Origin of the sequence: Gordonia sp. KTR9, assembly GCF_000143885.2 — a bacterium.
GTDB lineage: Bacteria > Actinomycetota > Actinomycetes > Mycobacteriales > Mycobacteriaceae > Gordonia.
This window is the reverse complement of sequence record NC_018581.1, coordinates 3,794,050-3,905,116: the sequence shown is the minus strand read 5'-3', so window position 1 is coordinate 3,905,116 and position 111,067 is coordinate 3,794,050. Positions and strand designations below refer to the sequence as shown.

General features: G+C 67.9%; 112 protein-coding genes and 4 pseudogenes (2 of these 116 running past the window's edge). 64 read left to right on the top strand and 52 right to left on the bottom strand.

Features of this window, described 5'->3' with window-relative positions; all coding sequences use genetic code 11:
* Both KTR9_RS18355 and KTR9_RS18350 read right to left on the bottom strand, forming a co-directional pair.
* Positions 1-309 carry the 5' portion of a transglycosylase family protein gene (locus tag KTR9_RS18355; protein WP_014927620.1) on the bottom strand. It extends 24 nt beyond the left edge of the window, so 309 of the gene's 333 nt are visible here — the first part of the coding sequence; the start codon lies at positions 307-309; its stop codon lies off the left edge, out of view.
* 278 nt (positions 310-587) lie between these two features.
* Entirely contained in the window at positions 588-1,895 is a 1,308-nt protein-coding gene (locus tag KTR9_RS18350; protein ID WP_014927619.1) for a cytochrome P450, read from the bottom strand.
* A gap of 90 nt (positions 1,896-1,985) precedes the next feature.
* On the opposite strand from KTR9_RS18350, the gene KTR9_RS18345 reads away from it, so the two are divergent.
* Positions 1,986-2,675, top strand: a complete 690-nt coding sequence (locus KTR9_RS18345; protein ID WP_014927618.1) for a TetR/AcrR family transcriptional regulator — start codon at positions 1,986-1,988, stop codon at positions 2,673-2,675.
* A gap of 56 nt (positions 2,676-2,731) precedes the next feature.
* Here the strand turns inward: KTR9_RS18345 and KTR9_RS28015 are convergent.
* The 4 genes and pseudogenes from KTR9_RS28015 to KTR9_RS18340 all read right to left on the bottom strand — a co-directional run.
* Positions 2,732-2,854, bottom strand: a pseudogene (locus tag KTR9_RS28015) (hypothetical protein); the annotation flags it as partial.
* Positions 2,855-2,987: 133 nt separating this feature from the next.
* A pseudogene (locus KTR9_RS28295) lies at positions 2,988-3,261 on the bottom strand (WhiB family transcriptional regulator); the annotation flags it as partial.
* 501 nt (positions 3,262-3,762) lie between these two features.
* Complete coding sequence (locus KTR9_RS28155; RefSeq protein WP_274518051.1) at positions 3,763-3,885, bottom strand: hypothetical protein; 123 nt, start codon at positions 3,883-3,885, stop codon at positions 3,763-3,765.
* The gene (locus KTR9_RS18340; protein ID WP_014927616.1) at positions 3,882-4,481 is read right to left on the bottom strand and encodes a TetR/AcrR family transcriptional regulator; all 600 of its coding nucleotides are present in this window, start codon (positions 4,479-4,481) and stop codon (positions 3,882-3,884) included. The genes KTR9_RS28155 and KTR9_RS18340 overlap by 4 nt, the downstream gene beginning before the upstream one ends.
* 60 nt (positions 4,482-4,541) lie before the next feature.
* Between KTR9_RS18340 and KTR9_RS18335 the strand changes: the two genes are divergently transcribed.
* Entirely contained in the window at positions 4,542-5,963 is a 1,422-nt protein-coding gene (locus KTR9_RS18335) for an NtaA/DmoA family FMN-dependent monooxygenase (RefSeq protein ID WP_238553935.1), read from the top strand.
* 134 nt (positions 5,964-6,097) lie between these two features.
* Here the strand turns inward: KTR9_RS18335 and KTR9_RS27015 are convergent.
* Positions 6,098-6,339 (bottom strand): annotated as a pseudogene (locus KTR9_RS27015) (LLM class flavin-dependent oxidoreductase); the annotation flags it as partial.
* Positions 6,340-6,613: 274 nt separating this feature from the next.
* On the opposite strand from KTR9_RS27015, the gene KTR9_RS18330 reads away from it, so the two are divergent.
* Positions 6,614-7,402 (top strand): enoyl-CoA hydratase, encoded by a 789-nt coding sequence (locus KTR9_RS18330; RefSeq protein WP_014927613.1) that lies wholly within the window; start codon positions 6,614-6,616, stop codon positions 7,400-7,402.
* A gap of 27 nt (positions 7,403-7,429) precedes the next feature.
* Here the strand turns inward: KTR9_RS18330 and KTR9_RS18325 are convergent, their stop codons facing one another.
* The 4 genes from KTR9_RS18325 to KTR9_RS18310 all read right to left on the bottom strand — a co-directional run bounded on the left by KTR9_RS18325 (position 7,430) and on the right by KTR9_RS18310 (position 13,739).
* The gene (locus KTR9_RS18325) at positions 7,430-8,581 is read right to left on the bottom strand and encodes an acyl-CoA dehydrogenase family protein (protein ID WP_014927612.1); all 1,152 of its coding nucleotides are present in this window, start codon (positions 8,579-8,581) and stop codon (positions 7,430-7,432) included.
* Positions 8,582-8,601: 20 nt separating this feature from the next.
* Positions 8,602-9,834, bottom strand: coding sequence for an acyl-CoA dehydrogenase family protein (locus tag KTR9_RS18320; RefSeq protein ID WP_014927611.1), 1,233 nt, complete (start codon positions 9,832-9,834; stop codon positions 8,602-8,604).
* Positions 9,835-9,960: 126 nt separating this feature from the next.
* The gene (locus tag KTR9_RS18315; protein ID WP_044508085.1) at positions 9,961-11,082 is read right to left on the bottom strand and encodes an AI-2E family transporter; all 1,122 of its coding nucleotides are present in this window, start codon (positions 11,080-11,082) and stop codon (positions 9,961-9,963) included.
* A 251-nt stretch (positions 11,083-11,333) separates the two neighbouring features.
* Positions 11,334-13,739 carry an acetyl-CoA acetyltransferase gene (locus tag KTR9_RS18310; protein ID WP_014927609.1) on the bottom strand — a complete coding sequence of 802 codons (2,406 nt, stop codon included), beginning with the start codon at positions 13,737-13,739 and terminating at the stop codon, positions 11,334-11,336.
* A 173-nt stretch (positions 13,740-13,912) separates the two neighbouring features.
* On the opposite strand from KTR9_RS18310, the gene KTR9_RS18305 reads away from it, so the two are divergent.
* From KTR9_RS18305 to KTR9_RS18295, 3 genes are all read left to right on the top strand, one after another.
* A complete protein-coding gene (locus tag KTR9_RS18305; RefSeq protein ID WP_014927608.1) occupies positions 13,913-15,151 on the top strand; it encodes an acyl-CoA dehydrogenase family protein in 1,239 nt (412 codons plus the stop codon).
* Positions 15,152-15,170: 19 nt separating this feature from the next.
* Positions 15,171-16,478 (top strand): wax ester/triacylglycerol synthase domain-containing protein, encoded by a 1,308-nt coding sequence (locus tag KTR9_RS18300; protein WP_014927607.1) that lies wholly within the window; start codon positions 15,171-15,173, stop codon positions 16,476-16,478.
* A 421-nt stretch (positions 16,479-16,899) separates the two neighbouring features.
* Positions 16,900-18,570: an HNH endonuclease signature motif containing protein gene (locus tag KTR9_RS18295; protein ID WP_014927606.1), complete on the top strand. Its 1,671-nt coding sequence runs from the start codon at positions 16,900-16,902 to the stop codon at positions 18,568-18,570.
* 26 nt (positions 18,571-18,596) lie between these two features.
* Here KTR9_RS18295 and KTR9_RS18290 read toward each other — a convergent pair whose 3' ends face one another.
* The 3 genes from KTR9_RS18290 to KTR9_RS18280 form a co-directional block, all read right to left on the bottom strand.
* Complete coding sequence (locus tag KTR9_RS18290) at positions 18,597-19,565, bottom strand: hypothetical protein (protein WP_014927605.1); 969 nt, start codon at positions 19,563-19,565, stop codon at positions 18,597-18,599.
* 72 nt (positions 19,566-19,637) lie between these two features.
* Positions 19,638-20,315: an HhH-GPD-type base excision DNA repair protein gene (locus KTR9_RS18285; RefSeq protein WP_014927604.1), complete on the bottom strand. Its 678-nt coding sequence runs from the start codon at positions 20,313-20,315 to the stop codon at positions 19,638-19,640.
* An 18-nt stretch (positions 20,316-20,333) separates the two neighbouring features.
* Positions 20,334-20,888, bottom strand: coding sequence for a hypothetical protein (locus tag KTR9_RS18280; protein ID WP_014927603.1), 555 nt, complete (start codon positions 20,886-20,888; stop codon positions 20,334-20,336).
* Positions 20,889-21,023: 135 nt separating this feature from the next.
* On the opposite strand from KTR9_RS18280, the gene KTR9_RS18275 reads away from it, so the two are divergent.
* The 7 genes from KTR9_RS18275 to KTR9_RS18245 all read left to right on the top strand — a co-directional run bounded on the left by KTR9_RS18275 (position 21,024) and on the right by KTR9_RS18245 (position 25,458).
* Entirely contained in the window at positions 21,024-21,266 is a 243-nt protein-coding gene (locus KTR9_RS18275) for a hypothetical protein (protein WP_014927602.1), read from the top strand.
* Positions 21,251-21,547 carry a hypothetical protein gene (locus KTR9_RS28150; protein WP_014927601.1) on the top strand — a complete coding sequence of 99 codons (297 nt, stop codon included), beginning with the start codon at positions 21,251-21,253 and terminating at the stop codon, positions 21,545-21,547. Before KTR9_RS18275 ends, KTR9_RS28150 begins: the two co-directional genes overlap by 16 nt.
* Positions 21,548-22,477: 930 nt before the next feature.
* The gene (locus tag KTR9_RS18260; protein WP_238553930.1) at positions 22,478-22,771 is read left to right on the top strand and encodes a hypothetical protein; all 294 of its coding nucleotides are present in this window, start codon (positions 22,478-22,480) and stop codon (positions 22,769-22,771) included.
* 113 nt (positions 22,772-22,884) lie between these two features.
* Complete coding sequence (locus tag KTR9_RS18255) at positions 22,885-23,157, top strand: hypothetical protein (RefSeq protein WP_044507034.1); 273 nt, start codon at positions 22,885-22,887, stop codon at positions 23,155-23,157.
* A complete protein-coding gene (locus KTR9_RS28290; protein ID WP_083888985.1) occupies positions 23,126-23,872 on the top strand; it encodes a helix-turn-helix domain-containing protein in 747 nt (248 codons plus the stop codon). The genes KTR9_RS18255 and KTR9_RS28290 overlap by 32 nt, the downstream gene beginning before the upstream one ends.
* A gap of 291 nt (positions 23,873-24,163) precedes the next feature.
* Positions 24,164-24,466 (top strand): hypothetical protein, encoded by a 303-nt coding sequence (locus KTR9_RS28000; protein WP_238553928.1) that lies wholly within the window; start codon positions 24,164-24,166, stop codon positions 24,464-24,466.
* 164 nt (positions 24,467-24,630) lie between these two features.
* Complete coding sequence (locus KTR9_RS18245) at positions 24,631-25,458, top strand: phage major capsid protein (protein WP_014927595.1); 828 nt, start codon at positions 24,631-24,633, stop codon at positions 25,456-25,458.
* Between the two features lie 66 nt (positions 25,459-25,524).
* Here KTR9_RS18245 and KTR9_RS18240 read toward each other — a convergent pair whose 3' ends face one another.
* Positions 25,525-26,088, bottom strand: a complete 564-nt coding sequence (locus KTR9_RS18240) for a hypothetical protein (protein WP_014927594.1) — start codon at positions 26,086-26,088, stop codon at positions 25,525-25,527.
* Positions 26,089-26,590: 502 nt separating this feature from the next.
* Between KTR9_RS18240 and KTR9_RS18230 the strand changes: the two genes are divergently transcribed.
* From KTR9_RS18230 to KTR9_RS18220, 4 genes are read left to right on the top strand one after another with little or no spacing between them, the layout of a single operon-like run.
* Complete coding sequence (locus tag KTR9_RS18230; RefSeq protein ID WP_014927593.1) at positions 26,591-27,175, top strand: HNH endonuclease; 585 nt, start codon at positions 26,591-26,593, stop codon at positions 27,173-27,175.
* Complete coding sequence (locus tag KTR9_RS18225; RefSeq protein WP_014927592.1) at positions 27,172-27,471, top strand: hypothetical protein; 300 nt, start codon at positions 27,172-27,174, stop codon at positions 27,469-27,471. The genes KTR9_RS18230 and KTR9_RS18225 overlap by 4 nt, the downstream gene beginning before the upstream one ends.
* Positions 27,464-27,643 carry a hypothetical protein gene (locus KTR9_RS27385; protein WP_148281210.1) on the top strand — a complete coding sequence of 60 codons (180 nt, stop codon included), beginning with the start codon at positions 27,464-27,466 and terminating at the stop codon, positions 27,641-27,643. The genes KTR9_RS18225 and KTR9_RS27385 overlap by 8 nt, the downstream gene beginning before the upstream one ends.
* Positions 27,643-28,050, top strand: a complete 408-nt coding sequence (locus KTR9_RS18220) for a Gp19/Gp15/Gp42 family protein (protein ID WP_014927591.1) — start codon at positions 27,643-27,645, stop codon at positions 28,048-28,050. The genes KTR9_RS27385 and KTR9_RS18220 overlap by 1 nt, the downstream gene beginning before the upstream one ends.
* A 758-nt stretch (positions 28,051-28,808) precedes the next feature.
* On the opposite strand, the gene KTR9_RS18215 is transcribed toward KTR9_RS18220, so the two are convergent.
* Positions 28,809-30,404 carry a recombinase family protein gene (locus tag KTR9_RS18215; RefSeq protein ID WP_014927590.1) on the bottom strand — a complete coding sequence of 532 codons (1,596 nt, stop codon included), beginning with the start codon at positions 30,402-30,404 and terminating at the stop codon, positions 28,809-28,811.
* Between the two features lie 20 nt (positions 30,405-30,424).
* Positions 30,425-30,520 (bottom strand): annotated as a pseudogene (locus tag KTR9_RS27380) (HhH-GPD-type base excision DNA repair protein); the annotation flags it as partial.
* 48 nt (positions 30,521-30,568) lie between these two features.
* On the opposite strand from KTR9_RS27380, the gene KTR9_RS18210 reads away from it, so the two are divergent.
* Positions 30,569-31,108, top strand: coding sequence for a hypothetical protein (locus KTR9_RS18210; RefSeq protein ID WP_014927589.1), 540 nt, complete (start codon positions 30,569-30,571; stop codon positions 31,106-31,108).
* Between the two features lies 1 nt (position 31,109).
* On the opposite strand, the gene KTR9_RS18205 is transcribed toward KTR9_RS18210, so the two are convergent.
* The 5 genes from KTR9_RS18205 to KTR9_RS18185 all read right to left on the bottom strand — a co-directional run bounded on the left by KTR9_RS18205 (position 31,110) and on the right by KTR9_RS18185 (position 35,856).
* Positions 31,110-31,772 carry a lysoplasmalogenase gene (locus KTR9_RS18205; RefSeq protein WP_014927588.1) on the bottom strand — a complete coding sequence of 221 codons (663 nt, stop codon included), beginning with the start codon at positions 31,770-31,772 and terminating at the stop codon, positions 31,110-31,112.
* Positions 31,769-33,067 carry an alpha/beta hydrolase family protein gene (locus KTR9_RS18200; RefSeq protein ID WP_014927587.1) on the bottom strand — a complete coding sequence of 433 codons (1,299 nt, stop codon included), beginning with the start codon at positions 33,065-33,067 and terminating at the stop codon, positions 31,769-31,771. The genes KTR9_RS18205 and KTR9_RS18200 overlap by 4 nt, the downstream gene beginning before the upstream one ends.
* A 51-nt stretch (positions 33,068-33,118) precedes the next feature.
* The gene (locus KTR9_RS18195; RefSeq protein ID WP_010841426.1) at positions 33,119-34,021 is read right to left on the bottom strand and encodes a hypothetical protein; all 903 of its coding nucleotides are present in this window, start codon (positions 34,019-34,021) and stop codon (positions 33,119-33,121) included.
* 213 nt (positions 34,022-34,234) lie between these two features.
* On the bottom strand, positions 34,235-34,894 hold the full coding sequence (locus tag KTR9_RS18190) for a GAP family protein (protein WP_014927586.1): 660 nt from the start codon (positions 34,892-34,894) through the stop codon (positions 34,235-34,237).
* 131 nt (positions 34,895-35,025) lie between these two features.
* Entirely contained in the window at positions 35,026-35,856 is an 831-nt protein-coding gene (locus KTR9_RS18185; protein ID WP_014927585.1) for an Rv1157c family protein, read from the bottom strand.
* A 300-nt stretch (positions 35,857-36,156) separates the two neighbouring features.
* Here KTR9_RS18185 and KTR9_RS18180 point away from each other — a divergent pair, with 300 nt between their 5' ends.
* From KTR9_RS18180 to KTR9_RS18165, 4 genes are read left to right on the top strand one after another with little or no spacing between them, the layout of a single operon-like run.
* Positions 36,157-37,227, top strand: a complete 1,071-nt coding sequence (locus KTR9_RS18180) for a thiamine ABC transporter substrate-binding protein (protein WP_010841423.1) — start codon at positions 36,157-36,159, stop codon at positions 37,225-37,227.
* A 7-nt stretch (positions 37,228-37,234) separates the two neighbouring features.
* Positions 37,235-38,890, top strand: a complete 1,656-nt coding sequence (locus KTR9_RS18175) for an ABC transporter permease (RefSeq protein ID WP_014927584.1) — start codon at positions 37,235-37,237, stop codon at positions 38,888-38,890.
* On the top strand, positions 38,887-39,924 hold the full coding sequence (locus tag KTR9_RS18170) for an ABC transporter ATP-binding protein (RefSeq protein ID WP_014927583.1): 1,038 nt from the start codon (positions 38,887-38,889) through the stop codon (positions 39,922-39,924). Before KTR9_RS18175 ends, KTR9_RS18170 begins: the two co-directional genes overlap by 4 nt.
* Positions 39,925-39,946: 22 nt before the next feature.
* Entirely contained in the window at positions 39,947-40,840 is an 894-nt protein-coding gene (locus KTR9_RS18165; protein WP_014927582.1) for an EamA family transporter, read from the top strand.
* Positions 40,841-40,848: 8 nt separating this feature from the next.
* Here the strand turns inward: KTR9_RS18165 and KTR9_RS27745 are convergent, their stop codons facing one another.
* Positions 40,849-41,025 (bottom strand): hypothetical protein, encoded by a 177-nt coding sequence (locus tag KTR9_RS27745; RefSeq protein ID WP_010841419.1) that lies wholly within the window; start codon positions 41,023-41,025, stop codon positions 40,849-40,851.
* Between the two features lie 210 nt (positions 41,026-41,235).
* Here KTR9_RS27745 and typA point away from each other — a divergent pair, with 210 nt between their 5' ends.
* From typA to cofG, 7 genes are all read left to right on the top strand, one after another.
* Positions 41,236-43,149: a translational GTPase TypA gene (gene typA / locus KTR9_RS18160; RefSeq protein ID WP_010841418.1), complete on the top strand. Its 1,914-nt coding sequence runs from the start codon at positions 41,236-41,238 to the stop codon at positions 43,147-43,149.
* Positions 43,150-43,212: 63 nt separating this feature from the next.
* Positions 43,213-45,168: an ABC transporter family substrate-binding protein gene (locus tag KTR9_RS18155; protein ID WP_044507031.1), complete on the top strand. Its 1,956-nt coding sequence runs from the start codon at positions 43,213-43,215 to the stop codon at positions 45,166-45,168.
* Positions 45,165-46,064 carry an N-acetyl-1-D-myo-inositol-2-amino-2-deoxy-alpha-D-glucopyranoside deacetylase gene (mshB, locus tag KTR9_RS18150; protein ID WP_014927580.1) on the top strand — a complete coding sequence of 300 codons (900 nt, stop codon included), beginning with the start codon at positions 45,165-45,167 and terminating at the stop codon, positions 46,062-46,064. The genes KTR9_RS18155 and mshB overlap by 4 nt, the downstream gene beginning before the upstream one ends.
* Positions 46,065-46,076: 12 nt before the next feature.
* Positions 46,077-46,484 (top strand): hypothetical protein, encoded by a 408-nt coding sequence (locus KTR9_RS18145; RefSeq protein WP_010841415.1) that lies wholly within the window; start codon positions 46,077-46,079, stop codon positions 46,482-46,484.
* A gap of 60 nt (positions 46,485-46,544) precedes the next feature.
* Positions 46,545-47,684: an FO synthase gene (locus tag KTR9_RS18140; protein WP_014927579.1), complete on the top strand. Its 1,140-nt coding sequence runs from the start codon at positions 46,545-46,547 to the stop codon at positions 47,682-47,684.
* Positions 47,685-47,740: 56 nt separating this feature from the next.
* The gene (locus KTR9_RS18135; protein WP_044507029.1) at positions 47,741-49,246 is read left to right on the top strand and encodes a flavin-containing monooxygenase; all 1,506 of its coding nucleotides are present in this window, start codon (positions 47,741-47,743) and stop codon (positions 49,244-49,246) included.
* Positions 49,243-50,490 (top strand): 7,8-didemethyl-8-hydroxy-5-deazariboflavin synthase CofG, encoded by a 1,248-nt coding sequence (gene cofG / locus KTR9_RS18130; RefSeq protein ID WP_014927577.1) that lies wholly within the window; start codon positions 49,243-49,245, stop codon positions 50,488-50,490. The genes KTR9_RS18135 and cofG overlap by 4 nt, the downstream gene beginning before the upstream one ends.
* Positions 50,491-50,570: 80 nt before the next feature.
* On the opposite strand, the gene KTR9_RS18125 is transcribed toward cofG, so the two are convergent.
* Positions 50,571-50,954 (bottom strand): rhodanese-like domain-containing protein, encoded by a 384-nt coding sequence (locus KTR9_RS18125; protein WP_014927576.1) that lies wholly within the window; start codon positions 50,952-50,954, stop codon positions 50,571-50,573.
* On the bottom strand, positions 50,951-51,607 hold the full coding sequence (locus tag KTR9_RS18120) for a cysteine dioxygenase (RefSeq protein WP_010841410.1): 657 nt from the start codon (positions 51,605-51,607) through the stop codon (positions 50,951-50,953). The genes KTR9_RS18125 and KTR9_RS18120 overlap by 4 nt, the downstream gene beginning before the upstream one ends.
* Positions 51,608-52,045: 438 nt before the next feature.
* Here KTR9_RS18120 and fdxA point away from each other — a divergent pair, with 438 nt between their 5' ends.
* A complete protein-coding gene (fdxA, locus tag KTR9_RS18115; RefSeq protein ID WP_004019217.1) occupies positions 52,046-52,375 on the top strand; it encodes a ferredoxin in 330 nt (109 codons plus the stop codon).
* Between the two features lie 10 nt (positions 52,376-52,385).
* Positions 52,386-53,528, top strand: a complete 1,143-nt coding sequence (gene dapC, locus KTR9_RS18110) for a succinyldiaminopimelate transaminase (protein WP_014927575.1) — start codon at positions 52,386-52,388, stop codon at positions 53,526-53,528.
* Between the two features lie 12 nt (positions 53,529-53,540).
* On the opposite strand, the gene KTR9_RS18105 is transcribed toward dapC, so the two are convergent.
* Both KTR9_RS18105 and dapD read right to left on the bottom strand, forming a co-directional pair.
* Positions 53,541-53,786: a DUF3072 domain-containing protein gene (locus KTR9_RS18105; protein ID WP_014927574.1), complete on the bottom strand. Its 246-nt coding sequence runs from the start codon at positions 53,784-53,786 to the stop codon at positions 53,541-53,543.
* A 60-nt stretch (positions 53,787-53,846) separates the two neighbouring features.
* Complete coding sequence (gene dapD, locus KTR9_RS18100) at positions 53,847-54,812, bottom strand: 2,3,4,5-tetrahydropyridine-2,6-dicarboxylate N-succinyltransferase (RefSeq protein WP_014927573.1); 966 nt, start codon at positions 54,810-54,812, stop codon at positions 53,847-53,849.
* A gap of 190 nt (positions 54,813-55,002) precedes the next feature.
* On the opposite strand from dapD, the gene KTR9_RS18095 reads away from it, so the two are divergent.
* From KTR9_RS18095 to KTR9_RS18055, 10 genes are all read left to right on the top strand, one after another.
* Positions 55,003-55,518: a DM13 domain-containing protein gene (locus tag KTR9_RS18095; RefSeq protein WP_044507026.1), complete on the top strand. Its 516-nt coding sequence runs from the start codon at positions 55,003-55,005 to the stop codon at positions 55,516-55,518.
* A gap of 4 nt (positions 55,519-55,522) precedes the next feature.
* The gene (dapE, locus tag KTR9_RS18090) at positions 55,523-56,623 is read left to right on the top strand and encodes a succinyl-diaminopimelate desuccinylase (protein WP_014927571.1); all 1,101 of its coding nucleotides are present in this window, start codon (positions 55,523-55,525) and stop codon (positions 56,621-56,623) included.
* A 46-nt stretch (positions 56,624-56,669) separates the two neighbouring features.
* The gene (locus KTR9_RS18085; protein ID WP_014927570.1) at positions 56,670-57,461 is read left to right on the top strand and encodes a TIGR00730 family Rossman fold protein; all 792 of its coding nucleotides are present in this window, start codon (positions 56,670-56,672) and stop codon (positions 57,459-57,461) included.
* A gap of 43 nt (positions 57,462-57,504) precedes the next feature.
* Positions 57,505-58,041 carry a TIGR00730 family Rossman fold protein gene (locus KTR9_RS18080; RefSeq protein WP_010841402.1) on the top strand — a complete coding sequence of 179 codons (537 nt, stop codon included), beginning with the start codon at positions 57,505-57,507 and terminating at the stop codon, positions 58,039-58,041.
* A 76-nt stretch (positions 58,042-58,117) separates the two neighbouring features.
* Positions 58,118-59,920, top strand: coding sequence for a long-chain-acyl-CoA synthetase (locus KTR9_RS18075; RefSeq protein ID WP_044507023.1), 1,803 nt, complete (start codon positions 58,118-58,120; stop codon positions 59,918-59,920).
* A gap of 14 nt (positions 59,921-59,934) precedes the next feature.
* Positions 59,935-60,816, top strand: a complete 882-nt coding sequence (gene folP / locus KTR9_RS18070) for a dihydropteroate synthase (RefSeq protein WP_035717038.1) — start codon at positions 59,935-59,937, stop codon at positions 60,814-60,816.
* Positions 60,813-61,844: a glucosyl-3-phosphoglycerate synthase gene (locus tag KTR9_RS18065; protein ID WP_010841399.1), complete on the top strand. Its 1,032-nt coding sequence runs from the start codon at positions 60,813-60,815 to the stop codon at positions 61,842-61,844. The genes folP and KTR9_RS18065 overlap by 4 nt, the downstream gene beginning before the upstream one ends.
* 112 nt (positions 61,845-61,956) lie before the next feature.
* Complete coding sequence (locus KTR9_RS18060) at positions 61,957-62,340, top strand: DivIVA domain-containing protein (protein WP_044508070.1); 384 nt, start codon at positions 61,957-61,959, stop codon at positions 62,338-62,340.
* A 103-nt stretch (positions 62,341-62,443) separates the two neighbouring features.
* The gene (locus KTR9_RS26715; protein WP_004019232.1) at positions 62,444-62,611 is read left to right on the top strand and encodes a DUF3117 domain-containing protein; all 168 of its coding nucleotides are present in this window, start codon (positions 62,444-62,446) and stop codon (positions 62,609-62,611) included.
* Between the two features lie 2 nt (positions 62,612-62,613).
* Complete coding sequence (locus KTR9_RS18055) at positions 62,614-63,585, top strand: putative RNA methyltransferase (protein ID WP_014927565.1); 972 nt, start codon at positions 62,614-62,616, stop codon at positions 63,583-63,585.
* On the opposite strand, the gene glgA is transcribed toward KTR9_RS18055, so the two are convergent.
* The gene (gene glgA / locus KTR9_RS18050; RefSeq protein WP_202949966.1) at positions 63,564-64,730 is read right to left on the bottom strand and encodes a glycogen synthase; all 1,167 of its coding nucleotides are present in this window, start codon (positions 64,728-64,730) and stop codon (positions 63,564-63,566) included. The two genes, KTR9_RS18055 and glgA, sit on opposite strands and share 22 nt — an antisense overlap.
* A gap of 130 nt (positions 64,731-64,860) precedes the next feature.
* Here glgA and glgC point away from each other — a divergent pair, with 130 nt between their 5' ends.
* Entirely contained in the window at positions 64,861-66,075 is a 1,215-nt protein-coding gene (glgC, locus tag KTR9_RS18045; protein ID WP_010841395.1) for a glucose-1-phosphate adenylyltransferase, read from the top strand.
* Here glgC and KTR9_RS18040 read toward each other — a convergent pair.
* From KTR9_RS18040 to cofD, 3 genes are read right to left on the bottom strand one after another with little or no spacing between them, the layout of a single operon-like run.
* A complete protein-coding gene (locus tag KTR9_RS18040; RefSeq protein ID WP_014927562.1) occupies positions 66,072-66,668 on the bottom strand; it encodes an NUDIX hydrolase in 597 nt (198 codons plus the stop codon). The genes glgC and KTR9_RS18040 overlap by 4 nt on opposite strands.
* Positions 66,665-68,014, bottom strand: a complete 1,350-nt coding sequence (locus KTR9_RS18035) for a coenzyme F420-0:L-glutamate ligase (RefSeq protein WP_014927561.1) — start codon at positions 68,012-68,014, stop codon at positions 66,665-66,667. The genes KTR9_RS18040 and KTR9_RS18035 overlap by 4 nt, the downstream gene beginning before the upstream one ends.
* Positions 68,011-69,048 (bottom strand): 2-phospho-L-lactate transferase, encoded by a 1,038-nt coding sequence (cofD, locus tag KTR9_RS18030; protein ID WP_014927560.1) that lies wholly within the window; start codon positions 69,046-69,048, stop codon positions 68,011-68,013. The genes KTR9_RS18035 and cofD overlap by 4 nt, the downstream gene beginning before the upstream one ends.
* 693 nt (positions 69,049-69,741) lie before the next feature.
* Here cofD and KTR9_RS27740 point away from each other — a divergent pair.
* Entirely contained in the window at positions 69,742-69,999 is a 258-nt protein-coding gene (locus tag KTR9_RS27740; protein ID WP_172622106.1) for a WhiB family transcriptional regulator, read from the top strand.
* A gap of 87 nt (positions 70,000-70,086) precedes the next feature.
* On the opposite strand, the gene KTR9_RS18020 is transcribed toward KTR9_RS27740, so the two are convergent.
* Positions 70,087-70,608, bottom strand: coding sequence for a metallopeptidase family protein (locus KTR9_RS18020; RefSeq protein WP_035717019.1), 522 nt, complete (start codon positions 70,606-70,608; stop codon positions 70,087-70,089).
* 122 nt (positions 70,609-70,730) lie between these two features.
* Between KTR9_RS18020 and KTR9_RS18015 the strand changes: the two genes are divergently transcribed.
* From KTR9_RS18015 to manA, 3 genes are all read left to right on the top strand, one after another.
* Positions 70,731-71,240 (top strand): DUF3499 domain-containing protein, encoded by a 510-nt coding sequence (locus tag KTR9_RS18015; protein ID WP_014927557.1) that lies wholly within the window; start codon positions 70,731-70,733, stop codon positions 71,238-71,240.
* Between the two features lie 143 nt (positions 71,241-71,383).
* The gene (locus tag KTR9_RS18010; protein ID WP_014927556.1) at positions 71,384-72,541 is read left to right on the top strand and encodes a hypothetical protein; all 1,158 of its coding nucleotides are present in this window, start codon (positions 71,384-71,386) and stop codon (positions 72,539-72,541) included.
* On the top strand, positions 72,538-73,824 hold the full coding sequence (gene manA / locus KTR9_RS18005; protein WP_014927555.1) for a mannose-6-phosphate isomerase, class I: 1,287 nt from the start codon (positions 72,538-72,540) through the stop codon (positions 73,822-73,824). The genes KTR9_RS18010 and manA overlap by 4 nt, the downstream gene beginning before the upstream one ends.
* Before the next feature lie 34 nt (positions 73,825-73,858).
* On the opposite strand, the gene eccE is transcribed toward manA, so the two are convergent.
* A complete protein-coding gene (gene eccE / locus KTR9_RS18000) occupies positions 73,859-75,574 on the bottom strand; it encodes a type VII secretion protein EccE (RefSeq protein ID WP_238554151.1) in 1,716 nt (571 codons plus the stop codon).
* A gap of 224 nt (positions 75,575-75,798) precedes the next feature.
* On the opposite strand from eccE, the gene eccB reads away from it, so the two are divergent.
* Positions 75,799-77,295, top strand: a complete 1,497-nt coding sequence (gene eccB, locus KTR9_RS17995; protein ID WP_014927553.1) for a type VII secretion protein EccB — start codon at positions 75,799-75,801, stop codon at positions 77,293-77,295.
* Between the two features lie 24 nt (positions 77,296-77,319).
* Here eccB and hpxO read toward each other — a convergent pair whose 3' ends face one another.
* Complete coding sequence (hpxO, locus tag KTR9_RS17990; protein ID WP_044507017.1) at positions 77,320-78,477, bottom strand: FAD-dependent urate hydroxylase HpxO; 1,158 nt, start codon at positions 78,475-78,477, stop codon at positions 77,320-77,322.
* A gap of 109 nt (positions 78,478-78,586) precedes the next feature.
* A complete protein-coding gene (locus tag KTR9_RS17985) occupies positions 78,587-79,213 on the bottom strand; it encodes a TetR/AcrR family transcriptional regulator (protein WP_014927551.1) in 627 nt (208 codons plus the stop codon).
* A 118-nt stretch (positions 79,214-79,331) separates the two neighbouring features.
* Between KTR9_RS17985 and KTR9_RS17980 the strand changes: the two genes are divergently transcribed.
* From KTR9_RS17980 to nrdF, 5 genes are all read left to right on the top strand, one after another.
* Positions 79,332-79,889, top strand: coding sequence for an NAD(P)H-dependent oxidoreductase (locus tag KTR9_RS17980; protein WP_010841382.1), 558 nt, complete (start codon positions 79,332-79,334; stop codon positions 79,887-79,889).
* A 395-nt stretch (positions 79,890-80,284) separates the two neighbouring features.
* Complete coding sequence (locus tag KTR9_RS17975; protein ID WP_004019249.1) at positions 80,285-80,518, top strand: redoxin NrdH; 234 nt, start codon at positions 80,285-80,287, stop codon at positions 80,516-80,518.
* Between the two features lie 196 nt (positions 80,519-80,714).
* Complete coding sequence (gene nrdI / locus KTR9_RS17970; RefSeq protein ID WP_238553925.1) at positions 80,715-81,182, top strand: class Ib ribonucleoside-diphosphate reductase assembly flavoprotein NrdI; 468 nt, start codon at positions 80,715-80,717, stop codon at positions 81,180-81,182.
* Positions 81,183-81,267: 85 nt separating this feature from the next.
* The gene (nrdE, locus tag KTR9_RS17965) at positions 81,268-83,460 is read left to right on the top strand and encodes a class 1b ribonucleoside-diphosphate reductase subunit alpha (RefSeq protein WP_014927549.1); all 2,193 of its coding nucleotides are present in this window, start codon (positions 81,268-81,270) and stop codon (positions 83,458-83,460) included.
* Positions 83,461-83,527: 67 nt separating this feature from the next.
* Positions 83,528-84,532: a class 1b ribonucleoside-diphosphate reductase subunit beta gene (nrdF, locus tag KTR9_RS17960; RefSeq protein WP_010841379.1), complete on the top strand. Its 1,005-nt coding sequence runs from the start codon at positions 83,528-83,530 to the stop codon at positions 84,530-84,532.
* A 49-nt stretch (positions 84,533-84,581) separates the two neighbouring features.
* Here the strand turns inward: nrdF and KTR9_RS17955 are convergent, their stop codons facing one another.
* Together KTR9_RS17955 and KTR9_RS17950 are read right to left on the bottom strand one after the other, a co-directional pair.
* Positions 84,582-85,391: an SWIM zinc finger family protein gene (locus KTR9_RS17955; RefSeq protein ID WP_014927548.1), complete on the bottom strand. Its 810-nt coding sequence runs from the start codon at positions 85,389-85,391 to the stop codon at positions 84,582-84,584.
* Complete coding sequence (locus KTR9_RS17950) at positions 85,388-88,390, bottom strand: DEAD/DEAH box helicase (protein ID WP_014927547.1); 3,003 nt, start codon at positions 88,388-88,390, stop codon at positions 85,388-85,390. The genes KTR9_RS17955 and KTR9_RS17950 overlap by 4 nt, the downstream gene beginning before the upstream one ends.
* Positions 88,391-88,571: 181 nt before the next feature.
* Between KTR9_RS17950 and KTR9_RS27735 the strand changes: the two genes are divergently transcribed.
* On the top strand, positions 88,572-88,742 hold the full coding sequence (locus KTR9_RS27735; RefSeq protein WP_193363200.1) for a hypothetical protein: 171 nt from the start codon (positions 88,572-88,574) through the stop codon (positions 88,740-88,742).
* A gap of 9 nt (positions 88,743-88,751) precedes the next feature.
* On the opposite strand, the gene KTR9_RS17940 is transcribed toward KTR9_RS27735, so the two are convergent.
* Positions 88,752-89,240 (bottom strand): beta-class carbonic anhydrase, encoded by a 489-nt coding sequence (locus tag KTR9_RS17940; protein ID WP_014927545.1) that lies wholly within the window; start codon positions 89,238-89,240, stop codon positions 88,752-88,754.
* A gap of 137 nt (positions 89,241-89,377) precedes the next feature.
* Entirely contained in the window at positions 89,378-90,421 is a 1,044-nt protein-coding gene (locus KTR9_RS17935; RefSeq protein ID WP_014927544.1) for an ABC transporter substrate-binding protein, read from the bottom strand.
* Positions 90,422-90,712: 291 nt separating this feature from the next.
* Between KTR9_RS17935 and ctaD the strand changes: the two genes are divergently transcribed.
* The 4 genes from ctaD to KTR9_RS17915 are packed head-to-tail and all read left to right on the top strand — an operon-like array spanning position 90,713 to position 94,965.
* A complete protein-coding gene (ctaD, locus tag KTR9_RS17930; RefSeq protein WP_014927543.1) occupies positions 90,713-92,497 on the top strand; it encodes an aa3-type cytochrome oxidase subunit I in 1,785 nt (594 codons plus the stop codon).
* A 3-nt stretch (positions 92,498-92,500) separates the two neighbouring features.
* On the top strand, positions 92,501-93,742 hold the full coding sequence (gene serB, locus KTR9_RS17925; RefSeq protein WP_014927542.1) for a phosphoserine phosphatase SerB: 1,242 nt from the start codon (positions 92,501-92,503) through the stop codon (positions 93,740-93,742).
* Between the two features lie 15 nt (positions 93,743-93,757).
* A complete protein-coding gene (locus KTR9_RS17920; protein WP_044508063.1) occupies positions 93,758-94,519 on the top strand; it encodes an aminoacyl-tRNA hydrolase in 762 nt (253 codons plus the stop codon).
* Complete coding sequence (locus tag KTR9_RS17915; RefSeq protein ID WP_014927540.1) at positions 94,516-94,965, top strand: cupin domain-containing protein; 450 nt, start codon at positions 94,516-94,518, stop codon at positions 94,963-94,965. The genes KTR9_RS17920 and KTR9_RS17915 overlap by 4 nt, the downstream gene beginning before the upstream one ends.
* Before the next feature lie 4 nt (positions 94,966-94,969).
* On the opposite strand, the gene KTR9_RS17910 is transcribed toward KTR9_RS17915, so the two are convergent.
* Entirely contained in the window at positions 94,970-95,974 is a 1,005-nt protein-coding gene (locus KTR9_RS17910; RefSeq protein WP_035717013.1) for an LLM class flavin-dependent oxidoreductase, read from the bottom strand.
* Positions 95,975-96,096: 122 nt separating this feature from the next.
* Between KTR9_RS17910 and KTR9_RS17905 the strand changes: the two genes are divergently transcribed.
* Both KTR9_RS17905 and KTR9_RS17900 read left to right on the top strand, forming a co-directional pair.
* Positions 96,097-96,933: an ABC transporter ATP-binding protein gene (locus KTR9_RS17905; RefSeq protein WP_014927538.1), complete on the top strand. Its 837-nt coding sequence runs from the start codon at positions 96,097-96,099 to the stop codon at positions 96,931-96,933.
* On the top strand, positions 96,933-97,757 hold the full coding sequence (locus tag KTR9_RS17900) for an NUDIX hydrolase (RefSeq protein ID WP_014927537.1): 825 nt from the start codon (positions 96,933-96,935) through the stop codon (positions 97,755-97,757). Before KTR9_RS17905 ends, KTR9_RS17900 begins: the two co-directional genes overlap by 1 nt.
* Positions 97,758-97,768: 11 nt before the next feature.
* Here KTR9_RS17900 and KTR9_RS17895 read toward each other — a convergent pair whose 3' ends face one another.
* Positions 97,769-98,368, bottom strand: coding sequence for a maleylpyruvate isomerase family mycothiol-dependent enzyme (locus KTR9_RS17895; protein ID WP_014927536.1), 600 nt, complete (start codon positions 98,366-98,368; stop codon positions 97,769-97,771).
* Between the two features lie 108 nt (positions 98,369-98,476).
* Here KTR9_RS17895 and KTR9_RS17890 point away from each other — a divergent pair, with 108 nt between their 5' ends.
* Positions 98,477-98,881 carry a MarR family transcriptional regulator gene (locus tag KTR9_RS17890; protein WP_044508061.1) on the top strand — a complete coding sequence of 135 codons (405 nt, stop codon included), beginning with the start codon at positions 98,477-98,479 and terminating at the stop codon, positions 98,879-98,881.
* On the opposite strand, the gene ligD is transcribed toward KTR9_RS17890, so the two are convergent.
* Positions 98,862-99,842 (bottom strand): non-homologous end-joining DNA ligase, encoded by a 981-nt coding sequence (gene ligD / locus KTR9_RS17885; protein WP_044507014.1) that lies wholly within the window; start codon positions 99,840-99,842, stop codon positions 98,862-98,864. The two genes, KTR9_RS17890 and ligD, sit on opposite strands and share 20 nt — an antisense overlap.
* Positions 99,843-99,943: 101 nt before the next feature.
* Here ligD and KTR9_RS17880 point away from each other — a divergent pair, with 101 nt between their 5' ends.
* Entirely contained in the window at positions 99,944-100,732 is a 789-nt protein-coding gene (locus tag KTR9_RS17880) for an enoyl-CoA hydratase/isomerase family protein (protein WP_014927533.1), read from the top strand.
* A 63-nt stretch (positions 100,733-100,795) separates the two neighbouring features.
* Positions 100,796-101,767, top strand: a complete 972-nt coding sequence (locus KTR9_RS17875) for a class I SAM-dependent methyltransferase (protein ID WP_014927532.1) — start codon at positions 100,796-100,798, stop codon at positions 101,765-101,767.
* Positions 101,768-101,776: 9 nt separating this feature from the next.
* Here the strand turns inward: KTR9_RS17875 and KTR9_RS27375 are convergent, their stop codons facing one another.
* The 7 genes from KTR9_RS27375 to KTR9_RS17845 all read right to left on the bottom strand — a co-directional run bounded on the left by KTR9_RS27375 (position 101,777) and on the right by KTR9_RS17845 (position 105,953).
* Positions 101,777-102,040 (bottom strand): tyrosine-type recombinase/integrase, encoded by a 264-nt coding sequence (locus KTR9_RS27375; protein ID WP_014927531.1) that lies wholly within the window; start codon positions 102,038-102,040, stop codon positions 101,777-101,779.
* Positions 102,041-102,127: 87 nt separating this feature from the next.
* Positions 102,128-102,940 carry a CHAT domain-containing protein gene (locus KTR9_RS17865; protein ID WP_014927530.1) on the bottom strand — a complete coding sequence of 271 codons (813 nt, stop codon included), beginning with the start codon at positions 102,938-102,940 and terminating at the stop codon, positions 102,128-102,130.
* A 408-nt stretch (positions 102,941-103,348) separates the two neighbouring features.
* On the bottom strand, positions 103,349-103,546 hold the full coding sequence (locus KTR9_RS17860; protein WP_014927529.1) for a helix-turn-helix transcriptional regulator: 198 nt from the start codon (positions 103,544-103,546) through the stop codon (positions 103,349-103,351).
* Positions 103,539-103,676 (bottom strand): hypothetical protein, encoded by a 138-nt coding sequence (locus KTR9_RS27615; RefSeq protein ID WP_238553924.1) that lies wholly within the window; start codon positions 103,674-103,676, stop codon positions 103,539-103,541. The genes KTR9_RS17860 and KTR9_RS27615 overlap by 8 nt, the downstream gene beginning before the upstream one ends.
* 364 nt (positions 103,677-104,040) lie before the next feature.
* Complete coding sequence (locus KTR9_RS17855) at positions 104,041-104,547, bottom strand: hypothetical protein (RefSeq protein ID WP_238554162.1); 507 nt, start codon at positions 104,545-104,547, stop codon at positions 104,041-104,043.
* 315 nt (positions 104,548-104,862) lie between these two features.
* Positions 104,863-105,138 carry a hypothetical protein gene (locus KTR9_RS17850; RefSeq protein WP_044507010.1) on the bottom strand — a complete coding sequence of 92 codons (276 nt, stop codon included), beginning with the start codon at positions 105,136-105,138 and terminating at the stop codon, positions 104,863-104,865.
* Positions 105,139-105,308: 170 nt separating this feature from the next.
* Positions 105,309-105,953, bottom strand: coding sequence for an AAA family ATPase (locus KTR9_RS17845; protein WP_238553921.1), 645 nt, complete (start codon positions 105,951-105,953; stop codon positions 105,309-105,311).
* Between the two features lie 5 nt (positions 105,954-105,958).
* On the opposite strand from KTR9_RS17845, the gene KTR9_RS17840 reads away from it, so the two are divergent.
* Positions 105,959-107,158 carry a THUMP-like domain-containing protein gene (locus KTR9_RS17840; RefSeq protein ID WP_044507007.1) on the top strand — a complete coding sequence of 400 codons (1,200 nt, stop codon included), beginning with the start codon at positions 105,959-105,961 and terminating at the stop codon, positions 107,156-107,158.
* Positions 107,159-107,183: 25 nt separating this feature from the next.
* On the opposite strand, the gene KTR9_RS17835 is transcribed toward KTR9_RS17840, so the two are convergent.
* Entirely contained in the window at positions 107,184-108,521 is a 1,338-nt protein-coding gene (locus KTR9_RS17835; protein WP_014927524.1) for an outer membrane protein assembly factor BamB family protein, read from the bottom strand.
* A gap of 129 nt (positions 108,522-108,650) precedes the next feature.
* On the opposite strand from KTR9_RS17835, the gene KTR9_RS17830 reads away from it, so the two are divergent.
* On the top strand, positions 108,651-109,397 hold the full coding sequence (locus tag KTR9_RS17830) for an acyltransferase (protein WP_010841357.1): 747 nt from the start codon (positions 108,651-108,653) through the stop codon (positions 109,395-109,397).
* 80 nt (positions 109,398-109,477) lie between these two features.
* Here the strand turns inward: KTR9_RS17830 and KTR9_RS17825 are convergent, their stop codons facing one another.
* Together KTR9_RS17825 and KTR9_RS17820 are read right to left on the bottom strand one after the other, a co-directional pair.
* Positions 109,478-110,818: a glycosyltransferase family 4 protein gene (locus KTR9_RS17825; protein ID WP_014927523.1), complete on the bottom strand. Its 1,341-nt coding sequence runs from the start codon at positions 110,816-110,818 to the stop codon at positions 109,478-109,480.
* Positions 110,815-111,067 carry the final stretch of a 1,4-alpha-glucan branching protein domain-containing protein gene (locus tag KTR9_RS17820; protein ID WP_014927522.1) on the bottom strand. The gene runs 1,382 nt beyond the window's last position, so the window shows 253 of its 1,635 coding nt (coding positions 1,383-1,635); its start codon lies beyond the right edge, outside the window; its stop codon occupies positions 110,815-110,817. The genes KTR9_RS17825 and KTR9_RS17820 overlap by 4 nt, the downstream gene beginning before the upstream one ends.

Sequence of the window (111,067 nt, the reverse complement as noted above, 5' to 3'; positions counted from 1 at the left end):
CCAGGCTCCGGGGCCCTGCGTGGCGAGCACGTTCTCCGCGACGCGGATCTGCTCCTCGCGGGAGGCGTCTGCCGGGTTGCCGGTTCCGCCGTTGGCCTGCCAGGTGCTCATCGAGAACTGGAGACCGCCGTAGTAGCCGTTGCCGGTGTTGGTGGCCCAGTTGCCGCCGCTCTCGCACTGAGCGACCGCGTCCCAGTTGCCTGCCGCGTGCGCAGTGGACGTCAGCATCCCGAAGGGCGCGGCAGTCAGTGCGCCGACGATCGCGGCGCGGGCGACGAGCTTGGTCATGTGGGTCTTGGTCATACGCATGGTCTTCGTTCCTCCTCACCGCCCTGGGGTTGGCAGGGCAGTTGATCTCGGACCGTGGGCGACCATACGGGTTCGGTAACGGCTGGGTCACGTCGAACCCCTGACCAGCGCGATTCGGATAACGCCCGGATAACGCTGTTAGCTTTACAGTGAATTCCCAGCGCATACCGCAATTCGGCGGGGGTGTTCGGACATACGTGTTCGGCCGCGTTCGATGACAAAGGTCACAGCAGAAATGTGGGACCCGTCACCGTTGGGGGTGCCTGCGGCCGAGTGGGTCAGCGGGGCAGGACCGCGATCCGACCGCCGCGGGACGGGGCGTAGGCCACCCCGCGCGAGAACCAGCGCTCCGCGCGGGCGGTGGTCGGCAGCAGTTCGAACTGCTCGAGCAACGTCCGCAGGGTGACGTCCATCTCCATGGTCGCGAACGCCGCCCCGATGCACCGTCGGGTCCCGCCGCCGAACGGGAGCCACGCCGACGAGGGCTTGGTGCCCAGAAAGCGGGTCGGGTCGAAGACCTCGGGCCGGGCGAATTCGCTGCTGTCGTCGTGGAGCAGGGCGATGGACACGAGCACGTTGTATCCCTTGGGTATCCGCCAGTCGCCGAGGTCGAGATGGTCGGCGACCACGTGCCGGCCGGCGAAGTCGATGACGGGTCGGCTGCGCTGGACCTCCAGGATCGTCGCGTGGCGGTAGTCGTGTCCGCCGGCGTCCACCTCGGCCACGAGCTCGCGCACCACCTCGGGGTGCCGCCGCAGCCGCTCGAGCGCCCACGCGAGGGTTGTTGCCGTGGTCTCGTGCCCGGCCGCGAGCAAGGTGGCCAGCTCCTCGGCGATCTCGTCGTCGGTCATCGGACTGCCGTCGTCGTAGGTGCTGCGAAGCATGATCGCCAGGATGTCGGTGCGCTCGTCCAGGTGAGAATCGTTGCGTGCCTTGGTGATCAGTCCGCTGACATATTCTCGGTATTCGGCATTGCGACGCGCGTACCGGTGATTGGGGTCGATCGGCCGGAGGGGGAGGGGCAGCGGGGGTACCGTCGCGGCCCGCGAACCGACGGTCACCATCGGCGGGATCATGTCGCGGAGTCGGTCGAGATCCGTGCCCTCCGCGCCGAAGACGGCGCGGAGGATGACGTTCAGGGTGATGCGCATCATCGGTTCGATGCAGGCGAACTCGACCCCGGGGCGCCACGTCGCGGTCTCGGCGCGGACCTCGTCGACGACGATCTGTTCGTACGACCGAATCGGCTTGCCGTGCAACGGCGGGGTGAGCAGCTTGCGTCGCGCGCGGTGCCGGGCGCCCTCCAGCGCGAACATCGATCCGGTGCCGAGGATGCGTCCGAGGTTGGGCTGGACGTTCTCGACCTGATCGCCCGCGGTGAACAGCTCGCGCGCCATCGCGGCATCAGAGATGACAACGGACGGACCGAAGACGGGCAGGTTCACGGTGAACGCCGAACCGTGCCGGTCGTGGAGATGGCGGAAGAAGTGTCGGCGCGACACGACCGCGCCGAGCCCTTGGATGGCGGACGGGATCGACGTGGTGGGCGGGAGAACCGCCCCATCGCTTCGGGTCGGGGTGTTCACGAGCCTAAGGGTCCTCTCGCTGCAGCTGCTGCTGGTACGTTCACGTACCAGCAAACGGTACGCGTACGTACCGGGTCAGACCAGGGGCCTATGCTCGACGGTGTGAATTCTGGATCGGGCCCGCTCCCGCCGCCCTGGCTGATCTCGTCGGCTGGGGCGTCGACCCGGGATCGGCTGCTCGCGGCGATGCTCGAGTGCATCGTCGAGGCGGGTTATAGGGAGACCACCGTCGCCGACATCGTGCGGGTCGCGCGGACCTCGAGGCGGTCGTTCTATCAGGAGTTCGCGGACAAGCAGTCGTGTTTTTTCGCGCTGCTGACGGTGACCAACGAGTTCATGATCGCCGAGATCGCGCGTCGCGTCGATTCCGAAGCGCCCATCGAAGATCAAGTGCGGCAGGCGGTGTCGTCATACGTCGCAGCGAGTGAACGCTATCCGGGTCTCACGTTGAGCTGGATTCGGGAGTTGCCCGCGCTCGGCAGTGCGGCCCAGCCGGTCAAAGACGAGGCGCTGGAAGCGTGGATCGAGCTCTTCGTCGGTCTCACCTCGACCCCGACGATGGCCGCGGCGGGCGTGATCCCGATGGACCGTCAGCGCGCTATCTTCCTGTGGGGTGGCTTCCGGGAACTGACCGCCGGTGCCGTCGAATCCGGCGCTCAGCTGGCGTCGATCATCGAACCGGCGACCGCGGCATCCCTCGCCCTGCTCACACCGCCGCCATGGGCCCCGCGGGTCAGTGGTTCCGGGACCCGAAGGCACCGCGCACGCGCTCTTCCGTGATCGCGCCGCATGTGTTCGAGCATCAGCGATCTCGCCGCCTCCGAGTCGCAGGCGACGACGGCCGTGAGTATCGCCTCGTGCTCGTCGCACCTGTCGTCGTAGGACGGACGGCCCCACCGGCATCGCTCGGACGCGGTACAGGCCCGGATGCGCGAGACCGGGTCGAACGAGAGCCTCATGGTTCAGCCCCATCCCAAATGGAGTGCACTGGCCAAAGGGGTCGAGATCCCACTGCTCGGTGCGAAGGCCTGTTACGAACCTGTGCCCGCGCGCGCATGTTCGGGGCGAGCTTGCGCCGTAGTAGATGTCCATACGTTCGTCCTCCGTCAGTCCGCCCCACACCCCGTAGGGTTCCTGCACGCGAAGCGGCATAGTCGCGACATAGCTTGATCACGGGGCGGCATACTGCCACTGCATTGCGCTCGCGGCGCTCGCGCACTTGTCGTCCCCCTTTCGCCCGGCCACGCTGTGCAAAGAAGTCGTTGACGGCGAGTCCGCGGCACCGCGCCTGCAGCTGCCGATTCCAATCCTCCACAAGTGGATTCGGCAGTTGAAGATTCGCGCCGCTGTGAAATCGACGATAGATTACTTCTCGATTCGGCTTGGTTTCGGTCGATGCCGGTCGGCGTGACGTCGCAAGTGGTTCAGTAGAAGGAACTGTTTCAATGGACATGGTGACCTTGCAACGGCTGCGCGGGAGGGGGACCGGGCGACGGAGTTGCTCTGCCGGGTCGGCGCTAACCGGAGGGGAGGCGTGGGATGGGCAGTCTTTGGTGTTGCGTCGACTCGGACGCCGAGTCGCTCTGATGTTGCAGCCGGTCTTCTCCAGCGCGACGATGTCGCCGATGCTCGCCTGCCGAAGGTCGAGTGGGCGCCACCAGGGCGGCTGCCATGGAGCAAACAACTGTGCTGTGAAGCATCCGAACGAGTGTTGATGGCGGTCAGGTCGCTGTCGAAGCCTGGATCATCTGCACGGCCACCTCGCCGCACACGGCTCGAGCTCGCCACCGCGCGCCGTAACGATCGACGGATTTCGCGCCGGGTAGTGGGTCGCCAAGCGCCGTAGTGAGTACCGGCGTATTGTCTTTCATTCGAACGGATTACGCAGCTCGAAACCGAGTTTCCCGATTGGCGGTGGAATCTCCGACGTCGAGCCGAACACCAACGTGAAAGCGCTGAACTGCGTGTCGCAGCCCAGCTCGGTGCTCATCGGTCGGCGGCTCCGGCGGTCGCTTCCCAACCGGTGCGCAGCAAATGGTGCAAAGCTGACGGTGAGGACTCGTCGGCCATGGCGGCGCTGCTCACCCAGCTCATCGCGAGTACGCCCAGGAACAGTTCTCGGCCCCGTACCTGCGTGCGCGCGCTGCCGTCGTGCTGGGCTGCGCGCAGGAACTCGTCGGTGACGCTGATGAAGTCCTCACAGGTGACGGTCAGTGGGGATTTCTTCTCGCAGAGGGCCTCACGGAGCGGTTCGGGCAGGCCATCGAAGGCGGTGGCCCACTCGCTTAGGGCTTCCAGCCACAGAGTGAGGGCCGCCGCGGCGTCCGGTTCCTGACGGATCGCCTCCCGGCGGCAGCCCAGTTCCTCGTCGCGCGCCTGCAGCAGGGCCGCCAGCAGCGATTCCCGGGTGGGAAAGTGCCGGTACAGGGTGCCCGCGCCGATGCCGGCGCGCTTGGCGACCGCGTCGAGCGAACCGTTGACGCCGTGCTCGGTGAAGTACTCCTCTGCGATCTGCAGGATGTGAGAGCGGTTGCGTAGCTTGTCCGAGCGAGGCCTCCGTCCGCTCGATGCTGTGGTCTCACTCACGACACGAACCTCCTCGTTGACAAAGCGGAGTGTCTCTCCATAAATTGCATTGAGTGACAAATGGAGACTACCTCCTATTCGGCTGAGGCGGCATCGCTTGTCTCTGTCACCAACGATCGCCTCTCGGTGACGAACGACGTAAGGACATTGACTGTCATGAGTAAGAACTCGTTCCTGCTCGGAGCGGTGCTGGGCGAGATGCACGGCAGCCACCCGGGGGCGTGGCGGATGCCGGCGGCGGATCCGAATGCGTACACCGACGTCACAACGTTCGTGCGCGTTGCGCAAACGGCCGAACGCGGCGGACTGGATTACCTCTTCATTCCTGACCGGGTCTTCATCTGGGGGGACCTCGAATCGCGACCGCCCATCGTGACGATGGAGCCCACACTTACGCTGGCGGCGATCGCTCCCGCCACACGAAGAATCGGCCTGGTCACCACTATGTCGACCTCGTTCGTCGAGCCGTACACGCTCGCCCGGCAACTCAGGGCGCTAGACGGGATGAGTCATGGCCGTGCCGGCTGGCAGGCCATCCCCAGCTATGAACCGGAGGCCTTCGCCAACTACGGTCGCCCCGTTCCGTCGCGCGAGGAAAAGTACGAACGCTTCAACGAGGCCATCCAGATCACGCAGGCGCTGTGGGGCAGCTGGGGCAGAGCCGCGGGCGCCCCCGACAAGACCACCGGACGGTTCGCCGACACCTCCCACATCCGCCCCATCAATCTGAAGGGTCGCCACGTCGCTTCACGGGGACCGCTGCAGATCCCGCCATCCGAGCAGGGACAGCCGGTGATTTTCATGCCTTTCGCCAGCGGCCTCGGCGTACAGGCCGCCAGCATTTATGCCAACGGCATCATCGGCCAGCCGTCCTCCGTGGGCGAGGCCAAGGCTCAACGCGACATGATGCGGTCGATGACTGTCGAGGCCGGCCGGGACGCGGACGAGGTGAAATTCCTCTCCTTCTTCGCCCTCACCGTCGGCCCCACTCTGCAGGAGGCTGTCGAGCGGCGCATGGTGCTCGAAGAAGCCGCCGGCATCGAGGAACGCTTAGTTCAGTTGTCGGCCATTCTCGGACTGCGCCTGGATGCTGCCGATCGTGACAAGCCATTTACCAGCGCACAGATCTCGGCCCTGCGCCCCTATCCCGGAGCTCCCCAGGCGGTCCGCGCCCTCGAACTAGCCCGCCAAGGGCGGACGCCGCACGAAATTCTCGGGCACGGCGTGCTCGACCAGCTGCCATCCGTGGTCGGGACCGCCGAACAGATCGCTGACACGCTGCAGGAATGGGTTCAGGCAGGCGCCGCCGACGGCTTCACCGTCCTCATCGACGACCTGCACGATGGCATGGATGACTTCGTTGACCAGGTTGTACCTGTCCTGCGTCGCCGCGGCCTACGCCCCGACGACTACCAGGGCGCGACGCTGCGCGATCACCTTGGCCTGCCCGAACAGATCGGTCTGGACGCGCGCCTGACCTGAGTTTATGCGTGTCGCACCTCAGGTCGAAGCTCCGGGCGCGAGCGGGCACGTCTCGAGCAGTTGATAGTGCGCAGTTTTTCCCAGGTGATTCAGCAAATCCGTCGTCGGGTGTAATAGTGAAGATCCTGATGTTAGGCCGGTGCCAGGCGAGACAGTTTCATCATGACCGAGGTGCCGATCTGCACCCGCTTGGTGCGCTCACCGACCGCCGCCACCCACGCGAGGGAGAAGGGCGCGTGCCCGCCGTTATGCCGCCAGGGCTGGAAGTGATCGCTCACCGCAACCGAATCCATGCCGTGCTCTCGGCCGCGACCGCGATCTCCACCAGCTCGCGCGGATCGAAGTGCTCCGCCGACGCCCTGAAACCCAAACGCAACTCAGCGCAGCGCTCTACCTGGTCCTTTCTGGGGGGGTCTGGAAACGGGTGGCGCGATGGCCCAGTCCGCACTGTGCTCGAGATCACAAACGCTCGCGTCCTCGCGTCGCAGAGATCATGCGAGTGCGCCCTGCCTCGCGGCGTCGGCGGAGGGTGATCGGCCAGAAGAGTGTGGTAACGGCCAAGACAGGACGCAACCATCAAAGTGGCTTCGCGTTCTCTGGTGTTGCCATATCGTCGGCGCACATGACGAACGGAAGAGAGGCCGCCGGACATGACCGATCAGACCGCACGCGATGCGGTGTCGACGGACGTCGCCGAACCCCTCGGGGTGATCACCCTGGGCGACGCGCGACGTCGTAACCCGTTGTCCACCAGCACGATGCGAGCCATCACCGCTGCGCTGCGTGCTTTCGACGACGACCCGCGCGTGCGTGTGATCGTGATCCGGGCGCTCGGGCTCGCGTTCTCCGCCGGGCACGACCTCGGTGAACTCGTCGACCGAACTCTCGACGACGAGCGGGCCGTGTTCGCGACGTGCACGGAACTGATGCGGACGGTCCACGACGTACGGCAGCCCGTCATCGCCGAAGTCGCGGGCATGGCCTTCGCCGCGGGGTGTCAACTCGTCGCCACCTGTGACCTGGCCGTCGCGGGACGCAGCGCACAGTTCAGCACACCGGGCGTGCGCATCGGGTTGTTCTGCTCGACTCCCATGGTCGCGCTGTCCCGGGCGATCGGACGCAAGCGCGCCATGCACATGCTGCTCACCGGCGAGGCCGTCGACGCCGAGACCGCCGCGGAGTGGGGACTTCTCAGCGGCGCCGTCGACGATGCCGAACTGGAGGACACAGTGCGCGACCTGGCACTGCACATCGCCGGCTCGAGTGCGCGGACGGTGTCCATCGGCAAGCAGGCGTTCTACCGGCAGATCGAGCTCGACGAGTCCACCGCCTACGACGAGATGGGCGAGACGATGGCGACCAACGCGATGACCTGCGATGCGCAGGAGGGCATGTCGGCATTCCTGCAGAAGCGGAAGCCGGTCTGGACCGACAGCTGAGCCCCCTGGGATCGCCGGCAGTGCCGGTCAGGCGTCGATCTGCGCGCCGGCCCTCGCGAAGCGTGCGAGATGGGCATCGGCGGTGCCGAATTCGTACTCGATCGCGGTCAGCCGCTTGAAGTAGTGGCCGATCGCCAGTTCCTCGGTCATGCCCATGCCGCCGTGTAGCTGCACCGCGTTCTGGCCGATGAACCGGGCGGCACGGCTGACCGTCGCCTTGGCGGCCGAGACCGCCGCTGCGCGCTCCGCGGGCGAGCCCTCGAGTGACAGGATCGCGAAGTACTGTGCGGCGACCGACTGTTCGAGCTCCAGGTGCATGTCGACCATGCGGTGCTGCAACACCTGGAAGCTGCCGATCGGGACCCCGAACTGCTCGCGCTGCTTGGAGTATTCGACGGTGTCGGTGAACACTTTGCGCATGAGTCCGACGGCCTCGGAGACGACTGCGGCGGTCGCGGTGTCCCAGGCCTTCTCGAGGATCTCGATCGCGTTGTCGTCGGCGATGAGTGCCTCGGCGGGCAGACGCACGTCGTCGAACGTGATGTCGGCGGCCTGGCGGTCGTCGATGGTACGCAGGGTGTGCAGTTCGAGACCGTCCGGACCGCCGCCCGCGAGGTCGATCAGGAACAGCGAGACTCCCGCGGGATCGTGTGGCTCGCCCGCGGTGCGGGCGCTGACGATCAGGTAGTCGGCGAGCGGCGCCGTGGTGACGACGGCCTTGGTGCCGTTGAGCACCCACTCGTCACCGTCGCGATCGGCGCTGGTCTCGATGCGGGAGAGGACCCCGCCCGAGCCGTCTTCGAGCGCGGCGAGGGCACTGAGCGCCTCGCCCTCGGCGATCCGGCCGGCGGCTTCGAGGGCGGCCGGGTTGCCGGTCGCGTGCAGCAGCCCGGCGCCGAGCACCACCGAGTCGACGAACGGCTCGACCACCAGAGCGTGGCCGAGCGCCTCGGTGACGACCATCAATTCCTCGGGGCCGCCGCCGAATCCGCCGATGTCCTCGGGCAGGCAGGCGCCGACGACGCCGAGGTCCTCGACGAAGGCCTTCCAGATCTTCGGCTGCCAACCCTCGCCGACCTTCGCCGCGTCGCGACTGACCTGCAGGTCGTACCGTGCGTCGAGGAACTTGTTGAGACCGTCGGACAGCAGCTGCTGTTCGGGTGTGAGTGTGAAGTCCATCAGTTATCTCCTGTGACCCGTCAGAGACCCAGAGCGGCTTTGGCGAGGATGTTTCGTTGAATTTCGTTGCTGCCGGCGTAGATCGAGCCCGCGCGGTCGTTGAAGTAGTGCAGCGGGGCGACGGCCTGCCACGGTTCGCCGCTGACATAGCCGTCGGTGGGCGGTGTGTACTGGAAGATGGGTCCGCCCGGCTTGGTGGCGTGCGGCTGGAAGACGCGTCCGTGGGGGCCGGCGGCTTCCAGGCTCAGCGTCGTGATCTCCTGGCTCAGCTCGGTCCCGAGGATCTTCAGCATCGACGCGATCGAACCGGGGTCCTTGCCCGAACTCATCGCGGCCAGCGCCCGGTACTCGAGGACCTCCAGGATCTTCGCGCGGACCTGGAGGTCGGTGAGTTTGGCCGCGAACGCCGGATCCTCGGACAGGGGACCGCCGTTCGGGGCCGTCACCGATGCCGCGTCACGAAAGAGCTGCTCGGCCATGACCTGTAGCGCCGGAGCCGCCGCGCCGCCCCCGCGCTCGAAGACGAGCAGGTACTTGGCCACGGTCCAGCCGTCGTCGATCTTGCCGAGGACGTTCTTCTTGGGCACGCGCACACCGTCGAAGAAGACCTGCGCCTGCACCTGCTCGCCGGACGCGAACACCAGGTTCTGCACCTCGATACCCGGCGAGTTCATGTCGATGAGCACGAAGGTGATGCCCTGCTGCTTGCGTTCCTGGCGCGACGTACGCACGAGGCAGAAGATCCAGTTCGCCTCCGATGCGTGCGTGGTCCAGATCTTTGAACCGGTGACGACGAGGTCGTCGCCATCGTCCACCGCGGCCATCGACAGCGACGCGAGGTCCGACCCCGACTCGGGTTCGGAGTAGCCCTGGCAGAAGAACACGCTGCCGTCGAGGATGCCCGGCAGGAAGAAGTTCTTCTGCTCGTCGGTGCCGAAGGCCATGATCGCGTGGGACACCATGCGGATGCCCATCGGCGACAGCGAGGGTGCGCCGGCGAGGATCGACTCCCGGCTGAAGATGTAGTGCTGGGACTGCGACCAGTCGCAACCCCCGTACTCCACCGGCCAAGCGGGAGCGGCCCAGCCACGCTCGTGCAGGATCGCCTGCCACTCCATCGCGGCCTCGTGGTCGGAGTAGACGCTGGTGCGCAGCGTGCCCGCCGCGCGCAGGTCGGGGGTCAGTTTCTCGTCGAGGAACGCGCGGACCTCGTCGCGAAACGCAGCGTCGTCCGGAGACCAGTTCATGTCCATGAGCGGTGCGCAACCTATCTGTAAACGGTTGTGGTCAGATGGGGGTCGAAAGGGAATCTACCCAATGATCGGCGCGGCGCGTAGCCCGCCTCACCTTTCCGGTTCCAGTGTGACGCCCGCGGCCGGTCAGAGGGTGGGATCCTGCCCCTTCGTGTCCGGAGTCTTCGCGACCCCTACGGGTTCGTCGGCGGGTTCGTCGTCGGGTTCGTCGTCGGGTGTCTCGACGCCGGGCTTCCCGCCCGACGACAGCAGCACGTCCGCCCAGCGGGTCGCGGGGTCGATGTCGATCAGCAGGGCCTTGGCGAGCAGCGTGAGCGGTACCGCGAGGATCGCCCCCAACGGCCCGATCGCCCATGCCCAGAAGAGCAGGGACATGAAGGTCAGTGTGGTCGACAGTCCCACGGCGTCGCCGACGAACTTCGGCTGGATCACCGATTGGATGACGACGTTGATGGCGCTGTAGACGACGATGACGATCAGCATCTTGGTCGGTCCGCCGTCGAGGAGGCCCAGCAACGCGGGCGGGACGAGACCGATGATGAACCCGACATTCGGGATGTAGTTGGTGATGAACGAGAGCAGTCCCCACAGGATCGGCAGGGGGATGGACAGCAACGCCAGCGCCACGCTGTCGAGTACGGCGACGATCAGGCCGAAGACCGTCGACACCCAGAGGTAGCTGCGCGTCCCCTGCGAGAAGGAGCGGAACGCCGATGCGATGTCGGGACGCATCCGGTCCAGGACGTTCATCCGGTCGTCGAAGCCGACCGAGTCCGCGGCCATGAACAGCAGCAGCGCGAGGACGAGTACGAGTGTCGACGCGACACTGAACGTGCTGGCCAGCACGTCGGTCACCGCGCTGACGACCTTGCTGGTGTCGACGTGGGAGATCATGTCCTGCACCTTGTCGTGGCTCACGCCGTGACTGGTGAGGAAGTTCTGGAAGCTGGTGACGAGATCATCGAACTTGTCGTCGTACTGCGGGAGGATCGATGCCAGGCGTGCGACGGAGAACACCAGCGCCGCAAAGAGTCCGATCAAGATGCCGTAGACGAGCAGCACGGTCGTCAGGAACGCCGCCCAGCGCGGCAAGCCTTTCGTGCGCAACCAGGTCGGGACCGGCTGGACGGCGACGGTGAGCATCAGTGCGAGGAAGACCGGCGCGGCCAGGGAAGCGACCGACTTGATGCCGGCGACCGCGACGACGAGGCCGGCGATGGTGAGGAGCACGATGGTGCCCCGGGGCAATGTCCAGTCAGGTGGGTCCACACGGTACGAGGTCTGTGGAGCAGTACGTGTGGATGTCGTGGTTCCGCTTGCCTTACTACGACCGGACATGGTGTGCCGCCTTTCTGGACACGACTGATGTGTCGTAACAGCGGCCACCCGGTACGCGGAGCGCCTTCGGAGTGGCCGCCGACCAAGTGTTCAGCATCCGGCGACCATCCGCGCGTTTTCGGTGTGCTTTCGTCCTCGTGTGAGTGGTTCGGACTGAGTCCTCAGTGGCCCTTCCAGTTCGGGGTCCGCTTCATCACGAACGCCATGATCCCCTCGAGGGTGTCGCCGCTGATCACCAGCGAGTCGAGCACCGAGGTGCTGGCGTGGACGGCGTCGACGGTGTCGGTGATGGCGTCGGACTGCTCCATGGTGGCGATCGACGCCCGCACGGATGTCGGTGAGGCGGCGAGGATCTCCTCGGCCACCCCGCGAGCGGTCTCGAGAACTTTTCCGGCGGGGGCGATCCGGCTCACCAGGCCGGCGGCCGCGGCCTCGGCGGCCGAGATCCGGCGGCCGGTCAGGATCATGTCGCGCGCGAGTGCCGGTGGCACCATCCGCGGCAGGCGGACCAGCCCGCCGGCGGCCGCCGCGAGTCCGACCTTCACCTCGGGCAGGCCGAACGAGGCGTCCTCGTCGGCCACGACGATGTGGCAGGCCATCGCGATCTCGCAGCCCCCGCCGAGCGCGAAGCCGTTGACCGCGGCGATCACGGGTTTGGGTAGGCTGCGCCGTGACGTCAGGCCGGCGAACCCGTTCTTGGGCACCGACAGTGCGGCCGGGCCAGCGGTCGCCGCCAGGTCGTTGCCCGCGGAGAATGCCTTGTCTCCCTTGCCCGTCAGGATGGCCACCCACAGGTCGGGATCGGCGAAATACGCCTCGAAGATCGAGTCGAGTTCGGCGTTGGCCGCGGGATTCAAGGCGTTGCGTGCGTCCGGGCGGTTGATGGTCACCTCGAGCAGCCGGCCGTCCCGACGGATCTCCACGTGCTCGTAGGAATCGCGGAAAGCCGGTGCGACAACCGGATGCCGGGAGTCCATGGCCGAAGCGGTCAGGGCCACCCGATTGCCCTTGTCGAACGACTGCACCACGATCGGCGTGCCGACCGGATCGTCGGAGGTGAGGAGGAGCTCGAAGAACTCGTCGTCGTCGGAATCGAGGTTGGCGACGAACCGCGCGCCGAGCCCCTCCGGGGAGGTCGAGTCGACGAGCCGGCCGATGACCACGCCGGTGCGGCGGCCGCTCTTCTGCGGGATGACCGTGTAGGTCTCGATCACCGCGGGGCCGTCGGCGTCGGCGATGGTGGGAACGGTTGCCACCGCGTCGAGCTCGGCCTGGACTGGGCCGCTGGTGTCCGGACGCCAGGGTGCCGGCGTCGTCGAATACACCCCGGCGGCATGCTTGCTCAGCACCCCGCCGTTGGCGACCACCAGGCCGAATTCGCCCGGTGATCGCCGGACCCGGGTGACGACTTCGGCGATCGCGTGCAGGGAGTAGTCGTTGCCCGGGCCGCCGAAGAACGGCAACCCGCCGGTCACGGTCAGCCCGCGCGGGTCGTCGGGCGCCATCCCGATTCCGTCGAGGACGTTGAACACCGCGATCGGGAAGCAGCTGTAGATGTCGACGACGGAGATGTCGTCGAGTTCGAGTCCCGCGACCCGCAGCGCGTGGTGTACCGCCGCGGGAGCCGCGGGGGCGGAGCCGAGTTCGGGACGGGCCAGTACCGGCCGCTCGACGGTGGACGAATGCCCATGCAGGAATACCCATTTCGCGGGATCGATACCGGCGGCCTGCGCTGCCCGCACCGACATCACGACGACCGCCGCGGCCTGGTTCACCTGGTCGCGCGCCACGATGTACCGGGTGAAGGGATCGGACACGACTCGGTTCTCGGGGGTGACGGTGACCAGTTCGGCCGCGGTGCGCGCTGTCGGTGCCGCCGAATGCGGGTTGGCGGCGGCGACCTCGGTGAAGGGTGCGAACAACTCACCCATCGTTGCGATGTAGGCGTCGCGGCCCAGGCCCGAGGCGTGCCGGCGGGCGTTCTCGAGCAAGGCGTACTGCGGCAGCACCGACGCGAGGCCGTGCCGCATCTCGGCGACGGTGATGATGCCCTTCAAGCCGAAACCACGGTCGTCGAGCTGGCCGCCGACCTCCTCGGCGAAGCTCGGACGCTTGTCCTCCGGCTGGGACATCAGATGACGGACGGTCGACATCACCTCGGCGCCGAACACGACTGCGCCCTCGGAGTCTCCGGCGGCGATCGTTCCGGCGAGCTCGGTGAGAATCGTCTGCGGGGTCTGACCACCGGTCACCGCCTGCACCGCGCGTCGCGGGTCCACATCGACCCGGTTGCCCACCGCACGCGGCATGTTGTCCGGCCGGCCCATTGGTGACGACGACAGCGGGCTCGAGATCTCGAACGACCGGATCGCGGCGATCGTGTCGATCGACGCGGCGACATCGCCACCGGAGTCGGCGAATGCGGCGGTCACAGCCCGGGCGGCGAGGTCGGCCTCGCCGAGAGCTTCGTAGCCGGGATCGGTCAGGCGTTCCGACGCCTGTCCCACGCCGACGACGACAGGGGTGTTCGGATCGATATCAACGAGCGTTGTTGGCATACCAAACATTGACACACCACGTGACCGGGGTCTCATCGGAGGTGTCCACGAATGTCCCGCGCCAGTGTGCGGCGGTCCCGCCGGGAACGTCAGTGTTGCGGTCAGCGCGGTTACAACCGTGGTCGGCCGATGCGGTTCGGACCAGACTGTCGCCGACCGGATTGCGATCGAAAGGACCACCGATGACGTCCACTGTGCCCACCACGAGGCCTTCTGGCAGCGCCTCCGACGGAACGAGCGACGAGCGGCTCGACGAGGTGTTCGCGCCGATCTTCGCCCGGATCGCCGAGGGCGCCGTGCAGCGCGAGGACGACCGCAGGCTTGCGCACGATGAGGTCTCGTGGCTGCGGGAGGCGAAGTTCGGTGCGCTGCGCGTGCCGGTGGAACTCGGCGGATACGGCGCGTCGATCCGTCAGCTGTTCCGGTTGCTCATCGACCTGGCCGCCGCGGAGTCCAATCTGCCGCAGGCCCTGCGGGTGCACTGGTCGTTCGTCGAGGACCAGCTCGCCGCCCTGCCGGACGAGGGTGCGCAGCGGTGGTTGCGCAAGGTCGGTGAGGGCACGCTGGTCGGCAACGCGATCACCGAACCCGGCGTTGGTGCCATCGACCGCTATCAGACTCGGCTCACTTCGGACCCCGCGAGCCCGGACGGCAGGTTCCGGCTCGACGGCACCAAGTACTACAGCACCGGCAGCCTGTACTCCGACCACATCCTCGTCGCCGCCGACCAGGACGGCGAGCGGGTCTCGGTGCTCGTCGACGCCGACGCCGACGGCGTTACCCAGCACGACGACTGGGACGGTTTCGGTCAGCGCCTGACCGCCAGCGGTACCACCGAGTTCGCCGGTGTCGAGGTTCCGGCCGAGCGTGTTCTCGGTCCGGGTTACGGCGGGGAAGGGCGCACATACGCGACGTCGTATCTGCAGCTGGTGCAGCTCTCGGTGCTCGCGGGTATCGCGGCGCGTGCGACCGACGACGTCGTGGAGTGGGTGCGCAACCGCACGCGCACCTTCACCCACTCGACGGCCGACCTGCCGCGCAACGATCCGCTGGTGCAGCAGGTGATCGGTCGTCTCTCGGCCGCGGCCTACACCGCGCGCACGCTGGTCCTCGACATCGCCGACGAGCTCGATGAGCTTGCTCTCGCCGGGTGGGAGGACGCCGAACTGCTCGACCGCGTCGAGTTCGACGTCGCCCGGGCTCAGGCCGCGGTCATCCCCACCGTGCTCGATGCGACCACGCAGCTGTTCGAGGTCGGCGGCGCGTCGATCACCTCCGAGCGTCTGCGCCTCGACCGCCACTGGCGCAATGCCCGAGTGATCTCGGTGCACAACCCGCTGATCTTCAAGCTGCAGGCGGTCGGCGACCACGTGCTCAACGGCACCGACCTGCCCTACGCCTGGAGCGCCGGGCAGAAGTAGCGCCGCTACGCTGGCGGTCATGCACAGGATGGCCGCCGCGGACGCGGCGTCGTACTGGATGTCGCGCCGTATCCCGAACGACCAGTTCCTGGTGTATTGCTTTGCCGCACCGAGCAGTTCGGTCGAGGACTGTGCGGCGCGACTCCGGCTCCGCGCCGCGCTCGTCGACGACCTGTGCCTCCGGATCCGCGATGTGCCGGGCACGGTCGACCGGCCGTACTGGGAATCCGTCAGTCCCGCCGACGACCAGGTCCGTGTCGATTCGACGCGCCGGACCTGGTCGTCGTGCCTGGCCGAGATCGCCGGGCTCATCGCCCGGCCACTCGACCCCACGCGGGCGGCGTGGCGGGCGCATCTGTTCGGTCCTGTCGTCGACGCCCCGGGCGCCGCAGGCGACGTCTACGTCGTCGTCGTGCAGATGTGTCACGCACTGGGCGACGGGCGCCGCGCGTCTCAGATCGTGCGCGAGTGGTTCACTGCGCCCGCCACACCGCGACGGCCGGCGTCTACGCGTTCGTCCGGTCGCGAACTGCTGGTCGACGCGGGGACCTTTCTCGGCGGCGTCCTCCGGTTCCCCGGCGAGTTCGTCACCACGGCTCGGCGAGGGTTCCGTGTGGCGCGCCTGGCCCCGGCGTCTGCGCCTGGACCGTCGGGATACCCGCCGACACGGCTGAACACCCCACCAAGACCGCGACGGACCCTTCGGGTACTGGTGTTCGACCGCGCCCATCTCACCCGCCGTGGGCAACCGGTCACGGTCGCGGTACTCGCCGCGATCTCGGCAGCGCTACCGGAGTACCTGGGCGAGACCGGGCGGCGGTTAGGCGTCGAGCTGACGATCGGGCGAACGGGAGAACCGCAGGCCCGCAACCACTTCCGCAATGCTGCGGTCGACCTGCACGTCGACGTCGACGATCTGGTCGAGCGCGCGCGACTCATCGGCGCCGATGTCGCCGCCGCCCGCGCGGCCGAGGCGGACCCGGTGCGGCTCGCACAGCATCGCGCGTCGGAGTCGACCCCCGCAATCCTGGCCCGATGGGGGATCGGGGCTGTCGACCTCGAGACCCCGCCGGAGACGGTCACCGGCGTCACGGTGGTGTCGTCGGTGGACCGTGGCGCCGCCGACATCGATCTCGACGGCGGCGAGATCCTGTTCACGACCGGATTTCCCGCGCTGTCACCCGCCCAGGGACTGACCCACGGCGTGCACGGCATCGGTGATCGCATCGCCCTCTCGGTGACCACGAGTCCCGAGGTGATGGGGGATGTGGACCGGTATGTGGAGTTGCTGGGCCGAGCGCTGGGTGTCAGCCGGTCTGCCTCCTGAGGAGCGCCCGGACCTTGCGGAAGCGCCACCCCTCTGCTCCCTGATCCGAAGAGCCGCAGAACCCACACCCACGCCTGCTCCCTGAGCAGCCTGATCCGAGCAGAACCCAAACCCCATCTGCTCCCTGAGGAGCGCCCGGAGCTTGCGGAGGGCGCGTCACGAAGGGTCTGGCGACCGAGGTTGCGAGACCCTTCGTGACGCTCGCAAGCTCGCTCCTCAGGGACCGGAGTGACGCTCGCAAGCGAAAGGCTCACGGACACAACAAAACCGTGCAGCGTCTCGCAGTGCTTCCCGATGGCGGGCCGCAGATATCGAGGGCCGATCGTCGTGCGCGCACGTACTTGTCGGTGGTCGGGTTTACCTTGGAAGTATCAGTTTCGACCGGTCGATTCGATCGGGTTGCAGCGTCTTGGGGGGCATTGTGGGGGCGTGGACGGATCTACCGGGCGAGTTTCTCGCCGGGGTCGATGCTGCCCGCCCGGCCGAAGCCGACACGGTCTCACACATGCAACGCCTGGGTGCTGTGCGGGCTGGGGAGTCGTATCTGGCGTGGTGCCGCTACCAGACGATCCTGGTGCTGTGTGACCGATTGTTGACCCCGACCGGTTCCAGTTATGTCTCTGATGGATTCGGCGACATCGTCGCCCGGGTGGCCCGCGAAGCGGGTATCACCCGCTACCGTGCGGCGGCGCTGGTCGACGACGCGCTGTGTCTTCGTGATCGGCTACCCCGGGTGTTGGAGACGTTGCGCGACGGGATCATCGCCGCGCACCAGATCCGCGAGATCATCAGTCGCACCCACCTGGTGTCCGACGATCACCATCTCGATCCCGACGACCCCGACAGTCGCCGGATCATCGAGGTTCTCGATGAATCGATCGCCGACTTGCTGCGCGGTCGGGGCGGGTCGTGGTCGACGTCGGGTCTGCGCGACATGATCGACCGATTGGTCTTCGGCCACGATGCCGACGCGGTCCGCGAACGGCGTCGCGAAGCGCTCGACAACCGTGGCGTGTGGACCGAGAACCATGGCGACGGCACCGCCGAGATTACCGCGGTCATGGCCGCCGAGAACGTTCGGGCCTGCCAGGCGTCGGTGCGCGCGCTTGCCGCATCGGTGTGTGATCGGGATGGGCGCACCCTGGGTCAACGTAAGTCCGATGCCATGTGCGCGTTGCTCACCCGGTCGGTGTTCGCGTGCGCATGTGGCGAACCCGACTGCACCGCAACACCTCCTGACCTGACCGCCGCGGAGTCGGGCACCGAGATCGTGATCCACGTCGTGACCGACGCCGACACGCTGGCCGGTGGGTCCGGGCCCGGGTGGGTCGACGGGCACGGGGTGATCTGCGATGAGCATGTGCGCGACCTCGCCGCCCGGCCCGACGCCACCCTGGCCCCGGTCACCCCGATACGCACACCACCCACCCGCGTCACCGCCGCAGACGATGTGAGCACGCGGACCGCGAACGCCGCCGCACCACGGCCGGACGCCGCCAGTGTGATCGTGTTCCCGGGTGCGTTGCCGGGTGATCCGTATCGGCCGACCAGTGCGTGTGCGCAGTTCGTGCGTGTGCGCGACGGCTACTGCACCGAACCCGGCTGCACGCGGTCGGCGTTCACCGCCGATGTCGATCACGTCGCCGAGTACGACCACGCCCGCCCCGCACGTGGCGGTGCGACCTCGAGTGAGAACCTCAACGCGAAATGCCGTGCCGGGCATCTCCACAAAACCCACGGTGACTGGACCGACGTGCAGTACCGCGACGAGCAGGGCCGGCTGGTCACCGAATTCGTGACGCCGGAAGGTTTCGTGATCCCCGGCGAGGCCGAAACCCTCGAAGACCTCTTCCCCAACCTGCGTCGCATCCGATTCGAACAAGCCGCGAAAGCCCCACCGACACCGCGGGTCATCGTGCCCGACCGGCACGGCCGACCACCGCGCACGATCACCGAACGCACCGCCGCGAAACACGCGAAGCGGCGAGAAGAACGCGCCCGCAACCAGGCACAGCGCGAAGCGAATCGACATGCCCGGACCGCGGCGGCCAACCGTCAGCCGAAGACCGATGACAACCCGCCGCCGTTCTGAGTGGCTGCGCGTGCAGTGTCCGGAGGCTAGGCCCGCGGGTATCCGTTCGAGTCGGCGGGAGCGGCGTCCCCGTTGCCGTTGCCGCCAGAACCCTTGGGGGGACGGGTGAGTCGTTTGGGGAGTCGTTCGGCGAGGCCGCCGAGGGGAGTGACCGTCTGGTTGAGCAGGTCGACGGTCTCGGCCAGCTCGTGCACGGTGTCCTGCATCGCGAGCAGGTTCGGCGCCAGTTGGCCGATGACCTCGGTCAGCTCGGTGATCCGGTCCAGCGGCCCGCCGGGGGCGATGGCCCGTTCGACCGCGCCGTCCTCACCGACGAGTTGATCGAGCAGCCCGCCGTCGGCGGCGAGACGATCGAGGATGCCGCCGGCCGCGGTGACCTTCTCCAGCACACCGTCGGGTGCCGTCAGCTTGTCGACGATCCCGCCCTCGGAGGTCAGGCGTTCGAGGATGCCCTCGTTCTCGGTGAACTGGTCGACGACGCCGCCGGGGCGGGTCAACCGGTCCAGGGGGCCGTCCTTGGCGGTGAGCCGGATCAGGATGCCGCGTTCGTCGGCCATCTGATCGAGGAGCCCGCCTTTGGCGGTGAGCTTCTCGAGCGGGCCGTCGGGCGCGGTCAAACGGTCGATGACGCCGCCCGGGTTCAGCAACCGCTCCAGCGGCCCGCCGTTGGCGAGGATGCGCCCGAACGGCCGGTCGGGTCCGAGTAGTTCGGACAACTGGTTCAGCAGGGCGAGCGGCGTGCGGGCACTGCCCAACTCGTCGGCGTCGACACCGACGGCCAGCGCGAGTTCGTGCTGGACGCTGCTGGCGGTGACCCGGGCGATCGTGACGGCGGACTCGGCGGCGCTCAACACCACGCCGGTCACGGCGAATCCGATTCGGAAGGGCATCTCGACGAGAGCACGGCCGGGATCGAGCGCAGCCTGACGACGCTCGACTTCGCGTCGACCGGGGACGGGACGGTCGGGGAGAGACCGATCCGGAAGGGACTCCATGGTGTCCGACCCTAGGCCAACCGGTGTGCGTTCGGGGTGAGGGTTGCGCGATTCCGGCGGACGGTGTCGCTGCTAGGAGTCGGTGCCCGAGGCCTGCGCGGCCTTCGCGGCTTTTGCCGCCTTCTTGAAGTCGCGGACCTTCTGCAGCGACTCCGGGCCGGTGACGTCGGCGACCGAGCGGAATCCCTTCTTGCTGTAATCCCCGGCGACCTTGGTCCAGCCGGACGGTTTGACGTCGAGTTGCTTGGCGACCAGGGCGACGAAGATCTTGGCCTTCTGGTCGCCGAACCCGGGCAGTGCGCGCAGCCGCTTCATCAGGTCCGCACCGTCGGAGGCCTCGGTCCAGATGCGCGCGGCATCCCCGCCGTACTCCTCGGCGACGACCTTCGCGAGTGCCTGGACCCGACCGGCCATCGAGCGTCCGTAGCGGTGGATGGCCGGGGGTGTGGCGCACAGGTCGGCGAACGCCTCGGGGTCGGCGTCGGCGATCTCGACCGGGTCCATCGTGCCGAACCGATCGCGGATCTTGGCCGGCCCGGCGAACGCCCGCTCCATCGGGAACTGCTGAGATGTGCCAACACCTTGTAAACCGCCGGCCTCCATGCGTTGAAGGATCTTCAGCGGCCCCAAGAACGCCACCTCTAGGCGGATCTGCTGATCAAGAAGCATGCCAGTGAGCAGTGCGAACGGGTCTCTGGAGATGAGTGCATCCGCTTCCGGGTCCTGGGCAATACAGAGCTTGGCGTCCATGCGGATGAGCTTACGGTTCTACTCCTCTTCAAGCTTCCGAATGTCCTCGCGAAGCTTGGCGCGAGATTCGGGCCTCAGGGAGATTGAGACGTGAGCTAGTTCCCCTAGCAATTTGCGAGCTGGCTCTGTCAGCTCGCCGCCTTCGCGACCGTCGAACGCCTCGCTGAGGTACCCCTCTTTCCGTGCACGCATGATGTGCCCCTTCACGGTCGGCACCGGCTTTCCGAGGTAGCTGGCGAGCTTCGCCGAGACACCACGCCCCTCGGGTACCAACGCCTCATAAGCGGCAGCGAGTCGGACCAGGTACTCGTCCGACACTCGGCCTTTGCCCTCCGTGTACGCCGCGACCAGTTCGTGCACGGCCTCAGCAGCGTTGTGCGACGTCGCGTCGTCAGACGGTTTATCCGTATGAGTTGACCGTCTGAAGTAGTCGAGCAGTCGGCCCGTCGCCTCTTTGACCTCGTCGTAGCCAAGGGCCGCTCCTTCGACGGCGCGGATGGTCAGCTGTACAACTTGGCCATTTACCTCACCCTTTTCGATGACGTAGGGCGTGTTCAGTGTCTCGATCTGCATACTTCGACGGTACACCAGTACCGTACGATTTGACACCGTATGAACCGTATGAGAACCTGAAAGGGTCAGAGATGGCGGAGACCCAGACGGGTCGACCCAGGCAGCGGGCAAGCTGCCACACACGGAAGAGAACGAATGACCAACTACGACAGAGAAGTTCAGGTCCTGGGGGATGCTGAGCTACACGCCAGCATCGGCAAGGTAGGCCTAGGTATCGACTTCACCACCGGAGAAGTCACGCTCGGTGTGCCAGACGAAGTCGGACACAGCACCTCGTACCATTTCGCGCCCGAGGACTGGGACCGGATCGTCAAGATGATCAACCGGGCAGAAGCTGAGCGCGGCAAGGTCGTATCCGCAAAATGGGATGGTCGGTGATCGGGCGCGGGGAGGCGGATAACGCCGCCTCTCTGCCGCCCTTCGGGGTAGTCCGTCCGTGCTGCCTGGTCGCCAGCGGCGACAGCAACCGAGTGGAAGTGGCGAGAAGTCCGCTTGTCCGACGAGAACACCGGATGGACCAGCCAGTGCGAAAGCACATTGAGGATCACGGCCTGGTCTTGGCGACGCGCGAGACCTTCGATAACCCCGGGTTTATGTACGGCGCGACCGAGGTGTCCGTCTATGTGCGACCGCACGCCCGTAACGCGGGGGCGGCGTGAGCGCCGCTGCAGACGACTTCTTGCCACAGCTAGGGAGCGTCGCCCTCACCGATGCGGACGTTCACCCGTCGGCCGGAATACGCACCGATGATCCGCTGATCGCGCTCGGGACTGACCGAGATACCGAGTTCAACGACCTCTGGTTCGGGTCAGAAGACGACCCCGGGATCAAAGGTCGCGGGGTGCGACCGGGTAACCCGGATCTCGTGGGGGACCTGCTCAACTCGGGACACGGCTACCAAATCCGCGATGTCGACAGTCGCCCTAAGACGACCTGGGCGACTCGCTGCGAGATCTGCGGGGAGAGCCTGCCTATGCCTGACGCGGGCGAGTGGGTTTGTGAGCTGGGGGCCGAGCCTGATTCCGAAGACTGGGCCGTGTGCCAGTGCTCGTGGTGCCTGATCCGGGGACAATGGCTCAGGGGTGAGTACCGCCCAAAGGCTGGTCGGCCTCCCAAGCGGTGCGGCACCGCAGACTGCAAGCGCCGCGCCGCGACCGTTCGCAAGCGTAAGGAACGCGCGCTGAAGCGTCAGAGGGTGCAGGTCCAACGGGCTTAGTACCTGCCCGATGGGGTGTCACAGAAATACCCCTACTAGTGCGGGGGCTAGATCCTCCCGCGCGGCTTTGCGTGCCGCTCCCTGATCCCGTTCGGGAGAGCGCCGCAATCGGAGACCTTCCGTTCTCGGGTCTCCTCAGCGGTCGGTTCGGGTTTGTGATCCTTTCCTCTCGCCGACCGCTCGACTTCCCGGGGAACTACCACGACGGTCTGGTCGTGTCCTCGGGTTGGAACGCGTACGCCTGCAGCCAACGCGGTTCCTATCTCCTGGGGAACACCCCCGGTCTGTCCATGTTCAGGCAGACCGGGGGTTCCCTGATCTTTCGGTCAGAACGTTCAGATGCGTTCTGGCCGCGTTCTTTTGACCTATTTGCATGAGCACTCACGAGAAAGGGGGCACGATGCCCGCCAACAAGTGCCCTCAGGGGCACGAGATCCGATCATCGACCGACCGAGACGGCGGCGGTTTCTGCCGCCGATGCCGAGCCGACAACGAGAAGCGACGCCGCGTCGGCAAGTCAGCCGCGCTGACTGTTGTCCGCGTATTCGAGCGCGCTGGCGTCCAGTTTCAGAACAACGGCGTTCCCGTCGAACCTGCCGAGGTAGCCCGCGTGCTCGCAGAGCTGTACGCGGCCGGGGTGTTCGAGGACACCAAACAGACCTGCTGAGCCTTCGCTCAGAGTCCAGCGGTTAGACGCCGTTGGCAGGAGATTGGGCTGCACATCGCGGCAGCTCTATCAACAACAAAGCGGCCAGGTGCCGCGACAACCCAGGAGGAACAATGGATTTCGATCAGTTGCCCATCGAGTGGCAAGAGAAGATCCGCGCACTTCGCGCCGACTCGGCGCGCTACAGGATTGAACGCAACAAACTACGTCAGGAACTTGACGCGCTGCGAGAGCGCGTCGGGTTTGATCACCAGTTTCTGCTGATGATGCAGGACACTGGAATCACCGCAGAACAGTACAAGGATTTCCGCGCTGAGCGTGACGCTGTCCGAGCGTGGTCCAGCGGCCTCGCTGATGACGGCTGGGGTGCGCGTGAACGCGTTTGAGTGGTCCCGGTTGTACTTTCGCAACCCCGATACCAGCCTGAGGCAGACGCGGTCCACGATGGCCGCGCTACAGACCTACGCCGACTTCAAAGACCTGACTTGCTATCCGTCCCAGAGCACGCTGGCCGAGATCACGGGCTCCTCAGTCGAGACCGTACGGCGTCACATCAAGAAGAACGTTGATGCCGGCTGGCTTGTCGTAGTTGAGCGTGGCAACTCATACAAACGTTCGTCGCTGTATCGGCTGTCTGTTCCAGCTCGATACCAACTCCCCTCAGAAACGAGGGGAGTTACGGAACCCCCCTCGCAGATGAGGTCTACTCCCCTCACGGACGAGGGGAGTACTCCCCTCGCAGATGACCGCCTAACTACTCATGCACCTACTCAGAGAACAACCCATAAGGGTTGTTCTATAGAGGACCCCTTCGGGGGTCCACCGGTTTCGATCCCCCCAATCGCAACAAACCAGATCTCGACTCCCCTCGAAAATGAGGGGGGTTGGCCTGTCATCCGCGAGGAGGGCCGCAACGGAGGCACGCCTACCGGCTCCATTCCTGCACCGGTCCGTATCGGTACCGATCCGATGACCAACGGCCCCGCCTGGGGGCAGGAACCGGTCAAGAAGCGAACCACCAGAACGAACCCGGCAACCGCGACGCCAAACCCGGCTTACACGCTTCCCGATCCGTTCGCGAACGAGGCGGCGCGGATCTGACGCGTCTCGTTCGTTCGACAACCGCACTAACCGAGAGCCCTGGCCACATCGGCCGGGGCTCTCGCCATTCCACGGCAACCGCCGTGGACGAGAGGAGATCACACCATGACCGACCAGACCACGACCCTTGCCACGGGATCCCAGATCGACGCAGACGGAGTTTTACCCGACTCAGGTACACCGGGTACCCCCGACCCGGCTCAGGGCCTCAGGGAGGCCCGGGACCGATACCGATCCGAGCGCGACTCTTCGCGTGAGGAGCTGGCAACCGCGACCGCTCGAATCGAGCGGATGCAACGCGCTGAGATCGAGCGAGTCGCAGCCGAGCACCTGGCCCAAGCCGGGGATCTGTTCACGCTTTCGGGCAAAGACTTGGCCGAGTTCCTGACCGAGTCCGGAGACGTCGACACCGCGAAGGTGTCTGCCGACGTCGCCGCGCTCCTGGCCGAGCGTCCCGGACTCCGTAAGAACGCACCCGCGTTCGATCCGTCGCAGGGCACCGGCCAGCCGCCGAAGCCTGAGGCACCGACCCCGACGTGGGGGTCGATGTTCCAGACCGGCAACACAACGCCGGTTGCCCAACACACCCGATGAGTTTCGGTCGCCGCGTAAGCGTCTGAGACGACCGCAGCGACCACGTTAAGCGGCTGAGCCGCAACCAAGACCCCGATCCGTGATCGGGCGACATCCGCAAACCACAAGCCCGGAGCGGCCACCGCTCGCGGGCTTCTTTCATGTCCATAGGAGGACAACACACCATGGCAGTTCTCAACAACACCCTCGAAAACGCCTTCACCCCTGAGGATTACGGCAAGCTCATCGACACCGTGGTCGATGAGACCTCGGTCGCCTTCCAGGCCGCGACCGTCGTCAACACCAGCAAGCACCAGATCCGGTTCCCGGTCCTGGTCGCTGATCCGGAGACCGGTTGGTACGCCGAGAACACTGAGATCGACCTGACCGACCCCGAGACTAACGAGGTCGTCGTGGTCCCGTCGAAGGTGGCTGGTCTCACCCAGCTCTCGAACGAGGCTGTCGACGACACCGATCCGGCTGTCGCTCAGATGACCGGTCAGGCTCTCGCCCGCGACATCGCCAAGAAGGTCGACTTTGCGTTCTTCGGAAGCACCGTCACCAACGGCCCGTCGGGTCTGCTCTCGCTCGCGGGTGTCGAGGTCGTCGACACCGGAGCAGGCTGGACCACGCTGGACTACGTCCACGACGCGAAGGCTCAGGCGATGGCCAACGGTGCCGCCCTGACCCACATCGTGCTTGCCCCCGACGTGGCGCTGGCGCTGTCGAAGGCCAAGACCGGCACCGGCTCGAACCAGAGCCTCTTGGAGACCGTTGACGACGGTATCCGTCTCGCGGGTCTGGTCGCTCTCGTCTCGCCTGCGGTCTCCGCTGGTAACGCGTGGGCGCTCGACTCGACTCAGGTGATGACCGTCCGTCGTCTCGGCACCACGGTCGTGCAGTCCAAGGATGCCGCGTTCAGCAAGGACGCGACCCAGATCCGCGCGGTGTCTCGTATCGGCTTCGGGTTCGCCAACCCGGCCGGCATCGTGCGCCTGCACGGCGCTGCCTGATCCGAGATCTGCTGTGTAGCAATTGAAAAAACCCGGGGAGCTGTCACCGACGGCTCCCCGGGGGCGCTAGTGAGGCTTCAAGTACGTCGACAACTCGGTTCGAATGCTGGCAATCGTCTGATCAAGTTTGGTCGCCCGTCCTTCGTCTGTCAGGCCCACCACGTATGGATCACTTGCCAACGAGATGCACTTCTGCATGAGGGCGTGGATGACCGGCATCGCGCCGTTCAGGACTAGCGCGCTCGGCGAAGCTGCGCCAGACCGGTACAACGGGACCACAGCCTCGGAGATCGTCGTCTGATTCTTCGTGAATGCCTGCATCCCGAGAATGACGTCCCGCACGGTGGTCTCGGTCTCACAGTGAGTGGCCTTGATGATCTCAAACTCCTGCAGTGGCTCGATTAGAGCCACGATGATCCGGTCGTCAGCCAGGTTGAACCCGAGGTGTTGTGCGATTAGCAAGTACTCGGCGCACGCGAGATTCGTCGTGACGCGGGTGAGTAGGCCAGGCGACACATCCAACAAGGCTTCAACATCCCTTGTGTCTATGTTGCCGGTCAGCGCCAGGCCACGGGCCAGTTCGATGACCTGATCGGTTACGGCGTAATAGTCGCTGGCTGCAGATGTCATGCCCGCAGTATTGCCGAACGGTGCGACACAAGCCGGAAGGGCGACACAAGCTGCTCAGTACGTGTCCGGTGTAGACCCGGCTCTGGCTGACCGGGCCTACCCCAGTAGCTGGTCCAGGGTGTATCCCGCCTTGGCTGCTCTGCCTTCCCAGTACGCGCGTGTGTTGTCGAGAACGTCGACCGGCACACCGTGTGGCCTACGGACTACCTCAGCGCCTTGGGTGAGCCACCGATCACCACTGAGCGTGAGGATCTCGCCTGGATAAGGCACTACGTCGCCTGTGGGCGGTTCCAGTGGTTCGAGTGGTGGCATCACCTGTGCATCGTCCCACCGTGAGCTGACACCCGACTAGGTACCCCAGGGGGGTTACCCCTCTACCCCCCGTTCTTGACCGGGTGGTTATCCGGCCGCAAAACCGCCTGCAACTTAGACCCTCAAATGCCGATAAACCCGCTGGTCATCGCACGTTAGGCCCAGAAAATAGAACCACTTAGGAGTAGTTATGGCGGGCATCACCCGCGTCGAACGCGAGCGCCGTGACGCGCTCTACGAACAAGGATTGAAGCAGTGCAACACCTGCGCCGACCCGCTGCCGTTGGATCAATTCGCCCCGCGAGCTGACGGATACCGAGGTCTCAACGGCACGTGTCGCGGCTGTAAGAACGACCAGGTCGCGGACTACCAGCGCCGCAACCCCGAGAAGGTCGCGGCGCGCGTTCGCCGATGGAACGCAACTAACCGCGCTCGCTCACACGAGATCGCCAAGCGGTATCGGGACTCGCACTCGCTTGCCGAACGAGTACGCAAAGGTCATGTCCGTGCTGTCGCCCGGGACGGGGATGCTGATCGCATTCACCCGGAGAAGCTGTTGGCCCACTGGGACATCGAAGGGATAGACCCCGCCCGGTGCTACTACACCGGGTTGCCACTAGGAGACAACTGGCACCTGGACCACATGACGCCGCTCTCACGCGGAGGGCTGCACCGCGTCGACAACCTGGTTCCCTGCTGCGCCAGCGTGAACATGTCCAAGGGCAAGCGGACAGCCGATGAGTACCTTGCTGATCTTGCTGAGGGGGCGTCGTGACGCTGCGACAGCCGAAGGGACTCGGCTACCAGGGTAAGAAGCTGTGGAAGTCGATTACGGACGAGTTCGACCTAGACGCTGAACCCCACAAAATCCGGATTCTGTTCGACGCCTGCAAGATGGCCGACGCAATCGACCGGCTCGACAAAGAGGCCGATAAGGCCCCTCTCGTCGCAAAGGGCAGCTACGGACAGCCGGTGCTGCACCCGGCGTTCTCAGGCGCTCAGACCGCCCGCGCCGCGTTGGCGGCGCTCCTGGCGCGACTCAACTTCGAGGAGGCAACACCCGATGAGTAAGGCAATGCCCCGGACCAGACGCCGCAGCAGTCGGGCGGCTCCCGCAGCTCCCGACTACTCCGCGCTGGCCCAACAGTTCCGGTCCGTGATCGGACCCCTACCCGACGACTTCGACACCCGGTTACCGGTGTCGGAGATGTACCGACACACCCTGACAGGAGGACACCTCTAGTGGCCTATGCAACCGCCGAAGACGTCACCACGCTCTGGGCGAAAGACCCTGAGCCGGAGACCATCACCCTGATCAACCGTCGACTCGCTCAGGTCGAGCGGATGATCGTGCGTCGGATTCCCGACTTGGCCGGCCGAATCGCAGACGGCCGTATCGACCTGGCCGACGTCGTCGACATCGAAGCCGATGCGGTGCTGCGACTGGTCCGCAACCCAGAGGGGTACTTCTCGGAGACCGATGGCAACTACGCGTACATGCTGCGCGCTGACCTGTCCTCGAGCGGCAAGCTCGAGATCACTGACGACGAGTGGGAAACCCTGGGCGTGAACTCGCACTCACGGGTAGCCGTGCTCGTCCCGAAGCTGACCCCACCCCGTGCCCGGGTGCCGTTCTCGGCGGGCGGCTGAGGCTTACTAAAGACAGGTGGAGAGGGGCACTCTCGTACCCCTCTCCAGACCTGCGGCTACTTCTTCTTGACGGTCTCAATCACCGTCGTGTTCGGGTGCTTCTTCGCGTATTCGACGGTCACGAAGTGACCAGTCTTGGCGCTGCGCCCGATCTTCATGGAGGTCTTACCTCCGCGCTTAGCCATTCGAGGGCTTCACGGTGATAGTGCGGGTAACGCGGGTCACGCGAGTGACCCGCCGAACCGGCACGCGGATAGTGACAGTGCGACGCGTACGCGTCTGACGAGAAGCCATGGGGCCTCTTCCTAACTCCGGGCACTGTGACCCACCCCACCGTCTCGCCTCATTTTGCGGCGATTTGGTTTGAGCCGGTGTAACGTCGCGAAGGCACCTCAGAAATGCAACCACGATGTCACCCCGTCTGGCGGTTCTGCCCCCAGGGCGGGGGCATCGTGCTTTCCGGACACTGCAGACACTACACCTGGGGTCCGACAGTTTGGGTGACACAAGAACTTGTGAATCACACACGTGTGATCACGCTGAGCGGTCATATGTGTCGTAATGCGTAAGAATGAGTCGTATTGCGTAGGTTTCAGTTCCCAAATGGAGGGTTCCCCCCGGGCCTCGGAGTGATGAAGATCACACGTTGAACCCGGCGGACGAGCGACTTTGATTGACGATCGAGATGTGGACGCGAGACGATTTCGCCCTATCGTCGCTATGGGCTTCGATAGGTAGTCCGAGTCTCCGCCGCTAGATCAGTCTTCGATCCTGTCAATGCCGCTCCGCTCAGGTTTGCGACGGAGTACATACCGCAAGCCAGCGTCAATGTGGAGCTGTCGCCTTCCGGGTTCGTCGGCAGCTAGCCACGCTTCGCGCTTCGTCTGGCCGGTCTCCTCGCTGACCCAACCCGCTGCACGAACCGGGACCGACGCGAGCTGATCGCGTTTGGCTACTTGGGCTTTCATCCGGGCGAGCCACTGGGTCTCATCCTCCGGCGTCGTCAAAAGGCCGGCGTCTGACTCCATCCGCAACCGTTCGATAGTTGCGTTGACCTGGTCTAACTCCGCTGAGTGGTCCTCGCCCTGGACGAACACACGCCTAGTGGCTGGCTCGTGTCCAAGGTGATAGGTGTACTCATGCGCTAGCTGAAAGTCCACGTCATCAGCCTTGGCCATCACTCCGTTGCAGTTGAGCGGTGTGCGTCCGCACCGGTAGAACCGGCCCTCGTAGACCGAGCCATCGGCTCGCGTCTTCCGGGTGCGCTGCTGGGCCAACGAGGCCCCGCATGGTCCGTCTCCACACGCTTTGCACCCTTGGCACCCGCAGTAGCCAATCCCCAGCATGGGGTTGGTCGATCCACTCGGAGTCCTGCGGTTGTTCCTTCGGAGCTGCGCGGCGTCCTGGACCTGTTTCCATGTATCCGCGTCGAAAGTCGGGGGAGCGAGCCGGATCGGCTCGCCCTCAGCGTCGAGTACAACCATCGCCTGCTTGCCGCGCCCGGTCATCTTGAATCCCTGAGTACGCGGCGAGGTCAGTCCGTCGATCACCGTGTTCACGGTCCAAGGTCGCGACTTCGCGGGCTTGCCTTTCGCAATCCTGGTCCGGTCCATGTTCGTCAGCGCCGCAGAGTCCCGGCACTCGCAACTGGGGATATGGTCGGGATCGCACCGGGGATCCGCGTACGGCGCGTTGAGCCATGCCGCAATCCGGATGAACGACCAGCCGTCAAGGAGTCGGCTGGCCATCGACCTAAGTAGAGCCTTGCCGGTCTCGTCGGTGTCGAGGCCCCGACCCTTGCCGCTCGGGTGGTCGATGACCTTAAACCCCAGCGGGGGCACCCCAGATGCCCACCTATCCATCTGGCGCAACGCGCGGTGTGAGTCTTGGGCTCGGGTCTTGAATCGGTTGAGTTCGAGCTGAGCGAAGAACGAACCGAGATAGACGAACAACTCGGCCATCATCGAGTCGATGCCCTTATCGACACCGGGCCGGTAGTCGAGAGTGAGGCCGTCGTCGGCGAAGGCGACGACCTTGTGTCGCTCCTCGGCCCACCGGGCGAAGTCGACACAATGGCGAGTGGACCTAAATGCGCGGTCCATCTTTGACCAGACGATGACGTCCCACTTAGTCGCTTCCTCCTCGGACAGCCAAGGTCCGAGGTCTGGACGGTCCTCGGGACGCTTCTCAGCGGACACCCCAAGGTCCTCGAACGCTCCAATGATCTCGTAGCCTTTGGCCTCGGCCCACTTGGTCGCGGTCTCCAATTGCGCCAGGTGGGACACCTTTTGTGGACCTTGGACTACGGACACGCGAGCGCCGACAAGGGCGCGGAGTTTGTGGGGGCTGGTCATGGGTGCAATCGTACGTCCATTTGCTGGTCGAGCAGCATTCCCGTGAGGAGGGCGAACGAATCGCTGGAGAGGAGTTCGTCGGCCGCGGGTTCCTGGGCGATCTGGATCTTCGGCATGGATCGATTCTGGCAGACGTCACCCGTGCACGGCTCTAGACTGCCTCCATGATCAGCGGGGAGAACACGGTCGGCGTCGGGAACAGCAGGGCCCGGCGCATCGGTTGGGGGACGGTCGCGATTGTGGTCGGAACCGTGATGGGGCTGGCGGTGACGCTGTTCGGCACCGGTGTCGCCGCGGCGGCACCGGCCGACCACGGGGCGAACTACGTCACCACGCTGCGGTGCGACAGCGTCAACCCGTGGCCCGCGGGCACGGTCAAGGTCCGGGTCGACGTGTTCAATGAGATCCAGCACCCGGCCGACGGCCTCCCCGGCCCGGTCATCGCGCTCATCGGCACCGACCGCGCGCAGCGCGTCGCACTCGAATACACCTACGAGGTGTCGGTGTCGTGGCGGAATCTCCGCACCGGACGGACTGGTGTCACGACGGTCCCCGGCCGGGGGTACACGGTCAAGTGGCAGGTCGACATCCACCCGGGAAGCGGCCCCGTGGCCTTCACGATCCGGCAGAAGATCGGTGCGCTCGCGTTCTTCCCGATGACCAACCCGAAGTACTCGACGTGTTCGGGTCGCGCGGTCGCGTGACCTACCGGTCGGCGAGTCCGCCGACCAAGAGGTACTGCGCGGTGAAATAACTCGCGAGCACCCAGGCCTCGCCGGCCACCCGGAGTCGCGGATCGCCGACCAAGTGCCGTCGGTTGATGATCGCGAGATCGGAGAGCAGGAACAACCATCCGCCGGCACGCATCCGCGGTTGCGGTGCGGGTACATCCGACGCCAGCGCCGACATCGTCGCGAGCGTGTTGCCGTACGTACCCAGCACCGGCAGGAGTGCCGGACGGTGGCGGGCCAGCACCGTCGCCGATTCGGCGAGGATGCTCACCCGCGGTGCGACGGTACGGACCGACGGTCGTGCGCCGGCGCGCCACATCGCGGCCGTGTAGCTCAGTTGCGCACCCGCGAAAGAGGCTGCGCCCCTGCGGAGGAATCGATCCTTCGCCACCGGGTCGTCGTGTTCGAACTCCTCCCGCAGCATCAGTCGGTCGCCGACGGCCGAGAACCCGAGTACGGCCGCCAGTGCGACGGTGTCGGCCACCGGGCGACGTCGAGCACCTGCGGCCACCCGTGCCGCGAGCAGCACGATCGGCAGCGGCTTGGTGATCTCGGCGCTGCGCCGGCCACCGGCGGACCCGGTGATCGTCGCTGTCGCGGCGGCGGCCGCATAGGCGATCCGGAATGCTCGATTCACCGCAGGATTCGGGCGACGAACCCACGGATGTCGGTGTCGGAGAGACGCTTCGAGTGCGCGCCGTCGAGTGTCAGGTACGTGCGTGCCGACACCTTGGTGTCACCGGCCCGGGCGTCGTTGAGGTACTTGAGGGTGAGCGGCACGACGACGGAGGTGTCCTGCAGTGTCTGGGTCATCAGGACGGGACGCTCGAAGTCACGGGTGGGCAATTCGGTCGCCTTGGTGAGCAACGCGGTGAGTTCGGTGTTCCCCGACAGGGGTTTGGTGAACAGCGAGCCGATCGCCAGACCGTCGACCTCGCGGACGAATTCGGTCGCGCACGAGGCGGCGGCCCTGGTCATCCACTTCTTCCCGGCGTCGGTCAGGTAGGCGTCCAGGTCGATGTCGGACTGCGCGTTGCGGATCGCGCTCAGCGTGTACAGCGCGTCGGCGGCCAGCCCGGACGGCATCGCGGCCGACGACGGGCCGAGATTGGCCACCAGCGAACCGAATTGGGCCGGGATCGAACTGGCCGCGGCACCCTTGAAGTCGAGTTTGCCGCCCTGGATCGTCGGGGCCAACCGGGCGAGCGTGATGGCGGCCGCCGCTCCCTGTCCCTCGCCGACGACCGCCCACGAGCGCGACAGGCTGTCGGCGATGTCACGCGAGGCGCGCACCGCGTCGACGATGTTGCGAGCGGTGGCCTCGAGGTCGTAGTACTGCGGGGTGCCGGGCGTACCGACACCGGCGTAATCGGTACTGACGACGGCATAGCCACGTCCGAGCCAGCGCTTGAGCTCCTCGGTGTCCTCCGCGGTGGGCCGTGTCGACGGCGCACATCTGTCGGCGATGCCGCGCGAACCGTGCGCCCAGGCGACGATCGGCCAGCCGCCGGCCGGGGCGCGCCCGGTGGGCACCATCAGCACGCCGGAGGAGAGATGGGCCTTGCCGTCCGCGCCGGTGCTCCAGTAGGTGAAGTCATTGCCCGAGGCGGCGCCGCTGACCGTACGGGCCCGGGAGAGTTCACGATTGGCGTAGACCGCGCCCGGGGCCTGTCCCGGACCCCGGGTGTCGACGGTGCCCGCGTTGTCGTCGGCGGGGGCGGCCCCGTCCGCGGTCGACGGTTCCGAGGCCGGGGCGGATGTGCCCGGTGTCGACGTCCCAGGGGCGGATGTCCCCGGGGTCGGTTCGGCGACGGCCGTCGCCGTCAGGCCGAGCGCGGCCGGAGCCACGACGATCGTCAGGGCCGCAGCGGCCGCGAGGGCACGGGCGAGATGGGCACTCCGGGGTTTCGAAGCGTTGCCGTGGGGGTTCATGTGTCGTCAGTTCGTTCTGTGAGAGGAGGCGAGTACCGAAGGCGTAGCGGCTCAGGCGTTGACGACGCCGACGGCCGGTAGGAACCAGCAGTTCTGGGTGCCGTTGCTCGCGTTGCCGAAGACCGCGGACAGGATGGTGCCGCTGCCGGTCTTCACCGGTGCCAGGCGAACCCCGGACAGCAGGGGCAGTGCGGTCAGCGCGGTCTGATCGGTGATCGGGTCGAGATCGGCGAATCCGCCCTGCAGGGTGCTGGTGTTGAACCAGGCGACCTGCATGGTGCCGCCGCTGCCGGCCGTGGGTGAGGCGGGCACGAACGCATAGGCGGTCTCTCCCTTGTCGACGAGGTTCAGCTTCTCGGGCAGCTTGACGCCGGGGATCATGTCCAGCAGCGGCTTGAGCTGGGTCAGCGGATCGGTCTTCATCGGCCACGGACCCGCCACGGCTCCCGCGCCGGCGGTGACGAGACCGAGCGGGTTGTCGGCGGTCGGTGCGGTGCAGAACGGCGACACCGACGGGGTGAGTGTCTGGATCCCCAGCGTGCGGAGCAGGGCGATGGGATCGGTCGGCGCGGCGGCGGGAGTGGCGGCCGACGCGGGTGCACCCTCGGCGGCGGCCGGCAACGGGAGGGCTCCCGCACGACCGGCGATGTCCTCGACCGACAGCTGCCCGGCGCTGCCCATGATCGTCTGCGCGGCCTGAACGGCGATCTGGTCGACGCCTGCAGCCTTCAGCAGACGGATCGCGCCCGCCAGCTCGGCGTCGAACGGGATCGACAGCGCACCCAGCATGTTCGCCGGGATGAGTGGCTCGGCCGCCGCGGGTGCCGACGTGGCGGTGAGTGTGGCCGCCGCCATCGCCACACCCATGAGTCCGGCACCGCAGCGTCGCATTGCGCGGTTGCGGGTGACGCGACGGTCGGCGTCGGTGCGCGTGAACCGAGACGTGAGGGACATGGCTCTCCTTATGGCAACCCCGGTGATGACAACCGAGCACCCGCCACGTGTGTCGGGTGTGACAGATGGGACTCGAGTTACACGAGACCACGCGGGCGGCGGCCGCGGCAAGTCGCGAGTCCGACCTGTGACACGGGCGCGATCAGCGAGAGACCGAACCCGCGGCGACCTGCGTCTTCGCCTGTGGCCGGGCGAGCCGTGTCCTCGGTGTGCCTATCCGCTCGCCGCGCCGACTCCCTTGCCGATCAACACGATTCCGATCACCAGGATCAGCACCGCCATCACGGTCGCATTGTTCGCCTGCAGCCACGACTTCAGGCGGTCGAGGGGGCCGCGCAGGTGTGCCGCCGCGACCTGGAAACCGACGACGGGCACCACGACCGAGGTCGAGGCCAGAAGTGCGAACACCGCAACGGCGACGACGTCGCCGGACGCCGACAGCGCGCCGGAGGCGATCGTGACCCCCGCCGCCGCGCAGAGTACGAGGTTCTTCGGATTGATCGCCGCCAGCGCGAACGCGATTCCCAGCGCGGTCAGCGGCCGCATCTCGTCGATCGCCGACATCCATTTCGGCGTCGCGGACACCGCGTCTCGCGAACGCCACTGACGCAGGCCGACGACGAGCAACACACCGCCGAGCGCGATCTTGACCCAGCCGGTGCCCGACGACGAACCGCCGATGTCGACGGCATTGCCGAGCGCCACGAACACGACCACCGCGACGACGATGCCGACGAGCCATCCGACCGCGAACCCGATACTCGTCGTGCGCGCGTGGCGGCCCAGGAGCATGAGGATCGCCGCGATGATCGGGATCGGCGACACCGCGACACCGACCGCAAGGGGTAACAGCTCACCGAGCACGGGTCCCATCGAGAACTCCTCACGACTGGTGGCGACACCTAGTTGTACGCCATGGGGGTGGTGACTGTCCGAACATCGGTGTCACGACGAAGGCACCCCGGCGATGTGCCGGGGTGCCTTCGTCTGTGAGAGGGGGAGAGTCAGATGATCGCGAGTCCGATGACCGGGACGATCGTGCAGGAGACGACCTTGCCCTTCGTCTTGGTGGTCACGTTGCCGTGGATCGCCGAGATGACACGGCCCTTGCCGGTCCGCGAGATACCGGTGAAGGTGCCGGGTCCCTCCTGGACGTTGATCTTGGGATTGCGCTTCAGCGTCGTCATGCCCGTGCGGCCGGTGTCGACGTTGAACCAGCTCACCGTGAGGGGTGCGGCCTTGTTGTCGATGGCCGGGCCGGTGCCGAGCGAGGTGTAGACGTAGCCGCTCTCGCCGCGCTTGGGGCCGGGAGCCGGGGCCTCCTGCGGTCCCGCGGTGACCAGGGCGCGCCCGAGCGAACCGCCACCCGGGATGCAGCCGAGGCCGAAGGTCGGGTAGAGGAATTCCTGGATCTTCGGGGCGTTCGGGCCCTGCGGGATCTCCGGGTCGCCGGGCTTGCGCTCGGCGGCGAGTTCACGCGCGGCCTGCTTGCGGCCGGGTTCGCCCAGGAAGTCGGCGATCGAGCGCCAGATCTTGCTGACCTCGCCGGGCATCCCGGGAGTGTTGGCGAACGACTGGGCCTGACGGAGCAGATCGGCCGAGACCTTGCCGTCGGGTCCGGGTGTCGCCACCGAACCGATGATCGCGGGTGCGAACGCGCCGAGCGAGTCCAGAACGCGCTGATCGACCTTCGGGGCTGGTGCGGCCTGTGCGGCAACCGGCAGGGCGAGCGAGGTGGCCACCGCCAGCGCCGACACGGCGACGAGGAGGCGACGAGTCCGGATTCGATGCGGGGCATTGCCGGGCCGCAACCTCGGTGGCCGGGAGAAACGCACTGGTGTGTCCTAACGGTCGTGGCGCCGGCGGGAGAGCCGTGCTGCGCCTCGTGGTCGTGTCATCCGCCCGGGTGTCGGGTCGCGACAGTCCATCCTCTCACCCGAGTCGTCGCGGGTCATTCTAAGCCCCCTGCGGGTTCCAATGTCCAGGCCGTGACGGCGTTACGGGTGAGGTTTATGTGGTTATTGATGCAATTGTTACTGAAGTGATGTCCGGTCGGTCGAATCGAGCACCCTGTCGGCAACCTGGTTGGATGAAGAGAATTCGGGGAACACGGACGGGTCGAACAGGAGTCTGATGTGAACGAGCTGCGCACCGACGGCTTGCCGGGTCGTCGACGCGGGAGATCGCGACTGACGCGCGCGGTCGTCGCCGCGGCCGCGATCGCACTGGTGGCGACGACCGCGAGTGCATGCGCCGACGACTCGTCGTCGGGTGCCGAGGTCACGCTGCTCACCCACGACTCCTTCGAGCTTCCCGAGTCGGTGCTCGACGCGTTCCGCCAGGAGACCGGTCTGACCCTGAAGATCGTGAAATCCGGCGATGCGGGGCAATTGGCGTCGACGGTGTCACTGACACCGGGCGCACCCAAAGGGGACGCGGTCTTCGGCATCGACAACACCTTCGCCTCACGGCCGATCGACGCCGGCGCCCTGGAGTCCTACGAGTCGCCCGCCGCGGCCGACGGTGCCGCGGACTATGCGGTGCCCGGCGCGGAGGGGCAGCTGACGGCTGTCGACCGGGGCGACGTGTGCCTCAACGTCGACGACGGGTGGTTCGAATCCAGGTCGCTGACCCCGCCCGCGAGTTTTCGCGACCTGACCCGGCCGGAGTTCGCCGCGCTCACCGTGGTGACCGACCCCGCGACATCGTCACCGGGTACGGCGTTCCTGCTCACCACGGTCGGTGCGCTCGGAAACGGCTGGCAGGACTACTGGAAACAGGTCGTCGGTGGCGGTGCGACGGTCGTCTCGGGGTGGGAGGTCGCCTACAACCAGCTCTTCACCGCCGGCGAGGGCCGCGGCGACAAACCCATCGTGCTGTCCTATGCCTCGTCGCCGGCGGCCACGCCCGGGACGAGCGCGCTGCTGGACAGCTGCTTCCCCCAGGTCGAGTACATCGGCGTCCTGAAGGGCACCCGGAACTCCACCGGCGCACGTAAACTCGTCGACTTCATGCTCAGTCCCACTGTGCAGAAAGAACTTCCGTCGTCGATGTACGTCTACCCGGTGCAGCGCGACACGCCGCTCCCGGAAGGGTGGCCGGCGCGCGCGGAGGTGCCCGCCTGGATGTCGTCGCTGCCGCCCGCCACGATCGCGGAGAACCGCGAGATGTGGCTCGATCAGTGGCGTGCCGCGGTCGGCCGGTGATGCCTCGGTGACCCGAGCCGCGACGGCGGTGACCCGAACCACCCGGGCTGCCGGACCGGTGGCGCTGTGGGTGATCCCGGCTGTGTTCATCGTGGTGCTGTTCGCGTGGCCGGTCGTCGCGCTCGTCCGGCGCGCCGTGTCGATCGCCCGCGACTCGGGGACCGGCCTGGGCGAACTGCTCGAACGCACCGACGCGCTGGGACTTCTCGGCGTCACCCTGGGGCAGGCGGCGGCCTCGACCGTCCTGGCACTCGCCGCCGCGGCACCCATCGCGTGGTTGTTCGCCCGGGTCCGCGGGACCACCGCGGTCGTCCTCGCCGTCGTGGTCACGGTGCCGTTCGTGCTGCCGACGGTCGTCGTCGGCGTGGCGTTCCGCTCACTGCTGTCCGGCCCGTTGGCATTCCTGCACATCGAGTCCGGGCTACCGGCCGTGCTCGCGGCGCATGTCTTCATCAACGTCGCCGTCGTCGTGCGCGTCGTCGGCGCAGCCTGGCGCAACCTCGACCCACGGCTGCTGGAGGCGGCACGGTCGCTCGGCGCGAGCCGGATACGGGCGACGCTGACCGTGGTCGTGCCGCGACTCGTGCCCGCGATCGCCTCGGCCGCAGCGCTCATCTTTCTCTTCTGCTCCACCAGTTTCGGTGTCGTGATCATCCTCGGCGCCGGTGAGCTGCGCACCCTGGAGACCGAGATCTACACCCAGGCCATCGGGTACTTCCGGATCCCCGAGGCGGTCGCGCTGTCGATGCTGCAGATCGTCGTGGTCCTCGCCGCGCTGCTGCTGACGCGGGTGTTCGCCGACCCGGCGGGCCGAGGATCGGGTGGCGCCGGGCGACGGACCGAACGCGACCGCAGGGTCGCCGGCGGCCGGTGGACGCGGCCGGCCGTCTGGGCGGTCGGGGTGTGGACGGCGCTGCTCCTCGTCGGGCCCGTCCTGGTGCTGGTGGTGCGGTCGGTCCGGCCGGTCGCGCACGGCGACTGGACGCTCGCCGGTTATCGCGCACTGGCCGAACCGGTCAATGGCGTGACACCGCTGGAGAGTCTGCGCTATTCATTGGTGACCGCAACCGCGGCGACCGCGATCGCTCTGGCGGTCGGGACCCTCGCCGCCGTCGCGTTGCACCGGGCACACGGGCTGGTCGGGGCGATCGGGTCGGCCATCTCGCTCGTGCCACTCGGGATCAGTGCTGTCACACTGGGATTCGGATACCTGATCGTGCTGGCATCGCTACCGTACGAGATCGCTGCGTCACCCGCGGTCATCCCGCTCGTCCAGGCGCTCATCGCCATACCGGTGGTCATCCGCATCATGATGCCCGCCCTCGAATCGGTTCCCGCCCGGCTCCGGCATGCGGCGGCGACGTTGGGGGCCAGACCGATTCGGGTGTTCGCCACGGTCGACCTGCCGATCGTCGGCAGGTCGATCGGAGCAGCCGGCGGTTTCGCCTTCGTCATGGCCCTGGGCGAGTTCGGCGCCACCAGCTTTCTCGCACGCGCCGACACGACCACCCTGCCCGTGCTGATCGGGTCCGCCCTGAACCGGCCGGGCGCCGACAACCTCGCGACCGCCATGGCCGCCTCGGTGGTCCTGGTCGTCGCGACGGTGCTCGCCGTCGTCGTGGTCGAGGCGTTCCGTCCGCGCTTGGAGGTTCCACTGCTGTGACCTCGGGGAATTCATTGGAAGTCAGTGACCTCACCGTCGCCTATGGGGGTGACACCGTCATCGACGGCCTGTCCTGGCGCATCGGGGGAGAGGGTTCGCTCGTGACCGCGATCCTCGGCCCGTCGGGGTGCGGAAAGTCCACACTGATCCGGGCGATCGCCGGGCTCGAGTCACCGGTCCGGGGAACCGTGCGGTTCGGCGGTGTCGACCTCGCCGGTGTCGAGGTCCATCGCCGGGACTTCGGCGTCGTCTTCCAGGACGGGCAATTGTTCGGCGGACGCAGCGTCGCGTCGAACATCGGATACGGACTCCGGATGCGGCGCTGGTCGCGCCGCGCCATCGCCGAACGAGTCGGCGAGATGCTCGACGTCGTCGGCCTCGCCGGCTACGACACGCGTCTCGTCGACACCCTGTCGGGCGGCCAGGCGCAGCGGGTCGCACTTGCGCGCGCGCTGGCCCCCCGCCCGCGTCTGCTGTTGCTCGACGAGCCGCTCGCGGCCCTCGATCGTCGTATGAGAGATGAACTGGCCGTGGAGATCTCAGAGATCGTCCGAGCGGCAGGCGTCCCGACGATGGTGGTCACGCACGACCATACCGAAGCCGCGACCATGGCCGACGAGATCGCGGTGATGCGGGACGGGGTGATGATCCAGACCGACGCCCCGGCGGCGCTGTGGCGACGCCCGGTCGACGAGTGGACCGCGCGATTCCTCGGCGCCACCACCGTCATCGACGCCCAGGTCCGGTCGGGCGTGGCCGACACCGTGCTCGGTGGGATGCCGCTGGACCTTCCCGACGGCTCCCGCAGGCTCGGTCTGAGGCCCGAGTCGGTGTCGGTCGGCCCACTGTCCTCCGGAGAGGTCGAGGACGCGGCGGCGACCGTCGTGCTCGTCGCCGAACTCCCGGCCGGTCCGCGGGTGCGCATCGACACCCCGATCGGCGAGATCGACGCCGTGACGAACACTTCGGTGGCCATCGGTGACCGGGTGCGGATGCGTCTGGTGCCCGAGCGGGTCGCGGTGATCGGGCCGTGACGACGCGCGCGGTGGGACGGACGTGGCCGTGCCGGTGACGCGACGCGACCTGCTCGTCCCGCCGGGTCTGATGATCGTCGGTGCGACGTCGATGTACCTCGGGGCGGCTGTCGCCGTGGGCCTGTTCGATGTCATCGCCCCGGCCGCGGTCGCCTGGTTGCGGATCGCCGGGGCGGCCCTGGTGTTGCTGCTGTGGGTGCGGCCGCCCCGGACCGCGTGGCGCTGGGGGCGACTGCGCCTCGCGGCCTGTTTCGGGCTGATCACCGCGGGGATGAACATCGCGTTCTACGAGGCGCTCGCGCATCTGCCGCTGGGAACGACCGTCGCCCTGGAGTTCCTGGGGCCGATCGTGGTGGCCGCGTTGGGCTCGGCGACGCGTCGCGATGTCGCCGCCCTCGTCCTGGCGGCGGTCGGCGTGGTCCTGATCGCCGATGTCCGGTGGTCGGGAACGGCGATCGGCGTCGTCCTGGCGCTCACCGCGGCCGCCTGCTGGGCGGGGTACATCGTCCTGGGCAAGCGCGTGGCGGCGCGAGGCGCCGGCGTCGAGGATCTGGCGACGGGTTTCGCGGTGGCCGCGTTGCTCACCGCGCCGCTCGCGTGGTGGGTGGCCGACGCGGTGCGCGAGGGTGCTGCGCTGCCGGTCGTGCTGGCCCAGGGCCTCCTGCTGGGCATCGCGTCGACCGCGGTGCCGTACGCCCTGGACCAGGTGGTGCTGCGGCGGGTCGGCCAGGCGAGGTTCGCCATTCTGCTCGCGCTGCTACCGGTGACCGCGTCGGTGATCGGCCTGCTCGCGCTGGGACAGGTCCCGCGGCCGCTCGAGGCGGTCGGGATCGCGTTCGTCGCGGTGGCCGTCGCGGTCCGATCGGTCGACGACGACCGGCTCGCCGAACGCGAGGGGGACATCCCGCCGGGGTGAGGTCGGGCTCAGGCCGCGCGCGCCTTCTTCAGCGCCTTGTGGAGTTCTTTTTTCGACATGTCGGAGGTGTCGAGCTTGCGCATCCGGTGGATGACCACCGGACAGCGGACGCAGCGCGTGGAACTCCGGCAGCACTTCTTCTTGGGCTTCAGAGAGCCCACTTTGGTCGGGTCGACCTTGCCCATACGGCGAGGTTAGCAGACCCTAACTAGACCGCTTCCGGGTGCTGTGATCGCGGTCTCACCGTCCGAGCCGATACTCTGTCACATTGAATCCCTAGGTGATCTGCTCCCCGCGCCGGTCAGAGCCGTTCGGATGCGAGCGTCGCCGACGTTCCGCAGTCGAGCCGAGCGCCGGCCGCCGCCGCAGGTCCCCACCCACACGAAAGAGAGCCAGTGAGCGCTGCCCCCACCTTCCGCAACGTCGCGATCGTCGCGCACGTCGACCACGGAAAGACCACACTCGTCGACGCCATGCTGCGCCAGTCCGGCGTCTTCGGCGAGCGCGCCGAGGTCGTCGACCGGGTGATGGACTCCGGTGACCTCGAACGTGAAAAGGGCATCACCATCCTCGCCAAGAACACCGCGGTCCACCGGCGCCAGCCGGACGGCACCGAGGTCGTCATCAACGTCATCGACACCCCCGGCCACGCCGACTTCGGTGGTGAGGTCGAGCGCGGTCTGTCGATGGTCGACGGTGTGGTGCTCCTCGTCGACGCCTCCGAGGGCCCGCTGCCGCAGACGCGCTTCGTGCTCCGCAAGGCGCTGGCCGCCGAGCTGCCGGTGATCGTCGTCGTCAACAAGACCGACCGTCCCGACGCCCGCATCCAGGAGGTCGTCGACGAGACGCAGGACCTGCTGCTCGATCTGGCCTCGGACCTCAGCGACGAGGCCGCCAAGGCCGCCGAGCTGGTCCTCGAACTCCCGGTGCTCTACGCCTCGGGCCGCGCGGGCAAGTGCAGCACCGTCCAGCCCGCCAACGGCGAGGTCCCGTCGGGGGAGAACCTCGACGACTTCTTCAACGTCCTGCTCGAGCACGTCCCGGCGCCCAAGGGTGACCCGGAGGCCCCGTTGCAGGCGCACGTGACCAACCTCGACGCCTCGGCGTTCCTGGGTCGTCTGGCGCTCGTCCGCATCCACAACGGCACCCTGCGCAAGGGTCAGCAGGTGGCCTGGTGCCGCGAGGTCGACGGCGAGGCCGTCGTCGAACGCGCCAAGATCACCGAACTCCTCGCCACCGTCGGCGTCGAGCGGGCACCGGCCGAGTCGGCATCGGCCGGCGACATCGTCGCCGTCGCCGGTATGCCGGAGATCATGATCGGCGACACGCTGGCCGACGTCGACAACCCGCAGCCGCTCCCGCGGATCACCGTGGACGAGCCCGCCATCTCGGTGACGATCGGAACCAACTCGTCGCCGCTGGCCGGCCGCGTCTCGGGTCACAAGCTGACCGCCCGCATGGTCAAGTCGCGCCTGGACGCCGAGCTGGTCGGCAATGTCTCGCTGCGCGTGCTCGACATCGGCCGCCCGGACGCCTGGGAGGTGCAGGGACGTGGTGAGCTCGCGCTGGCGATCCTCGTCGAGCAGATGCGCCGCGAGGGTTTCGAGCTGACCGTCGGCAAGCCCCAGGTGGTCACGCGCAAGGTCGACGGCAAGGTGCAGGAGCCCTTCGAACACCTGACCGTCGACGTCCCCGAGGAGTACCTCGGTGCGGTGACCCAGCTGCTGGCCGCCCGCAAGGGCCGCATGGAGCAGATGAACAACCACGGCACCGGGTGGGTCCGGATGGAGTTCATCGTTCCCTCACGAGGCCTGATCGGTTTCCGCACCGACTTCCTCACCGAGACGCGCGGCACCGGTATCGCCAACGCCGTCTTCGACGGATACGACGCCTGGGCCGGCGAGATCCGCGCCCGCCACACCGGCTCGCTCGTCAGCGACCGCGCCGGCACGGTGACCCCGTTCGCGATGATCCAACTGGCCGATCGCGGCACGTTCTTCGTCAACCCGGGCGACGACAGCTACGAGGGTCACGTCGTGGGTATCAACCCGCGTCAGGAAGACCTCGACATCAACGTCACCCGCGAGAAGAAGCTGACCAACATGCGGCAGTCCTCGGCCGACGTGATGGAGACCCTCGCCAAGCCGATGCAGCTCGACCTCGAGGCGGCGATGGAGTTCTGTGCCGCCGACGAGTGTGTCGAGGTGACCCCGGAGGTCGTGCGGGTGCGTAAGGTGCACCTCGACTCGAACACGCGGGCACGTGAGCGTTCGCGGGCAAAGTCCCGAGACGCCGCCGTCGGATCCTGACCGCGGCCGGCGATCGGGGCGGTGGCCTCGACACGTCTTGACGGACCGAGCAGCTTCTTTGTCATGGGGGTATCCGAGGTGAATCGCGCGAGACCACGTCCTGGCCGCGAGGCCGCGAACCGGGTCCGTGGCCGGATCCTCGGTGTGCTCTCGTGCGGTGTCGCGCTGCTCGTCGTGCTGACGGCGTGCATGTCCGATCCGCCGCCCCCGGTCCGCGACACGGGGCCACCGCCCACCCCGACCGAGTACCCGGTGGAGAAGACGATCTACATCGCCACCGACTCGGTCGGCTCGGGGTTCAATCCGCACATCGCCGCGGACCAGAACCCGGTGACCACGGCGGTCGCGGCGATGACGCTGCCCAGTGCCTTCGCCCCGGTCCAGACACCGCGCGGGACGGTGTGGGAGCTCCAGCGTTCGTTCGTGACCTCCGCGGAGGTGACGTCGCGCGCGCCGTTCACGGTCACCTACCGCATCCACACCGACGCCCAATGGTCCGACGGCCTCCCGGTGACCGGTGACGACTTCAACTTCTTGTGGCAGCAGATGTCCCGGCAACCCAATGTCGTGGCTCCGGCCGGTTACCGACTCATCGATTCGGTGCAGTCCAGCGAGGGCGGCAAGGTCGTCGAGGTGCGGTTCGAGCGGCCGTATCCGGCCTGGCGAGAGCTCTTCACCGGGCTGCTGCCGAGCCACGTGCTGAAGGGTGCGCCCGCGGGTTTCCAGACCGGGATGGACACCGGCAAGCCGGTGTCGGCCGGTCCCTACGCGATCGTGGGCATCGACAAGACCCGGGACGAGGTCCGGCTCGCCCGCAACGATCGCTACTGGGTGACACCGCCGCGGCTGGATCAGATCGTGCTGCGTCGCGCGGGCACCGAGGCCCAGATGCTCGACTCCGTGCGCTCCGGCGATTCGGCCGTCGTGGCCCTGGGTGCCTCGCCGGCCACCGACGCCGAACTGACCGCCCTGCCCGGTCTGGAGACCGCGCGCAGCCTGACAGCGCGATCGCTGGGCGTCAGCGTGAACGCCCGGACCGACGCGATGAGCTCGGTCGAGGTCCGGCGCGCGATCCTCGGGCTGATAGACCCGCGGCTGACGACCTTCGCCGGTGCCGGGGACTGGGTCGTCGAGCCGTACGCCAACACGGTCTTCGCGCCGTCGGACCCCGGTTATTCGCCGGTGGACCGACCGCGTGCCGGACCGGCCGAGATCGACGCATTGCTGGCCGGCGCCGGTTATCGTCGCGCCGCGCCGGAACCGGTCGGTTCCGCGTCCCCGGTGCCCGCGCCGTCGTCCGAGTCGCCGTCGTCCGAGTCGCAGTCCTCGTCCCCCTCCCCGTCCCCGTCCGGTTCATCCCCGGTCCCGGGTTCGGGCGAGGCCCCGATCGAAGGGCTGGCCGAGGTGCCGGAGCTGCCCGAGGGCATCCTGGCGTTCCAGCGAGACGGTCAGGACCTCATCGTGCGTGTCGGCGCGGTCGCCGGCGATCCACGGACCACGTCGGCCGCGTCGAGCATCGTCGACCAGCTCCGCGGCGCGGGGGTGCGCGCGCAGGTCGTCACACTCCCCAACAGTGAGCTGTACGGTTCGGCCCTCACCAACAAGCGCGTCGACCTGGTGGTCGGGTGGTCGGGGCTCGGCGTGCCGCCGGCGGCATCGCTCGCCTCGCAGGTCGACTGCAACCAGCCCAAACCCGGCACCGAACCGTCGCCCGCGACGCCGCCGACCCCCACCAGCATCGCGCCGAGCGGCGGCGATCCCGGGGACAGCTACGCCAGCAACATCTCCGGACTGTGCGACCCCCGTCTGATCGAGCTCGCACGGACCGCGCTCTCCGAGGACGACCCGGTGCCGACGCTGAACGAGGCCGAACCGCTGCTGGCCGCCCAGGCCGTCTATCTGCCGCTGTACCAGGACTCGATGGTCGTCGGAACCACGTCCGCCGTGCGCGACGTCCCGCTCACCGGACCCATCCAGGTCTCGATCTTCGGGACCGCGGTGGACTGGGAGCTGTCGTGACCGGTACCTCGGACGGTCGCCGATTGCTGCTCGTCCACGCGCATCCCGACGACGAGACGATCATGACCGGCGGCACCATCGCCCGGTATCTCGCGGAGGGCGTCGACGTGCGGGTCCTGACCTTCACGCTGGGCGAGGAGGGCGAGGTGATCGGTGACGAGTGGGCCCAACTGGTCGCCGACGGAGGTGCCGACCAACTCGGTGGTTTCCGGGTCCTCGAACTGACACGGGCCCTGGCCGAGCTCACTCCCGACGGCCGGGCCCCGCTGCGGCCGCGATTCCTCGGCGGCGCCGGACGCTGGCGGGATTCCGGAATGGCCGGCGCGCCGTCCGCGAACCACCCGCGCGCACTCGTGCGGGCACCGTTCGACGAACCGGTCCGCGCACTGGTCGATGTGCTCACCGAGTTCGCACCCCAGGTGGTCGTCAGCTACGACGCCTCGGGGACGTACGGACATCCCGACCACAAGCTCGTGCACGAGGTCACCGCGGCCGCGGTCGCCCGCGCCCGCGAATTGGGCCGGGGCCCCGTGAAGGTCTATGAGTCGGTGACCGAACGCAGCGCCCTCGAGTCCGGTCTGGCCCGGGCCGTCACGGTGCCCGACGACTGGCGGATGCCCCGTGCGGGGGAGTTGCCGAGCTACCCCGATGCCGACATCACCACCGAGATCGACATCAGTGCGTACCTCGACCGCAAGGTTGCCGCCCTGGCCGCCCATGCCACCCAGGTGACCGTCGCCGCGTCGGGTACCGAATACGCGCTGTCGAACAACATCCTGCAGCCGATCGCGAGCGCGGAGCACTACATCCTCACCGAACCGGAACGCCACGAGTCGCTCGATGCCCCGGACGACCCGGGCGCACGTGAGTCGGACCTGTTCGCCGGGATCGACTGAGACCCGGGATCGATGAAGCCGATGACACGTTCCACTCGCCCCGCGCCGGGGTCCGTCCTCGACCGGGTCCTCCTCGGATTCCTGATCGTCGACGGGTTCGCCATCGGACTCCTCGGCGTCGCGTTCACCTATCAGCGTTTCGGTGGCGTCGCTCTGCCGGTCGCCGCCCTCGTCGCCGGTGTGGTCAACGCGGTCCTGCTCTGGCTCGCGGCCGCCTTCACCGCCACCCCGTGGCGGTACGGCCCACTCGCCGCGTGGGGACTCGTGGTCGTAATCGCCGGCGGGCTCCCCGGTCCGGGCGGTGATGTCGTGCTCTCGATCAGCGGCGGCTACCTGGTGCAGACATTGCTGCTCCTCGTCCTCGGGGTCGGGCCGTGCGCCGCGCTGGCCTGGACCGGTCGGCTGCCCGAGCCCGACTGACCGCACCTGCGCGGGGGCGCTCTGCGCTGCACTGCGGCGGGCGGCGTTAGAGTGAGAGACATGCTTCTGCGCGCGTGGGCCGAAGACATCCTGGCCCCGAACGAGCGCGTCACGGCCGCATTGAGCCGTGTTCGTGACGACCCGACACTCGGGGCCGACGCCCTCGACGATGACGGCTGGGTCGCGCTGCTCGGCGCTTGCGGCGCGCACCTCGACGAACTGTGCGATCTCGCCGACTCCGTGCGCCGTCACGTCACCGACCCGGATGCGCTGACCTTCGTGGTCAACCGCAACTTCGACACCGGCGTCGTCAGTCGTCTCGGGCCCGACGACCCGGGGTTGGACGAGCTGGTGGCCGAGGCGGTCGGGCTCGGCGCGACCGAGATCTGCATGCAGGGTCCACTGCCCGCCGAGTTGCCGGCCGACGGGTACGTCCGGCTCGTCGAGGAGATCACCGGTACCGCCGACGGGTTGCACCTGCACGCCTACCGGGCCCCGGAGATCGTCGACGGCGCCGAGCGTGCCGGGGTGTCCGTCGCCGAACATCTCGAGCGGTTGCGGTCGGCGGGCCTGGGATCGGTGCCGGGGACCGCCGCCCAGATCCTCGACGACACCGTCCGGGCGACGCTGTCACCCTCCGGCTCGGCCCCACCGGTCGGCAGCTGGGTCGACGTCATCGAGACAGCCCATCGCGTGGGCCTCTTCTCCACCGCGACGATGCTCTACGGACACGTGGAGACGCCCGCGCACCAGATCGCACATCTGCGCCTGCTTCTCGAGATACAGCGTCGCACGGGCGGTTTCAGCGAGCTGATCCTGATGCCGCTGCTGCCCGAGAACGTTCCTCCCCACCTCGCCGGCTCCGCCTCGCGGACGGCGTCGGAACGGGAGACCCGCGCGTTGCATGCCGTCGCCCGGCTCATGTCCGCGGGCCTCCTCGACCATCTCCAGGTGGCCTGGACGAAACTCCCGGCCGCCACCGTCGATCTGGTGTTGCGCGGCGGGGCGGACGATCTGGGTGGTCTGCTGCTCGACGGCGCGCTGATGCCGGCCGCCGGCCCGGAAGCGGGTCGCGTGCTCGACGCCGCCGCCGTCGTCGACATCGCGGCGCGCGCCGGACGCACACCGCGTCAGCGCACCACCCGCTACGAGGAGCCCGGATCCGATCGGCAACTCCCGCTGCCCCAGGTGTCCGCGTGAGTGGGACACCCTCCGCGGTCGGGTCGTCGACCGCAACGCGGCAGCCCCCGCTGACCATGGACGACGTCGATGTCGTCATCATCGGCGCGGGCTTCGCCGGCCTCGGGATGGCAACGCAACTCGCGCGTCGCGGGCGGGAATCGTTCGTCGTGCTCGAACGGGCCGACGGAGTGGGGGGCACGTGGCGCGACAACACCTATCCCGGTATCGCCTGCGACATCCCGGCACATCTGTACTCGTTCTCGTTCCGGCCACCCGCGGACTGGTCGACGCGGTTCCCGCGCGGTGCCGAGATCCGCGGCTACCTCGAGCAGATCGTCGTCGACGAACGGCTGGCCGATCACATCGAACTCAATCGTGAACTGCGCGAAGCTGTCTGGGTTGAGCGGGCCGCGCACTGGGTGATCACCGCGGCAGCGCCGGACGGAAGGTCCGCCACGTTCTGTGCGCGCACGCTGGTCCTGGCCGTGGGGCGGCTGTCGGAGGCGCGCATCCCCGACATCGACGGACTCGACACCTTCCCGGGGCAGGTCGTCCACACGGCCGGCTGGCACGACGAGGTCGCCGTGGCGGGGAAGCGGGTCGGGGTCGTCGGGACCGGCGCGTCGGCGGTCCAGCTGGTCCCGCACCTCGCCGACGTCGCCGAGGAGCTCGTCGTCTTCTGCCGCACCGCACCGTATGTCGTGCCTCGGGCGGACCGGAGCTACACCGACGACGAGCGCGCCGCGATGCTCGATCCCGTCGTCGCCTCCGAAGTGCGCGACCGACTCCTCGCCGAGGCCGACGTGGCATTCCGGCAGCGGCTCGGGCTGCATCCCGACATCGACGAGATCCGGGCGCGGGCCCGTGACCACCTGCACGGGCAGGTGGCCGACGCCGACCTCCGTGAGCAGCTGACCCCGGACTACGAGATCGGTTGCAAGCGAATACTTCTCAGCGACGACTTCTACCCGGCGCTGCAGCGGTCCAACGTGGTGTTCGAGCCGAGCGCACTGGCGTCGGTCACCGAGTCCAAGGCCACTGCGCACAGCGGTCACACCTACGACCTCGACGTGCTGGTGATGGCAACCGGTTTCGAGTCCGCGCGGCCTCCCGCGGCGTCGCGCATCACGGGACGGGCCGGCCGGCGGTTGTCGGAGCACTGGTCCGCGGGTATGACCTCCTACGCCTCGACCGTCGTCAGCGGATTTCCCAACATGTTCGTCCTCGACGGGCCGAACGCCGCACTCGGACACAACTCGGCGATCTACATGATCGAGACGCAACTCGACTACGTCGTGGGTGCGTTGGAGTACATGGCCGACAACGAAGTCGCGACCCTGGCGGTCTCGCCTGCGGCGGAGGACGCGTACACGCGCGAGATCGACGCGCGCAGCGAGTCGACGGTGTGGCTGACCGGTTGTGACAGTTGGTATGTCGACCCCGACAGTGGTCGCCTGACCCTGCTCTGGCCGGGCACCGCGGCCTCGTTCCGGGAACGCAACGGCACCTTCGACCCCCAGCCGTATGAACCAGATCCCGGCGACATCCGCACCGGAACACCCGAGGAGGGGGAGGAATGACCGACCAGACCACCATTCGTGCGGCGCTGGCCGCCGCCCGCGACCGGGCGCCGATCGGTCTCGACGAGGCCGAGGCGCTCCTGGCCTGTTCGGGAGACGACCTCGCCGAACTCCAGTCCATCGCCGGGGCGATCCGCGACGAAGGACTCGAGGCGGCCGGCAGGCCGCGTCAGATCACCTACTCCCGCAAGGTGTTCATCCCGCTGACCCGGCTGTGCCGCGACCGCTGCCATTACTGCACCTTCGTGACGGTCCCCGGGAAGCTCGCACGCGCGGGGGAGGGCCTCTACCTGGAACTCGACCAGGTCGTCGACCTTGCGCGACGAGGTGCCGAACTCGGTTGCAAGGAAGCTCTTTTCACCCTCGGTGACCGGCCCGAGGACCGGTGGCCGCAGGCCGGCGAATGGCTGGCCGAACGCGGTTACTCCTCGACGCTGGACTATGTGCGTGCCGCGGCGGTCGCGGTGCTGTCGGAGACGGGACTGCTGCCGCACCTCAATCCCGGGGTGATGAGCCTCGAGGAACTGCTCCGGCTGCGGCCGGTCGCGCCGTCGATGGGCATGATGCTGGAGACGACGTCACGCCGCCTGTTCACCGAGAAAGGCCAGGCGCACTACGGAAGTCCCGACAAGGACCCCCTGGTCCGCATGCAGGTGTTGCGCGACGCGGGCGCCGCACGCGTTCCGTTCACCACCGGCATCCTGGTCGGGATCGGCGAATCCCTCACCGAGCGAGCCGAATCGCTGCTGGCGATCGCCGATGTGCACGCCCGGGGCGGGCACATCCAGGAGGTGATCGTGCAGAACTTCCGCGCGAAGCCGGACACCGCCATGCGCTCGACCCCCGATGCCGAGATGACCGAGTTCCTCGCCGCCGTCGCGGTCGCCCGGATCGTCCTCGGTCCGCACATGCGGGTCCAGGCGCCGCCGAATCTGGTGTCGCCCGCCGAATGCGCGGCACTGATCGCGTCGGGCGTCGACGACTGGGGTGGGGTGTCGCCGTTGACGCCCGATCATGTCAATCCGGAGCGCCCGTGGCCCCACCTCGACGCCCTGGCCGCACGCACCGCGGAGTCCGATTTCGTTCTCGCCGAACGCATCACCGCGCAGCCGCCCTATGTCCTGAACGGTGCCGACTGGATCGACCCGGCTCTGACCCATCACGTCGCCGCACTCGCGGACCCGGTGACCGGGCTCGCCGTCGACACCCGACCGGCACCCCGTCCCTGGCCCGCGGTCGCCTGAGAACTGTTCTGCTCCCTGAGGTGCGAGCGAAGCGGAACTGTTCTGCTCCCTGAGGTGCGAGCGAAGCGAGCCTCGAAGGGTCAGTCGAGAACGGGTGCGAGGGCCTCGAACCCGCCGATGACGTCGGTCGCTCGATGGAGCCCGAGATCCTGCAGCGCCGCCGCGGCGAGGCTGGAGGTGTATCCCTGTGAGCACAGGATGATCCAGCGGACGTCGTGGTCGACGGCTTGGTCGATCCGCGCGTCGCTCTGCGGGTCGCAACGCCATTCGAGGACGTTGCGTTCGATCACGAGAGCCCCCGACGCCTCGCCCTCCTCGGCGCGCTGGGCAGCAGGCCGGATGTCGACGAGCACGGCACCGGCGGCGAGTTCGGCGGGAACAGCCGCGGCGTCGACGCGGTCCAGACGGGCCCGTGCCTCGGTGAGGACGTCGTCGATGGTCTTGGTCGGCCGCGTCCCGGTCATTCGGGTTCGTCGGTGAGAACAGTCCGGTTGCGGCGCAGGTGTCCGCCCTCGGAGATGTCGTAATAGGACATCGCGGTCAACGGCGGTGAATACGCGTGCACGCTGAGCGTGGGCGTCACCAGGGCAACGGGCTCCTCGTTCGGCGACGAGTCCGGCGTGGCCGCAACCGGATTTCGCACGACGTCGTGCACCCACCCGAGGGGGAAGGCGGCCTGGTCGCCGGCGTCGAGGATGCGCACCGCCAGATCGTCCCCCGTCCAGTGGTACTCGCGCAAGCTTCCCGACAGGACGGTCAGCGCGCCGAGCGAGCCGGCGTGGTCGTGGAGTTCGGTGGCCTCACCCGGCGTCCAGCTGATCAGCCACACGTCGACGTCGTCGTCGGCGTGCAGACGTGTCGACCAGCGGTGCCGCTCGTCCCACACCTCCGGAAGGAGTGCGTCGTGCCGGCCGTCGAGAACGTCCGCGACGCCCTGATCGGTGATGCGAAGGAGGTCGGCGGGCCGTAGCCGCGTCGGCAGGTGGCTGAGGGCGCGCGGAGCCGCGGTCACCGGACGCTCACGGAGCGACGAGGAGTTCCGCGCACGGCGGGCGGGGGAGAGGGACGGCGTCGAGGACGGAGATGCCCATTCGGTGCGGGCGAGTGTGGAGGTCATGGCGAATCCTTGCGAGGTCGATGGATGTGGTGTGGCCGATCGGTTCAGCAACAGCACATCGACATCGACCGCGCCGTGGGTCGGTGCGGCACCCGAGCGCATGCGCCCACGGGGCGGTGGCCCGTGAGGACGGATTCGTCGACGACGATCATGTGCCCGAGACTGCCCGCCGACCGCCGTGGCGTCGAGGTTTGGCGGCACGCTGAGCGAAACCCGGGACGTCGGGTTTGCCGCCCGAGTGTGATCCTCGTTACTCGAAGGGCGATCCAGGTGCTTCTCGACGGGGGCCGATTTCGTCGCAGCGTCCACCGGGGCGGATACTGTGGGGTGCGGTTCGACCAGCCCTCGGGCCGCACCGGCGCCGATGCCGGAGTGCTGTTCGACGCCGAACCGCGCTTCTCGTCGCGCCGACCCGGATCTTCCCTAGCGAAGGAGTGAGTGGTGACCTACATCATCGCGGAGCCTTGCGTCGACGTGTTGGACAAGGCTTGCGTGGAGGAATGCCCCGTCGACTGCATCTACGAGGGTGGACGCATGCTCTACATCCAGCCGGATGAGTGCGTCGACTGTGGTGCGTGCGAGCCGGTGTGCCCGGTCGAGGCGATCTTCTACGAGGATGATGTTCCCGACGAGTGGGAGCCCTACGTCAGCGCGAACGCCGACTTCTTCGACGACCTCGGTTCGCCGGGCGGTGCCAGCAAGGTCGGCAAGACCGATGCCGATCCGGCGTTCATCAAGGGCCTCCCGCCGATGAACGAAGAGGACTGACCGGCTCCGCATGAGCAGCTCCGTCTCCCGTGCGGCCGCACCGTTGCGTGTCTCCTCCACTCGTGTGAGCGGACGCCTGCCGGACTTTCCCTGGGACACGATCGCCGGCGCGAAGGCGACAGCCCAGGCTCACGCCGACGGCATCGTCGACCTCTCGGTCGGCACACCCGTCGACCCGGTGCCCGCCCTCATCCGCGACGCACTCGCCGACAGTTCGACGTTCCCCGGATATCCGACGACGACCGGAACGCGCGAGTTACGCGAAGCGGCCGCGGAATCGTTGATCCGACGGCACGGCGTCACGTCGCTCGACGAGACGGGCATCCTCCCGGTGATCGGGACGAAGGAGGCCATCGCCGGGCTCGCATCGACCTTCGGGCTCGGTGCCGGCGACGACGTGGTCATCCCCGAGGTCGCGTATCCGACGTATGAGGTGAGCGCCCTGCTCGCGGGTGCCCGGCCGGTGCGCGCGGATTCGACCGTCGCCCTGGGACCGATGAACCCGGCCCTGATGTTCATCAACTCGCCGTCGAATCCGACCGGCAGGATTCTCGGCCTCGACCATCTCCGCAAGGTCGTGGGGTGGGCACGCGAGCGTGGAACCGTCGTCGTCTCCGACGAGTGCTATCTCGGCTTGAGCTGGGAGGGCGAGCCGCTGTCGATCCTCGACCCCAGGGTCTGCGACGGCGACCACACCGGGCTGCTCGCGGTTCACTCGCTGTCGAAGATCTCGAACCTGGCGTCGTATCGCGCGGGCTTCTTCGCCGGCGACCCCGAGCTCATCGGTGAACTCCTCGCGGTCCGCAAGCATGCCGGACTCATCGTGCCGTTCCCGATCCAGGGGGCGATGACCGCCGCGCTGCGGGACGATGCCCATGTCGACGAGCAGCGCGAACGCTATGCCGCGCGCCGTCGTCTGCTGAAGGGTGCGGTCGAGGCCGCGGGCTTCCGGGTCGACCACTCAGAGGCGGGCCTGTATCTCTGGGCCACCCGGGATGAACCGTGCCGGGAGACCGTCGACTGGCTCGCCGCGCGTGGAATCCTCTGTGCCCCCGGCGATTTCTACGGGCCGGCAGGCGAACGCCATGTGCGCATGGCGCTCACCGCCACCGACGAACGCATCGGTGCGGCGGTCGCTCGTCTGGCCGGCTGAGTCCCGGCCTGGTCAGCCGCGCCCGCTCTTCTTCTGCAATCGGTCGATCTCTTCGGAGGCCTCCGCCTTGGTGAGGTCGGCCGAGATCGTCTCACCGGCCTCCCGCGCGAGGGTGTCGAGGTAGCTGCGCTGCGCCCCGGTCATCGGCTCGTCACCGGTCACCCAGTCGTCGGGATCCTTCTCGGTGGAGTTTCCGGCGCCTGCGCCGAGGACCTCGTTCTCGGTGTCGTTCGTCGAACGATTGTTCGATGTGCTCATGAGCCCACCATACGTCGGGATCGCCGATCCGGCCAGTGAGCGGCGATCCCTCCGAGGGACTCAGTCGTTCTTGTGCAGGGCCTCGTTGAGGGCGATGCCGTCGCCCTTCCACGGCACGACCTCGACCGCGCCGGTCAGGCTGTTGCGACGGAACAGCAGGTTGGACTGTCCGGACAGGTCGCGCGCCTTGATCTGGGTGCCGTCGGGCCCGGTGACCTTGGTGCCGGCCGTGACGTAGAGACCGGCCTCGATGACACAGTCGTCACCCAGCGGGATGCCGCAGCCGGAGTTCGCGCCGAGCAGGCACCGCTTGCCCAGCGCGATGATCTCCTTGCCGCCACCCGACAGGGTGCCCATCGTCGATGCGCCGCCGCCGATGTCGGAGCCGTCGCCGACGACGACACCCGCGGAGATGCGACCTTCCACCATCGACGAACCGAGGGTTCCGGCGTTGAAGTTGACGAAGCCCTCGTGCATCACGGTGGTGCCGGCCGCGAGGTGCGCACCGAGGCGGATACGGTCGGCGTCGCCGATGCGGACGCCCCCGGGCACGACGTAGTCGACCATGCGCGGGAACTTGTCGATCGAGTAGACGGTGACCGGTCCACGCGCGCGGAGCTTCGCCCGAACCGACTCGAAGTTCTCGACCGCACAGGGGCCGTGGTTGGTCCACACCACGTTGGTGAGCATTCCGAAGATGCCCTCGAGGTTGGCGCCGTGCGGGGTGATGAGCCGATGCGACAGCAGGTGCAGTCGCAGGTAGACGTCGTAGGCGTCGATGGGTGCGGCGGCGATGTCGGCGATCCCGGTGCGGACCGCGATGGTCTTCACCCCGCGGGCCTCGTCGACTCCCACCAGCTCACGGAGGTGGGCCGGCGTCGACTCCTCGTCGAGGGTCACCGTCTCCGCGGTCTCGACACCGTCGAGTTCGGGCTCGGGGAACCAGACGTCGAGGACGACGCCCGGAGTCGAACCCCCGTCGATCACGGTCGCGATGCCAGTTGCGTGTGCGCCAGTAGAAGTCACGACACGTGAGTCTAGGTGATCGATGCCGGACGTCCACGCCCCGCCACCGACGCCGCGGCGCCGACCCGTCGTCATCCATTCGGCCCAAAGACCTGGTCACGCGTAGTGCGCCGCTCGTAGGGTCGCCACCATGACCGGTCATCCGCAGCCACCCGCACCACCACGGCGCCGACGCCGGCGCTGGCCGTGGGTGCTCGGCGGGCTCGGCGTCGTGGTCATTGCGGCGCTCGCCGTCGGAGCCGCCGTCTTCCAGCCGTGGCTGATCTTCGTCGACACCGAGGTCGACGACGCGATCCCCGTGGCGGTCACCCCGACGACGTCGGCGCCGGGGCAAGCGCCTCCCGCCGGACCGGTGGTGGTCTCGCGGGGCGATCTGATCAGCCACGAACACTCGACCTCCGGGACGGTCTCGATCATCGAGCAACCGGGCGGGTCGCGGGTCCTGGCGATCGAGAACCTGGACACCACGACCGGCCCGGACGTCCACGTGTGGCTGTCGCAGGGGGATGTCGTCGAGGGATTCAGTGGCTGGCGCACGGCCGCCGGGGTCCCGCACGTCGACCTCGGCATGATCAAGGGGAACAAGGGCAACCAGGTCTACGAGATCCCCGCCGACGTCGACCTGGGTGACTATCCGTCGGTGTTTCTCTGGTGCGTGAAGTTCAGCGTCTCCTTCGGCGCCGCGGAGGTGGGCTCACTACGGTGAAGGGGTGAGCATTCCCGATCTCGACCTGACCGCCGACCCCGTCGACCTGACCGCCGCACTGGTCGACATCGAGAGCGAGTCGCGCAACGAGTCCGCCATCGCCGACGCGGTCGAGGCCGCCCTGCGAACGCAGACAACCGGTTTCGAGATCATCCGGCACGGCAACCGCGTTCTCGCGCGCACCGATCGCGGTCTCGCCCAGCGGGTCATCCTCGCCGGACACCTCGACACCGTGCCGGTCGCGGGCAACCTCCCACACCGTCGTGAGACCCATCCCGAGGAGGGCGACGTCCTGCACGGATGCGGGACCGTCGACATGAAGTCCGGTGACGCGGTGTTCCTCCACCTCGCGGCGACGCTGCCCGAGCCCGCCTCGGATCTGACACTCGTCTTCTATGACTGCGAGGAGATCGCGGCGGAGTTCAACGGCCTGAACGACATCGAGCGCGAGCTCCCCGAGTGGCTGGCCGGCGACGTGGCGATTCTCGGCGAGCCCACCGCGGGGCTCATCGAGGCGGGGTGCCAGGGAACGCTGCGGGTTCGTCTGTCGACGACGGGCACCCGTGCGCATTCGGCCCGGTCGTGGATGGGCGACAACGCCATTCACAAACTCGGCGGTGTCCTCACCACGCTGGCGGGTTATCGGGCCCGCCGGGTCGACATCGACGGCTGTGAGTACCGCGAGGGGCTGTCCGCGGTCGCGGTCGGTGGCGGCGTCGCCGGTAACGTGATCCCGGACGCCGCGCACGTCGACGTCAACTTCCGCTTCGCGCCGGACCGCTCGGTGGACCAGGCGCTCGATCACGTGCGCGAGGTGTTCGCCGCCGATCTGGCCGACGGCACCCTCGGGCTGGAGGTCACCGATTCCGCCGCCGGCGCCCTGCCCGGGCTGGCGCATCCGGCGGCCGCGGCGCTCGTCGACGCCGCGGGCGGGCGCTTCCGCGCGAAGTACGGCTGGACCGACGTGTCCAGGTTCTCGGCGCTCGGGATCCCGGCCGTGAACCTGGGTCCCGGCGACCCCAACCTCGCGCACCGCGTCGACGAACGAGTGCCGGTGGAGCAGATCCGCGCGGTGACCGAACTGCTTCGCGCGTACCTGTCCTGACCTGGCGAGACCGTCCGGTCCGGGCGGCGCTGCTAGCGTGACCGCCATGTCGACCACGCCCGATCCCGCCGCAGCCGTCAACGAGGCCGACGAGGCCGGGGACGCCGACACCTGCTACGTCGGACCGATCCGGATCCGTCGAGACCAGCAGGGCAAGACCACCGACCGCCGGTTGCTGGAATGGGTCGACCCGCGCGACGCCGCGCGTCGTTCCGACCGGACCATGCGTGACTCCTGGCGCGTCCTGCGCATCCAGTCCGAGTTCGTCGCCGGATTCGACGCGATGAGCGAGGTCGCCGAGGCCGTGACGGTCTTCGGCTCGGCGCGACTGCATCCGGATTCGCCGGAGTACGCGCTCGGCGTGCGCGTCGGCCGGGCGCTGGGCGAGGCCGGCTACGCGGTCATCACCGGCGGCGGACCCGGTGCGATGGAGGCTGCGAACCGGGGTGCGCACGAGGCCGGGGCGGAGTCGATCGGACTCAACATCGAGCTGCCCTTCGAACAGGGCCTCAACCCGTGGGTCAATCTCGGCATGAACTTCCGCTACTTCTTCGTGCGCAAGACGATGTTCGTCAAGTACGCGCAGGCGTTCGTCTGCCTTCCCGGTGGGATGGGCACGCTCGACGAGCTCTTCGAGGCGCTGACCCTCGTGCAGACCAAGAAGGTCGTCCGGTTCCCGATCGTGCTGGTGGGCAGTGACTTCTGGGGCGGGCTCCTCGCCTGGATGCGCGACGTCCTCGCCGCGCGCGGGATGATCTCGCCGGAGGATCTCGACCTGCTCACCGTGGTCGACGATCCCGATGACGTGGTGGCCGCCATCGAAGCAGCCACGCCCTGAGGGCCGATATGACCTCGCCGGGCCGCGATGGCACGATTGCCCGGTGAGTGCTGTCTGTGTCTATTGCGCGTCCGGTCCCGTCGACCAGCCCTACCTCGATCTCGCCGCCGAGGTGGGGCGGACACTGGCCGAGCAGGGGCACGTGGTCGTCTCCGGTGGCGGGAACATCTCCATGATGGGAGCGCTGGTCAACGCCGCTCGCGAGGCCGGCGGCCACACGGTCGGCATCATCCCGCGGGCGCTGATGAAACACGAGGTCGCCGATCTCGGGTCGGGTGAACTCGTCGTCACGGAGACGATGCGCGAGCGCAAGCGACTCATGGACGAGCGCGCCGACGGGTTCATCACCCTGCCGGGCGGTATCGGGACGCTCGAAGAACTCTTCGAGACCTGGACCGGCGGATACCTCGGAATGCACGACAAGCCGGTCGTCCTGCTCGATCCTTCCGATTTCTACGCGCCGTTGCTCGACTGGCTGCGAGAGTTGTCGACAACCGGTTTCGTCGCCCGTCGATCGCTCGACCGACTGCTCATCACGCGCTCGGTGTCCGACGCGGTGGAGTTGGCAACGGCCCGGTGAGGCCTTGCTACCGGCCGGTAAGGTAGCGCGAGGGTGCGCGGGGCACTCGAAACGCCAGCGGGAGAGCGGAGGGCAGATGTCCCCAGAGGTCGAGCAGGACAGTCGGCAGCAGAGTGTGAAGAAGACGGTCGGTATCCCCGACCTTCTTCGTGGTGTGGTGAAGATGGCGCCACACGCGACCGGGATGATCAAGCACGCACCGGGGCTCATCCGACGCCCACCCGAGGCCAAGCGCACGATCGGTTCGGTCTTCCAGAAGCACGCGGCCGAACACCCCGACCGGCCCTTCGTGCGGTTCGAGGGCCGCACGACGACCTACGGCGAGGCCAACCGCCGGGTGAACCGTTATGCCGCAGCGCTTTCTGCTGACGGCGTCGGCAAGGGTGACGTGGTGGCGCTGCTGTCCAAGAACTGCACCACCGACCTGCTGCTGATGCTCGCCACCGTCAAGCTGGGCGCGATCGCCGGGATGCTGAACTACAACCAGCGCGGTGAGGTGCTCGAGCACAGCGTCGGACTGCTCGAGGCGAAGGTCCTCATCCACGATCCCGACTGCGCGGAGGCCTTCGAGTCGATCCCGGAGTCGGTCCTGCCTCGGCACGTGTACGACTTCGCCGAATTCGACGCCGCCGCCGAGGGGCTCTCCGGGGAGAACCCCGAGGTCACCGAGCAGCTGCCCGCGTCGACCAAGGCCTTCTACATCTTCACCTCCGGCACCACGGGGATGCCGAAGGCGAGCGTGATGAGCCACAACCGGTGGCTGGCCAGCCTGTCCGGCATCGGTGGTCTGGCCGTCCGGTTGCGCCACAGCGACACGATGTACGTGCCGCTGCCGCTGTACCACAACAACGCGCTGTCGGTGTCGCTGTCCTCGGTCCTCGCTTCCGGGGCGTGCATCGCCATCGGACGGTCGTTCTCGGCGTCGAAGTTCTGGGACGACGTGATCCTCAACCGCGCGACGGCTTTCTGCTACATCGGCGAGTTGTGCCGCTACCTCCTCGCCCAGCCCGAGAAGCCCACGGACCGCCAGCATTCCGTGCACACGGTGGTGGGCAACGGCATGCGCCCGGACATCTGGGACGAGTTCCGCGAACGATTCGGCGTCGACCGTGTCGTCGAGTTCTACGGGGCCAGCGAACTCAACCTCGCCTTCGTCAACGCGTTCAGCGTCGACAAGACCGCCGGCTTCTGCCCGCTCCCGTACAAGATCGTGGAGTACGACGAGGAGGGGAACCCGAAGCGCGGCGACGACGGTCGGCTCGTGAAGGTCGGCCGGGGCGGCACCGGTCTGCTGCTCGCCCAGATCAGTGACCGGGTACCCGTCGACGGATACACCGACTCGGAGGAGACCGAGAAGAAGATCATCCGCGACGCCTTCAAGGACGGTGACGCCTACTTCAACTCCGGTGACCTCGTGCGCGATCAGGGGTTCGCGCACATCGCTTTCGTCGACCGGCTCGGCGACACCTTCCGATGGAAGGGGGAGAACGTCGCCACGACCCAGGTCGAAGGTGCGGTGGACTCCTACGAGGCCGTCGCCCAGTCGGTGGCGTACGGCGTCGAGGTCCCGGGAACCGACGGTCGTGCCGGAATGATCGCGATCAAGCTGCGCGAGGGTGCCGAGCTCGATCCGAGCGCGTTCGCCCGGCACCTCTACGACGCGCTGCCGTCCTACGCGGTACCGCTGTTCGTGCGGGTCGTCGACGACTTCGAGCAGACCTCGACCTTCAAGAACCGCAAGGTCGAGCTCCGCAAGGAGGGATACACCGACGCCGAGGCCGAACGGCTCTACGTGCTGCTCGGCAAGGAGAAGGGATACACCGACTTCTACGACGGCTACCCCGACGACGTCGCCGCGGCCAAGGTGCCCAAGGGGTGAGTCCGACCCCAGACGTGCCGGTGTCGCCGACGCTGTGCGGGCGTCGGGTGCCGACCGATCGCGCGCTGGTCATGGCGATCGTCAACCGCACGCCCGACTCGTTCTACGACCGGGGTGCGAGCTTCGACGACACCGCCGCCCAGGCGCACGTCGACCGGGTGGTCGCCGAGGGCGCCGACATCATCGACGTCGGCGGGGTCAAGGCCGGACCCGGTCGAGAAGTCGACGCCGCGACGGAGGCAGCCCGGGTCGTCGGGATGATCTCCTGGATCCGCGACCGCCACCCGGACGTGCTGATCAGCGTCGACACGTGGCGCAGCGAGGTCGCCGACCAGGCCTGCGCCGCCGGGGCCGACCTGATCAACGACACCTGGGCGGGGTTCGATCCCGAGGTGGTCGCCGTCGCCGCCGAACGCGGCGCGGGAATCGTCTGCTCTCACACGGGCGGCGCGGTGGTGCGTACGCGGCCGCACCGCGTCTCCTACGGGGATTCCGTCGACGCCGTGGTGGCCGATGTGCTCCGGGAGGTGACCTCCGCAGCCGACCGGGCGCTCGCGGCCGGGGTCCGTCGTGACTCCATCGTTATCGATCCGACGCACGATTTCGGCAAGAACACTCACCACGGGCTGGCTCTGTTACGCGGTGTGAAAGATCTTGTTAACACGGGCTGGCCGGTGCTGATGGCACTGAGCAACAAGGATTTCGTAGGGGAGACTCTGGGTACAGACCTAGCGCAACGATTGGAAGGGACTCTGGCCGCGACGAGTCTGGCCGCCGCCCAAGGCGCCCGGATCTTCCGCGTTCACGAGGTCGCAGCCACTCGTCGTGTGGTCGACATGGTCGCTGCCATCGCGGGAACGAGACCACCCGCCCGAACAGTCAGGGGACTCGCATGACCAAGCAGCAGAAGCGACGTAAGCCCAGCACCGTCAGCAGCCGGGACAAGGCCGCGGTGTGGCCGACAGTCGCACAGGCCCCGGGAACCGAGCAGCGTTGGTCGGCAACCCACACCTGGGAACAGCCGGAGTGGACGATCGACGAACTCGTGGAGGAGAAGCGCGGCCGGACGATCTCGGTCGTGCTCCCCGCGCTGAACGAGGAGGAGACCGTCGCCGACGTCATCGCCACGATCATGCCGCTGTACGGAACCCTCGTCGACGAGATCATCGTCTTGGACTCCGGCTCCACCGACGCCACCGCCGAGCGTGCGCTCGCCGCCGGCGCCCAGGTGGTCACCCGTGAGGAGGCGGTGCCCGAGCTGGACCCGGTGAAGGGCAAGGGTGAGGTGCTGTGGCGTTCGATCGCCGTGGCGACCGGCGACATCATCGCCTTCGTCGACTCCGACCTCATCGACCCGGATCCGATGTTCGTGCCCAAGATGCTGGGCCCGCTTCTGGTCAACCCCGAGATCCAGCTCGTGAAGGGCTACTACCGGCGTCCGCTGCGCACCGGAGGTACGCACGACGCCAACGGCGGCGGCCGTGTGACCGAGCTCGTCGCCCGCCCCCTCCTTGCCTCCCAGAAACCCGACCTCACCGCCGTCCTGCAGCCGTTGGGCGGCGAGTACGCCGGCACCCGCGAGTTGCTGTCGTCGGTACCGTTCGCGCCGGGGTACGGGGTCGAGATCGGGCTGCTCATCGACACCTACGACCGCTACGGCCTCGCCGGAATCGGTCAGGTGAACCTCGGCGTCCGGACTCACCGCAACCGCCCGCTGGTGGAACTGGGGGTCATGAGCCGGCAGATCGTCGGAACCCTCATGCGCCGATGCGGTATCGGGGACTCGGGCGTCGGGCTGACCCAGTTCACCGCCGAGCCCGACGGGTCGTTCACGCCGCACACCACCGAGGTCTACCTCGAGGATCGTCCGCCGATGAACACCGTGCGGGTCCTGGACGCGAAGACCGAGGAGATGGCCTCCTAACGCGTCCCAGACGCCGACCCGGCGACGCCGCGCACCTGCACCGAGAGCGAGCCGTCGTCGGGTCTGTGCTGTGCCGGACCCTCGTCCGGCGGCTTCTGTCAGGATGGATCTCATGCAGACGCTGCTGCTGTACCTGCTGATCATGGGGCTCGTCGTCGCGGTCGTGTTCGCCGTTGTCTGGTTCGTGTTCGGACGTGGCGAAGACCTGCCGCCGGTCGAGCCCGAGACGACCCTCACCAGACTGCCGTCGGTGGGGATCACCGGCGACGACGTCCGCGCGTTGCGCTTCGCGCAGACACCGCGCGGCTACAAGCAGGCCGAAGTCGACTGGGCGCTGGCGCGTCTCGCGCATGAGGTCGACGATCTCCGCTCGGTCATCGCGCGCCTGCGCGACCGCGAGCCGGTGCCCGGGACGCATCCGGACGACCCGGCCGCCGACGGCGCCGAGAACGCCGCGGGAGCCTGGCGGTCGGGCCCGCCGACGGCCCCGGGGTAGTCGCACACCGGGTTCTGCGCGGCGCGCGTGTCGCGCACTGGCAATCGTGTGAGACGCGGGCACGTATCATGTTCGGAGCAAGGACCTTGAAGGGAGCTTGAGAATGGCGGCAATGAAGCCACGTACTGGGGACGGCCCCCTCGAAGCGGCCAAAGAAGGGCGTGGAATCGTTGTCCGGATTCCGATCGAGGGTGGAGGTCGACTCGTCGTCGAGCTGACCGCCGACGAAGCAGCCGCGCTGGGCGAGGAACTCCGCGGGGTCACCGGCTGAACATGCCCCACGAGGGCAGTTCCCATGAGGCCCGGGCGGACACACCGACACCGCACCGGGCGCATGGCCTCAACTCGACCGTCGAGATCCTACGATGCCCGGTGTGCGCCGGGCCCCTTTCGGTCGACGCCACCTCGTTGCGTTGTCCCGCCGCTCACTCATTCGACATCGCGCGGCAGGGCTATGTCTCACTGCTCGACGGCCGGTCGGGCGCGTTGCGCGCCGACACCGCGGCCATGGTCGCCGCGCGGGCGCGGGTGCATGACGCCGGTTTCTTCGGCGCCGTGGTGGATTCCGTCGCCCGACGCGCCGCCGAGTTCGCGAGCGGACTCGCCAGGCCCGTGATTCTCGACGCGGGCGCCGGTGGCGGACACTATCTTCGCGCCGCGGTCGACGCGGGCGCAGCGGCGGGCGGTGTCGAACGCTCCTCCGTCGCCGGGATCGGCATCGACCTGTCCAAGTACTGCGCGCGGGCCATCGCCCGCGGCCCGCACTCACTCGCGGCGATCGTCGCCGACGTCTGGCGAGGACTGCCGGTTGTCGATGACGCTGTCTCGGTGGTGCTCTCGGTGTTCGCGCCCCGGAACGCCCCCGAGTTCGCCCGGGTGCTCGCGCCCGATGGCGCACTGATCATCGTGAGTCCGGGACCCGACCACCTCGCCGAGCTCATCGAACCGATGGGGATGCTGCGGGTGGACTCCGCGAAATCCGCACGTCTCCACGCCGCACTCGACGACGGTTTCGAGCTGGTCGACGAATCACCCCTGCGGTACACCGCGAGCGTCGACGCCGCTACCGTCGGTGACCTGGTCGCCATGGGGCCCTCGGCATTTCACTCCGAGGAGGCCGACATCCGCTCGCGGGCAGATGCCTTCGCGGGGACGGGACGCGTGCCGGTGACGGTGTCGGTCGTGATGACCACCTGCCGGCCGGCCCGCGGGCGACACCCCGGTCAGCGCCGGACGGACTCGTAGATCCCCAAGGTCTGCTCGGCGATCGTCGCCCAGGAGAATTCGGCGCCGGCGCGCTCGCGGCCGGCCGCGCCCATCGCCGCGGCCGCGGCTGCATCGGAACTGACCGCGTTCACCGTCTCGGCGAGATCGTGTTCGAAGGCCGCCGGATCGACGGGGTCGTACCGCACGAGGCGGCCGGTGACGTTGTCGCGCACCACCTCGGGGATGCCGCCGACATCCGACGCCACCACCGCGGTACCGCAGGCCATGGCCTCGAGGTTGACGATGCCCAGCGGTTCGTACACCGACGGGCACACGAAGACCGTTGCCGCTGTCAGGATCTCGCGAATACGCGGGAGCGGCAGCATCTCGCGCACCCAGTGCACGCCGGGGCGTGACGCGGACAGTTCACCGACGGCCCGCTCGATCTCGGCGCCGATCTCCGGGGTGTCCGGCGCGCCCGCGCAGAGGACGAGTTGGATCTCCGGGTCGAAACGGTGGGCGGCGGCGACGAGATGCGCCACGCCCTTCTGCCGGGTGATCCGGCCGACGAACGCGACGATGGGCCGGGTCGAGTCGAGCCCGAGGGCGGTGGGCGTCGAATCGGGCCCGAACGGGTCGTCGACCGGATACCACTGTGAGGTGTCGATCCCGTTGCGCACCACGTGGACACGCTCGGGGTCCAGGCGTGGGTAGGTGTCGCAGATCTCGGTACGCATACCCGAACTGACCGCGATGACGGCGTCGGCGTACTCGACCGCGTTGCGTTCGACCCAGCTCGAGACCCGGTACCCGCCGCCGAGTTGCTCGGCTTTCCACGGACGCGACGGTTCGAGCGAATGCGCGGTGAGCACATGCGGCACGTCGTAGAGCTGGGCGGCCAGGTGCCCGGCGAGACCGGTGTACCAGGTGTGGGAGTGCACGACGTCGGCGTCGGCCGCGCCGACAGCCATCCGCAGGTCGGCCGAGAGCGTGGTGATCGCCGCATTGGCCCCGGCCAGCCCCGGGTCGGGGGTGTACACCGCGGCGGTCTCCCGCTCGGCACCCATGCAGTGCACGTCGACGGTGATGAGATCGCGGAGATGGCGGACCAATTCGGTGACGTGGACACCGGCACCGCCGTAGACCTCAGGTGGATATTCTCGTGTCATCATCGCCACCCGCATGATCTCGACGCTAGTGCCATCGCGCGCAGTTCGCCATCGGTGCCGGTAAACGGTGGCCGCGGCCGGGACACGCCCATTCTTCCCGCCCGGTCATCTGGCCGACGGGTTCGATCGCGGTTAAGTTGGGGGAGTGAGATCTGAGCCGCACGTCCTCGGCATCGTCCTCGCAGGCGGCGAAGGCAAGCGTCTGTACCCGCTGACGATGGACCGTGCCAAACCTGCGGTGCCCTTCGGCGGCGCCTACCGGCTAATCGACTTCGTGTTGTCCAACCTGGTCAATGCCGGTTACGAACGCATTTGCGTGCTGACACAATACAAGTCGCATTCGCTGGACCGGCACATCTCGCAGACCTGGTGGACGTCTGGATTCCACGGCGAGTACATCACGCCGGTCCCGGCCCAGCAGCGACTAGGACCGCGCTGGTACACCGGCAGCGCCGACGCGATCTTCCAGTCGATGAACCTCATCACCGACGAACGTCCCGAGTACATCGTCGTCTTCGGCGCCGATCACGTGTACCGGATGGATCCGTCGCAGATGGTGGCCGCGCACGTCGAATCCGGCGCCGACGTCACGGTGGCCGGGATCCGCGTGCCGCGAGCGGAAGCCACGGCTTTCGGCTGCATCGACTCCGACGAGAGCGGGAAGATCACCCGCTTCCTGGAGAAGCCCACCGACCCGCCGGGCACTCCCGATGATCCCGACTCGACGTTCGCGTCGATGGGCAACTACGTGTTCACCACCGAGGCGCTGGTCGACGCGCTGCGAGCCGACGCCGCCGACTCGGACTCCGATCACGACATGGGCGGCGACATCATCCCGGCCTTCGTCAATCGCGACACCGCATTCGTCTACGACTTCAAGGACAACCAGGTCCCCGGTGCCACCGAGCGCGACACCGGGTACTGGCGTGACGTCGGAACCGTCGATGCGTTCTACGAGGCGCACATGGACCTGGTGTCGGTCCATCCCATCTTCAACCTGTACAACGGCCGCTGGCCCATCCGCGGTGAGACGCACAACCTCCCGCCCGCCAAGTTCGTCCAGGGCGGCGTCGCCGAGGACTCCGTGGTCGGGTCCGGCTGCATCATCTCGGCCGGCACGGTGCGCAATTCGGTGCTCTCGTCGAACGTCATCGTCGAGGACGGGGCGGTGGTCGAGGGCAGCGTGCTGATGCCCGGCGTGCGCGTCGGCAAGGGCGCGGTCGTCCGCAAGGCGATCCTCGACAAGAACGTCGTGGTCGGCGACGGCGAGCAACTCGGTGTCGACGTGAGCGCCGACCGCGAGCGGTTCTCGGTGAGCGCGGGCGGTGTGGTCACGGTGGGGAAGAACCTCCGCGTTTAGCGCGGCCGTCCGTCCCGTAGGGCCGCGCCGATAAGTGTCGCGATGTCGTCTCCGGCGTCGTCCGGCAGGGCGTCGACCGGCCACCAGCGCAGGTCCACCGACTCGTCGCTGCGCACGACGCGTGGGAGTCCGCCGTCGGACGTCGGAGCGGCGACCACGCGATAGCGGACGTCGAGGTGGCGGGTGGGGACCCCCAGCGAGCAGGTGATCGGGTGGGTGTGGAGATGCACGATCCCCCCGCCGGGATCCGCGGGGTCTGGCGTGTCCAGCACGAGTTCGGGCATGCCCGACTCCTCCCGCGCCTCACGCAGCGCCGCGTCGGCGATGGAGTCGTCGGTCGGTTCGCAGTGCCCGCCGAGTTGAATCCACTTCCCGACCCGGGGGTGCAGGGTGAGCAGGACGTGGCGGCGCGTGGCGTCGAAGACGATCGCCGAACCCGTCAGATGTCCCGGAGCGCTGGCTCGCAGGCATCCCTCCGGGGACGCCGCGAGGAAGGCGAGGTACGTGTGCCGGAGGGTGTCCTGCGCGGGATCGGGTGTCTCCCACCGGGTGAGGGCCTCGACGGCGGATGCGTGCAGCGACTCGGCGGTCACAGCTCGACGACCCAGTCCGCGGTCGGGGCGGGCTCGCGCAGCCCCGACGGCTCGAGGGGATGGCCGATGGCGACCGCGCCGAGTGGTTCCCAGCCCGGGTCGAGGTCGAGGACCCGGCGCACCGTCGGCGCGGCGAAGATGGTCGAGCCGATCCAGCAGCTGCCGATGTCGCGGACCGACAGTGCGGTGAGCAGGGTGGCGACCGCCCCGCCCGCTGCCACGGTGAACATCGTGTGCTCGGCCGCGTTGCGTCGTTCGTCGCGGTACTCGTGGACGCCGTCGGGAACCAGGAACGGGATCACCAGTTCCGGTGCGTCGTAGAGGATCTGGCCGCGCCGCAGCCGCTTTTCGATGGACTCGGCTGTCTTGGAATCCGATTCGAGATCGGTGCGCCACTCGTGCGCCATCGCGTCGAGCAGCTCGCGGCGCCGCGAATCCGACCGCAGCCAGACGAAGCGAACGGGATGCGTGTGGTGGGGGGCCGGGGCGGTGAGCGCCTCGCCGAGAGCAGCACGCAGCTCTTCGGGGTCGACAGGCCGGTCGGCGAAGGTCCGCACCGACCGCCGGGTGCGGACGGCCTCGCGGCGTCCCTGCGCGATCGCCTCGTCGGTACCGAGACGGAACAGGTCCTCGTCGTGGGGCCGGATCAGGTCGGCGGCGGTGGTCCCGTTCTCGGCCGGTGCGAAACCACGGACGACCGCGACGGGGACGGCCGCGAGTTTGCCCTTCACGAGGTCGGCCGCGGCGGCCAGCTCGTCGGCCACCGCGATCTCGGTGACGATCAACGGGTTTCCGTAATCGTCGACTCCGCCCTCGTACGGATGGGTGACGGCGATACCCGCGGCGCCGATGGCGACGTCGGTCTGCCCGGTCCGCCAGGCCCGGCCCATCGTGTCGGTGATGATCACCGCGACGTCGAGGCCGGTGGCGTCGGCGACGGCTCGCCGGAGCTCCGCCGCGCTGCGGTCGGGGTTCTCCGGGAGCAGAGCGAGCTGGTCGCTGCGCACGTTCGAGCCGTCGATCCCGGCCGCGGCCTGCACCAGGCCCAGGCGGTTCTCGGTGATCAGGGTCCGGTTCTTGCGTGCCAGCACGCGTACCGATTCTTGGTCGACGAGGTGACGGCGCAACGTGTCCCGCGCCTCGGGGTCGCTCGGCGCGTCGACCATCCGGCCTTCGGCCTTGGAGATGATCTTGCTGGTGACGACCAGGACGTCACCGGATTCGAGCCACGGTGCGGCGGTGAGGATCTCGCGGGCGACGTCAGAGCCGGCGGTGAACTCGGGCAGGCCGGTCACCGGACGGATCTCGAGGTGGCCCGGGGCACGATGGTCGGGGCGAGCGGTCACGCGCGGCCCTTGTTCGAATCGGGGAGCGGGACGTCGACGAGTGCGCACGCCGCGCGCACCATCTGGGCGGTGGCCGCGGGATCGGTCATGAGGAGGGGGGCGGCGCCGACGGCGATGCCGTCGACGGACGCGTGGTCGCCCTCGGCGATCAGCCATCCGTCCAGAATCCCGTTGCCGCTGCGGGCGCCGTAATGTCCGGCGATGCCCTCGGCCGAGGACTCGACCTCGATCACCGACAGGCATTCGTCGGCCATGCCGCGCAGCGGGCGGTTGTCGATGACCGGTGAGATGCCGACGACCGGGGCCTTCGTCTGGCGCAGCGCGCTGCGCATCCCGGGAACGCTGACGATCGCGCCGATGCTCACGACCGGGTTCGACGGTGCGAGCAGCACCACGTCGGCGTCGGCGATCGCGTCGAGGACGCCGGGAGCCGGAGTGGTGTCGTCCGAACCGACCTGTGCGAAGCCGAAGGTCGGGATCTGGGCGCGATGGCGCACCCACCACTCCTGGAAGTGGATCGCGACCCGTTCGTCGTCCTCGCCGTCGGGTTTGGCGACGACGACGTGCGTCTCGTGACGGTCATCGGTCACGGGTAAGAGCCGCACGCCGGGGTTCCATCGCCGGGACAGCGCGGCGGTGACATCGGACAGCCGATATCCCGCATCGAGCATCTGGGTGCGGATCAGGTGCGTGGCGAGATCGCGATCGCCGAGGCCGAACCAGTCCGGGTCGGCGCCGTAGGCGGCGAGTTCCTCCTTCGCGTGCCAGGATTCGTCGCGCCGGCCCCATCCGCGCTCGGGATCGATCCCGCCGCCGAGGGTGTACATACACGTGTCGAGATCGGGGCAGATGCGGACGCCGTGCATCCACGCGTCGTCGCCGACGTTCACGATCGCGGTGATCTCGTGTTCGCTCGCCTGGGCGCCGGACGCGTCGTCCTGGGGGACGGGGAACGCCGTCGGGCCGAACAATTCGCGCAGACCGAGGAGGAATCGTGCCCCTCCGACGCCCCCGACGAGTACGGTCACCTTCACAGCAGGTACTCCTTCACACCGCCACTGTAGTGCGCGGTGTGAGAGGGCGGTCAGGCGCTGTCGGCGCGGTCGGGATGAGTCCTACCGGCGCCGGGGTCGGTGTGACTTTGACGTCGGGTTGAGGTCAACGTCGTGTCGAGTCACACCGTTGTCGGATCCTGGTGGTAAACAGAGAATCTTTGACTTCAACTTGACCGCGACCGCTCCGGGCGTGTGTAATCACATCAGTGTCATTCCGAGTTTGAGATCGAGAACCTCTGGATCGAAAACCGCTGGACTTCAACGGATTCGATTGTATGTTCGAACTCGGGTGAGGGTCGGTTCCGGCACTTCGCGGGCCGTCGCTCGGGCGCTGTGTGTGTACGTCTGATGTGGGTGTTTCCGCATCCGTAGTACAAGTGGTGTGGCAACAGTGGTGGGTGCGGCACACAGGCCGTGTTCGCAAAGGACGCAGAAACTACCAACATCCCGAGCTAGGAGGCGCCGACGATGGCTTTGGAAAACCCGATCGGCAATCCGCTTGAACCACAGAATCGCCCGCAATTCATCGCCGAATTCAACACCCTTGGCCCCGTTGACGATTCGATGATCGGTGGCACCGCCACCTCGTCGGCCGTCGGTGCCGGGACCGATGCCGGCTCGCCACTCGGGCCCGTTGTCGACGACACGGACCCGGGCCGTCGCCATCTCTCGTTGGTGCCCAACGACTTCGACGATCTCTTCGATGCCGTCGAGGATCAGTGGCAGGACCGTGCGTTGTGCGCGCAGACCGACCCCGAGGCGTTCTTCCCCGAGAAGGGTGGGTCGACGCGCGAGGCCAAACGGATCTGCCAGGGCTGCGAGGTGAAGTCCGAATGCCTCGAGTACGCGCTGCACAACGACGAGCGCTTCGGAATCTGGGGCGGCCTGTCGGAGCGTGAGCGCCGCCGCCTCAAGCGCGGCATCATCTGAGTCGGGTCCCCGAACGGGGATCGCTCGACATCACCGATCATCTCGCCGCGGTCGGCCGAACGGCCCCCGCGGCACTTCGACCGCGGATCACTCTGGTCCGCGGTCGATCGTGTCCTCGTCGACACCCAGGTGCGTCGCCACCTGTTGGACGAGGACCTCGTGGATGAGGTCCAGCAACTCGGTGCCCTTCTTGGCGCGGGATTCCAGCGGCCGGCGGAACAGGATGATCTGCGCACGCGTCGGCGCACCGTTCACATCCATCCCGGCGGGGATCAGCCGTGCGAGCGGGACTGCGCCGTCCGCGGTCACCTCGTCGGGCCACTCGACGGTCTCCGGGTCGCGGGGCAGCAGCCTCGGTATCTCGTCGACGGCGATGTCGAGGCCGGCGATCTGGTCGTGCCATTGCGCGTCGATCTCGGCGAAGGCCTCGAGCGCCACCGCGTCGAATTCGTCGGACCGGCTGTTGTGGGCGGGGACACCCTGCGGGAGCAACGGCGAGCGCAGTCCGCGTCCGCGACGGTCTCGGTGACGGCCCACCCGCCGCCGACCGCGGCGCGCCTCCGGCAGGCCGGAGGAGCCACGTGGAGTCGGCTTCGGGTCGATACGCATGGCGAGAGTGTAGGAGGTCGGGCGAGCCCGTGTCTCCTCTGGCCGCCCGTGTGTTCTCCGGCGGCCCGCGCGGTGAGCGTGTCGTCGACGTGGTTGCGAGCGACGAGGGCTAATCTCGTCACGTGAAGCTTCCCCGACTGTGCTGCCGACCCGGCTGCGCCCGATCCGCGGTGGCTACCCTGACCTTCGTCTATGCCGAGTCGACCGCGGTGATCGGTCCGCTCGCGACGTCGCAGGAGCCGCACTCGTGGGACCTGTGCGACGACCACGCACGACGGATCACCGTCCCGCGTGGCTGGGAGATGCTGCGCAGCGAGCGTGGCTTCTCCGCACCGCCGGCCGAGGATCAGGAGCTGACCGCCCTGGCCGAGGCGGTCCGGGAGGCCGGAGCCGTCGCCGGTGGTGGACGCCCGCGCTATGTCGATCGCGGTCCGATCGACGCACTCGATGCTTTTGAGGACACCCACTTCGCCGACGCTCACCGGGACGCCGTCGAGGACCGTCGTTCGGGGCGTCATCGTGCCGGCCCGGTCGACGCACCGCCGCAGCCCGCCGGGGCGCCGCGGCACCAGACCCGGCCGCGTCCGGGGCGTCGCGGACATCTCCGGGTACTACCGGACCCGGTCGACTGACCGGTCACCACCGCGCGGGGGGCGTGGACCTTGGGCGTCATTTCTCGTCGACCGGGCGTTGTTCGGCGTCGACCCAGTCCGGTGTTGCCCGGACTGTGCCGAGTACGTGGGCGCCGACTCCGCGACCTGGCTACCCTGGTGGCATGCGAACCGGTTCCCCCGACCTCGACAACGCCGAGGAGCTGATCTCGGCTGATGTCGACGGTTTGCTGAGATCGGTCGCACTCGCCGGTGCTCAGATACGCGCCGTCGCCGAAGCAGTTCGGGAAGGCGTGCTCGCGCCGCTCGCCGATCTGCGTCCGCGCAGCGTGGTCGTGGTCCACGGGTCCAGCGGGGTGTCCCATCGGGCCACCGACTTCGCGGTGGCCACGCTCGGCGCCCGGGTGGACGTCCCGGTGGTCAGCGGTCCGGTGTTGCCCGGGTGGATCGGGCCGCTGGACGTCGTGATCATCGCCGGCGACGACGCCGGGGACATGGCGCTCGCCGACGCCGCCGCGCGGGCATTGCGCCGGCGCGCAGAGGTCGTGGTGGTCGCGCCCGTGGCCGGACCACTCCAGGATGCGCTGGGCGGCAACGGGATCAACCTCGCGCCCCGCTTCGACATCGAACCCCGCTTCCGGTTCGTCGGCTTCGCCGCAGCGCTGCTCGCGGTGTTCGGGGCGTTGACGCAGGTCCGATTCACCGGAGCCGTGCCCGTGCTCGACGACCTCGCCGACGCGCTCGACGACGAGGCCTCCACCGGACATCCCTCGCGCGATGCCTTCCACAACCGCGCGAAGTCGCTGGCCCTGCGTGTCCAGGGGCGCCCCACCGTCTGGACGGCGGACAGCCCGGCCGGTGCGGCCATCGCCCGTCACGCCGTCGCCGGTCTCGTCGGCGTGTCCGGGATCGTCAGCGCCGCAGCCGAACTCACCGATGTCTCGCGGATGGTGCAGTTGCTCGGGGCGCGCCCGGACAGCGGGCCACCCGCGGACTCCATCTTCTACGATCCCGACTTCGACGGACCTCCGCCGACTCCCGCCCCGCGAGTCCAGGTCATCTCGACCGGCCGGCGGGAGTGGTTCACGCGTCAGCGCGTCGCCGGCCTGGGCGAGATCGATCTGCTCGTCGGAGCCGATCGTGCACAGCAGACTTCGGCCGCCGGGGGCACGGACGGCCGGGAATGGGACGACCGGCGCCCGGCGCCGGGCGAGGATCCGGTGGCCGACGGCCCGGGGGATGTACTGGACTTCCTGATCGTGGCACTTCGGGTCGAGATGGCGGCGGTGTACCTCCGCCTGGTTGGGAACGCGATGCAATGAGGATTATCGACGGTGTGGTGCGGCCCTACGCGTGGGGTTCGCGGACGGCGATCGCGTCGATGCAGGGCAGGCCCGTGCCGTCGGCGCACCCCGAGGCAGAGCTGTGGTTCGGTTCCCATCCCGCGGGCTCGGCCCGGTGTGTGGACGTTGCCGGTATCCAGCAAGACCTCGTCGACGTGATCGACGCGGATCCGATCGGCACACTCGGCCCGGCGAGCACCGCCGCCTTCGGCGAGCGTCTGCCGTTCCTCCTCAAGGTGCTCGCCGCCGAGGAGCCGTTGTCCCTGCAGGCCCACCCGTCCGCCGAGCAGGCGCGCGCGGGGTTCGAACGCGAGAACTCCCGCGGCGTCGCCCTCGAGGCTCGCGACCGCAACTATCGCGATCCGTGGCACAAACCCGAATTGATAGTCGCCACGACCCCGTTCGACGCCCTGGCCGGTTTCCGCCGACCGGAGGACACCATCCGGTTGCTCCGTGCGTTGCAGGTGAGCGAACTCGACCCCTATCTCGGGATGCTGGCCGGTCAACCGGATTCCGAGGGCTTACGGGCGCTCTTCACGACGTGGTTGACCCTGCCTGAGTCCCTGCTCCGCCAACTCGTCCCGGCGGTGCTCGCCGGCGCGGTCGCCGTCCTCAGCGCGGGCGAGACCGAGTTCGTCGCCGAACTGCGGACGGTCTGCGAACTCGGCGAGGCGTACCCCAACGATCCCGGTGTGCTGGCGTCGTTGCTGCTCAACAACATCCATCTCGAACCCGGCCAGGGCCTCTATCTGGCCGCCGGCAACCTCCACGCGTATCTCCGCGGTGCGGGTGTGGAGATCATGGCGAACTCCGACAACGTGTTGCGCGGCGGTCTGACGCCCAAACACATCGACGTCCCCGAACTCTTGCGTGTCCTCGACTTCACCCCCGTCGACGTCGCCGACCTGACACCTCAGGTCCGGACGATCGGTGCCGAGCGGGTCTACCTCACCCCCGCCCCCGAGTTCCGGCTGTCGCGTGTCGAGCTCGACGGCACCGGACTTCATCACGCGTCGTCGATCTGCTTCGACATGCCGGGTCCGCAGATCCTCGCCGTGCTCAGCGGTGCGGTGGAGGTCCGGCCCATGGGCGGGACCCCGCTGACCGTGACGGCCGGACGGGCGATGTGGATCACCGACGACGACCCGGACGTCATCGTCCGCGCGGCGTCGGCCCGGGCGGTCTTCTACCGCGCGCTGGTGCCGGCTGCGGTCACCGCAGACCCCGGGCTGACCTCGACGGTGGCGACCGCGGCCGAATGAGCCGATCGCAGCGCGGGATTCGGCGCTGGGCAGATCAGCCCCGGGCGGGTACCGCCGGCGCGGCGGCCGCGGGTTCGGGGTAGCCGCCGATCAGGGTCCATTCATCGGGGGTCGCGACCATCGTGACCAGGGTCGGCCGGTCTCCGGTGTCCAGTGAGATGTCCTGTGGTGTGCGCGGATTCTGACGCAGCGCGACCGTGGCACCGTCGGCGGGCTCGCCGAGTCCCGGTGCGACGACGATCATCCGGGTGGTGTCGGGCTGGGGCGAGGGGGGACTGACCCCGTCGACGATGATCAGGGCCGGGCCCGGGCGCGCGGGGGTACGGTCACCAGAGAGTGACAGGGCACTCGGATCGCCCACGGCGGTGACCACCGGGGTCCACCGGTGCGGGCGGTCGGTGTGCACGCGCACCGCGGCGCCGACCGCGACTGCCCGCAGGGCGATCTGGGCGACGACGTGGATGCCCGCGGCGACCGTGACCGTCGGAATTCCGGGCCCGACGAGCCGGGTGGCGACCGCGCGACCGGCGTGATCGGCCCCGATCAGCTGTCCGCAACCACCGGCCGGAAGGCGTGCCGAGGCGAGGAACGCGTCCGCCTCGGCTCCCGCGAGCACCGGGACAGCCCGGTCGAGGCGCGTCGGGGTCGAGATGGGGAGACTGGCTGCGAGAGCGTCGAACTGGCGTCCGTCGAGAGGGATCAGCCCGGCGGGCCACTCGGTCAGTGCGCGCCGTGCGGCGGGGAACTCGTTGAAGCGGACGATCCCGGAGACCTCGACCGTCGTGAGATCACTGCGGCGCCTGCCCTCGGTCGCTCGCGGACGCAACCGGACGGTGACGGTTGTCGAGACCGCGGAGTTGACCCAGATGCCACGTAGTACGTCGGTGAGTGCGGCCGGTTCGATGGCCGCGCTGCGCATCCGCAGTCCGGCCACGCCGACCGAGTCGCGTTCCTCCGCCAGTGAGTCCAGGGTCGCGCCCTCGGTCAGCTGCGTGGCGATGGCGGTGATCTGCGCCGCCGACAGGATCGTCGTCGACAAGCCCTGCCCGGCAAGCCGCTTGGCGACGCGGCGGGTGGTCACGGTCGCGGTGCGCAGTGCGCCGGTCGCGCCGCCGCCGCGACGGGCGACCGCGTCGGCGCAGTCGAGCGGGTTGAGGCGCAGGACGACGAGCACCGACCGCTGGGCCGTCGCCGACAGCGGGCCCAGGGTGCGGTCGTAGGTGGCCGGCGCGACGCCCGAACCCCACACGCGCACACCGTGGCTGATGACCTCGATGGAGCTGAGTCGGATGTCGTAGGGGCTGATGCACTCGGCCAGGACCCCGAGGGGGATCACCTGCCCCGCTTCGTCGCCCATCTCGTTGTGCCCCGGGGTCAGGTAGGTCACGGCCGGACCTCCCGGGTCGACCCGGACCACCGTCACGAGGGTGTCGCCGACCCACCGCGCGCCGATGGTCGTCGGAGCCGGTGAACGTCGTGCCGCGGCGTGGGTGCCGGGTGCCGGCAACGGGATGTCGAAGGGCGCCGGCGCCAGATCGGCGTGGTCGCGGCGCATCCGCGACCACGAGAACGAGATGTGCGCGACGATCCGGCCGAACACCGACGGCCGGCCGCCGAGCCGCACCAGACCTGCCGAGACGATCACGGCGACACCGAGCGCGCCTGCGCCCCACACGCTGCCGGACACGGTCCAGATGATCAGCCCGGCTGCCAGGATCACCTCGATCACGACGAGTGTGGGCAGTGCCATCCCACGCGTGTTGCGTTCCACGGTTGCGACCCCCTCGATCACCGCTGCCGACTGCCACGTGCCGCCCACCGACTGAGTGCACAAGCGGTGGAGCCCCACACGTCAGGGGCATGTTTGTCGGTTAGGCTACTACCGCGCGGCAGGGGGTATGCCGCAGGAGATCACAACCCGCCCGCCTCCGGACCAGGACCGACGGCGTGGAATGGGTGCGGACAGGGGGAGTCGTGGCACGTCAGCTGACGACCAAAGCCCAGGTCAACGGCTACCGTTTCCTGATCAAGCGGCTCGAGCACGCGCTGGTGCGCCGCGACGTCCGGATGCTGCACGATCCCATGCGTTCCCAGTTGCAGGCCCTCGTGGTCGGCACGGTCCTCGGTCTGCTGGTCCTCGGCGGGTGCGGGATCTGGGGCCTGATCCGACCCCAGGGCTCGGTCGGGGATGCCACGATCATCGTCAGCAAGAACAGCGGCAGCACCTACGTCCTGATCGAGGACACTCTGCATCCCGTGCTGAACCTCGCCTCCGCGCGGCTGGTGACCGGAAGTTCGGAGTCGCCGACATCGGTCGGCGACAACAAGCTCAAGCCCTATCCACGCGGGCCCCTGCTGGGCATCCCCGGTGCGCCGGCCGCCCTGCCCCGGTCGGCCCACCCGGACTCCTCGACCTGGACGGTGTGCGATTCGTCGACGGTGTCGGAGGCGCCGACCGAGGCGATCGAACAGACCGTCATCGCCGAGACCCCGCGCCTGGGCGAGTCGATCGGCGCGGCGCGTCCCGCCGATGCCGTGCTCGTCGACGCCGGTGACGAGACCTTCCTGGTGTATCAGCTGTTCCGGGACGGTGTCTGGAGCCCGGTGCGCGCCTCGGTCGACACCGGGAGCGCGCCGGTCATGCGGGCCCTCGGGCTCGACGGGGTCACGCCGCGACAGATGTCGACCGGCCTGCTGAACACCTTCCCGCTGGTCGATCCGCTTGCGGTGCCGCAGATCCCGGGTGCGGGGCAACCGGGCGCGGTCGACGGGGCGAGCATCGGCAGCGTCGTCAAATCGGTCGGTGTCGACGACACGACCACCTACCATCTCGTCCTGCGCGACGGGGTCCAGGAGATCAGTGCGCCGACCGCCGAGCTCCTGCGACTGGCCGACTCCGATGCCTCGCCCGTCGCCACCGTTGCCCCGGGACAGCTCGCCGCGCTGAGAACCGTGCGTTCCGAACCCGTCTCGGACTTTCCCGAGGTCGCGCCGGAGCTGCTCGACGTGAGTGGCGATCCGACGCTGTGCCGCACCTGGACCCGTGGCTCCGGGGAACCCCGGGCGCAGACATCGTTGCTCGCGGGTCGCCGACTCCCGCTCGACTCGGACGCGGTGCCGGTCCGATTGACGTCGTCCGACGGTGCCGGGCCGAACCTCGACGCGGTCTACCTGCCGCCGGGCTCGGGCGAGTATCTGCAGGTGACCGGCAACGAGGCGGACAGCGCGCGCACCGAATCCCTGTTCTACGTCAATGATTCGGGCGTTCGGTTCGGCATCCCGGACTTCGAGACCGGCGGGATTCTCGGAGTGGGGGACTCACCGTCCCGCGCTCCGTGGTCGGTGGTGGCCCTGCTCGCGCCCGGGCCGACCCTGTCACGCGAGAACGCGCTCGTCGCGCACGACGGCCTGGAGACCGTCGGACTCGAGGCCGGCATGGAGCGCACCGAGGGACCGTCGGCGGGAGGCTGACCGAGGGCAACCTCCCGCTCGGCCCTACGTGAGCGGACCGCCGACGATGTTGCCGACGATGCCGCGGATGACGTTCGTGCCGTCCTCGGATCGAAGTTCCTTGTACCAGGCCGCCGTCGCCTCCGGGTCTTTGCCGTGCGTGACGTCGCACCGCTTGCGCGCGCGCAGCACGAGGTCGGCGGCCCGCTCGGTGCGTGACGCCTCGTAGGCCGCGAGTGCCGCGTCCGGATCGGCCGCGTGGTCGCGGAAGGCGAACTGCAGCGCGATCGCATCCTCCATCGCCGAGCAACCACCCTGGCCGATGTCCGGGGTGGTGTTGTGGGCGGCGTCGCCGAGCAGCGCGATGCGTCCTTTGACCCAGGTGTGGAACGGATCGATGTCGAGGATCTCCACCCGGTTCGTGGTCGTGGGATCCAGCGTGGCGATCAGCTTCTGGACCCCGGGCGCCCAACCCGCGAACTCCCCGGCGAGCACGTCGCGTGCGGTACCGCGCTCGAACGGGACCCCTTCCGGCATGGTGACGTCGAAGAAGAAGTAGAAACGGTCGCCCGCGACCGGCATCACCGACACCCGGCGCGAATCACCCACGTAGGTGGTCCATTCGGTGGCCGGCCCGATCTCCTCGTCGATCGGCACCAGCCCGTTGAAGTTGACATATCCCGCGTAGCGGCGTTCGACGGTGTGGCCGAGCACATGGTCGCGGGCCAGCGACTTCGCACCGTCGGCGGCGATGACGACGTCACCTTCGGCGGTGGTGCCGTCGGCGAACTCGACGGTGGCGCGCTCCGGACCGTCGTGGACGGCGACCATCTTCTTGCCGAATCGGATCTCGTCATGACCGAAGGCGTTCATCAGCATGAGCTGTAGTTCGGCGCGGGCGATCGGATATGGTCGCTGGCCGACCTCGTCGATGAGTGGTGCCATGCTGAAGCGGCACATCGTCTCTCCGGTGAACGCGTCGACATAGCTCATCGAATCGACGATGCCGCCGAGTGCGGCCGTCTCCGCCTCCAGGCCCAGGTGGTTCAGGCACTTCACCCCGTTGGACCACACCGAGATCGCCGCGCCCACCGGCCGGTTCTCGGTGACCTGTTCGTACACTTCGACCTCGTGCCCGAGCTGTCGCAACGCGATGGCCGCCGAGGTTCCGCCCATACCGGCGCCGATGATCACTGCTTTCACAGGAACCCAGGCTAGGTGTCCCGGCGTCCCGGCGCGCGACGAGTGTCTCCGACCCCGGCCGCGACGGCCCGGACCGGGCGGATGTCGTGGACAGCGCGCAACCCGCGGGTCAGTCCCGGTGGTGTCCGGTGACGAGCGCGGTGACCATCTCTTGCCACTGGCGGGTGATCGTGTCGAGGTCGAGCCCGACGTCGACGAGCAGGTAACGCACCGAACTCGCCGACATCGGCGCCTGGACGGTGAGCGCCAGGAAGTCGAGTGAGTCGTCGAAACCCAACTGACGCAACAAGATCTGCACGTGCTGGGTGGACGTCCGGGCCACCGGGTGGCTCATGAAGTCCTCGGCGCCCGCGCCGGCCTCCAGCAGGACGTCCAGGTGGTCGGAGGTCAGCTTGAGGCGCGCGCGGCCGTAGGCGAGCAGGCGGTCGAGCGGGGGCGCGCCGGGGCCCAGCGGCTCGGGGCCGGACAGGTAGGCCTGCTGGATCTCGGACTCACTGTGGTCGAGGAGGGCGAGCATGAGGCCGGTCCGGCTGCCGAAGCGACGAAACACTGTGCCCTTGCCCACACCCGCCTCGCGCGCGACCGCCTCCATCGTCACCGCGGCCGCGCCGTGGTGATCGATCAGGTTCTTCGCGGCGGCCAGCAGCAGGCGCCGGTTGCGTGCGGCATCGGCACGTTCGGTCCCCGAGGGGTTGAGCGAGATGTGGAGCGGTGAGTGGTCGGGCCCATTCGGCACGTGATGAGCGTAACTCTTGACCAGATCCGGAATGAATCGGACCCTGGTCCGGTTGCTGCAGGTCGTAGACAAGGTCCCGCGGACGCCCGTGGACCCCTGTGCCATCGAGAGGAATCACATGTCTGAACGAGTCGTCGAATTGGTCGCGCTGGTCGGAAGCCTGCGCGCAGCGTCGGTGAACCGCCAGCTCGCCCACGTGGCCGCGGACAACGCGCCCGCCGGAGTCTCCATCACGGTCGTCGACGACCTGGGCTCGCTGCCGTTCTACAGCGAGGACGTCGATGTAGAGGATCAGCTCGACGCGGGCGTGGCTAAGCTGCGCCAGGTGGTCGGCTCGGCCGACGGCGTGCTCATCGCCACCCCGGAGTACAACGGCACCATCCCCGCTGCGCTGAAGAACGCCATCGACTGGCTGTCGCGGCCCTACGGCACCGGTGCGCTGACCGGCAAGCCCGTCGCGGTGCTGAGCGCGGCTCTCGGGCAGTACGGCGGCGCGTGGACCCGGGAGGACACCCGTAAGTCGGTCGGCATCGCCGGCGGTCGTGCGATCGAGGAGGCCGACCTGGGCCTGCAGGTCGCCGCTCTTCCCGAGGGGGGCCTGAGCGATCCGGCGGTCGTCGAGAAGATCGTCGCCTCGGTCTCCCGGCTCGTCGACGAGGTCACGGTCAACGCCTGACCCTCTCCCGACTCCGACGCCGCGCCCGGCTCTGCCCGGCGCGGCGTCGTCGTGTCCGGGGGTGCGACCGGCTCGGGTGTGGATGGTCGGTGGACACGTTGTGGACCGCCTCGGGACAACCTGTGAGCGACACGCCGAACATGCGGTGGACACGCCCGGATTTGTGATCGTGCACCGCTCCGACCTGCATGTCTTCCATCAATGTTATTCACAACCCCTTGTGGTGACCAGAAATGTCAGCCACTAGGTGTAGTGTTTGCGTTACCAGTCAGGCACAAGACGAGAAGCGGTTCGACTCCTCGACGTAGCTGCCGAGATGGTGATCCAGATCACCATCTTCACGCTGGAAAACCGCACGTCACTGGCGATTCCTACGACCCGAGGAGCACCTCCGAATGTCAATCACCGTCTACACGAAGCCGGCCTGCGTCCAGTGCAATGCCACCTACAAGGCCCTCGACAAGCAGGGTCTGTCCTACGAGATCGTCGACATCAGTGAGGATGCCGAAGCGCGTGACTACGTCATGGCACTCGGTTACCTGCAGGCGCCCGTCGTGGTCGCCGGCGACGCGCACTGGTCGGGCTTCCGCCCCGACCGCATCAAGGCGCTCGCCACTGCCGCTGCCTGATCCGTCGTCACCATGACGGTGACGACGGCCGCCCGACTGGCGGTGCAGAGGCGATCCGACGGGGAAGCCGGATCGCGCCGCATCGAGAAGTCATCGAGGAAATGGTCACGCCGGTCACGGCGTTGATACCGACAGTGCCCGGCCGGAGATGATCTCCGGCGGGCGAGATCCCGAGAACGACCAGGTTGGAGGAGACATGGCGGCAGCGACATCGCCGTTGATCGTGTACTTCTCCTCCGTATCGGAGAACACCCACCGGTTCGTCCAGAAGCTGGACATGCGCGCCGAGCGCATCCCGCTCCTCGATCGGACCGGTGTTTTCCGTGTCGACGAGCCGTACGTCCTGGTCTGTCCGACCTACGGCGGGGGCAAGGCGACGGGGCAACCCGGCGGCTACGTCCCCAAGCAGGTCATCCGCTTCCTCAACGACGAACACAATCGATCCTCGATCAGGGGGGTGATCGCGGCGGGCAACACGAACTTCGGTGAGGAGTTCTGCTACGCCGGCGACGTCATCGCACGAAAGTGCGGGGTGCCCTACCTGTACCGATTCGAACTGATGGGCACCACCGACGACGTCGACCGCGTGCGCGCGGGGCTCGCCGAGTTCGCCCTGAGTCCGGCGTTCGCGGCCGATGTGTCGCTGAGCGCCTCGCCCGCCTGACCTGGCGCTCCGCGCGTTCCCAGGCCTGTCGTACACCATCGCTACTCTGCCTTCACCGGCCCACTACCCGCAGGAGTCATCTGTCGTGTCGCCCACCGCCGCAGTCTCGGACACCACTTCAGCCAGCAAGTCGGGCGTGCACCCCGGACCTGCGGGGCATGATCCCGGAGAGCTTGACTACCACGCGCTCAACGCGATGCTCAACCTGTACGACGCCGACGGCAAGATCCAGTTCGACAAGGATCGCGAGGCCGCGAACCAGTACTTCCTGCAGCACGTCAACCAGAACACGGTCTTCTTCCACGACCGCGACGAGAAGCTCGACTACCTCATCGAGGAGAACTACTACGAGCCCGAGGTCCTCGCGAAGTACGACCGCGCGTTCGTGAACGAGCTCTTCGACTACGCCTACGGCAAGAAGTTCCGGTTCCCGACCTTCCTCGGCGCGTTCAAGTACTACACGAGCTACACCCTCAAGACCTTCGACGGAAAGCGGTACCTCGAGCGGTTCGAGGATCGCGTGTGCATGGTGGCACTGACCCTGGCCGACGGCGACACGACCCTCGCCCGGAATCTCGTCGACGAGATCATCGAAGGGCGCTTCCAGCCGGCCACGCCGACCTTCCTCAACTCGGGCAAGAAGCAGCGTGGTGAGCCGGTCTCGTGCTTCCTGCTGCGTATCGAGGACAACATGGAGTCGATCGGCCGGTCGATCAACTCCGCGCTGCAGCTGTCCAAGCGGGGCGGCGGAGTTGCGTTGCTGCTCAGCAACATCCGTGAGCATGGTGCGCCGATCAAGAAGATCGAGAACCAGAGTTCGGGTGTCATCCCGATCATGAAGCTGCTCGAGGACTCCTTCTCCTACGCCAACCAGCTCGGCGCCCGGCAGGGTGCGGGCGCGGTGTACCTGCATGCGCACCACCCCGACATCTACCGCTTCCTCGACACCAAGCGTGAGAACGCGGACGAGAAGATCCGCATCAAGACGCTCTCGCTCGGTGTGGTGATCCCGGACATCACGTTCGAGCTGGCCAAGGCCAACGACGACATGTACCTGTTCAGTCCGTACGACGTCGAACGTGTCTACGGCGTTCCCTTCGCCGACATCAACGTGACGGACAAGTACCACGAGATGGTCGAGGATCGCCGCATCCGTAAGACCAAGATCAAGGCCCGCGAGTTCTTCCAGACCCTCGCCGAGCTGCAGTTCGAGTCGGGTTACCCGTACATCATGTTCGAGGACACGGTGAACCGGGCGAACCCGATCGACGGTAAGATCACCCACTCGAATCTGTGCTCGGAGATCCTGCAGGTGTCGACGCCGTCGACCTTCAACGACGATCTGTCGTATGCCGAAGTAGGCAAAGACATCTCGTGCAACCTGGGGTCGCTGAACATCGCCAAGACGATGGATTCGCCCGACATCGGACAGACCATCGAGACCGCGATCCGCGGACTCACCGCGGTCAGCGACCAGACCTCGATCACGTCGGTGCCCTCGATCGAGCACGGCAACAACAACTCGCACGCCATCGGACTCGGACAGATGAACCTGCACGGGTATCTGGCACGCGAGCGCGTCTTCTACGGCAGCGAAGAAGGCATCGACTTCACGAACATCTACTTCTACACGGTGCTGTTCCACGCCCTGCGCGCGTCGAACAGGATCGCCAAGGAGCGAGGGCGGGCTTTCACCGGCTTCGAGAAGTCCAAGTACGCGAGCGGCGAGTTCTTCGACAAGTACCTCGAGAAGGTGTGGGAGCCGCAGACCCAGAAGGTGCGGGATCTGTTCGGCCAGGCCGGAATCCACATTCCCACGCAGGACGACTGGCGTGAGCTGAAGGCCGCCGTCCAGCGCGACGGTATCTACAATCAGAACCTCCAGGCAGTCCCGCCGACCGGCTCGATCAGCTACATCAACCACTCGACCAGCTCGATCCACCCGGTCGCCGCCAAGATCGAGATCCGCAAGGAAGGCAAGATCGGCCGCGTCTACTACCCGGCGCCGTACATGACGAACGACAACCTGGAGTACTACCAGGACGCGTACGAGATCGGGTACGAGAAGATCATCGACACCTACGCCGCGGCCACGCAGCACGTCGACCAGGGTCTCAGCCTGACGCTCTTCTTCAAGGACACCGCCACGACGCGTGACGTCAACAAGGCGCAGATCTACGCATGGCGCAAGGGGATCAAGACGCTCTACTACATCCGCCTGCGTCAGATCGCGCTCGAGGGGACCGAGGTGGAGGGCTGCGTCAGCTGCATGTTGTGACCCGCTGCGAGGCGCCACCTTTCAGGACTTCCAGACTTCAAATTGACCAGTTAGACGAGGAAGAGTCATGACCTCCACCGAAAGCCACAGCCCCGCCGACGGCGCACCCATCAAGCTGGTCAGCCGGGTCTCGGCGATCAACTGGAACCGCGTCCCCGACGAGAAGGACGCCGAGGTGTGGGATCGCCTCACCGGCAACTTCTGGCTGCCCGAGAAGGTGCCGGTGTCCAACGACATCCCGTCGTGGGGCACGCTCACCGAGTACGAGAAGCAGCTCACCATGCGGGTGTTCACCGGACTCACCCTGCTCGACACCATCCAGGGCACGGTCGGCGCGGTGTCGCTGATCCCGGACGCGACCACTCCGCACGAGGAGGCGGTACTCACCAACATCGCGTTCATGGAGTCGGTGCACGCCAAGAGCTACAGTTCGATCTTCTCCACGCTCTGCTCCACCAAGGAGATCGACGAGGCGTTCCGCTGGTCGGAGGAGAACGAGCAACTCCAGCGCAAGGCTCGGATCGTCATGGACTACTACCGTGGCGACGATCCGCTGAAGCGCAAGGTCGCCTCGACGCTGCTCGAGTCGTTCCTGTTCTACTCCGGCTTCTACCTGCCGATGTACTGGTCGAGCCGCGCGAAGCTCACCAACACCGCCGACCTGATCCGTCTGATCATTCGCGACGAGGCCGTGCACGGGTACTACATCGGTTACAAGTACCAGCGCGGGCTCGAGGTCGAGACCCCGGAGCGTCGTCAGGAGCTCAAGGACTACACCTTCGAGTTGCTGTTCGAGCTGTATGACAACGAGAGCGACTACACCGAGGCGCTCTACGACGAGGTCGGGCTCAGCGAGGACGTCAAGAAGTTCCTGCGCTACAACGCGAACAAGGCCCTGATGAACCTGGGTTACGAGGCGATGTTCCCGCGCGACGAGACCGACGTGAACCCGGCGATCCTGTCGGCCCTGTCGCCCAACGCCGACGAGAACCACGACTTCTTCTCCGGGTCGGGCAGCTCATACGTCATCGGCAAGGCCGTCAACACCGAGGATGAGGACTGGGACTTCTAGTCCCCCTGGGGATTTCGTAGCGTCAATGCGCACATGGCGCGCATTGACGCTACGAATCGTCGGCGGTGAGGCGGTCGTAGAGGTCGCCGAGTTCGTCGATCGTCTCGGCGATGTCGGCGGGCGCCACGCCGGTCGCGCGCAACGCGGCGCGCAACTCCCCGCCGTCGAGCGCGGTCAGCGGATTCATCCGCGACGGCGACGGGAGCGCCGGCAGCGTCGACGTGGTGCCGTAGTAGTCGTCGGGTCGCAGGGAGTCCGACGATCCGGCGTCGTCCGACGTCCGTGCTTCCGCGGGGCGCGAATCGATCTCGGCCAGCAGTGCCCGCAGGTCGGTGCCCATGACGGTGAGCAGGGTCAGCGGGGTGCGGTCGATCTCGGCGGCGACCTCGTAGCAGGTGACGAGCGCGTGGATGCACCGCGGGGCCTCGTCGGGGCAGGTGCAGTCGGTCTCGACGTCGGCGGACTCGGTGGGCACCAACAGCTCGCCCAACGTCGGCGGTTGCTCGCCGCGTGTCAGCAACATGAGTTCGTCGACGGCGGCCCGCTCGCGGAGAAGGGTCGCGAGCGTGGCGGTGTCGACGGTGCGGGTGGTCAGGATGACATCGAACGGTTCGAGCTGTGTGCCCTCGACCGAGGCCGTCACCTGTCCGGCGCCGATCCGCAGACCGCGCACATGCCGATCACGGAAATACCTGCGCGCCTTGGTGATGCGGCGGCTGTCGGCGACCGACTCGCCGTCGGCTCCGCGTCCCTCCACGACGTCGACGAAGGCGCGCGACCACGAGGTGAGGCCGTAACCGCGGACCGCGATCGTGCCCCGTTCGCCCCGGCGTTGCGTGCCCTTCTTGCGCACCGTCATTCGCTGACGGCCTCCTCTCGCAGCCGGAACAGCTCGAAGAGTTCGTCATCGGCGAGGTCGGACACCCAGTTCTCGCCGGCCGCGACCGTCAGCCGGGAGAGTTCGCGCTTCTTGGCGATCATGTCGTCGATACGCTCCTCGATGGTGCCGACACAGACGAACCGGTGCACCGACACCTTCTGCTCCTGGCCGATCCGGTAGGCGCGGTCGGTGGCCTGGTCCTCGACGGCCGGGTTCCACCAGCGGTCGACGTGGATGACGTTGTTGGCGGCGGTGAGGTTGAGTCCGGTGCCGCCGGCCTTCAAGGTCGCCAGCAGGACCGGCGGCCCGTCGTCGGACTGGAAGTCGGCGACGAGGCGGTCGCGCTCGGTGCGGCCCAGACCGCCGTGTAGCAGCGGGATCTCGGTACCGAATTCCGAACTCAGCCACGACGAGAGCATGTCGCCGAAGGCGGCGAACTGGGTGAAGACCAGAGCGCGGTCGCCCTCGTCGGCGACCGTGGAAACGATGTCGGCCAGCAGTTCGACCTTGCCGGAACGGTGTTCGCCGTCGCGGACGAGGTCGGTGCCGTCGGCGAGATAATGCGCGGGGTGGTTGCACACCTGCTTGAGGCGGGTCAGTGCGGCCAGCACGTTGCGGCGTCGCAGGGTGCGCTGCTGTTTGTCCCGGAGTGCCGCCATCAGTTCGTCGATCACCGCGCGATAGAGCGCGGCCTGCTCGACGGTGAGGTTGGCGCGGACGGCGAAGTCGGCCTTCGCCGGGAGGTCCGCGGCGATCGCCGGATCGGACTTCTCGCGGCGCAGGATGAAGGGGCGGGTGATCGCGGACAGCCGTCGGAGCGCCGACGGATCGCGGTCCCGTTCGATCGGTTCGGCGTAGCGCGCCCGGAAGACCGATGCCGATCCGAGCAGGCCGGGGTTGACCAGGTCGATGACCGCGCGGAGGTCTTCCAGTCGATTCTCGACCGGGGTGCCGGTGAGGGCGAGTCGGTGATCGGCCGGCACCGTCCGAACTGCCTTGGCCGCAATGGTGTTCACGTTCTTGAGGTGCTGGGCCTCGTCGACCACGATCCGATGCCAGGGCCGGGACGACAGCAGCTCGTGGTCGCGTGCCGCGATGGCGAAGGTGGTGACAACGACGTCGACCGAGTCGCGAATCCCGGCGAAGGCGGCCCCGGACTCACGGGAGGGTCCGTGGTGGATCGCCACCCGCAGCGTCGGCGCGAAACGCGCGAACTCCCGCGCCCAGTTGCCGACCAGGGACATCGGGCAGACGACGAGCGTCGGCTTCGTGGGGTCGGCGTCGGACGAGCCGGTCGAACCGGTCCGCTCGTGGCATTCGAGGGCGATGACCTGCAGGGTCTTGCCCAGACCCATGTCGTCGGCGAGTACGCCCCCGACGCCCAGCGCCGACAGATGGGCGAGCCAGTCCAACCCGCGCTGCTGATAGGGGCGCAGGGTGGCGGCCAGATCCGCCGGCGGCGTGATGGATTCGGGACGGAGGGCGCCGCTGTCGGCGATGTCGTCGAGCCACGAGAGGCCCTCCACGCGCGAGACCGGAACGGGCAGCCGATCCGATTCGCCGGTGACGAGGTTGAACAGCTCGCCGAAGTCGCTCGGTGGTTCGGTCGCGGCCAGTGCGCGCTGGGCGGCGACGAACGCGGCCGCCCGGGTGAGCGCGGCACCCTCGGCGCGCATCCACACCCCGCGCACCCGGACCAGGTCGCCCTTCTGCCCGGACAGCTCGTCCAGATCGGCGTCGGTGAGCGTGATCGCGTCGGATGTGTCGCCCAGGGCGAGGCGCCACTCGAACTCCTGGATCTCCCGCAGACCGACCATCGCCGCCGGCGCCCCGCCGCCGGGCGGCGCGAGCGCACGCAGGGTCAGGCTCGGACGGACCTCGGCGATGGTCCGGGGGAGCAGAACCGGGATGCCGACCGCCCCCAGTGCCGCCGCGCCGGTGGCGAATAGTTCTTCGGCGACCTCGGTCGGCAGCAGGAAGTCGAGCGAGCCGCGGTCGGGATCGGCCCGGCCGAGATCCGGGAACTCACGGACGGCCGTCGCCAGTTCGGTTGTCAGCTCGTCGATTTCGTGGGCGTCGAGCCGGTGCGGTGCGACGGGTTCGACCTGTCCGTCGATGCTCCGACGGCAGACCTGCAGTCGCCACCGCGAGCTCTCGGCGACCTCGGCTCGGCTCGGCTCGGGGACGGAGTCGTCGTCCCACGCGTCGTCCCACTGGTTCTCGGCGAGATCGTCGTACTCCGGCTCGTGCAGACGGAAGATCAGCGACCGGTCGTCTCGTGGGGCGCCGGAGTTCCACCTCGACCAGCCGCCCGCGGCGGCCGCAAGGCGTTCGGGCGAGCTGGGCGGACGGGGGTCCGCGTCGGGGAGAAGGGCCCGAACGATCGGCGACGCGGGTCGGGGTTCGCCGAGACGAAGTGCGGAACGAGCGATGGCAGAACGGCATTCGTGGTCGACGAGTTCGGCGAGGAAGTCGTCGAGGGCCGGTGCGGAACCGTTGTGCAGCAATGCGTCCGGCGCGCTTCCCACGACGACCGCATGCCAGCTGCGCCACGTCGGGGTCGCGATGACGACCCAGCGGACCATCCATTCCCCTGCGACCTGCAGCACCGACGGCACCACCGTGCCGGACCGCACGAACGACCGCACGCCGTCGAGGAGATAGCGGTACCACCGGACGTCGCCGGTCACCGCGACCGCACGCGACGAGTCGAGCAGCGTGACCCCCGACGTCATGCCCAGCGTCGCGGCGGGGACGAACCGCCGGCGACCGTCGGCGTCGACGACGGGGATCTCGCTGCGGAACCGCCGGCCGTCGAGAACGTCGCGCAGCGACGATGGCAGGTCGGACAGATCGCCGTCGATCCACACCGCCATGCCGACGCCCGGCCGCCAGAGGGCGTGGAGGGTCGCGGCGCGATGAGGCTTCGGGGCGGAGTCCGGGGGAGTCCGCCCGCTGGATGGGGAGTCGTATGGCATCGAGGATCGTCGGCCAGTTTAGCCGCGGCCCCCGACACCGGTCGCCGTCGCGGACCGACGGTGTCCGGGTCGGACCGTGGTCGGCAGGACAGTGGTCGGCCGGTGGTTTGTCCCCACGATGTCCCGGGTATCGACGATCCTCGCAGCCGATACGCCGGCCGGCACGATCACGGAGGTACCGATGGGACAGTCCGAGAGCAACAAGACCTCCGGGTCAGAGGCTTCTGACAAGGAAGTGGAGAAGGATCCGCCCGGCCCGCGTGACCACGGACGCGACGGTGGGATGGCCACCCGTGAGAACGCCCCCGAAGCGGTTCAGCGCTCCGAGGGCGGCGACTCGACGGACGACTAGGTACTCGGGTCAGGACACCTCGCGCAGGAGTCCGGTCGCCACGTCGAAGACGAATCCGCGCAGCGACGTGGTCTTGGTGACGAACGGACTGTTCCGGATCCGGGTGAGCGACTGGCGGACGTCTTCGTCGAGGTCACCGAACGCCTCGGCCGACCAGGCCGGCTTCTGTCCGATCTCGTCCTGGATCTGCCGCTTGAAGTCGTCGTCGGTGAAGGTCAGCATGCCGCAGTCGGTGTGGTGGATGAGGATGATCTCGGTGGTGCCGAGGAGTTGCTGACTGATGGCGAGCGACCGGATCTCGTCGTCGGTCACCACGCCTCCCGCGTTGCGGATGACGTGGGCTTCGCCGTCGTTCAGTCCGAGAATTCGGTACACGTCGAGGCGCGCGTCCATACAGGCGACCACCGCCACATGCTTGGACGGAGGCAGGGGCAGCGGGCCGGTGAAGGTCTTGGCGTAGTCGGCGTTGTTCGCGAGGTATTCGTCGGTGACACTCATGCGCCGATCCTGATGTGTCTCCGTCGGCCCGGCGAGGGTTTGGACGCCGGTGATCTGAAGTGACCGCGACAACCCCAGCAGATGTAGCGAGTCGTAGCGCGTGCCGCAACGAACTGCGATACCTGAGGACAAACGGGTCAGGAGTTCCCGTCGAGAGATCCCTTGACGTCGTTGAGGACCAGCCACGCCGCGGCGAGCCCCGATGACTCGTACCAGAGGGTGTCGTCGACGGCGAGGACGCGCTTCCACACGGGGGCGCCGAGGCTGAGCCATTCGTCGCTCAGCAGGACGTCCTCCCCGTGGGCGAGGCCCCGTTCTCCTTCGAAGCTGACGTAGATGAGGTCGGCGTCGGCGTCACGGAAGTTCTCGTCGGTGACGGGGAAGGAGTCGGGCACGCGTTGCGGGCCGGGGCGCTGGACGCCGATGTCGCCGAGGACCTGCCCGGCGAAGGAGTCCATGCCGGCGATGGTCTCCGTGTCGTCGCCGAACCTCACCAGCGACACCTGCGTGTGCGCGGCATCCATCCGCTTGCCCGTCTTGGTGGCCTCGGTCGTGTACTCGGCGAGCCGGTTGCGACCCGCCTCGCTGCGGTTCACCGCATCGGCGACCGCCTGGAACTTCTCCTGCCACGTGCCGTCGGCCGGGATGGTGACGGCACGGACGCCGGTGAACGCGCGGGCCGAGTCCGCGGTGTCGGCGGTGGTGAGCACGAGGCCGGCGTCGGCGACCGCCGCGGCGTCGGGGGCCGACCCGATGGCCGGGACCGAGGTCAGTTGCGGACCGAGATACGCCGGGACGGATCCGGGCTCGGCCGCCACCGCGACGACCTGTGGGCCGAGGCCGAGCGCGCACAGCGCGTCGAGAACGGCCGGGTCGGTGACCACGATGCGTTCGACATCGGGCAGGCCGGGATCCGGCGCGGTGGGTGCGAGGCAGGTCGTCGCGTAGTCGCGGTCGGCCGAGACGATGTTCACCTCGGCCACCCGGGTGGTGACGGTGGAGATGGGGGAGCCGTCCGGGGTGGTCAGCGGTTGTTCGCCCGAACAGGCGGCCAGCGCGACCACCGTCAACCCGATCGTCGTCGCCAGGCCCAGGCGCCGGACGAGGGAGAGGCGGGTGCCGCCGGTGGCGGCGTCGACACTTCTGTCAGCCTCGTTCGCGACCGTGACCCTGCGTTGCACCCGCCCAACCTAGCACCGGCCCCGCGGCCTCCGGCGTAGGCTCGGACGGGCACATCCAGGCACCGGACGAGGGCGCCCGGATGGCAGCTCCGAGAGCCTGGCGCGTCGTCGAAGAAACCGCCGATGAGCACTGCCGATCCGGCGGCTCCGGCATCGAATACGACAGATCGTAGGACCCGTTCGGCTCGGGCACCGGTGAGGGTTTAGGATCAGTAACCAGCGCTCGGTTTGTTCATGTGCCGACCCACGTCCGAAGGGGTTCGGAGTGGGTTTCGGGCAAGAGGAGGATCTGTGACCGCGGTAGACCAACCCACCACGCAAGTGGCTCCAGTGCGTCCGTTCCCGGAGCGCTATCAGCCCAAGGGTTCGTTCATCTACAAGTTGCTGACGACGACCGATCACAAGTTGATCGGCATGATGTACATCACCGCCTGCTTCGCGTTCTTCCTCATCGGCGGCCTCATGGCCCTGCTGATGCGTGGCGAGCTCGCGATGCCGGGCATGCAGTTCCTGTCCACCGAGCAGTTCAACCAGCTCTTCACGATGCACGGCACCGTGATGCTGCTGATGTACGCGACCCCGATCGTGATCGGCTTCGCCAACTTCGTGCTGCCGCTGCAGATCGGCTCGCCCGACGTCGCCTTCCCGCGACTCAACGCACTCGGCTTCTGGCTGTTCGTCTTCGGCTCGACCATCGCGGTCGCCGGCTTCATCACCCCCGGTGGCGCGGCCGACTTCGGGTGGACCGCTTACACGCCGCTCACCGACGCCGTGCACAGCCCCGGCATCGGCGCCGACCTGTGGATCATGGGTCTGGCCGTCTCCGGTCTGGGCACCATCCTCGGTGGCGTCAACATGGTCACAACGGTGATCTGCCTGCGCGCACCCGGTATGACGATGTTCCGCATGCCGATCTTCACCTGGAACATCCTGGTGACCAGCGTCCTGATCCTGCTGATCTTCCCGCTGCTGACCGCGGCGCTGATGGGTCTCGAGGTCGACCGCCAGTTCGGCGCCCACATCTACGACCCGGCCAACGGCGGTGTCATCCTGTGGCAGCACCTCTTCTGGTTCTTCGGACACCCCGAGGTCTACGTCATCGCCCTGCCGTTCTTCGGCATCGTGTCGGAGGTCTTCCCGGTCTTCTCGCGTAAGCCGATCTTCGGCTACTCGGGCCTCATCTACGCCACCCTCGCCATCGCCGCACTCTCGGCGGCGGTGTGGGCGCACCACATGTACGTCACCGGCGCCGTGCTGCTGCCGTTCTTCTCCTTCATGACGTTCCTGATCGCGGTGCCCACCGGCGTGAAGTTCTTCAACTGGATCGGAACGATGTGGCGAGGTCACATGACGTTCGAGACACCGATGCTGTTCTCGGTCGGCTTCATCGTCACGTTCCTCTTCGGCGGTCTGACCGGCGTCCTGCTCGCGAGCCCGCCGCTGGACTTCCACCTGTCCGACAGCTACTTCGTGGTCGCGCACTTCCACTACGTGCTCTTCGGCACGATCGTGTTCGCCACCTACGCCGGCATCTACTTCTGGTTCCCCAAGATGACCGGGCGCATGCTCGACGAACGCCTCGGCAAGATCCACTTCTGGCTGACGTTCATCGGCTTCCACATGACCTTCCTCGTCCAGCACTGGCTGGGCAACGAGGGCATGCCGCGCCGCTACGCCGACTACCTGCCGTCGGACGGGTTCACGACGCTGAACATGATCTCGACCGCAGGCGCCTTCATCCTCGGCCTGTCGACCCTGCCGTTCCTGTGGAACGTCTTCCGCAGCTACCGCTACGGCGAGGTCGTCACCGTCGACGACCCGTGGGGCTTCGGCAACTCGCTCGAATGGGCCACCTCCTGCCCGCCGCCGCGCCACAACTTCACCGAGCTGCCCCGCATCCGGTCGGAGCGTCCGGCGTTCGAGCTGCACTACCCGCACATGATCGACCGGATGCGTGCCGAGGCGCACGTGGGTCCGGGACACGAAGCGGGCAAGGATCGTCAGATGGAAGAGGCTCGCCGCGAGCCGTTCACCGTGGGAACGCACGAGGGGTCTCCGGACCCCGACCCGCGCTGACCGGTGAGCAACGACTCTACAGCCAGTTCCGGTACGACCGTCCTGGTCACCGTCACCGGTCCCGACCGGGCAGGTGTCACCTCTGTTCTCATGGGTGCCCTGGCCGGTCAGGCCGTTGCACTGCTCGACGTCGAGCAGGTGGTCATCCGGGGGCAGCTGACACTCGGGGTTCTGGTGTCCTCCGACGGCGACCCCGAGGCGCTGCAGGAAGTCGTCGAACAGGCGATGGCGTCCATCGGGTTCGAGGTCCGGGTGGAGATCGGGGTGGACCCCGGTAGCCGTTCACCGTCATCGCACGCCGTCGTCATCCTCGGCAGCCCCGTGACCGCCGCCGCCTTCAGCGCGGTGGCCGCGAAACTGGCGAGCCAGGGCGGAAACATCGACTCGATCCGCGGGATCGCGGACTATCCGCTCACCGGGCTCGAGCTGATGGTCAGCGTCGCCGGTCGAGGAGGTGTCGCGGCAGACGCGGCCCTCCGCAAGGGCCTCGCCGAGGTGGCCGCGAAGAACGCGGTCGACATCGCGGTGGAGCGTGGCGGGCTCGCCCGGCGTGCCAAGCGGCTCATCGTCTTCGATGTCGACTCGACCCTCATCCAGGGCGAGGTCATCGAGATGCTCGCCGCGCACGCGGGTCGCGAGGCCGAGGTGGCCGCGGTGACCGAGGCGGCCATGCGCGGCGAACTCGACTTCGCGCAGTCCCTTCACGAACGTGTCAAAGCGCTGGCCGGACTCGATGCGAGTGTCCTCGACGATGTCGCCAAGTCGCTCGAGTTGACTCCCGGCGCGCGCACGACGATCCGGACGCTGCACCGGCTCGGATTCCACTGCGGACTCGTGTCGGGCGGCTTCCGCCAGGTCATCGACGGCTTGGCGCACGAACTCGAACTCGACTTCGTGCGGGCCAACACGCTGGAGATCGTCGACGGCAAGCTCACCGGCCGCGTCGTCGGCGAAGTGGTGGACCGGATGGGCAAGGCGAACGCGCTGCGGTCATTCGCCGACCAGGTCGGGGTGCCGATGGAGCAGACGATCGCCGTGGGTGACGGCGCCAACGACATCGACATGCTCAGCGTCGCCGGACTCGGTATCGCCTTCAACGCCAAGCCGGCGCTGCGCGAGGTCGCCGACACCACGCTGAATCACCCGTTCCTCGACGGGGTCCTGTTCATCCTGGGTGTCTCCCGCGACGAGATCGAGGCGGCCGACGCTGCCGACGGTGTCTATCGCCGGGTGCCGCTGGGCTGAGTGCGTCCGCTCTCCATGGATGTCGAGGCGATCGCCGCGGATCATCGCCGGCTGGCCGGTTATGTCGGTGGCGGCGACGACCCGTCCGATCCCGCTGACGTCCTGGCGATGGCGATGGTGCTGCGGATCGAGAAGAACGATCCTCCCGACCGCACCGAACTGCTGACCGCTGCGGCGCGAGCCGTCGCGCTGCTGTGCCTCGACGAACGCTGTGCCGGCGAGGGGCCGTGGGCCTCGGCGATGGACGACTGGTGCAATGCGCGCATCCGGAAGATCGCGCGGCGCGCGCGTGGAGCGCAATGGGCTGCTGCGCAAGAGGTCTGGGGTGTGACCGCGACCCAGGGCGGCGCATCGGCGCGCGCCTTCGTACCCGGACGCGTGGGCGACCTCGACCGCCGTGTCGCGAAGCTGCAGATCGGCGGGACCGACGTCGAGGGGGCGCTGTCCGGCGAACCTCCCGGGCGCGGCGTCGTGCTGTGGACCAGTCCGGACCTGGAGATGACCGTCGGCAAACTGGCCGCGCAGGTCGGGCACGCGTCGATGCTCGCCGCGAAGTTGCTGACGACCGAGGAAACGATTCGATGGCGATCGGACGAGTGCCCGCTCGTGGTTCGCCAGTCCGGTTCCGAGCGTTGGCGCGAGCTCCTCGCCGCAGACGCGGACGGGACGGCGGTGGCCGTGCGCGATGCCGGCTTCACCGAGATAGCGCCCGGATCGGTGACCGTGATCGCCGAGGTCGTGCGTCACGATGGGGAGACGGACGGAGAGCACGGATGAGCTCGGCTGAACTGCCCGACTGGGTGCGTGAACTAGACCTGCAGCCCCACCCCGAAGGGGGCTGGTACCGGCAGACCTGGCGAAGCGAGGTCGAGATCCCGCGCGACGCGCTGCCGGGGGCGTACACCGGCGACCGCGCCGCCGGGACCGCGATCTACTTCGTCCTCATGCCGGGCGACGAATCCGCGTGGCACACGGTCCGCGGCGCAGAGTTGTGGTTGCACCATCGCGGCGCCCCGGTCGAACTGGACCTCGGCGGCGACGCCGACGCCCCCGGCGAGCCGGCCACCGTTCTCGTCGGGCCCGACATCGAATCTGGACAGCATCCTCAGGCTCTCGTGCCGCCGGGTGTGTGGCAACGGGCCCGGCCCGCCGGCGACGAGCCGTCGCTGGTCAGCTGTATCGTGGTGCCGGGCTTCGACTTCGAGGACTTTCGGCTGGCCTGAGCGACTACCGGGCAGCTGCCAACGGTGTGTTCACCGGGGCCAGATGACCGAACGTCGCCATCCAGGACTCGCGGTCGGGTGCGAATGACGCGACGATCAGCTCGTCGGCATCGGCATGGCCGGCGAACCAGGTCAGGTACTCGCGAACCTGCTCGGGTGTGCCGACGCCCGTGTAGGTCGACATCTCGTCGATCTGGCGGCCCTGCGGCATCGACAAGATGGCATCTGCCTCGTCGTCGGTGAAGGTGCGACCGCGGCCGAAGAGCAGCGACACTCGTTGGCGTTTCGAGATCTGGAGTAGTTCCTTCGCGCGGTCGCCGTCGTCGTCCGCTATGGCCCCGACACCCGCGATCACGTACGGCTCTGCGAGGACCTCGGAGGGCCGGAATTCGCGGCGGTACAGCGCAACAGCCTCGGTCAGGGCCTGCGGTGCGAAGTGGGACGCAAAGGCATAGGGGAGACCGAGCGCGGCGGCCAGCTGGGCGCCGAACAGCGAGGAGCCCAGGATGTAGAGGGGGACGTGCGTTCCGGCGCCGGGGGTGGCGCGGACGCCCTCGATGCGGGACTCGTCGCCGAGGAACGCCTGCAGCTCCAGGACATCGTGCGGGAAACGCTCGGCGGAGGCATGTGTCCGTCGGAGCGCGGTGAAGGTCTGCTGATCGCTGCCCGGGGCGCGTCCGAGACCGAGGTCGATACGTCCGGGATGAAGCTCGGCCAGTGTGCCGAACTGTTCGGCGATGGTGAGCGGGGCGTGGTTGGGAAGCATGACCCCACCGGCTCCGAGGCGGATGGTCGAGGTGTGCGCCGCCACGTGAGCGATCAGCACGGCCGGCGCCGACGACGCGATCGTCGGCATGTTGTGGTGCTCGGCGTACCAGATCCGACGGTAGCCCCACTCTTCCGCGCGCTGCGCGAGTTCGACACTGGCGGAAAGGCTTTGCTGAGCCGTCTCGTCGGGACCGATCTGCGCGAGGTCGAGGATCGACAAGGGGAGGTTCGAAGACGTCACGAATGAGGTCAACCGTGAGCACGCCCGTTCCTATTCCCGTGCGGTTGTGGGGTTTCCCGATCACCTCGACGGCGCCGAGAGTCGACACGTCCGGACGCGGGGTCGTGGTGCAGGATGGGGGAGTGACCGATTCCGATCCCGACCTCCTGATCGATTTTCGCGATGTCGCCGTCGTCCATGGCGGCAAGACCCTCGTCGGCCCGCTGTCCTGGCAGGTGGAACTGGACGAACGATGGGTGATCATCGGACCCAACGGCGCAGGCAAGACGACGCTGATCCGGCTGGCCGGCGCGGAGATCCATCCGACCTCGGGAACCGCCTTCGTGCTCAACGAGAAGCTCGGCCGGGTGGAGATCCGCGAACTGTCGACCCGGATCGGTGTCTCCAGTCCGTCGCTGGTCGACCGGGTGCCGCCGGAGGAGATCGTGAGCGACGTCGTGATCTCGGCGGGCTACGCGGTCCTCGGCCGCTGGCGGGAGAGTTACGACGCGATGGACCGCGCGCAGGCCGTCGAGTCGCTGGAATCGATGGGTGCCGAGCACCTCGCCGACCGCCGCTTCGGCACGCTGTCCGAAGGTGAGCGCAAGCGCGTCGTGATCTCGCGCGCGCTGATGACCGATCCCGAACTCCTGCTGCTCGACGAACCCGCCGCGGGCCTCGACCTCGGCGGACGCGAAGAGCTCGTCGACCGTCTCGCGCGTCTGGCCGCCGATCCCGACGCCCCGGCCATCGTGTTGATCACCCACCATGTGGAGGAGATCCCCGAGGGTTTCACCCACGCACTCATCCTGTCCGAGGGTGGCGTCGTGGCACAGGGTCTGCTCGAAGAGGTGCTGACCAGTGAGAATCTCACCGCCGCCTTTCGGCAGCAGATCGTTCTGGACAAGGTCGACGGTCGGTACTTCGCGCGGCGACGGCGCCGCGCGGGCGGCCATCGGCGAGCAGCAGGAGGTAATTGATGACGTCGACGGAACCGGGTCCGGGAGTCGTGTCCGCGCCGTTGCGGGACGCCGCGACGGTCGTGCTCGTCCGCGACGCCGCCGAGGGCATCGAGGTGTTCCTCCAACGCCGCGTCAAGCAGATGGCCTTCGCGGGCGGCATGACGGTGTTCCCGGGCGGCGGGGTGGACCAGCGCGACGCCGACGCCGACCTGGCGTGGACCGGTCCCGACGCAGCTTGGTGGGCCACGCAGTTCGCCAGTGACGCCGAGACCGCGCAGGCGCTGGTGTGCGCTGCGGTCCGCGAGACCTTCGAGGAGTGCGGCGTCCTGCTCGCGACGGACGCCGACGGCGCGTTCGCCGACCCTGCCGGCCTGGCCGACGATCGGCGACGCCTCGTCGAGAAGTCGTTGTCGTTCGCGCAGTTCCTCACCTCGCGCGGGCTCACGCTGCGTGCCGATCTGCTGCGGCCGCTCGCCCACTGGATCACCCCGGTCAACGAGAAGCGACGCTACGACACCCGGTTCTTCCTGGCGGCGATGCCCGACGGGCAGCATGCCGACGCCGAGACCACCGAAGCCGAGGTCGCGAGGTGGGTGAATGCCCGGGTCGCGATCGACTCATGGGCGGCGGGCGCGCATTTCCTCATGCCGCCGACGTGGTCGCAGCTCAACTACGTCTCCGGGTTCTCGAGCATCGACGAACTGCTCGACGCCGAGCGCGTCATCGAACCGGTCCTGCCCGACGTCACGCCCGGCGCGGGACTCGCCGGCCTCGGTTTCCCCAACTCCGACGAGTACTTCCGAACGCTCGGCGATCAGAAGCCGCCGGACATCACGCTCTGACGCAGGCGCTCTCAGGGGGAGGGCGCCAGCACCCCGGCGGCGCCGGACCGCCCGCCGAACAGCATCACGATGTCGCGAATCGGTGCCTCGACGACTTCACCTTCGCCGACCGCGAACCCGCTGTCGGTGGCCACGAACCGTCGTCCGGCGTTGCGTCGCCGCGCATGGAACGGAAATCCGGTCGACCACAGGTAGGCGGCACACGCCGTCGCGGCGTCGGGCGGCATCGTCCGGTCGATGGCGAGGGGCACCGTGATGTCCTGCCCGTGCAGGAGCGAGTCGAGGAGCGGTGCCATCGGGGTCGTCCCGATCGGATGACGGCGGGACCCGACCATGGCGCGCAACGTGTCGGCCGCCTCGTCGGCCGAGGTGTGGTCGCGCAACGCGAGTTCGCGGATCATCGTGTCGAACCGGAACCCGTACCGGCATGCAGCGAGCATCGCGCGTATCGGTGAGGTGTGTGAGTGGGTGAGGTGGACCGCGACGTCGCGCACCGTCCACGCGTCGCAGAGCGACGGGGTGGCGAGTTGTTCGGGGGTGAGGGTCTCGATCAGCGCGGCGAGTTCGAGCCGTTGCTCGTCGATGTGTTGCCAGATGAGGTCGGTGTCCATGATCGCTCCCACCACGGATCGATAGTCAGGTTCCCTGACTGATATTAGTCAGGTCTTCGTACTAACGTCAATGGGGTGTCCGACGACCAGCCGCAGATCGCCGTCCTGATGTTCATCGCCCACCGCGCGACCGAGCGTCGGGTGTTGGCACGGATCGCCGAAGAAGGGGCCGGCGACATCACCCCGGCGCAGTCCCGGGTGCTGCAACGGCTGGCGCCCGAGCCGATGCGGCTGACCGACCTCGCCGAGCAGGCGGGTGTCACCAAACAGACCGCGGGCGGCATCGTCGACCAGCTGGAAGCCGCGGGCTACCTCACCCGGGTGCCCGACCCGACCGACCGCCGCGCCCGCCTGGTGACCCTGAGTGATCGGGGTGTGCGGCTGTGTGAGGTCGCTGCCCGCGAGGTCGAGGTGCAGGAGCAGGAGTGGCGCGAGCATCTCGGTGCCGAACAGTTCGCCGCCCTCGAGGCGGCGATGCGGTCGTTGCGCGAGGTCACCGATCCATATCGATGACCTCGGCGCCCTCGTCGTCGCCGATGTCGTCACGGTCGGCCCAGTCGATGAGCGTGTCGAGGCGGTGGGCGACGTCGTCGATCTCGCCGTGGAGGTCCCCGAGTTCGGCGAAGCGGGCCGGCACGGTGGCGATCGTGAAGTCGTCGGGTTCGATGTCGTCGATCTCGGCCCAGGTGATCGGTGTCGACACGGTGGCTCGCTCGTTGCCGCGCACGGAGTAGGCCGAGGCCATCGTGTGGTCGCGGGTGTTCTGGTTGTAGTCGACGAAGACCGCGGCGGGGTCACGGTCCTTGCGCCACCACGTCGTCGTCACGTCGTCGGGCGCCCGGCGCTCGACCTCCCGCGCGAACGCCAGCGCCGCGCGTCGGACCTGGGGGAAGCCCCATTCCGGTGCGATGCGGACATAGATGTGCAGGCCTCGACCACCCGAGGTCTTCGGGAACCCGCGCATGCCCAGCTCGTCGAGCACCTCTTCGACGACGTGCGCCACGCGGCGAACCCGCGGAAACGTGCACTCGGGCATCGGGTCGAGGTCGATTCGCCATTCATCGGGGGTCTCGGGATCGGCGCGACGCGAGTTCCAGGGGTGGAACTCCACGGTCGACATCTGCACCGCCCAGATCACCGACGCCAATTCGGTGACGCACAGTTCGTCGGCGGTGCGGCCGAACCGCGGGAAGTAGATCTCGGTGGTCTCCAGCCAGTCGGGGGCGCCGGCCGGGACGCGTTTCTGGTGCACCTTGTTGCCGCTGACGCCCTTGGGAAACCGGTGCAGCATGCACGGGCGGTCGCGCAGGGCGCGCACGATCCCGTCGCCCACGGACAGGTAGTACTCGGCGAGATCGCGCTTGGTCTCGCCGCGCTCGGGAAAGTAGACGCGGTCCGGGCTCGACAACCGGACGGTGCGGTCGCCGACCTCGAGTTCGATGGGATCACCTGCGGAAGCCGACGTTTTCGCCATGACCGTCACTGTATGACTCCGGCGTCCGCGGCGGCGGACTCTGCGGGCCGCGTCTCCGGGCTGGGGCATCGACGGGACTTACCAACCGGTAGCCTTCGACCATGCCTGAGTTCGTGACCCTCGAGTGCTCCGACGCTCATCCGGGCGTCGGCACCATCCTGCTGCAGCGGCCACCGATGAACGCGTTGAGCCGGCAGGTGCAGGCCGAACTGGCCGCCGCGGCCGAGGAGGCGGCCGTGCGCACGGACATCAACGCGGTCGTCGTCTACGGCGGCCCGAAGATCCTCGCGGCCGGCGCCGACGTCACCGAGATGCGAGACATCGGCTACGCCGAGATGAGCCGGGTGGCGGGTCGTCTGCAACGCGATCTCGGCGCGATCGCCGCGATCCCCAAGCCGACCGTCGCCGCCATCACCGGATACGCGCTCGGCGGCGGGCTCGAAGTCGCGCTGGGTGCCGACCGTCGCATCGCCGGCGACAACGCGAAGCTCGGCCTGCCCGAGGTGCTGCTCGGACTGATCCCGGGCGGCGGCGGGACCCAGCGGCTGGCACGTCTCATCGGTCCGTCGAAGGCCAAGGACCTGATGTACACCGGGCGCTTCGTCGACGCCGAGGAGGCGCTGGCCATCGGACTCGTCGACGAGGTCGTCCCGCCCGACGAGGTCTACAACGCCGCGCTCGCCTGGGCCGGGCAGTTCACCGGCGCCGCCTCGGTGGCGCTCGCGGCGATCAAGAAGGCCGTCGACCAGGGGTTGGACGTCGACCTCGACACCGGACTCAAGATCGAGGAGCAGCTGTTCGCCCCGCTGTTCGCGACCGAGGACCGCGCCATCGGCATGGCGTCGTTCGCCGAGAACGGCCCGGGGAAGGCGGAATTCGTCGGCCGTTGAGCCGGCGGAGTCACCGCGATCCCCGACTTCATCACCGACACCACCACGCAACAGGAAGCGATCATGACCACCGATGCCACGCCGGGCACTGATCCGGCTCCCAACCCGCACGCCACCGAGGAGCAGGTCAAGGCGGCACTCACCGACACGAAGCTCGCCCAGGTGCTCTACCACGACTGGGAGGCCGAGACCTACGACGAGAAGTGGTCGATCAGCTTCGACGAACGGTGCATCGACTACGCGCGTGGCCGTTTCGACGCCGTCGCCACCGATGAGCCCCTCCCGTATGGCCGCGCGATGGAACTCGGTTGCGGCACCGGCTTCTTCCTCCTGAACCTGATGCAGTCGGGGGTCGCGGCGAAGGGATCGGTGACCGACCTCTCGCCCGGCATGGTCAAGGTCGCGCTGCGCAACGCGGAGAACCTGGGGCTCGACGTCGACGGTCGCGTCGCCGACGCGGAGAAGATCCCCTACGACGACGACACTTTCGATCTCGTCGTCGGACACGCTGTGCTGCACCATATCCCGGACGTCGAGCAGGCACTTCGTGAGGTGTTGCGGGTGCTCAAGCCCGGCGGTCGGTTCATCTTCGCGGGTGAGCCGTCGACGATCGGCGACTTCTATGCACGCTGGATGAGCCGCGCGACGTGGTTCGCCACGACGAAAATCACCAAGCTGGGCCCGCTGCAAGGATGGCGGCGCCCGCAGGAGGAACTCGACGAATCCTCCCGCGCGGCCGCGCTCGAGGCCGTGGTCGACATCCACACCTTCGATCCCGACGAGCTCGCCGGCATCGCCCGCGCCGCCGGTGCGCACAAGGTGGACACCGCCACCGAGGAACTGGCCGCCGCGATGCTCGGCTGGCCGGTGCGCACCTTCGAAGCCGCGGTGCCGCCGGAGAAGCTGGGGTGGGGCTGGGCTCGGTTCGCCTTCGGCGGATGGAAACGCCTCACCTGGCTCGACGAGAACGTGCTGCGCAAGATCGTGCCGCCAAAGTTCTTCTACAACGTCGTGGTGACGGGTGTGAAGCCCTAAACAGGCTGTTCAGAGCCGATGCCATCGGATACCGCCCGCAGTAGATTCAGTCAGCATCTTCGCCACAGCCTTGCGGGTCCGATCCTCGGCCCGCGGCCAAAGGCGGCTGTCGGTGTTCAGCGTCGTGGTGGCGTCCTTATGGCCCATCGCGCGTTGCACGGTCACCACGTCGCAGCCGGCCGCGATCAGGCCGCTCGCGTAGAAGTGACGGAGGTCGTGCAGCGAGTAGGTCAGTGCGGCGCGCTCCCGGAGTCGGGCGAACCTCGGCCCCACGACATCGGCGGTCCAGGCGCCGTTGCTGTTCGCCCACAGCCATCGAACCTGCAGAGCGCCGGGGACCGGATCGATCTTCGATCCGTCTCAGGCATCCGGTGGTTCTACGAGTCGCGTGGATTCTGCATCGAAGCCGTCTGCAACGAACAGCTGAGGCAGTTCATCACCACTAAGGTCCTCGTCCATCTCGAGCTTCGACTTTGCAACCCTGTGAGCTGCGGCGATCGACTGACCGTTCGCTACTGTCCCGTAGAAGCGTCCGGCGTAAGCGATCGCGTCCGCGTCGAATACCTCGTCGGTCATTCCGATCGCGAATGGAACGACACCATCAACGAGCAACTCGGCCTGAGCCGCCGAATTGCAGGAATTCAGCAGAACTAAACTGGGGGGATCGTCTACCGACGAGACGGCATTCGCGAATGCTTCTGCACTTACGACCGTTCCCTCGTGGATGACGTCCTCGTCCCGCTCAAACTCAATTAGGTCGTCATCGCTGTGGCCGGAAAAATGAACCACATGCGGCCGAAATTCGGTGAGTCCGTCGAGGAGGTCATCGATAGTCGCCGCTGTCCGTGAATCGATCTCGACCGATTCACGGTGTTGTGCGGATTGAACCATTTTCCGAATGATCTTCAACTCGCGTCCGACCCTGAGGTCACCGAGGGATGATGCCCCGAGCCACAGGACCCGCAATTTCTCTGGTTTTGGCTGTTGAACAGCGCGAATAGTGTTCTCGATAGCGGACTCTGCTCTTGATAACCGATCATCGAGCTCCCGCCGATCACGATCGGATGCCCTTTGCGCACGTTCCTCGTGCCGTTTCCGTCGAGATTCCTCGGTGCGTTCCTCGCGGCTAAGACGGTCCTGCGCAGTCTGGGCCGCCTTCGAGGCAGCTGTCACGGCTTTGTTGGCGCGCTCAAGGTCCCTTGCTGCGTTGGCTGATTCCTTGTCGTACCGAGTCGCTTGACTCAGCTTTGTCTTGCGGGTCGCGTCGGATCTCGTCGATTGTGCTTCGCTGCGCGCCTTATCGGCCTTAGTCCTGGCCGTTGCGACCTTGCTCTGTAGCTTGCGCGCCTTCTCTTCGGCCTCCGCCAGCTTGTTTCGCTTCTGGTCTAGCTGCTACGGTACGACTCAGAACTCACGCTCACACTCCGAACACTTGGGCTACTACGGGGTGGGAAGCACATCGATCGACTGACTCCGTCTGCGCTCCCTTCGCAGCGAACCGTTCGGTCAGATGGATGTCCGGTCCGTTCGCATCATCGCAACGTCCGGCTGCCCGCCCGACACGGGGCGGCTAGCCCCCGCCTAGTCGTGTAAGTCGGTGCGCGCACCTCGACCCGGCCGCTCCGCGTTCCATCGCTCGATGGTCTCGCGCCGCCACCCTCGCGTCTTCCCGATTAGCGCATCCGGTTCGGGCATCTTGTACCGGCTGATGGCCGAGCGATCGATACTCAACCACTCGGCCACCTCCGACGCCGCCATGAACCGTTCGGGCTCAGGCATGACGCCGCTGCCTCGTCGCGACGATCAGCGTGGCCAGCGCCGCGGTCCCGAACGCCAACCACACCGCGGCCGGCTGTTGCGTCACCGCTAGCGCTGCGGCGCCGATCGCGAACACGGTCACGCTCGTCATGTTCTGTTTGTTCATGGCTTCTCGGACCCTCCATATAGTGGGACACTGGGTGGCGGATGGCCCCGGCTGCCCCGGGGCCATCCTCCCTACTTGCCCTTCTTCCGCTTGCGCGGCTTCTCGGACTTTCGGGCCTCTGAGATCCTCCGGAAGAATTCCGCCCATCCCAGAAGGATGGTTAGGAGTCCGATGATCTCGGTCCAACTTGGTGGGTCCATGCTCACCTCTTCGCTGGTGTTGTATCTCAACTACAGCAACCGTGCTGACAAAGTGCAACAGTGTTGACAAAGTAGTTCGGGGCGGTCACCGCTCAACGAACAAAGCCCCACTCATCACGGGTGGGGGCGCTTTCATCCGTGTCGCGGAGCTACCCGGCGTTGCCGTAGACCTCGACGATATTGGCCTCGACCTTCGGTGCTGTGACAGAACCGCCCATGGTTGTGTCATAGGTCTCCGACCCGGTGACGCCCACCCACAACGCCACGAGGTCGTCTTCGACCACCTCTTTGAACGATGCCAGGCCGGCAGTCACGATCGTGTTGATGTCGAAGTCGTAGACGCCGACTTGTTGCCCGTCGGTGTTGACTCGGATCTGGAACGTCCCGGTCGCCGCGTCCGCCTGGACGACGCGTCCATAGACTACGTAGAGCTCTCCCTTGTGCGCGTCTGGATTCTTCGCAACGAGCTGCCAGTCGCGAGAAGAGACCGTTCGGTAGGACGCCTTGTTCGTCAGGCGTTGCCGCTCTTGGTCGCGACGCTGGCGCTCGGCCGCCGCGGACCGCGACGCGGCCGCTGCTGCAGTCGTGTTCGGCGGCGGTTCGTAGGTCCGCGACGAGGACGACGAGGAGGTGCTGCTACTACCTCCAGCTGACACGAGCGCAGTGCACGACCCCACAAGCACGAAGAACGCGAGGAGTGACCCGCCGATGATCAGGAGCGGCTTCGCGGCGCTCGACTTCGGGGCTGGTGGATACGGCGGGAGGGGTGCCGTTGGTGGCTGCACCGGATGCCGGTTGGCTGTCCACTGGTACCCGTCCCACCACCGCAGCATTGCGGGGTTCTCGGGGTCGCGGTGCCATCCAGGAGTGGACGGCCAAGGGGGAGGGGCCTGTGACATCAGCGGATCATATCGGGCGTACCCGACACAGCGCTGTCGTCCGGGCGAGTTACTGTCGGAGCCCGTCGCAACTTAGTCGAAGGGTATCTCCTGGGAGTGTCGCCCTTTGTCGTCGTTCCACTCGACGAGAACGAACGCTTGCTCTCTGCGGCGGCCCATCCCAGTCTTGAACTTCTGTGAAATCGCGCGACCGGCCTCGATGTCGCCGTACTCCCGCGACCAGTCACGAGTCCCCGCCGCAACCATCGGACCGTGGGTGGAGAGACGCACACCTGTGGCCGTCCGGCCAAGGTTGTTGACGATCTCGTATGTGTCGCCCTTGACCCAGTGACACGCCCATTCAGCCATGAATCGAGCGTAGCGCCCGCAGTAGTCCCAACTCGCCCCAGCGCTAGCCAACGCAAATAAGCTGCACGAATGCTAACCAACCAACGCCACCGTATGAAGCAAACCCGCAGGACGGGATTCTTCTACAAAGTCGTGGTGACGGGTGTGAAGCCGCAGTAGGCGGAACCCCGTCAGGTCCGCCGGGCCCTGGCGAGCGGCCCGGCGATCCAGGCGTCGACCTCGGACTGTGTTCGCAGCCGGACGATCCGCAGGTCGGGATGGGTGTTGCGGAGACGCGGTACCCGTTCTGCATACGTGTGCCGGTGGCTCACCGACCATCGGATGATGTGTTCGGGGTCGGTGAGGATGGTCCTCATCGGCGGCTCGGTGTTGCCGTTCCACAGCGGTTCCCGGCGAACACGGCGGCGGATCGTGCGTCGGACGACGCGGGGGAACGTCGTCGTCCAATACGGGAGGTCGAGCCAGACCATGATGTCGGCGTTCTCGGCGATCAGTGGTCGCGCGTCGCCGTACTGCCACTCGGTCACCCAGGCGCCCTCGTCGATGAATGTCCGTACGTCGTCGAGGAATTCGGGTCTGCGAGTCCAGCCGGGTCCGTGGTGCAGCGCGTCGATCTCGACGTGCGGGACGTCGACGACCGCGGCGATGCGACGCGCGGTGGTCGTCTTGCCGACCCCGGACACGCCCGCCACCGCGATCCGACGCGGCGGGTGCGGCAGGTCGTCGTGGACGTTCACATCGCCATCGTCGCAGATGTGTCGGACGTCGCCCAGATGGTGTGTGACCGCGGCCGTGAGCCCGACGGTAGCCTGCAAGCATCATGGGCTACTCCTTCAGTCTCGACGACGTCGCGTTCCTGCGGTCGCGGCACGGTGAGAAGGCGCTCGAGACGGTGTCCGGACTCGATCTCACCCCGTCGACCATGCTGTCCGACATCACCGAGGTCCGCAGCCGGTACGCGCCGCACGATGCCGCGCTCATCGAGACGGTGCGGTGCCGCCGGCGAGCGCGCTCGAAGCTGCGTGACGCCGATGGCCTCTTGCTCACCGACGACGCCGGACAGCAGGCGACCGCGTCGGTGGTCGCCGCGTACCGCGCCGCCGAGGTCGCGGGACGATTCCCGGGGTCGGTGGTGCACGACCTGACCTGCTCGATCGGCGCGGAACTTCGAGAGCTGGTGCTTGTCAGCGGTATTCGTGGTGTCATCGGCAGCGACATCGATCGGGTCCGGCTCGCGATGGCGCGGGCGAACGTGCCCGACGCCACGTTGCTGATCGCGGATGCGCTCACCCCGACATCGACCGCGGACGTGCTCCTCGCGGACCCGGCACGGCGGTCGGACGCGGGCCGGACCTTCCGGCTCGATCAGCTGACGCCACCGCTCTTCGAGCTGCTGACCACCTATCCGGGCCGCCTGATGATCGTGAAATGCGCTCCCGGACTGGATCATCAGATGCTGCGGAACCGCTTCGGCTTCGACGGCGAGGTCCAGGTCACCTCGCTCGACGGCGGCGTGCGGGAGGCGTGCCTGTGGTCGGGGCCGGGTGTGGAGCCCGGTCGCCGGGCCACCGTCCTGCGGACCAGGCCTGACGGTACGGTCGCCGAGGTCGAGATCACCGATCGCGAAGACGACGACGTGCCCGCCGGTGAGGTCGGGGAATGGATCGTCGACCCGGACGGGGCGATCGTGCGGGCGGGGCTGGTCAGGCACTACGCCCACCGGTTCGGACTATGGCAGCTCGATCCGCAGATCGCTTACCTGACCGGCACTTCCGTCCCCGAAGGAGCGCGCGGATTCCGGGTGATCGAGCAGACGGGGGTGACCGAGAAGTCGCTCCGCAAGGCGCTCGCCGCGCTGGACTGCGGCTCGCTCGAGATCCTTGTCCGCGGACTCGACGTCGACCCCGATCGGCTGCGAAAGAAGCTCAAGCCCAGGGGCTCCCGCTCGCTGTCGGTGGTGCTGACCCGGATCGGACGCAAGGGCGTCGCGTTCATCTGTGAGCCGGGAGTCCGGTTCTAGACCGCTTTCGCCGGTCTACCGGCGACTATTCGAGGTTGGCCTTGCTGTCGAAGAAGTAGACCTCTCCGAGGTTGGTCGCGGTGGCGATCTGTCCGGAGTAGGACACCGCGACCCCGGTCGCGAAGCCGCGCGATTCAGGCAGCGGGAGAGTGCGTTTCGTCGCGCCGTCGGCGGTGGACACCTCGACCAGGGACAGGGTGTCCTTGCCCGGATCGCGCGCCACCGTCCACGCGGTCTGCTGCTGGGTCAGCGCCGACAGGCTCACCGTCGCCAGATCGGTACGCTGCCAGACCTGTTCGGCTCGGTCGCCCTGGTCGCGCAGCAGGGTCAGCGGGGCGCCCAGTGAGCCGGTGGGGATGATCAGGCCGTCCGGTGAGACGGTCATCGTCGCAAAACCGTGCCCGCCGATGTCGTAGGTCCACCGCGTCGATCCGTCCTCGGCGTTCAGCGCGACGATCTTGCCGTCGCGTGAGAATGCGTAGACGGTCGCGCCGTCGGCTGACAGCGTCGGGGTCCCGACGACGCCGCTCGGGACGTCGGCCTGCCAGGCGGTGCGGACCTCGCGCGCGCCGGCGACCTCGCCGTATTTCATGGCGCGGATCTGTGAGGTCGCGGCGCCTTCGGGAAAGAAGTTGAGGTAGAAACGTTCTCGTTCGGTGTCGACGGCGGCGGGAGCGGGAATCGCGCACTGCGGCCCGTTGCGCACGCAGTCTCCGAAGCCACGGAGCGGCTGCGCGGGATCGGCGTCATCGCGCAGGTTCACCTCGGGAGCGAGGAGTTCGTTGCGCTGGGTGTCGATCAGCAGGATCTGTCCCTGGGTGGTGACGACCAGCACCGCGCTGGGGGCCGCGAACTTCGCCGAGAGCGGCACGCCGATCACGCCCGCGCGCCAACGGATGGCGCCGCCGGCGTTGAAGGCGAGGAAGGTCGTCTCCTCACCGAGATAGGGCTGGTCGTACTGGTCGACGAGCATCGCGCTGATCTCGACACCGGCGCGCATGTCCTTGCAGAAGTTCTTCCGTCCCGACCGGCTGTCGAGCACGAGGACGTTGCAACCCTCGGCCGCATTGGACGTCACACCCACGTTGCCCTTGCCCGAGATGGTCACCGGCGCGGTGACCGGACCCCCGGTCGGGCGTGTCCAGCTCAGCGTCAGATCTTCCGGCACATCGGCATACGCGAAGTTGGCGTTCCCCGGGACACCGCCGTAACTGGGCCAGCCGACGCTCGGGACGGAACGCACATCGATGTGGCCGTCCGAGCAGGCGGCGAGGACCAGCGAGCACACGGCCGTGAGCGCGACGAGCAGGCGGGTCAGCGCAGATCGGCGGCGTCGAGACACCTGCGGTCGTGCGAAAGCCATCCTGCTCCTCGTCGTCGTGTCCGGAGTCGTCGTCGAACCAAGGCACCGGACATGCCATCGAACCGGCACCCGACGTGCCAGCAGTGAGCCTATCGTGCGCGAAAATCGCGTCGATTAGGGTTTCTCGTCATGACCACCATGTGGAATGCCTCGTACCGGTCCCGCCGGCGCGCAGGCCGACGCCGCGACCCCGACCAGGCGCGTTTCCTCACCCTCGATTCGCTGCGCTGGGTGAAACGCAATCGCGCGTACACACCGTGGTACCTCGTGCGCTACTACCGTCTCGCCCGATTCCGCCTGGCCAATCCGCACATCGTGCTGCGGGGCATGGTGTTCCTCGGGCGCAATGTCGAGATCCACGCGACACCGGAACTCGCCCGCATGGAGATCGGGCGCTGGGTACACATCGGCGACGGCAACTCCATCCGCTGTCACGAAGGCAGCCTCCGCATCGGCGACAAGACCGTCTTCGGCTGCAACAACGTGGTCAACTCCTACCTCGACCTCGAGATCGGCGGGTCCACCCTCATCGCCGACTGGTGCTACATCTGCGACTTCGACCACAAGATGGACGACATCACGCTGCCGATCAAAGACCAGGGCATCGTGAAGGGCCCGGTTCGGATCGGCCCGGACACCTGGGTCGCGGCCAAGGTGTCGGTCCTGCGCAACACCATCGTCGGCCGCGGATGCGTGCTCGGCTCGCACGCGGTGGTCAAGGGCGTGATCCCCGACTACGCCATCGCGGTCGGCGCGCCCGCCCGGGTGGTCAAGAACCGGATGGACGACTGGGCGTCGAACGCGGCCGAGCGCGCCGAACTCGAACGCGCCCTCGCCGACATCGAACGAAAGAAGGCCGCGGCCGAACGGGAGTGACCCTTCGTGACGCCCTCCGCAGGCTCCGGGTGTGCGGCCTGCCCGTTCCCTGAGGTGCGAGCGAAGCGAGCCTCGAAGGGCTACGCCTGGCCCGGGTCCCGTTCCGGCAGAGGACGTTCGGGAATGTCGGGACGTCCGATTGCATGCCGGACCCGACGCTTCGCCGCGAGGTGCACGCTCGCGGTCCGCTCGGCGACCTCGGCCCAGGAGAACTCCGCGGTGAGCCGCGCCCGGGCCCGCAGCGCCCGTTGCGCCGCCGCGCCCGGATCGGACAGGGTCGCACGGACCGCTGCCGCCAGACCGGCGACATCGGCAGGCTCGAAGGTCAGTCCGGTGTCGGGCTCGCGGACCGCCTCACCCAGACCGCCCGCGGTCGACACGATCAGCGGCGCGCCGGTCGCCGCCGCCTCCAGCGCCACGATCCCGAACGGCTCGTATCGGCTGGGCAGAACGATGGCGTCGCATCGGTGCATCAGCGTCACCAGCTCACCGTGGTCGACCGGGCCGACGAAGGTCACCGCCTTGCTGACCCGGTGCCTGCGCGCCTGCTCCATCAGCCAGTCTCGCTGGGTGCCGTCACCGGCGACGGTCAGCGTCGTACCCGGATGGCTGCGCCGGATACGGGGGAGCGCGGCCAGCAGATCCTGCACGCCCTTCTCGTATTCGAGCCGTCCCGCGAACAACAACTCGGCCGGTCCGCCCGTCCGCGGACGCTCGGCGAACGGCCACGTCCGGATGTCGATGCCGTTGTGGATCACCGTGATGTCGGCGGCGTCGTACCCGAACAACCGGTTCACCTCGTCGCGCATCGACGCCGAACACGTGATGAGAGCATCGGACTCCGACACCAGCCACCACTCCACCGAATGCACCTGACGGTTCGTCCGGCCGCTCACCCAGCCGCTGTGCCGCCCCGCCTCGGTCGCGTGGATCGTGGAAACCAAAGGCACATCGAAGAATTCGGCCAGTGCGATGGAGGGATGGGCGACCAGCCAATCATGCGCGTGCACCACGTCGGGCACCCACCGCGATGCCGATCCGCTCCCGGCGCCGTGCAGATTCGGCCCGCTCGCTTCGCTCCCGGCGCCGTGTGGATCCGGCCCGCTCGCTCCGCTCCCGGCGCCGTGCAGAATCCGCAGCCCCGCCCGAACGAACGCATGCCCCATCGCGAGCGTCCAGGCCATCATGTCCTGCCCGAATTCGAACTCCGGCGGATCCTCGGCGACCGCCACGACGCGCACACCCTCGACGACGGTGTCCGTCGTGGGATGACTGACCGCATCGGTTCCCGACGGTCGACGCGTCAGGACCACCACGTCGTGACCCGCGGCCGCCATCTCGGTCGCCAGGTGATGCACGTGCCGGCCGAGTCCGCCCACCACCACCGGCGGGTACTCCCACGACACGAACAACACCCTCATCCGATTTCCCCCTCGGTGTCGATCCCCCCTGGGCCGATGTCCGCTGGACGGCCGGTCTCGGCGCCGGTTCCGGCATCGCCGGTCTCGGTGCCGATCCCGTCGGCGGTCAGCGTGGTCTGCAGACGGCGCGCATCGAGAGCGGGGAACAGATTGTCGGCGCGCGACCAGTTCGCGGCGAGCGTCTCGGCAGCGTCGTCGCGGCCTCGCATCGCCGCGTCGCTGATCTCGCGGGTGGCGTGCGCATGCGTG

Excerpts from the sequence above, each read along its gene's own strand:
- KTR9_RS18345 (WP_014927618.1), top strand. The coding sequence starts at position 1,986 with ATGCTCGACGGTGTGAATTCTGGATCGGGCCCGCTCCCGCCGCCCTGG.
- KTR9_RS28155 (WP_274518051.1), bottom strand. The coding sequence starts at position 3,885 with ATGAGCACCGAGCTGGGCTGCGACACGCAGTTCAGCGCTTTCACGTTG.
- KTR9_RS18335 (WP_238553935.1), top strand. The coding sequence starts at position 4,542 with ATGGAGACTACCTCCTATTCGGCTGAGGCGGCATCGCTTGTCTCTGTC.
- KTR9_RS18330 (WP_014927613.1), top strand. The coding sequence starts at position 6,614 with ATGACCGATCAGACCGCACGCGATGCGGTGTCGACGGACGTCGCCGAA.
- KTR9_RS18325 (WP_014927612.1), bottom strand. The coding sequence starts at position 8,581 with ATGGACTTCACACTCACACCCGAACAGCAGCTGCTGTCCGACGGTCTC.
- KTR9_RS18320 (WP_014927611.1), bottom strand. The coding sequence starts at position 9,834 with ATGGACATGAACTGGTCTCCGGACGACGCTGCGTTTCGCGACGAGGTC.
- KTR9_RS18310 (WP_014927609.1), bottom strand. The coding sequence starts at position 13,739 with ATGTTTGGTATGCCAACAACGCTCGTTGATATCGATCCGAACACCCCT.
- KTR9_RS18305 (WP_014927608.1), top strand. The coding sequence starts at position 13,913 with ATGACGTCCACTGTGCCCACCACGAGGCCTTCTGGCAGCGCCTCCGAC.
- KTR9_RS18300 (WP_014927607.1), top strand. The coding sequence starts at position 15,171 with ATGCACAGGATGGCCGCCGCGGACGCGGCGTCGTACTGGATGTCGCGC.
- KTR9_RS18290 (WP_014927605.1), bottom strand. The coding sequence starts at position 19,565 with ATGGAGTCCCTTCCGGATCGGTCTCTCCCCGACCGTCCCGTCCCCGGT.
- KTR9_RS18285 (WP_014927604.1), bottom strand. The coding sequence starts at position 20,315 with ATGGACGCCAAGCTCTGTATTGCCCAGGACCCGGAAGCGGATGCACTC.
- KTR9_RS18280 (WP_014927603.1), bottom strand. The coding sequence starts at position 20,888 with ATGCAGATCGAGACACTGAACACGCCCTACGTCATCGAAAAGGGTGAG.
- KTR9_RS18275 (WP_014927602.1), top strand. The coding sequence starts at position 21,024 with ATGACCAACTACGACAGAGAAGTTCAGGTCCTGGGGGATGCTGAGCTA.
- KTR9_RS28150 (WP_014927601.1), top strand. The coding sequence starts at position 21,251 with ATGGGATGGTCGGTGATCGGGCGCGGGGAGGCGGATAACGCCGCCTCT.
- KTR9_RS18260 (WP_238553930.1), top strand. The coding sequence starts at position 22,478 with ATGAGCACTCACGAGAAAGGGGGCACGATGCCCGCCAACAAGTGCCCT.
- KTR9_RS18255 (WP_044507034.1), top strand. The coding sequence starts at position 22,885 with ATGGATTTCGATCAGTTGCCCATCGAGTGGCAAGAGAAGATCCGCGCA.
- KTR9_RS28290 (WP_083888985.1), top strand. The coding sequence starts at position 23,126 with ATGACGGCTGGGGTGCGCGTGAACGCGTTTGAGTGGTCCCGGTTGTAC.
- KTR9_RS28000 (WP_238553928.1), top strand. The coding sequence starts at position 24,164 with ATGCAACGCGCTGAGATCGAGCGAGTCGCAGCCGAGCACCTGGCCCAA.
- KTR9_RS18245 (WP_014927595.1), top strand. The coding sequence starts at position 24,631 with ATGGCAGTTCTCAACAACACCCTCGAAAACGCCTTCACCCCTGAGGAT.
- KTR9_RS18240 (WP_014927594.1), bottom strand. The coding sequence starts at position 26,088 with ATGACATCTGCAGCCAGCGACTATTACGCCGTAACCGATCAGGTCATC.
- KTR9_RS18230 (WP_014927593.1), top strand. The coding sequence starts at position 26,591 with ATGGCGGGCATCACCCGCGTCGAACGCGAGCGCCGTGACGCGCTCTAC.
- KTR9_RS27385 (WP_148281210.1), top strand. The coding sequence starts at position 27,464 with ATGAGTAAGGCAATGCCCCGGACCAGACGCCGCAGCAGTCGGGCGGCT.
- KTR9_RS18215 (WP_014927590.1), bottom strand. The coding sequence starts at position 30,404 with ATGACCAGCCCCCACAAACTCCGCGCCCTTGTCGGCGCTCGCGTGTCC.
- KTR9_RS18210 (WP_014927589.1), top strand. The coding sequence starts at position 30,569 with ATGATCAGCGGGGAGAACACGGTCGGCGTCGGGAACAGCAGGGCCCGG.
- KTR9_RS18200 (WP_014927587.1), bottom strand. The coding sequence starts at position 33,067 with ATGAACCCCCACGGCAACGCTTCGAAACCCCGGAGTGCCCATCTCGCC.
- KTR9_RS18195 (WP_010841426.1), bottom strand. The coding sequence starts at position 34,021 with ATGTCCCTCACGTCTCGGTTCACGCGCACCGACGCCGACCGTCGCGTC.
- KTR9_RS18190 (WP_014927586.1), bottom strand. The coding sequence starts at position 34,894 with ATGGGACCCGTGCTCGGTGAGCTGTTACCCCTTGCGGTCGGTGTCGCG.
- KTR9_RS27745 (WP_010841419.1), bottom strand. The coding sequence starts at position 41,025 with ATGGGCAAGGTCGACCCGACCAAAGTGGGCTCTCTGAAGCCCAAGAAG.
- KTR9_RS18155 (WP_044507031.1), top strand. The coding sequence starts at position 43,213 with ATGGGGGTATCCGAGGTGAATCGCGCGAGACCACGTCCTGGCCGCGAG.
- KTR9_RS18145 (WP_010841415.1), top strand. The coding sequence starts at position 46,077 with ATGAAGCCGATGACACGTTCCACTCGCCCCGCGCCGGGGTCCGTCCTC.
- KTR9_RS18140 (WP_014927579.1), top strand. The coding sequence starts at position 46,545 with ATGCTTCTGCGCGCGTGGGCCGAAGACATCCTGGCCCCGAACGAGCGC.
- KTR9_RS18135 (WP_044507029.1), top strand. The coding sequence starts at position 47,741 with ATGGACGACGTCGATGTCGTCATCATCGGCGCGGGCTTCGCCGGCCTC.
- cofG (WP_014927577.1), top strand. The coding sequence starts at position 49,243 with ATGACCGACCAGACCACCATTCGTGCGGCGCTGGCCGCCGCCCGCGAC.
- KTR9_RS18125 (WP_014927576.1), bottom strand. The coding sequence starts at position 50,954 with ATGACCGGGACGCGGCCGACCAAGACCATCGACGACGTCCTCACCGAG.
- KTR9_RS18120 (WP_010841410.1), bottom strand. The coding sequence starts at position 51,607 with ATGACCTCCACACTCGCCCGCACCGAATGGGCATCTCCGTCCTCGACG.
- dapC (WP_014927575.1), top strand. The coding sequence starts at position 52,386 with ATGAGCAGCTCCGTCTCCCGTGCGGCCGCACCGTTGCGTGTCTCCTCC.
- KTR9_RS18105 (WP_014927574.1), bottom strand. The coding sequence starts at position 53,786 with ATGAGCACATCGAACAATCGTTCGACGAACGACACCGAGAACGAGGTC.
- KTR9_RS18085 (WP_014927570.1), top strand. The coding sequence starts at position 56,670 with ATGTCGACCACGCCCGATCCCGCCGCAGCCGTCAACGAGGCCGACGAG.
- KTR9_RS18075 (WP_044507023.1), top strand. The coding sequence starts at position 58,118 with ATGTCCCCAGAGGTCGAGCAGGACAGTCGGCAGCAGAGTGTGAAGAAG.
- KTR9_RS18065 (WP_010841399.1), top strand. The coding sequence starts at position 60,813 with ATGACCAAGCAGCAGAAGCGACGTAAGCCCAGCACCGTCAGCAGCCGG.
- KTR9_RS18060 (WP_044508070.1), top strand. The coding sequence starts at position 61,957 with ATGCAGACGCTGCTGCTGTACCTGCTGATCATGGGGCTCGTCGTCGCG.
- KTR9_RS26715 (WP_004019232.1), top strand. The coding sequence starts at position 62,444 with ATGGCGGCAATGAAGCCACGTACTGGGGACGGCCCCCTCGAAGCGGCC.
- KTR9_RS18055 (WP_014927565.1), top strand. The coding sequence starts at position 62,614 with ATGCCCCACGAGGGCAGTTCCCATGAGGCCCGGGCGGACACACCGACA.
- glgA (WP_202949966.1), bottom strand. The coding sequence starts at position 64,730 with ATGCGGGTGGCGATGATGACACGAGAATATCCACCTGAGGTCTACGGC.
- KTR9_RS18020 (WP_035717019.1), bottom strand. The coding sequence starts at position 70,608 with ATGCGTATCGACCCGAAGCCGACTCCACGTGGCTCCTCCGGCCTGCCG.
- KTR9_RS18010 (WP_014927556.1), top strand. The coding sequence starts at position 71,384 with ATGCGAACCGGTTCCCCCGACCTCGACAACGCCGAGGAGCTGATCTCG.
- manA (WP_014927555.1), top strand. The coding sequence starts at position 72,538 with ATGAGGATTATCGACGGTGTGGTGCGGCCCTACGCGTGGGGTTCGCGG.
- eccE (WP_238554151.1), bottom strand. The coding sequence starts at position 75,574 with ATGGCACTGCCCACACTCGTCGTGATCGAGGTGATCCTGGCAGCCGGG.
- KTR9_RS17980 (WP_010841382.1), top strand. The coding sequence starts at position 79,332 with ATGTCTGAACGAGTCGTCGAATTGGTCGCGCTGGTCGGAAGCCTGCGC.
- KTR9_RS17975 (WP_004019249.1), top strand. The coding sequence starts at position 80,285 with ATGTCAATCACCGTCTACACGAAGCCGGCCTGCGTCCAGTGCAATGCC.
- nrdI (WP_238553925.1), top strand. The coding sequence starts at position 80,715 with ATGGCGGCAGCGACATCGCCGTTGATCGTGTACTTCTCCTCCGTATCG.
- nrdF (WP_010841379.1), top strand. The coding sequence starts at position 83,528 with ATGACCTCCACCGAAAGCCACAGCCCCGCCGACGGCGCACCCATCAAG.
- KTR9_RS17955 (WP_014927548.1), bottom strand. The coding sequence starts at position 85,391 with ATGACGGTGCGCAAGAAGGGCACGCAACGCCGGGGCGAACGGGGCACG.
- KTR9_RS17950 (WP_014927547.1), bottom strand. The coding sequence starts at position 88,390 with ATGCCATACGACTCCCCATCCAGCGGGCGGACTCCCCCGGACTCCGCC.
- KTR9_RS27735 (WP_193363200.1), top strand. The coding sequence starts at position 88,572 with ATGGGACAGTCCGAGAGCAACAAGACCTCCGGGTCAGAGGCTTCTGAC.
- KTR9_RS17940 (WP_014927545.1), bottom strand. The coding sequence starts at position 89,240 with ATGAGTGTCACCGACGAATACCTCGCGAACAACGCCGACTACGCCAAG.
- KTR9_RS17920 (WP_044508063.1), top strand. The coding sequence starts at position 93,758 with ATGGATGTCGAGGCGATCGCCGCGGATCATCGCCGGCTGGCCGGTTAT.
- KTR9_RS17915 (WP_014927540.1), top strand. The coding sequence starts at position 94,516 with ATGAGCTCGGCTGAACTGCCCGACTGGGTGCGTGAACTAGACCTGCAG.
- KTR9_RS17900 (WP_014927537.1), top strand. The coding sequence starts at position 96,933 with ATGACGTCGACGGAACCGGGTCCGGGAGTCGTGTCCGCGCCGTTGCGG.
- KTR9_RS17895 (WP_014927536.1), bottom strand. The coding sequence starts at position 98,368 with ATGGACACCGACCTCATCTGGCAACACATCGACGAGCAACGGCTCGAA.
- KTR9_RS17890 (WP_044508061.1), top strand. The coding sequence starts at position 98,477 with ATGTTCATCGCCCACCGCGCGACCGAGCGTCGGGTGTTGGCACGGATC.
- ligD (WP_044507014.1), bottom strand. The coding sequence starts at position 99,842 with ATGGCGAAAACGTCGGCTTCCGCAGGTGATCCCATCGAACTCGAGGTC.
- KTR9_RS17880 (WP_014927533.1), top strand. The coding sequence starts at position 99,944 with ATGCCTGAGTTCGTGACCCTCGAGTGCTCCGACGCTCATCCGGGCGTC.
- KTR9_RS17875 (WP_014927532.1), top strand. The coding sequence starts at position 100,796 with ATGACCACCGATGCCACGCCGGGCACTGATCCGGCTCCCAACCCGCAC.
- KTR9_RS17860 (WP_014927529.1), bottom strand. The coding sequence starts at position 103,546 with ATGCCTGAGCCCGAACGGTTCATGGCGGCGTCGGAGGTGGCCGAGTGG.
- KTR9_RS27615 (WP_238553924.1), bottom strand. The coding sequence starts at position 103,676 with ATGACGAGCGTGACCGTGTTCGCGATCGGCGCCGCAGCGCTAGCGGTG.
- KTR9_RS17850 (WP_044507010.1), bottom strand. The coding sequence starts at position 105,138 with ATGGCTGAATGGGCGTGTCACTGGGTCAAGGGCGACACATACGAGATC.
- KTR9_RS17840 (WP_044507007.1), top strand. The coding sequence starts at position 105,959 with ATGGGCTACTCCTTCAGTCTCGACGACGTCGCGTTCCTGCGGTCGCGG.
- KTR9_RS17835 (WP_014927524.1), bottom strand. The coding sequence starts at position 108,521 with ATGGCTTTCGCACGACCGCAGGTGTCTCGACGCCGCCGATCTGCGCTG.
- KTR9_RS17830 (WP_010841357.1), top strand. The coding sequence starts at position 108,651 with ATGACCACCATGTGGAATGCCTCGTACCGGTCCCGCCGGCGCGCAGGC.
- KTR9_RS17825 (WP_014927523.1), bottom strand. The coding sequence starts at position 110,818 with ATGAGGGTGTTGTTCGTGTCGTGGGAGTACCCGCCGGTGGTGGTGGGC.